Here is a 111501-nt window from a genome sequence, read left to right as displayed (position 1 = left end):
AAGGATGGGATCATGGCTGCCATACCGCCGCCACCGGGCACCGGCCGGGCCGCTCCTCCCCGAGGACGCCGGGGCCGGCGCTGGCTGGGATGGGGCTTCGTGGCACCGTTCATGATCGTCTTCGCACTGGTCTTCCTGGCGCCGATCGGTTACTCGATCTACCTGAGCCTGTTCCGCGACCGCCTCATCGGCGGGACCTCCTTCGTCGGTCTGGACAACTACGTCCAGGCCTTCCAGGACGGCCAGTTCTGGTCCGGCCTCGGCCACGTCGCGCTGGTCCTCGGCGTCCAGGTGCCGGTCATGCTGGGCATCGCGCTGCTGGTCGCCCTCGCGCTGGACAGCGGGCGGCTGCACGGCCGGAAGTTCTTCCGGATCACGATCTTCCTGCCCTACGCGGTCCCGGCGGTCGTGGCGACGCTGATGTGGGGCTTCATGTACGGGGACCGCTTCGGCCTGGTCGCCGACATCAACGACGCCTTCGGTGCCTCGCTGCCGAACCCCCTGTCGCCCGGACTGGTGCTGGCGAGCATCGGCAACATCGTGACCTGGGAGTTCGTCGGCTACAACATGCTGATCTTCTACTCTGCGCTGCACGTCGTGCCGCGGTCCCTGTACGAGGCGGCCGAGATCGACGGCGCGAGCCAGCTGCGGATCGTCACCTCCATCAAGATCCCGGCGATCCGCGGGGCCCTGGTCATCGCGACGATCTTCTCGATCATCGGCAGCTTCCAGCTGTTCAACGAGCCCAGCATCCTCAAGCCGCTGGCGCCCAACGCCATCACGACGTACTTCACGCCGAACCTCTACACCTTCTCGCTGTCCTTCTCCGGGCAGCAGCACAACTACGCGGCGACCGTCGCGATCGTCATGGGGGTCGTCACGATGCTCATCGCCTACGTCGTGCAGCTGCGCGGCATGCGCAAGGAGGCCTGACGATGGCCCAGGCGAGCACCCAGGCGGCCGCCACGGCCCCGCAGCGCGAGCGCCGCGGCGCCGCACCGTCCGAGCGCCCGGCCGGCCGGCGGCACTCCTCCGACCGGCCCCGGCGCAGCGTCCTGCTCACCGTCCTGACCGCGCTGGTGGCGGTCTACACCCTGGTCCCGCTGGCCTGGCTGCTGATCAGCGCGACCAAGACCCAGAAGAGCCTGCTGGACTCCTTCGGGCTGTGGTTCAGCGGTGACTTCGCCCTGTGGGACAACATCCGGCAGACCCTCACCTACGACGACCACATCTTCGTGCGGTGGCTGCTCAACACCCTGCTGTACGTGGCGGTCGGCGCCGGGGGCGCGACGTTCCTGGCCGTGCTGGGCGGTTACGGCCTGGCGAAGTTCGAGTTCCCCGGCAAGCGCGCGGTCTTCGCGGTGGTGATCGGCGCGGTCGCCGTGCCGAGTGCCGCGCTGGCCGTGCCCACGTTCCTGATGTTCAGCAAGATGGGCCTGACCAACACCCCGTGGGCGGTGATCGTGCCCTCGCTCATCTCGCCGTTCGGCCTCTACCTGATGTGGGTCTTCGCCTCCGAGGCGATCCCCGACGAGCTGCTGGAGGCCGCCCGGGTCGACGGTTCGGGGGAGATCCGCACCTTCTTCAGGATCAGCCTGCCGCTGCTGGGACCCGGCATCGTCACCGTGCTGCTCTTCACCGTGGTCGCGACGTGGAACAACTACTTCCTGCCGCTGATCATGATCAAGGACCCGGACTGGTACCCCCTCACCCTGGGGCTCAACGCCTGGAACGCCCAAGCCGCCACCGCGGGCGGGCAGCCGGTGTTCAACCTGGTGGTCACCGGCTCGCTGCTGACCATCGTGCCGCTGGTCGCGGCCTTCCTCCTCCTGCAGCGCTTCTGGCAGTCCGGGCTCGCCGCCGGCAGCGTCAAGGAGTGATCACCGGCGCCGCGGCGCCGTACCCACCTCCCCCTGCGGTCCTGCGCCCGGCACACCCGTGCCGTGGCGACGGGCGGTGCCGCAGACCATCACCACAACGAAGTGAGATGCGATGACGAACAAGCCACTGCGCCGTTCGGCGCAGGCGATCGCGGTGCTCTGCGCGGCGGCGCTGTCCCTGACCGCCTGCGGTTCCTCCGACGACTCCGGCTCGGGTGCCAAGGCCGCGGACGCGGGCAGCGTCGAGGCGGCGCTGGACAAGGGCGGCAGCCTGACGGTGTGGGCGTGGGAGCCGACGCTGAAGCAGGTGGTCACCGACTTCCAGGCCGCGTACCCGAAGGTCAAGGTGAAGCTGGTCAACGCGGGCACGGGCAACGACCAGTACACCGCGCTGCAGAACGCGGTGCAGGCCGGCTCCGGGGCGCCGGACGTGGCGCAGATCGAGTACTACGCGCTGAGCCAGTTCGCGCTCGGCAAGTCCGTCACCGACCTCAGCCCGTACGGCGCCAAGGACCTGTCCAAGGCGTACTCGCCCGGCCCGTGGAACTCCGTGGCCGTCAACGGCGGGGTGTACGCGCTGCCCATGGACTCCGGGCCGATGGCGATGTTCTACAACAAGAAGGTCCTCGACAAGTACAAGATCGCGGTGCCCACGACCTGGGACGAGTACCTGACCGCGGCCCGCGCGCTGCACAAGGCGGACCCGAAGGCGTACATCACCAACGACACCGGTGACGCCGGCTTCGTCACCAGCATGATCTGGCAGGCCGGCGGTCACCCGTACGCGGTGGACGGCACGAAGGTGGACGTGGACTTCGGTGACGCGGGCACCAAGCAGTTCACGGAGGTCTGGCAGAAGCTGATCTCCGAGAAGCTCCTCGCGCCGATCGCGTCCTGGAGCGACCAGTGGTACAAGGGCCTGGCCGACGGGACGATCGCCACGCTGTCGACCGGTGCCTGGATGCCCGCCAACTTCGTCTCCGGCGTCCCCTCGGCGTCCGGTGACTGGCGTGCGGCGGCGCTGCCGCAGTGGCAGGCGGGCCAGAGCGCCAGCGCGGAGAACGGCGGCAGTTCGCTGGCGGTGATGGAGGCGGCCAAGGACAAGCCGCTGGCCTACGCCTTCGTCAAGTACGCGAACAAGGACGCCGGCGTCCAGGCCCGCATCAAGGGCGGCGCCTTCCCTGCCACGACGGCGGAGCTGAACTCCCAGGCGTTCCTGGACACTTCGTTCCCCTACTTCGGCGGCCAGAAGGCCAACGAGATCTTCGCGAAGTCGGCGGCGGACGTCGTCAAGGGCTGGTCGTACCTGCCGTACCAGGTGTACGCCAACTCGATCTTCAACGACACCGTCGGCAAGGCCTACGTGTCCTCCACGCCGCTGTCCGACGCGCTGGGCACCTGGCAGGACGCCTCGGTGAAGTACGGAAAGGACCAGGGCTTCAGCGTCGGCGGCTGATGCCCCCTCACGATCCGCGGCCGGCCCCGGCTGCCCTCTTCGAGGGAGCGCCGGCGCCGGCCAGGGGGCCCGCGGACCGCCGGTCCGCGCAGCTCGGCCCCCTAGACTTCTGACCACCAACGGCAGTGAAACGTATGAGGTGTACGACGCACGTGGACGGGACCGGACAGAGCTCGGCGGCGGGTGCGCAGCGGCGGCGGCGCGGTGCGTCGATGGCCGACGTGGCCAAGCTGGCGGGCGTCTCGGCGCAGACCGTCTCCCGGGTCTCCAACGGTTTCCCCGGGGTGCTGGAGGAGACCCGGCAGCAGGTGCTGGCCGCGATGAAGGAGCTCGGCTACCGGCCCAACAGCGCGGCCCGGGCCCTCAAGCGGGGCGAGTTCCGCACCATCGGCGTCATCTTGTTCAACCTCTCCAGCACCGGCAACATGCGCACGCTGGAGGCGGTGGCCTCGTCCGCGGCCCGCGAGGGCTACGCCACGACGCTGCTGCCGGTCACCGTGCCCACGCAGGACGGGGTCCAGGGCGCGTTCACCCGGCTCGGGGAGCTGGCGGTGGACGGGGTCGTCATGATCATGGAGGTCCATCTGCTGGACGCGATGACGGTGGCCCTGCCGCCGACCGCGCCGGTGGTGGTGGTGGACTCCGACGCCGGGGACCGGTACTGCGTGGTCGACACCGACCAGGCCAGCGGTGCCCGGGCGGCCGTGGAACACCTGCTGGGTCTCGGTCACGGCACGGTGTGGCACGTCGCCGGCCCGAAGGAGTCGTTCGCCGCGGAGCGCCGGGTGGGTGCCTGGCGGGCGGCCCTGGAGTCGGCGGGGCGCGAGGTGCCGCCGCTGCTGCGCGGTGACTGGTCCGCGGAGTCGGGTTACCGGGCCGGGCTGCGCATCGCGCAGGACCCGGGCTGTTCGGCGGTGTTCGTGGCCAACGACCAGATGGCGCTCGGCCTGTTGCGTGCGCTGCGCGAGCAGGGCCGTCGGGTGCCGGAGGACGTCAGCGTGGTGGGCTTCGACGACATCCCCGAGGCCGCCTCGTACATGCCGCCGCTGACGACGATCCACCAGGACTTCGCCGAGGTCGGCCGGCGCTGCGTCGACGGGGTGCTGCGGCAGATCCGCAAGGACGAGGCGGAGCGGGGCACCACGCTGGTGCCCACCAGCCTGGTCGTGCGCAGCAGCACCGCGCCGCCGCCGCGCGGTCGCTGAGCCCAACCCCCCGACGGTTCCCCCGTGGTCACCGCATCGTCGCGATGGCAACGCAAACATCCCGTCACGGGCGTCCCCGCCGGCACCGGCGAACTCCCCGCGACCGCACCACACGCACTGCACGCACCACACGCACCAGAACTCGACTCCACTGGAGGAGCACGGCCCATGCCCGTACTGCGGATCGAAGGGAACGAATTCCGCCTCGGCGGCGAGCCGTTCCGCATCATCTCCGGTGGCCTGCACTACTTCCGCGTCCATCCCGGCCAGTGGCGTGACCGGCTGCGCAAGGCACGGCTGCTCGGACTCAACACCGTCGACACCTACGTGCCGTGGAACCTCCACCAGCCGCGGCCGCACACCTTCCGCACCGAGGACGGCCTGGACCTGCCGGCCTTCCTGGAACTCGCACAGGACGAGGGCCTGCACGTGCTGCTGCGCCCCGGCCCGTACATCTGCGCCGAGTGGGAGGGCGGCGGACTGCCGTCCTGGCTGCTCGCCACGCCCGGCATCCGCCTGCGCACCGCCGACCCGCGCTACCTGACCGCCGTGGACGACTACCTGGACCGGCTGCTGCCGCTGGTCGTCCCCTACCTCGCCACCAACGGAGGGCCCGTCCTGGCGGTGCAGGTCGAGAACGAGTACGGCGCCTACGGCGAGGACCCCGCCTACCTGACGCACCTTCAGGACAAGCTGCGCCAAGGCGGTGTGGACGTCCCCCTGTTCACCTGCGACCAGCCCGCCGATCTCGCCCGCGGCAGCATCCCGGGCGTCCTGGGCACCGCCAACTTCGGCAGCCGCCCCGCACAGGGCCTGGCCGCGCTGCGCGAGCACCAGGGCGACGGGCCGCTGATGTGCACCGAGTTCTGGAACGGCTGGTTCGACCGCTGGGGCGGTGTGCACGTCGTCCGTGACGCCGCGTCCGCCGCCGCCGACCTCGACGAGATGCTGTCGGCCGGTGCGAGCGTCAACCTGTACATGTTCCACGGCGGCACCAACTTCGGCTTCACCAGCGGCGCCAACGACAAGCACACCTACCGCCCCACCATCACCTCCTACGACTACGACGCGCCCTTGGACGAGGCCGGCGACATCACCCCCAAGTACCTCGCATTCCGCGACGTCCTCGCCCGGCACACCACCGTCCCCGACGAGCCGCTGCCCGAGCCGTCCAAGAAGCTCAACCTCCTCGGCGTCCGGCTCACCGCGAACGCCCCGCTGCTCGGCTCCGCCGGCCACCTCGGCCAGGCGGTGACCGGGCCGCGCCCGCTGACCATGGAGGAACTCGGCCAGGACTTCGGCTTCGTCCTGTACGAGACCGCGCTGCGCGAGCCGGGCCCCACCCTGCTGCACTTCGCCGCGATCGCGGACCGGGCACAGGTCTTCCTCGACGGCGCCGCCGTCGGCGTCCTCGAACGTGAACTGCACGAAGGCGCCCTGGCCGTCACCGTGCCGGCCGGCGGAGCGACCCTGACGGTCCTCGTCGAGAACCAGGGGCGCGTCAACTACGGGGAGGGCATCCACGACCGCAAGGGCCTCACCGGCACGGTCACCGCCAACGGCGCCGAACTGTCCGGCTGGAGCAGCAGGCCCCTGCCCCTGGACGACCTGTCGGGCCTGACCTTCACCACCGGCGGCCCGCAGCCGGTGGGGCCGGCGTTCCACCGCGGGGTGTTCGAGGTGGAGCAGCCCGCCGACACCTACCTGGACCTCACCGGCTGGACCAAGGGCAACGCCTGGATCAACGGCTTCGCCCTGGGCCGCCACTGGTCCCGCGGCCCCCAGCGGCGCCTCTACGTCCCCGGCCCGGTCCTGCGGCCCGGCACGAACGAACTCGTCGTCCTCGAACTGCACGCCACCGCCCGCGCGACGGTCGACCTGCGGGACACCCCCGACCTCGGACCGACGGAGGAATGAGCGGGGCACGAGCGGGGATTGAGCGCGCCGCACCGCCCCGCCGTCCGGCACCCCGGACGGCGGGGCGGCTCTGCCATCAGGGGACGGTGCACCCGGCGGGCTTCGCGGCCCTGCCCGTTCTCGCGGACATCGCCACCGGCCGGCCGGATCGGGCGAGGAGGGGCAACTCCACGAGCCGGGACACGTCCGCGCGCACTTCGCGGCAGAGCTCGACGACGTGCGCCGGGTGACCCGGCGGCACCTGGTGGCGCAGCCCTTCGACGGAGAGGAGGGCGAGTACCTCTACGCCCTGCAGGCCCTCCTCGCCTTCGAGGGGGTACCGGTGTGGCAAAGCGCGTGGTCCCCGACACCCACGAGGTGGTGTGCCCTTCGTGCGCGGCGCCCCTGGAGATCGACCTGGACGACACGCGCAGGGGCAGCCTCCTCCACGATCCGGACCGGACGTGGAGGTGCGAGGTGCAGACCGGCGTCCGCCCTCCCTCATCCGCCGCGCTCGCGCAGCCGGCGTCCCGGCTCCACCGCCTGGCCACCGAGGCGCCGGGCAGCACGCGGCCGCCGAGCATCTGACCTACCTGTTCGGCCGCACCACGTACCTGGCCTGCGCCGCCGAGTTCTCCGTCCCGGAGCGGATCGCGGCCTCCGTCCCCGCGTGACGGGGTTCATCTGCGGCGGGGGAGGCGCAGCATGAGCCACAGGTCGGCGGTCTCGGCCCACGCCCTGACACGGCCGGCGAGGCGGCGGACGGTGGAACGCCGCAGGGTGCAGAGCCAGACGTAGGCGCTCAGGGAGACGCAGAGACAGGCCCAGGTCCGCCACCACCACAACGGCGGCACGCTGCCGGCGCCGGAGCCGGCGAGCAGGCCGAGGATCCAGGTGAGCGCTCCGGCGGTGACGACGGCGACGGCGACGGCCCGGCGCGCGAGACCCCGGGCCGCCCAGCGGGAGACCAGGGCCCCGACGGGGATCTGCACGAGGACGTGGACCATTGCGATCCACAGCATCAGCACGAAGGTCTGCCCGTAGGAGATGGCGTCGGCACCGGCAAGGGTCAGCGTGATGAAGCCCGCCGGCAGGAGCACTCCGCTCAGATGCATCGCCGCGATGTTCAACGGCCCGTGCCAGCCCCAGGCCCACCGGCGGTCGTCGTCACCCACCGGTCCCGCTCGCCCCGGGCTCGGCCGCGGTGGCCCGCAGAAGGTCGCGCACGAGGTCGAAGTCCATGCGCTCGGGCGTGCGGAACCGCAGGCAGCCCTTGCCCATGTCCTGCCCGGCGAGGCGGTCCTCGAAGGCCGCGCGGACGTCGGAGCGCATGAGGTAGAAGGAGATGTACTGCTTCTGGGCGGCGAAGGCGATCTCGGCCGTGCCCCCGCGCTCGTAGACGGGCATGCCGTACGCCATCACCTCGTCGAACCCCTTCAGTTCGGCCCGGCACAGCTCACGCAGCCTGACCAGCGCCTGCCTGCGTTCCTCCGGGACCTCGGAGAGGTAGCCGTCGACGTCCGCCGCCCTGCTCTGCACCATGGGGCCAGGCTACGCGGCGGCTGACGGGCACCGCGGGCCCGGGCGGACGCGCCGTCCGCCCGGGGCCCGCGGCGGCGCGGGGTCAGGACGGGGCGCGGAGGGCGTCCACGGGTTCCATCCGGGCGGCGCGCAGGGCGGGGTAGAGGCCGGCGAGGAGGCCGACCAGGGCGCCGGCGACCGGGGCGCCCAGGGCGAGGCGGAGGTCCAGGACGGGCGTCCAGTCCTTCACGGCCGCCACGCTGACGACGACCACCACGCCGAGGGCCGCGCCCACGACGCCGCCGAGGAGTCCGATGGTGGTGGACTCCGCCAGGAACTGCCCGGCCACCTGGCGCCGGGATGCGCCCAGGGCCCGGCGCAGTCCGATCTCGCCGACGCGTTCCATCACGGTGACGAGGGTGACGTTGGCGATGCCGATGGCGCCCACGACCAGCGAGACCAGCCCGAGGACCAGGAACAGGCCGTTGACGTCGCCCTGGACGCCCTTCCTGGCCTTGGACAGGTCCGGTGGGGCGGTCACGGTGAGCGCCTCCTCGTGTCCGGGGGACAGGGCGATCGGCGCCTGCCGGGCGACCTGCCGGGCCGCGCCGAGGGAGGTGTTGACCAGGACCCGGGTCACGTTGTCCATGCCCATCCGGTCCGCCGCCGTGGTCGGGGGCAGGATCACGGAGGCGGACAGGCGCTGCTCGCGCTGGAACCCGCCGAGCACGCCGATCACCGTGTACGACTGCCCCTTGAAGAAGACGGCTGGGGCGTCGCGTACGTCGTCGATGCCCAGCAGCCGGGCCGCCTGGTCGCCGAGGACGGCGACCCGGTCGTGACGTGCGATGTCACCGGTGTCGAAGAACCGGCCGGTGGCCATCGTGCCGCGGACCGCCTCCGGCAGCGCCGGGGTGGCGGCGACGACCGCCAGGGTCTGCTCGGTCAGCGCGCCGGGGGCGACCACGTCGTTCGCCCGGACCTGGACGTTCGCGCTGTCCTCGGAATCGGACAGCGCGGCGGCCGACTCCACCCCCGCGAGGCGCTCGACCGCCTCGACACCCGGCCAGTCCACCAGCGGCGGGTCGGCGGACCCCGGCTGCGGGGCCGGCACCACGACGGTCACCGAGGTGGCGGTGAGGGCGTCGAAGCGGCCGACGATCTGGTTCGCCGCCGTCGACGCCACGCCGATCGTGATGACCAGCGTGCCGATGCCCAGCACCGTACCCAAGGTCGTCAGGGCGGAACGGACCGGGCGGGCGAGCACCCCGGCCAGGGACTCCGACCACAGGTCCCGCGGGTCCATGAAGGGGCGCTCGTGGGCGGGGGCGCGGTGCCGCACGCCACGGATGCCGGGCCTCATGCGCCCTCCTGCCGCAGCATGCCGTCGCGGATCCGCACCCGCCGGCCGGCCCGCCCGCTCACGGCGTCGTCGTGGGTGATCACGAGCAACGTCATGCCCTGGGCCTGCAGTTCGTCGAAGAGCGCGAGCACCGACTCGGTGTTCTCGCTGTCGAGGTTGCCCGTCGGCTCGTCGCACAGCAGCAGGGCGGGCTCGCCCATCAGGGCCCGGGCGATGGCCACCCGTTGCCGCTCGCCGCCGGACAGGCGGCCCGGCAGGAAGCCGAAGCGGTGCCCGAGTCCGACCCGCGTCAGTGCGGCCCGGGCGCGCTCGGCGCGGGTGCGGCGCGCACGGCCCGGGCGAGGGGTCCGGTAGGTCTCGGCGAGCATGACGTTCTCGTCCACGGTCCGGTACGGCAGCAGGTGGAAGGACTGGAACACGAAGCCGATGCGGGCGCCGCGCAGCGCCGTGCGCTCGGGATCGCCCAGGGTGTTGGTGAGGACCCCGTCGAGCCAGTAGCTGCCCGACGTGGGCCGGTCCAGCAGGCCCAGGGTGTTGAGCAGCGTGGACTTCCCCGAACCGGAGGGGCCGACGATCGACAGGTGTTCCCCTCTCCTGACCTCCAGGTGCACGTCGCGCAGGGCGTGCACGGGAGGGTCGGTGTCGAACACCCGGCTCAGGCCGCTGAGCCGGATCACGGTGTCCGGGTCCGGCGCCTGCTCAGGGGCCGGGCGGGGCGGTACGGGACTGCGCCTCACCGTCCGACCACCACCTGGTCGCCCTCGTCCAGCGAGCCGCCGTCCGCCCTCACCTCGACCTGCCCGGCGGCCGAGAGGCCCACGGTGACGGGCACGTTCACCACCTCGCCGTCGCGGTCCACCCGCACCCGGGCCTTGCCGTCGGCGCTGGTGTGGACCGCGGCTACGGGCACCACCAGGACGGCGCCCTTCGAGGCGCCCACCTCGATGGTCACCTTGGCGGTGCCGCCCGACTGGTCCTTCAACGGGCCGGGTTCGGGTACGGAGATCACCAGCTGGACCGGAGCGGACGGGTCGGCGCCCGGCTCCGCGCCGGCGTCGGCACCGGGTTCGGTCCCGCCCTCGTCCTTCGCGTCCGGGCCGGTGCCGTCGCCGTCCTTTCCGGTGTCCGCCTGGTTCCCGGCGCCGCCCACCTGCGCGACGACGCCGCGTACACGGGTGCCGTCCGCCGTCTCGATCCGTGCGGTCATGCCCTCGCGCAGCGCGGAGCCGTCGGCTCCGGGCACGACCGCCCGCACCACCACGTCGGAGCTCGTCACGGTGGCGACCTCGCCGGCCGGGGTGTCGCCCAGGCGCACCTTGACCTTGTCGACCCGGACCGGCAGATCGGGCAGGAAGACGACCTCGCCCGCCGGGACCTTGGTGCCGTACGTGGCGGTGAACGCGCTGAGCGCCGCGTTGGCCCGGTCCAGCCGCTGCCGCGCGGAGCGCAGTTCGAGGGCCGACGCCTCGCCGGAGGCCGGCGGGCCCGCCGTGCCGGAACCGCCCTTGCCGCTGTCGCCCCCGCTGTCGCCCCCGCTGTCGGCTCCGCCGCCCTGCGCCGCGAGGACCGCGAGCTGCGCGTCGGTGACGGCGGCCTCCAGGTCGCCCAGCTGCTGCTGGTCGGCGACGCCCGGCTGCTGCGGCGTGAACCCCTTGCCCTGGTACCAGCGGGTCACCGCCGACGCGGTGCCCTGCCGGTAGTTCCCGGTGACGGCTCCCGGATCGTGCCCGATCCTGCGCAGCGCGCTCTGCAACTGCCTGACGTCGTCGCCCGAACTGCTGGGGCCGAGGGCCCGGTACATCGGGACCGAGCCGCGCAGCACGAACACCGGACGGCCGTTCACCTGCATCAGGACGCTGCCCTCGCGCAGTGTGGCACCGGCCTGCGGGAGCCTGGTGACCCGCTGGGTCGCCTCGCCGTCCCCGGAACCGCCCGCGGACCCGACGGACCCGGACAGCGACACCCCGTGCGGTGCCCCGAACTCCACGCCGCCCTGCGCGATGACGTTCGCGGTCAGTTCCCGGCGTTCCACGGCGACGGTGACCGGACCCGCCTCCGGCGGCCGGCGCGAGGCGGCGGCGTCGGCGGGCGACTGCATCTGGGTACCGGCGAACCAGCCGCCCGCGCCGACGAGCGCGACGACGCCCACGATCATCCCGACCTGCTTGCCGCGCCCGTTCGGGCCGCCCTTCAGACGCCGGCTCATCCGGTGATCCCGTAAAGGGGGTGCTTGGCGAGCTTGGGGAAGTACGCGGCCCGGAACTCCTTGCCGCACTCCAGGTCCTTGCGGGCGATGGTGATCTCCTGGGCGAGCTTGGCCCGCGCCGTGTCCTGGTCCATCTTCTGGACGCCGTCCTGCGGAGTCTGCTGGGCCGTCGCGAACTTCACCATGTCCCCGATGGCGGTCGGCTGCGTCGTCGTCACCGCGATGCCCTCGTCACGCAGGCAGGACGCGAACCGCTGCGCCAGGGAGATCAACCGGGGATCCCCGTTGAGGGCCTGCTTCGCGGCGCGGTCCCGCTCCTCGTTCGCGGCGTGCTCACGGTCGAGTTCGGCCTGGGACTTCTCCGGCCCGTAGGCCTTCTCGATCCCCTCCTTCACACATCCCGGGAGCATCACCTTCTTCCCGCTCGCGAGTTGCTTCGCGGTGCCCATCGCCGTGTCGTAGGCCTTCCGCTGGGCCGGGGACAGTGCGTCGAGGTAGGCCTCGTCCGGATTGGTCATCTCCCGGGCCTCGTGGGCCTTGCTGCCGGGGACGTCGGGGTCGTCCGGGTAGACGGCGGCCGCGAAGAAGCCGAAGCCGTACTTGTCGCGGTACTTCTTGGCCAGTTCGTAATCCTGACCGTCGACCGGGATGGCGGCGGTTTCCACGCCCGACACGTGCGGCGTGTAGGTGAAGCCCTTCTTCCGCATGCAGGCGGCAATGGTGTTCTGCGACACGTACTGCTGTCTGGTCCCCTCGTCGGCTCCCTCGGGAATGGTCAGTTCACCGTTGACGGCGGCCCGCGAGGGCGACGTGTGGCCGTCGGAGGAGGAGCCGGCGGATGCGGCGGAACCGCCGTCGCCCTGGGCACATCCGGCGAGCGCCAGGGCGAGCGCGAGGACACCGGCGGCCGCGGCCGGCCGCAGTGCACGCGTGGTGGGTGTGGGAGCCATGTCGTTCCATCACTTCGTTCGAAAGCTGTCACGGCGGGGCGATGCGCCCCGTTGACGTCCTCAACCCGGTGGACCACCGCTCAGGGATGAGCCGTTTCCGGCGGTGTGACGCACATCACGGTTCGGGGCGGGAGGCCTGGTCGGCGGCGGGTGTTCCCCGGGCAACCGAACGGCGCCCCACCTGGTTGGAACAGGAGTGAGGAGTTCAACCGGGAAGGGAGCGCGATGGCAGGGGGCCTGCACGGTGCGGGAGTCGGGGCCGGGCTGCCGTCCCGTGGAGGGGAGTGAGGACCATGCGCGCCGCACCTGACGAGCAGTGGCACGAGACGGAACAGGCGCTGCGCCGCCTCCTGCGCGACGTGGTGCCGCAGACCGCCGGCCCCGCCGACCGCATGACGCGGATCAGGTGGCGTGTGCAGCGGCGCCGGCGGCGCCGCGCGGCAGCCGCCGGCGCGGCCACGGCGGTGGCCGCCGTCGTGGCCTGCGTGACCCTCGCACCGGGGCTGCGGCCACCGGGCGGGGCACGGACGCCGGCCGACGCGGCGGGACAGCGGCACGCCCTCCCCGCAGCGACGCCCTCGCCGGGAGCCACGGGGGACCGCACGACGGTACGCCTCCTGAGCGGCACCGGACTGACGCTGCGGGTACCGCGGACCTGGCACAGCCTGTCCGTCGACGACCGCGGCACGGCGACGGGCTTCGTCGCCTCGCAGCTCCTGAGCCTTCCGTCACGCGACTCCTGCCCCGACCTGGCGGAGGAAGCGCTGCCCGCCTGCGAGCCGCTGGAGGAACTCGGCGAGGACGGGGTGCTGATGACGTTCCGGACCGCCGTGACGGGCAAGGCCGGCCCGGCGACGCCCCTCACCCTGGGCGATCCGGTGGCCGCGGGAAAGGGGTGCCAGGTACTGCGGGGCGACACGGAGATCCTCGCCTGGGGTTACGGCCGCTCGATGGCGTACGGCAAGCCCTTCGAGGTGCGCATCGACGTGTGCCTGCGCGCACCGTCGGACGCCACCCTCACCACGGTCACGGAGGCCCTGAAGTCGGCGTTCCCCGGCACCGGCGGCTGACGGGAGACGGCGGGCCCGTGGACCGACCGGCGACGGCGCGTTCCAGGGCGTCCCGGCACAACCAAACCCTTGCCCGGCATGTCGTACATCGAAAGCAGGCAAGAGCCGCAATGCAAGGGGGAACCATGCGTGCGAAACGATACGGGGCGGTCCTGGCCGCCCTGGTGATGGCGGGTGCGGGGGTGGCCGTGGCAGCGCCCGCGGTGGCCGCGGCGCCCGCGGCGGCGTGCCCGACGGGCTGGGGCAGCCTCCCGAAGTCCGGGACCGACGCCGACCTCGGATCACTGACCGACATCAGGACCGGCAGCCACGAGTGCTACGACCGTGTGGTGTTCGACGTGCCCACCGCAGGCACGGACGCGATCGGCTACACCGTGCAGTACGTCGACGCCGTCCACCAGGACGGCTCGGGGCGGGTCATACCGGTCTCCGGCGGGGCGATCATCGAGATCCGGGTGGCCGCCCCCTCGTACGACCCGCAGACCGGCGCCGCGACGTACCCGGGCCGTGCGGGGCGGACGCTGCCGGGTGTCGACCTGACCGGCTACCGGACCTTCCGGGACGCGAGGTTCGCGTCGAGCTTCGAGGGTGACACGCAGGTGGGCCTCGGTGTGCGGGCCCGGCTGCCGTTCCGGGTGTTCCAGCTCTCCGACCGTCTGGTGATCGACGTGGCCCACACCTGGTGAGGTGCTCCCGCCGGCCGGGCCCGGTGGCGTGGCGCCACCGGGCCCGGCCTGGGCGGCCACGGCCTTGACCAGTAACTCCTGTGAATTCCTGGGGCGGTTGAACACTCCGGGGGTGGTGTCCGTATGTGTGGACGGCTTGTCGTGTTCAGGCCGCCAATCATCAGGCGCGCAGGAGGGTTTCCTTGGTACGCAATTCGCGCAGACGTGCTACCGGCACACGTAGTGGCACCTTTGTAGCCGTCGCCCTGATGCTGGGAGGCGGTGTCCTGGTGACGGCGAACGTGTTCGCCTCGGCGACCGAGGGGGACTCGTCGGGTCAGACGGCCCAGACGACCTCCGAGGGCCAGGCGATCACGGTCGACTGTCCGGACGTCGGCACGGAGCTCACCTCCGTGCCCGAGCAGGCGAAGGAGGACGTCGACAAGGAACTCGCCCTCCTGGACCAGCAGATAGCCGAGGCCTACCAGAGGCTGAAGGAGACGTCGGCAGCCCAGCAGCAGGACCCCGGTTTCGTGGACAACGCGGTCTTGGGCCCGCTGAAGGACAAGCGCGCCGCGACGATCGCGCGCATCCTGCAGGCCATCGACCGCGTGGGGGACCCCCCGCAGGGCGTCGAGGGCCTCGCGGGGTGCACGGTCCGCTCCACCGACGCCCAGGAGGGCCAGCAGGGACAGGAGGGCCAGCAGGGCAGCGCGCAGCCGTCCACGGGTGACGGCGGCCAGAACGGCCAGGGCGCCCCGGCCGGACAGGGCGGCGGACAGGGCGGCAACGGCCCCGTCGTGGCGGACTTCGCCGACATCATGAGCGTGAACCCGAACGCGCCGCGCGGCCCGCAGCCGTCGGACGCCTCTTCCGGCACGTTCTCGTCCGAATGCGGTGTCAACGCAGGCGGCCTGTTCAACTCCGACAACATCATCGTCGCCCCCGGAGTGACCAACGGCGCCCACCACTTCCACGACTACATCGGCAACCAGTCCAACAACGGACTCGCCACCATCGACGACCTCGCCAAGGCGGAGACGAGCTGCAAGGACCAGGGCGACAAGTCGTCGTACTACTGGCCCGTGCTGCGCGTGCAGGACGGCACCGTGGAGCGGGACGCCGGGGCGCCCGGCGGCGGCACCGAGGGCAACGCCGGGAAGATCGTGACCCCCAAGGAGGTCACGCTCACGTTCGTCGGCAACCCCGTCAGCAAGGTCACGCCCATGCCGCGCCTGCTGCGCATCATCACGGGCGACGCGAAGGCCTTCGTCAACGGGCCGGCCAACGCCAACGCCTCCTGGAGCTGCACGGGTCTGGAGGACCGGCAGCTGAAGGACAAGTACCCGCTCTGCCCCGACGGCAGCGACGTGGTCCGCACCTTCCGGTTCCAGAGCTGCTGGGACGGCCAGAACGTCGACAGCGCCAACCACCGCACCCACGTGGCCTTCGCCGACGCGGGCGGCAACTGCCCGCAGGGCTTCAAGGCCATCCCGCAGCTCGTCCAGCGCATCGTGTACGACGTCCGGACACCGAGCGTCCAGGACGGCGGCAAGACGGTGCCGTTGTTCGCGGTGGACTCCTTCCCCGAGAACCTGCACAAGCCGATCACCGACCACGGCGACTTCATCAACATCTTCGACGAGGGCCTGATGCAGGAGGTGGCCGACTGCATCAACCAGGGCCGCACCTGCGGCGCCGGCGACGACGGTACGGAGGAGCCCGGCAACGGCGGGAACGACGACCCCGGTACGGAGGAGCCCGGCAACGGCGGGAACGACGACCCCGGTACGGAGGAGCCCGGCAACGGGAGCAACGACAACCCCGGTACGGAGGAGCCCGGCAACGGGAGCAACGACAACCCCGGTACGGAGGAGCCCGGCAACGGCGGGAACGACGACCCCGGCGCCGAGGAGCCCCCGGCGGACAACCCGGACGACGACCAGAACGGAGGCGACGACACCCCCGACGCTCCTGTCACGGTGACGCCCAAGGCCGACACCACGCCTACGGCGGGCCAGGATGACACCGCCAACCCGCCCGCCGGCGGCCACCAGCACCACGGCGAGGAGCAGGGCGGGCAGCAGGGCGAGGAGCAGGGCGGCCAGCAGCCGACGGCGCCCGGGCAGTCCCCCGCCCCCGGCGGGTTCGCCCCGAGCCCCGCGGGACAGGCCAACCAGCAGGCGATCAACGGCGGTCTGGCCGACACCGGGACCAACCTGTGGCCGGCCGGTCTCGGAGCGGTCCTGGCGATCGCGGGATTCCTCCTGCTCCGCCGGGTGAAGCGCGGCGCGCTCTAGCTCCGCTTCCCCTGCGGCCGCAGTGAAGTCCCCCTTGGCGACCGGGCGTACCGCCCGGTCGCCAAGGGCGTCGTCCGGCTAGTCGGGGACCCCGGCGCCGTCCAGGAGCCGGTGCATGTCCTCGGGGGGCAGACCGGGGTTGCCGGCGGCGTGATGGGTCGTGTCGGGGTCGTCGAGCAGTTCGCGGATCAGCGGTACGGGCAGTCGCGGGTGACGGGCCGCAGCCCAGCGCCGGTCGGGGTCGCGGGCGAACTCCTCCAGGGTCGGCACGGGCAGGTCCGGGTCGGTCAACGCGAGACGACCTGCCTCGGGGTCCGCCGAGTCCGCGAAGCGCTCCGCGAGGCCCGCGGCGGGGAACCGCGGGTGGTTGGCGAACCACTTGACCGCGCGGTGGGTGCCGTTGAGGTAGAGGTCCAGCAGGGTTTCCGGCGGCGGTTCCGGGTGGAACTCGCACAGCAGGAGCCGTACGGCGAAGTCCTCGTCGCGGGACAGCAGTTCGACGTACTCGGGCTCCAGGCCGGGGCACACGGCGGCGCTGCGGCGCAGCCACGTGTGCGCGGAGGTCGCACATCGCCGCAGGACCTCCGGGTCGTCCTGGGCCTCCCGCACCCAGTCCAGCACGTCCAGGCGGTCCTCGGGGCCCACGGTGTAGTCGACGGCCGCGCGTTCCCGCTCCGTCAGCTCCGGCCTGGCGGAGACGACCAGCCGCACGTGCGGATCCGGGTGGGTGGCCAACCGCGCGACGAGGTCCGGTGGGAGGGAGGGGTTGGCGGCGACGGCCCCCGGGCGGTCGCCGGTGACCAGGCGTTCGGCGAGCTCGCGGCTGAGCAGCCCGCCGCGGAGCACCCTGGCCAGGTCCCAGGGGTTCGTGAGGCTCTCCACGAGCCAGGCCGTGCGTTCTGCGTCCTGATGGCAGACGCGCATTGCGGCGGCGCGTCGCACATCGAGGTCGTCGTCGTGGAGCAGCGCTTCCTTGGCGTCGTCGGAGAGGGAGTCCCATGCGCGGCAGGCCGCCTGGCGCAGGGGGCCGTCCGCATGGTCCGCAAGTCGCGCCAGGAGGTGGCCGGGCACGAGGGGCGAGATGACGGTCTCGCAGCGGATCCGCCCGTCCGGGTGGGCGAGGAGACGTTCGTACGCCCAGTCGGGCAGGGGGTCCACGCGTGTCCGGTACGGCGTCGGGCCGATGGCCAGGCCCAGGACGACCCGCGGCGACGGATCGTCGAGGAGGCGGGCCCGCTGGGCCGGGTCCGCGTTCTCGCTCTCGGCGAAGCATGCCCGTAGCGCCGGGTCCGGGTCCGTCAGGATCGCGTCGACCACTTCCAGCGGCAGACCTCTGCGCTGGGCGACGTTCCGCCTGATGACCCGGTCGTCGTGCCTGAGCAGTCGCAGCAGGACGTCCGCGGGCGCGGAGGGGTTCCAGGACAGATACGCCAGGGCGGCGACGTGGTGGTCGGCCATGGTGTCAGGAACCCCCCACCGCGCGGCGCTCGGCGACCCGGAGCGTGGTGGCGGCCGCCACGCCCGCCGCAAGGCCGAAGGTCAGCGCGGCCGGGACCCCGATGCCCAGACTGGCGGAGAGGGACAGCAGCCCCCAGTGCAGACCGGCCCCGTCCACGGTGACCCGCAGCAACTGCGAGGCGATCAGCCCGAGGACGGTCGCGCAGACCGCGCCGACCGCCATCGCGGGGAACGTGGCCCGTGTCAGCAGTACGGGCAGCCGCCGCAGCATCCACCACACCACGGCGAGCAGCAGCAGGTCGGCGGCGCGGGCCAGGAGCCAGTCGGTCAGCGGCCCGCCGGACGGGGTCGTCCAGGCACCGAGGAGCAGCCACTGGCGCAGCAGGTCGCCCGGTTCGGAGAGCAGGCCGATGCCGGGGGAGTAGGTCTGGAGGGCGGCGGCGACCGACTGGTACGAGAGCACCACGAGGGACACCGCGACCACCGCCGTCCCGACGGTCGCGGCCAGCCGGCCCGCACGCGCCGGGACGACCGCCTGGGGGAGCGGGTCCGCGCCCTTGGCCGTGATGCGCGCCGTGAGCACCGTCACCGCCGCCGCGAGCAGCGCGGCCACCGCGACGGCCTCCCGCCCGGTGGTGATCACCGAGGCCAGCTGGGGCAGGAAGCGGTAGCTGCCGTGCCCGTGCGAGGCGATCAGCCACGGCGCGGAGACGGTGACCGCCAGCGTCCCGGCCACCAGGCCCCACGCCCACACCGCGAGCAGCGTGGCGGGCCACCGGCCGTGCACCGGGGGCAGCCTGCGCAGCAGGAGCAGCGCCCCGGGTACGAAGGACGCGAAGACCGCGGCGAACCGGATCTGCAGCCCGGTCCTGTACAGCGTGAGGTAGTCGGTGCCGCCGGTCGGCGCGCCGAAGGGCTGCCCCCAGCCCGGCGGGTCGTACGACCAGGGGGTCAGCCACGTGCCGAGTTCCGTGGCCGCCCGGCCGCCGATCACGTCGACGGTGCCCGGCAGGTTCAGCGCGTGCGCGCTCGACCCCGCCCACCACAACAGCGCCGTGAGCAGCAATCCCCCGGTCAGGACCGGTATCGCCGCACGCCGGTAGGTCATCGTCCGCCCCCCGCTTCGATCGTTCGTCCAGCGGGCGTTGATCATAGGGGCACCCCGCCCCTCCGGATCCCGCAGCTCCCGGGTGCCGGCCGCCACCGGCGGTTCGACGTCTCTCCGTGGCCCGTACGCCGACGACAGCGCATGCACTTCATGCCTTCCCACGCCCCGAATTCCGCTTACGGCGGGCGATTCTGCGGCACCCCCGGGGGCTTGCCGCAAGCCCCCCGGTGCGCTGTACGTTGGGAACGGATTGGAGCGGACGAGCTCCTTTCCTTTTCTCTTTTGCGCGCGCCGGAGCCCGCTGGAGGGGCGTCCCTGTGCCGTCCCGGCACCTTCGCAGCACCGAGGCCCAGGCCCCGCCCCCGAACGCAGGAAATCCCCGTACCGCAATTGCGGTACGGGGATTTCCTCACGTATATTGAGTGTTTCTGTGCGCGCACAGAAACGGCCCCTCACCGGGGGCCACTGGAATCACCATATCGGACAGGGAGCGAATGTGTCAACTCGCGAAAGAGTCGAACTGCAGAAGGAGCAGGAATTCATCGACCGGCTCTACGAGCGGGTCGACACGCTGCGCGGGGTCGCCACCCGGCGCGTCGAGGACGCGCTGACCCCGGTGGGCAACGGCATGCAGGCCCGTCTCGAACGCGACGTCCTCGTCGCCGAGCGTTCCGGTCTGCTGGCGGCCCTCAACGCGGTCGACGGCTCGCTGTGCTTCGGCCGGATCGACCTCCGGGACGGCGCCGCGCACCACATCGGCCGCATCGGGATCCGTGAGGACGACACCGACCACACCCCGCTCCTGATCGACTGGCGCGCACCGGTCGCCCGGCCGTTCTACGTCGCCACCGGGCACACGCCCATGGGACTGCGCCGGCGCCGGCACATCACCACCGACGGCCGCCGGGTCACCGAGCTGCACGACGAGATCCTCGACCTCGAGGACGACGACCGCAGCGGCTTCGAGGACCGCACCGGCGACGCGGTGCTGCTCGCCGCCCTCAACTCGGCCCGCACCGGCCGCATGGCCGACATCGTGCGGACCATCCAGGCCGACCAGGACCGCATCATCCGCGCCCCGCACCGCGGCGTCCTCGTCGTCGAGGGCGGCCCCGGCACCGGCAAGACCGCGGTCGCGCTGCACCGGGCGGCCTTCCTGCTGTACGAGCACCGTGAGCTGCTGGCCAAGCGCGCGGTCCTGATCGTGGGTCCCAACCCGGCCTTCCTCCGCTACATCGGCGAGGTGCTGCCCGCCCTCGGCGAGACCGGCGTCATGCTCGCCACGCAGGCCGAACTCTTCCCCGGCGTCCACGCCCGCGGCACCGACACCCCGCGCGCGGCGGCCGTCAAGGGCGCAGCGGCGATGGCCGAGGCGCTCGCCCTCGCCCTGCGCGACCGCCAGGTACTGCCCGAGCCCGGTGCGCCGATCGTCATCCCGCACGACGACGGCGAACTCGTCCTGGACTGGGAGATCGCCTACCAGGCCAGGGACGCCGCCCGCGAGACGCGCCTGCCGCACAACCTCGCCCGGCCGTACTTCGCGTTCCACGTCATCGACGCCCTCACCGCGCAGCTCGCCGACCGCATCGGCGCGGACCCGTACGGCGGCCCCAACTTCCTCGGCCCGGACGACCTCGCGCAGCTCGGCAAGGGCGTCGCCGCCAGCGCGGGGGTGCGGGCCGCCGTGGCGGAGCTGTGGCCGATGCTCACCCCGCAGGAGTTCCTCACCGGCTACCTCGCCGAGCCGGCGTACCTGCCGGAGGAGGACGCCCGGGCGATCCGCCGCGCCCCGGACGACGGCGAATGGACCCCGGCCGACGTGCCGCTCCTGGACGAGGCGGCCGAACTGCTCGGCGTCGACGACAGCGCCGCGCGGGCCGCGGCCGAGGCCGAACGCCAGGAACAGATCGCCTACGCCCAGGGCGTCCTGGAGGTGTCGCGCGGTTCGGAGTCCTACGAGTTCGAGGACGCGGAGTCCGAGGTCCTGGCCGCCCACGACATCATCGACGCCGAGCGGATGGCCGACCGGCAGGAGGAGGCCGACCACCGCAGCGCCGCCGAGCGGGCCGCCGCCGACCGTACGTGGGCGTTCGGGCACATCATCGTCGACGAGGCGCAGGAGCTGTCGCCGATGGCGTGGCGCCTGCTGATGCGACGGTCCCCGACCCGCTCGCTGACCCTGGTCGGCGATCCGGCGCAGACCTCGGAGGAGGCGGGCGTCGGCTCCTGGGAGAAGATCCTCGAACCCTACGTCGGCGACCGCTTCGAGCACGTGCGGCTGGGCGTCAACTACCGTACGCCCGCGGAGATCATGGACCTGGCCGCGCAGGTCGTACGCATCGAGGACCCCGCCTTCGAGCCGCCCCGGTCGGTCCGTTCCACCGGCGAGAAGCCGTGGACGCGGCACGCCGGCGCGGACCTGGCCGGCGCGGTGGCGCGCGCGGTCGCGGAACTGACCCCCCACGAGGGGCGCCTCGCGGTGATCGCGCCGCGCGCGCTGCACGAGGAGATCGCCGCCCCGCTCGACGGGGTCACGGCCGGCGCCGAGCCCGACCTCACCCTGCCCGTGGTGCTGCTCGGCCCCCGCGAGGCCAAGGGGCTGGAGTTCGACCACGTCCTGGTCGTGGAACCGGCACGGTTCGGTACCAGCGACCTGTACGTGGCCCTGACCCGCGCCACCCAGCGCATGGGCATCGTCCACCGCGAGGACCTGCCCGCGTCGCTGCGCTGACCGCTACCCCCACCTCACGACCCCGGCCCGGCGCTCACCGGCCGGGGTCGTCCGGAGCGACCTCTATCCCGACCTGATCGCCGCAGGTGGCCTGTCCGCCGCCCTGGAGCAGGCAGCGGCCGGCCTCGGCGCCGATCTCGTGATCGTGCGTGATGGCGGTGACGCAGTCCTCCAGGCGCGTGTCGCCACCGCCGTGCCCGACCGTGATCCGCTGGTCGTCCACACGTACGCCAAGGAGCGCGGCTTCACGTTCTCCGGATGGAGCCGGGGGGCCGAGCTGATCTCGGGGAGCACGGCCGACCTCGGGGACGTGGTGCGGGTGGGGGCGGCCTGGGGGGACGGCACCGGATTCCGCGAACTGCACCGACGGTTCTCGTTCCTCCACCGCAGCGAGCGCGCCGAAGCCCATGAACGCGGACCGGCCGCCGAGGTCGAGCTGCAGTGGCGAAGGCTGCACGAACAGGCGGCGGAGGCGCCTGACTTCGACGGCTTCCGGCTCTTCGTGCGGGCGGCCCATGCCGAGCCGCGGCTGCGGCAGCTCTTCGCGTTCTCCAGCCACTGGGTACTGGGCTTCAGCGCCCGCACCGGGCACCCGTCCCGGTTGGAGGTGGCCATCGTCCCCGCGCACGACGGCCGTCCGTATCGCGTGAAGGACCACCTCCACCTCGGGGACGGTGTGATCGGCGAGGCGGCCACCGCGGAAGAGGCGGTCGCGCCGGCGGTCGCCCACCTCCCCGCCGACCTCGGACCGGCCGTCGCCGGTACCTCCGCACCCGATGACGGCAGGTGAGCCCTTCGAGGTGCTGCTGGAACGGCTGGACGGCGCACCGGTAGCCGGCGGGCGCCGTCGGCGAATCCGGACCGCCCACCGCGTCCCCGCTCCGGCGGCTCGCGCCCACGCTCGGGCTGCACACGCCGGACCTCTTCGTCATCGCAGGCGTCGACGTACCCGGCGATCGTGCTCCCGCCGACCCGAAGCCCGGACGTCACGTACCGGATCTCGTCCGGCACGCCGTCGACCTCCCGTCCTGCGCCGGTACGTGGCGTCACTGCCGCCGCCGCACGAGCGGTACCCGGACGGCCCCGGCGCCGTCCTCATGGGCCTGGCACCGCAACCGCAACCTCGGTTGGATGGCCACGGCCGAGACGTCCTTCCTGATCACGGGCCGCTGCTGGTCCGCGGCACGGGTAAAGGTTCAGGGCCTTTCGACCCGGGTGAGGATTATCGCGTAGCGGCACTCGGCATCGCTGGTGTTGGCGAACACGCATGGGACGGGTGCGTCGACTTCGATCGAGTCGCCCGGGCCGAGTTCGTGCACCACATCGCCCTCGTGGAAGGTCAGCCTGCCGTCGAGCACCCAGACGGCCTCCCGTTGGAAGGCCAGGGAAGCCGCGGGATACGGCACGCGGGCCCCGGGCGGCAGGTGGACCTCTGCGATGTCGGCGGGGAAGCTCGGCCCGGTGATCTGGCGCCTGCGGTATTCGGTGACGGGATCGCGCCATTCCGTGGCGTCGGCCACCCGGTGCACCCCGGTGGCCTGGGCCGGGGTGAGCAGGGCGGAGACGGAGACCTGGAACGCGGCGGCCAGTTTGCCGAGGACCACAGCGGTGGGGCTGCTCTCGGCCCGCTCGATCCGGTTGATCATCGCGCGGGACACACCGGAGGCGTCCGCGAGCTGCGCCAGAGTCCATCGGCGCTGTTCCCGTTCGCTGCGGATGCGGGCCGCGATCTGCATGACCAGGGGATCTACTATATTGGACACATCTTCTAGTATATAAGAAAGAGGGCCTGCCCCGCACACCCCTGAGTGACATCGCCTCCGTGACCGAGCGGATCAAGCTGGGCACCGCGATCCTGGTGGCGCCGCTGCACGTACCTGTCATGCTCGCCCGCCGGCTCGCCACCCTGGACCGGTTCAGCGGTGGCCGGGTCATCGCCGGCCTGGGACAGGGCTGGCAGCACAGCGAGTTCGAGACGGCGAACGTGCCGATCAGCCGCAGGGGCGCCCGCACGGAGGAATTCATCACGGCGATGCGGTCCGCGTGGGGCCCGGACCCGGTCCGGCACGAGGGCGAGTTCTACCGGATCGCGCCGTCGCAGGTGAACCCCAAGCCGGTCCAGTCCCGCGTTCCGGTGCTGCTCGCCGCGAATGCGCCGGCCGCCGTGAAGCGCGCCGGCCGGATCGCGGACGGCGTGATCCCGATCACCTCCTCGGTGGAGGAACTGCGCGGCATCGTGTCCACGCTCCACGACGCCGCCCGGGAGGCGGGCCGCGACCCCGCGGACCTCATGGTGGTCAACCAGGTGCCCTGGCCGACCCCGGTCACCCGTGAGCCGATCGGGGGAGGGCCGGCCCTTCCTCGGCGGATCGCCCCGGCAGATCGCCGAAGACCTCGCGGCCGCCCGCGAGAGCGGTGCGACCCAGGTGTACCTCGCCGGCGGCCAGGGCCTCGGGCTCGACGTCGGCCTGCAGGCCGCCGACGTGGACCCATGGCTCGGGCTGCTCGGTGAGGTGATCGAGGCGGCCGACTGCCTCGGCGTCCTCGCGCCGTGAGGAGGGGCGCCCACCGGACGGGAGCACCGGACCCGGGCGCCTGCCCGGTCCGCACGCTGACCTCGAACCCCGCGACGGTGGAGCCGCCTTCGACGGACCCCGACAGGCGGTTCACCCTCTGCCCTGCATCCAGAGCGTCGAACAGGCCACTGGAGACCGCCTCCGAGGGGCCAGTTGGCGCTCGAGCGGCATCGAGGAGGCCATCACCCCCGCACCACCAGGCCCGGCCCGGAACCCGGCAGCAACCCGCGGGAACCGGACCCCGTGGCTACGGGCGGACGTCGACGTAGTCCGAGGCCCTCTTGCTGACGAAGTAGCCGGTCCCGGTCGCGTCGTCGAAGGTCACCGCCCAGGTGCCGTCCTGGGTCGCCCGCTCCAGATTGAAGAAACGGCCCTTGCCGTCGACGCCCAGGGCGTGCACGTACCGGTAGCTCTTGGCGCCGCGGGGCCGGAAGTACAAGGACACCCGGGTGTCGCGGAGCGCCTTCCAGGTGGTGCCGCTCCGGTACTGGACGGTGCCCCCCACCTTCGTGAGGGCGCCCTTCCGCACGGGCTCGGGAGAGGCGTTGAACCCGGTGATCCGGGTGGCCCGCCGGGAGAGGTGGACGGTCTTGGTGACGGCGCTGGCGAGATCGGGGTTGCCCTGGAAACGGGTACGCCAGTAGCCGTCCGCGGGTGCCGTGCGGGTGTGGCTGAAGGTCTCGGCGACGCCGGGCTCGTTGTGGCGGACCGTCACCGGGAGGGTGGCCACGGCCTTCCAGCCGGTCTTGCCGTCCTTGGAGTACTCGAGCGTGACGGCCGGCTTGGCGGGCCAGTGCCCACGGCTGTCCTGGAACTTCACCGAGCCGTCCACGTGCAGCCGGGACCGGTCGTCGAGGCTGGTCTTGACGTTGAGCACGGTCGCGAACGCCACGTGGACGGTCAGGGGCTGCGCCGACTCCGCCGCGAACGGGTCGTCGACACCCCCGAGGACGACCTCGCCGGCGGGGACGAGGCTGCTCGGGGGCACCTTCAGGGTGTACCGGCCCTGGCTGTCGGTGAACGCGCCGCCGACTTCGTTCCCGCCCTGGGCGTTCGTGTACGAGAGCCACGCGCCGGGCAGCGGCCGCCAGCCGGCGGGCGTCTGGATCTCCGCGAGGCCGGTGACGGTGCCGGTGGCGCCCGGCGCGAGGTTCAACGCATGGGTGTTCACCGAGACCCTGGTGGGGGACTGCACGGTGGTGAGGTCCGTCAACGGCGTCACCGCGTTGATGGTGTGGGGGTCGGCCGCGGAGGAGCGGTGCCGGGTGAACACCGCGCCGACGTGGGCGGTGGGGACGAAGCCGGCGGAGAACCGCCCGTCCGCGCCCGTGGTCGCGGTGATCACTCCGTGGCCGGTGTCGATCTCCACCGTCTCCCCGCCGGCGGGGACGGACACGTCCGGTTCGCCCGGCGGTTCGGCGAAGAGGGTGCCCGCGACCGTGACCTGCTGGTGGGAGTAGTCCGGGGCGGCCGGTGCGACGGTGAGATCGGGAATCCTCATCATCGTCCGGTAGTTCATTAACCCCTGCGGGACGGCGACGAGACCCGTGGCCGTGGCACCGGAGGCGTCCTCGAGGTCAACGGTCATCCGGTACACGCCGTGCTCCGGCAGGTGCACCGCGGTCTGCCAGTCGGCGGTCTTCTCGGCGGGAACCCCGACCGGGCTGAAGACGTCGGTGGAACCGGCCTCCGGCGTGCCCTCCGGGCTGCCCACGAGGAAGAAGTGGACGGTGATGCCGGTGATCGGACTGTCCGAGTAGGTGCGGACGTGCAGGACGCCCGGGTGCTGGAAGTCGCCGTAGGCCTGGACCACACGGAGTGCCGGGGTGGCACCGTGAGCGGGCCCGGTCGCCCCGAGGAGCGACGCGCCGAGCACCGTCGAGATCGCGGCGGACAGAACGAGGCTTCGTCGCACGGTGGCTTCCCCCTGGGATGACATACGGCTGCGGTCCGGCGGTACCGCCCGTACGGTGCGCCGGACGTGACCCCACACCCACCCCTTCCGAGCCCGCTCGCGGCACAACAGCGCACACGTTCGCAAGCCCGCGCAGACGGATACCGTCAGCCTTGTGGTGCCGCTCGCCACCTAGGCGGCCGCCGCCGACCTCGCCGGACCCTAGTACCAGTTGTTGGCCTGCCAGAACGACCAGGCGCCGCACGGGCTGCCGTAGCGGCTGTCCATGTACTTGAGGCCCCATCTGATCTGGGTGCCGGGGTTGGTGCGCCAGTCGGCGCCCGCGGAGGCCATCTTGGAGCCGGGCAGGGCCTGGACGAGGCCGTAGGCGCCGGAGGAGGAGTTGGTCGCGGTGTAGTTCCAGCCGCTCTCGTGGGTGACGATGTTGGAGAAGCACTGGTACTGCGAGGCGTCACCGATGATCGCCTGGGCCATGGCCTGGACCTCGGCGACCGTGTACGAGGCCTTCACGACCAGCGCGGCACGGGCGGCGGCCTTGGCCTTGCGGTCGGCCTCCGCCTTCTCCTCCGCCGCCTTGCGGGCGGTGGCGTCCTTGGCGGCCTGCTTGCGGGCGGCCTGCTCCGCGGACTTCCTGGTGCCGACGTCGGCGGCGTCGGACTGCGCCTGCACCTGCTGCGTCAGGGACGCCTGCTGGACCCGCTGGCCGGCGGGTATGTCCGACAGGACGGTGTCGACTTCGGAGGCGGCGAAGGGCTGCTCGCTCGCCTGGCTGCTCGAGGCGACACCGACGACGGCGCCCACGGAGGTGACCGCCGTGGCCGAAGCCACCGCGATCCCCCGGACCGAGATCCGGCTCACACGGTCTCCTTCCAGCGCGGCCCGTTCGGTGATCTCCCGGACGCGATCGTGCCCCTCCCACCGGCTCGGACCGCCCCCGGCGACCACCGGCCAACTCCGTTGCCCCGTACGCGTGTACGTACGGGTGTGCGGATGACAGGGCCTGACTGGAGCGACAGCCTGCCGTAGGGGAGCACCCCAAGGCAATTCCCCCGGCACATTTCCTTACACACGCATCATCAGCCCCGGCAGTCCCGCTCCGTACCGGTGAAGGACCGCCGGCCGCACCTACACCACCGGCCGTACGTCCGCTACGGCACCCTCAAATCGCCCTCTGAACCCCGCCCCGGCAGGCTTCGACCACCCCCGCCGATGGGCACGTACCGGGCACACGCACGGGGGGTGGTGCCATGGACGAGGGAACGGCGGTCCGGCTGGAACCGCACGAGATCGCGCTGCTGCGCGGGGGCCCGAGGGCCGCCGTGACGGTCGCCGTGGTGGCGCTGCACCTGCGCGGCGCCGTGGAGTCCGGCCGGCCGGGCACCCTGCGCCGGGAGGTCTCCCCGGAACAGGCGGACCCGCCGCCGCACCGCCACCCGCTGGAGAAGGCGATACGGGTCGGGCTGTACCGACCCGCGGGGATCAGGGAACTGCTCGGGCGCGCGGTCGTGCGCACGGCGCTGTCCCGGATGCGGGCGGAACTGGCCGGGGCGGGGCTGCTGCGCCTGGTGCGGGTCAGCCCGACCCGGGCCGCCCGCCGGTACCTGGCGGACCTGCGGCGGGGTACGCCGATGCCCCAGGGTCCCGCAGGGCTCGCGGAGGAGGACATCCTGCTCGCGGTCGCCCTCTACGGCGACCCGGCGCTGACCGCGCTCGTCCCGGCCTTCACCGGTGAGGCGGGGCTGATCGGCCGCGGAGCGGTCGCGGACGAGGGCCTGTTCCCGTTCGGCAGGCACGAGTTCCTGCGCTGGCGCGCCGACTACCCCGACGGCGACACGGGCCACGGCGCCGACGGCGGTGCCGGCCATTCCGGCCATTCCGGCCATTCCGGCCACACCGACCACTCCGGCGGCTTCGGTTGCGGCGGCGGCGGAGGCGGCGGTTCGGACTGACGAGGCGGACGAGGGCGGACGAGGGTGGCCGGACGGTCAGAAGCCGAAGGACTTCGTCGTGTAGGCGCACTCGGTGTAGATGTAGCCGGGTTTGAGCGTGGCCTTGTCGGACGCCGGGCTCGATCCGTCGGACGACGTCGACTTGTGCAGGAAGTACGTGGTGCCGACGGGCAGGCGGATGGTGCGCTGGGGGTAGTTCGTGCCGCTGTCCTGGCAGGGCTTGAACCCCGCGAGGGAGGGCGTCAGGAGTGAGTACGAGGTGCAGCTGCGGCAGGCCTTGAGCGTGAGGCTGCCGGTCACCGGCCCGGTGTAGAGCACCGTGATCGGGTTGGGGCTGTCGTTCTTGATCGTGACCGAGATGCTGCCGCCGGAGGCCAGCGTGGGCAGGCGCTTGCCCGCCGCGGGGATCTCGTCCGCGACCTCGGCCGCGATGGCGAACTTCTTGGCCAGCGCCCGGTTCTTCGCGCTCTTGTTGTCGGCGACGAACGTGTTCATCGTCTCCCGCGCCTCACCGAAGTCGCCGTCCTTGTACTGGTCGACCCCGCAGGCGTACACCCCCGAGTCGGCGCTCCTCCCGGCCCGGGCGGCGGAGGCGGCGACGGCGTCGCCGACGTCCCCGGCGCCGGCGTTCAGCCCCCCGGCCTGGGTGCCGAGGGTGCGCAGCCGGTCGACGGCGGGGCAGGGGTCGGAGCCGCTCACGTCCTTCGCGGCCTCGTCCACGGCCGAGTCGACGGCGGGCGCGACCTTCGCGGCCTGCTCGGAGTCGGGGAAGGTGCCCAGGAGGTCGCCGAAGTTCTCCGTCCAGCCGGCGTCCTCGTTGCCCAGTCGCTGCGCCCCGCACTCGTAGAGGGAGGCGGCCAGGCGGTCGTCGGGCCACTGGGCGAGCGCGCCGAGCGTCTGCTTGCCCATGGTGTCCGGGACCGTGCGCAGGTACGTCAGTGCCGGTATCGCCGCGCAGTAGTCCTGCTGCTCGTAGGCGGCGCCGACGGTCGTGTAGTAGGTCCTCAGGCGGTCGGGTACCCGGTCCGCGGCCCGCGAGCCGGGGTGGCCGGATCTGATGTCCCGGTACTCGCGCAGGGCCTTGCGGTAGTCGGACCGGGCCGCGTCGAAGGGTCTGCTCCCCCCGGCCCGCACGAGCCGGTCGGCCTGGTCGAGCCGGTCCAGGAGCGCCTGCTCGTTGGCCTCGTCGCGGGCCATGTCGTACAGCACGACGCCGCCGGCCGGTACGGCCAGCAGCACCAGTCCGAGGGCGATCGCCAGGGGAGCGCCCGCGGGCCACACCAGCCGGGTGCGCAGGCCGACCACGGCGCCGTGGACGGCCGCGGCCAGGAGGAGGACCAGGTAGACGACCACCAGGCCCACGGGCACGCCGTCGGGGTCCGCGGGCATCGCCACCAGCAGCAGGATGCCGGTCGCGAACCAGCACACGGCCATGAGCACCCAGCGCCGGGTCAGGGCGTAACCGAGGCCGAGACCACTGAGGTTGAGCAGCCCCACCGCCGCCGCGCGCAGCCCGTCCGGCGGCGCGGGCGGCGGGGTGGAGGGCATGGGCGGGATGACGAATCCGTATCCGTATCCGTGCGCGGTGCCGTGCGGTTGCTCGGACATGGCGGCTCCCCCCGGTCAACACTGCCCGCATGCCTGCAACTTGTCAGTGTACGGACGGTAGCCGGATCTCGACAGTGAGTTCGAGGGGTGGAATCGGGCCAACCGCCCGCAATGGGGTCGGTCCGGGCCGGAGCCGCCGCCGCGCCGGAGCCGGCGTGATCACACCGCCTTGAAGGGCTCCCGGTAGGACTTGCGCAGGGATGCGGCGGCGACGGGGAGCAGGGTGGCGAGCACCTTGCCCTTGAGCGTGCCGGGGGTGCGGGTGAGTTCGACGTCGATCCGTGTGCCGTCCCCCTCGGGGGTCAGCTGGAAGATCCATCCGCCGCCGGGGCCGAACACCTTCGAGTCGTGCGTGGTGATGGCGACCCTTCCCGTCCCGGCGTCCCAGTCGTAGCGCGCCCGCTCCCAGGCGGACGCGGTGCCCTCGGTCACCTCGGCCCAGGTGGCGCCGATCGCGTGCACCGTGAGGTGCTCGGCGTCGATGGTGGGCCAGTTCCGGGCCCGTGCGGGACCGAAGTCGGTGAGCACCGCCAGTGCCTCGGACGGGCTGAGCGAGGAGAGCAGGTGGAAACGTACGACAGCCATTGCGGCGTCCCCCACATCATGAGTAACCGTTCTGAACGGTGACGACCGTGTCACGGGGCGAAGTCACCTGTCAAGCCAGTGACGAATCGCGGATCACCGGTTAGGATGGTGATGTGAACCATGCCTTCCCCTGTGGGACGCTCGCCCTCGACTTCCTGGGCACGCTGCGCGCACGGCGCAATGCGGTGCCCACGGAGAAGCTCGCCTCGCCCGAGCTCCTCGACTCCTGGTTCGTCGAGTCCCGGATGCTCGACCGCGAGCCCGGCTCCGACGCGTCGGACCTCGCGGCGGCCGTGGACCTGCGGGAGTCGATCTACGCCCTGGTCGTGGCGCGGCTCGACGGCGAACCGCTGCCCGCCGGAGCGGTTGCCGCGGTGAACCGCCACGCGGCCCAGGCACCCGTGGTGACGCAGCTCGGCCCCGACGGCACGAGCCGCTCCGGTTCGGCGTCACAAGGCCTCGCCGCCGTCGCCCGCGAGGCCGTCGAGATCATCGGCGGCGAGGACGGGGCGCTGCTGCGCGAGTGCGCCCGCCCGGAGTGCACCCAGGTCTACCTCGACCGCTCCCGGGGCCGCCGGCGTGAATGGTGCGCGATGAGGACCTGCGGGAACCGCGTCAAGGCAGCCGCCTTCCGGGCCCGGCACCGCACCACCGAGGCCTGAGGCGGGCGAGGTGCCTCAGAACCTGACGGAGAGGTGACGGGGCCCGCGCAGCATGGCGTTGCGCCGGTAGGGAGGCGGGTCCTGCAGCAGGGTCGCCGTACCCAGACCGGGCAGCAGCGCGCCGAGCGCCGCCTGGGCCTCGATGCGCGCGAGCGGTGCGCCGAAGCACAGGTGGACGCCGCTGCCGAAGCCGAAGTGCTCGTTGTCCTTGCGGGCGGGGTCGAACCGTTCGGGGTCCTGGAACCGCAGGGGGTCGCGGCTGCCCGAGGCGAGCGCGAGGATCACGGACGTGCCCTTCGGCACGACGGTGCCCGCGATGTCAACGTCGGCGAGGGGGATGCGCTCGCGCAGGTGCACCGGCGGCTCGTACCGCAGCAGTTCCTCCACCGTCTCCGGCAGCAGTTCCGGCTCCCGGCGCAGCCGCTCCAACTGGTCGGGGTGGCGCAGCAGCGTGAGCACACCGTTGGTGATCAGGTTGACCGTCGTCTCGTGCCCCGCGATGAGGAGCAGGATCGCGGTCATCGCCAGCTCCTCGTCGGTGAGCCGCAGCTCCGGATCCGGTTCGTTGACGAAGTCCGAGAGCAGGTCGCCGGTGGGCCGGCCGCGGCGCTGCTCCGCGAGGCCGAGCAGGTACGCGCCCATCTCCATCCGGCCCTTGCGGCCCGCCTCGGCCCGCGCGGCGGCGTCGTCGCCGGGGCTGATGTCGGCGGAGGCGACGAGCAGGTCGGTCCACTCCCGGAACCGCGGCTCGTCCTCGCGCGGCACACCGAGGATCCGGCAGATGACCGTGACCGGCAGGGGGTAGGCGAGGTCGTCGACGATGTCGACGTGGTCGCGGCCCCGGAGCGCCTCGACCAGTTCCCCGGTGATCCGGGTGATCTCCCCGCGCATCGCGTCGACCCGGCCGGGGTTGTGGGGCGGGCCGAACGGCCGCATGGCGAGCGTGCGCAACCGGTGGTGCTCGGGGTCGTCCAGCCGCAGGAACGGCAGGTGCTGCGTCTCCTCCGCCGCCGGGGCAGCCGGTGTGGTGCGGTTGCGGGGGTCCGCGCTGAGCCTCGGGTCGTGGAGCAGGCCGACGATCTCGTGGTACGTGCCGACCAGGTAGCTGCCGTCCGTCTGCCGCACCACGGGCCCGGCCTCGCGGAGCTCCGCGTACAGCGGGTACGGGTCGGGGCGGCTGGCGTAATCGGTGATCCGTTCCAGCAGGGTCTCGGCGGTCATGCGTGGTGGCTCCTCGTGGATGGGCGGGGGTGGGTCACCCGGCGGGCCTCGCCAGGACCAGCCGCCGGTCCGGCAGGTACCCGGTGAGCGCGACCGTGGGACCGTGCGAGAGCCGGCTCGGGTCCGGCACATCGGAGGGGAGGACGACCTCGGCCGCCGTGCGGCGGTCCGACGCGCCCAGCGGGGGCGGGAAGGGGGCGGCCGTCTCGATGAGCCGCTCGTAGTACTCCAGCGACTTGGCCATGTTGACCGTGACCGCGGCGGTCAACCGGCCGCGGTAGCCGTACGCCATGACCAGGCGGCGCTCCTCCAGCGAACCCTGCGCGATGACCACCTGGTCGGAGAAGGTGGGGACGCCCACCGACTTGATGTTGTAGCCGAACTGGCTCGACCAGAACGTCGGCACCGCCAGGTGCGGCCGCCGCAGCGGCCCCGGACTGACCATGTTGTGGGCGGCGACCTCGGCCTGGTCCACCGCGTTGCGCCAGTGCTCGAGGGAGAGCAGCTGGTACTCGTACAGCGGGTGCGGGAAGCGCGAGACGTCACCGGCCACGAACACGTCGTCCGTGACGATCCCGTACATGGTGAACGCCCGGCACCCTGCGTCGCAGGCGATCCCGCGCGGGCCCGCGGCCAGCCCGGACTCCGCCAGCCACTCGACGTTGCGGACCGCGCCCATCGCGACGACGCACACGTCCGCGTCGACACGGGTGCCGTCCGACAGGTCCGCACCGGTGAACCTGCCGTTGCCGCGCAGCGAGGTGACGGTCACGCCGCAGCGCAGGTCCACACCGTGGGCCCGCTGCATGGCGGCGGCGAGCTTCGACAAGGTCCCGCCGAGCGCCCCCACCAGCGGCGCCGGGCCGCGCTCTGTGACCGTGACCTCCAGACCGCGCTCGCGGCAGACCGACGCGATCTCCGAACCGGTGAAGCCCGCGCCGATCACCAGCACCCGGCGCGGCCCGGCGGCCAGCCGCTCGGCCAGGCGCGCGGCGTCGTCGCTGGTGCGCAGCGTGAACACCCCGTCGAGGGCGGCCTCCTCCGGAACCGGCCAGGGCCGCGCCCGCGTCCCGGTCGTGATCAGCAGCCGGTCGAACGGCAGCGACGAGCCATCGCCCAGCAGGACCCGCTTCCCCACCGGATCCAGCCCGGTGGCCCGCACCCCCAGCCGCCACTCCGCGTCCGGATCACGGCGCATCGGCAGGCCGGTGGCGTCCGCCGACACCTTGCCGAGCAGCACCCCCTTGGACAGCGGCGGCCGGTCGTACGGCGGGTGGGGTTCGTCCCCGACGACGGTCAGCGAACCGGTGAAGCCCTTCTCGCGCAGCGTCTCCGCGGCCCGCAGGCCCGCCAGCGACGCCCCGACGACGACGATCCGGCCCTCCAGGAGGTCAGCGGACACCGGCGCTCACCTCCTCGCCCACCAGGATCGCCTGCACCGGGCACGCCGCGGCGGCCTGGCGCACGCGTTCGTACTGGTCGCCCGGGACCGCCGGGTCGTACAGCAGCGCCTCCTCGCCGTGCAGTTCGAACACGTCCGGCGCAAGGAACACGCACTGCGCATAGCCTTGGCAACGGGTGAGGTCCACGACAACGCGCATGCCCAGCCACTCTCTCCGGCGCTTTGATGTCCCTCCATTCGTAAGCCCTGCGGGGCCGCGGCGCTCGCCCGGATACTCCGCCCGGACATTCCGCCAGGATGCGTTCCCGCCCCCGCGGGGCCACGCTGAGCCGGTGCGATGCCGAGTGATCGTGTACCCGCCCTCGGGCACCGGCGGCCGCCGCGTGCGCTGCGACGGCAGGATCCTCGGCCTCGCCTACGGACCCCGGGACGTCCTCGCGCTGGCCCGCCGCGCCGGGCTCCGCATGCGCCTGGGCGACCTGTACGACAGCGACCTCGTCGAGTGGCGCGGCGCCGGCCCCACGACCTGGTGACGGCCCGCCGACGCGGCTACGGGCGCGGCCAGAGCGGCGTCATCACACCGAGGTCGATCACCGACACCCACTCCGCCGACGGGATGGCCCGCTCCAGCACGAACCACTCGTCCGGACGACCGTCGAACCGGGACGCCGCGAGCGCCTCCGCGGACCCCGCGGGCAGCCTCGTACCCGCCCACGCGTGCCACCGCTGCGCCTCCGGCGCGGGAACCTCCACCGTGAACCGCACGGTGCGGTCCCGGAAGGCCCCCGGCAGCGACCCCGGGCTCGGATCGGCGGTCAGGTGCACGGACCGTGCCAGTTCCGGTACGTCCTCCAGCTCCTCCGGCCAGGTCGCCCTGATCTCCGCGTCTGCCAAAATCAGCGGCCACAGCCCCGGCCGCGTGAAGTGGAAAAGGAGCATGCCGGGACCCTACTGGCGGATCGTCGCCGCGTATGTTTCCGGCATGTGACGAGGCGCGCACCTCGATGCGCGCGTTGTCGTCGCATCGGAAGAGCGAGGCCGCGCCAACGGTGAGCGCGGTCGAGTGACTCACTCACAGCAGTACGTCGCGCCCTTCCGGGTCGCCGCACACGGGGCAGTCGTACTCGTCAAGCGATTCCCCAGGAACCGGATGCCCGCAGAAGACGCAGGGGCGCATGTCGGCGTCCAGCGTTTCGACCGGGGGTTCGTCGTCGTTCACGACCGCAGGGTTCCACGCCGCGGACGGTTCGGGAGGGGCTCGCGCACACAAAGGGTCGCAGCGGCGGTGGACGGGGCGCGAGCCGGGCCGAGCCTGCCGTGTCGGTGGCAGCCCATAAGGTGCGGGCAACGTCTCCAAGAAGGAGTTCCCGTGGGGTTTTCCGGGCACCTGCTCTTCGCCCGCAGCAAGCGTCCGCTGCTGGAAGCGCCCGTGTTCGACGGCATCGACCAGGAGCTGAAGGACGGGGTGCACGAGTGGTGGCCGCGAGCGGGTGGTTGGCAGACCCTCCAGTTCGACAACGAGATCTGGGAGGACGACGATCTGCCCGCCCTCGTCGAGTGGACCGGCGCACCGGCCTGCGTCGCGTCCGTATCCGACAGCAGTGCCGCCCTGGTGACGGGGCTGGGAACCGACGGGCGACGTTGGCAGGCGTGGCTCAACCTGCACATTGCCGCGGCACTCGTCACCGAGGAACCGGAGGACCTGGAAGATCAGCTCCTGTGGGTGGACACCCCCGAGTTCGACGAGGCCGTGAGCCGCACACGCGCGGAACTCGACGCGGAGATTCCTTCCGACGCCGAAGGCGCTCTCGCCTGGGCCGCATCGGCAGGCATCCCGGCCGTGGCACCGCAGTCCCGGATCGAGGAGATACTGCGTTCGGAGGAGACCTTCGTGGAGGACCTCGTCGCCGTACTGCTGGATGCGTTGGGTTTTCCGGAGGGGACCGAGCCCACGCCGTAGCCGCAGGAAACGGCGTTCAACCGGAGGGCCGAGCGCCGATCCGGAGCCTGTACTGGTGATCTTCCGAACCGGCAGGGGTGGGCTGTTACAGCTTGGTCATGAGTTGAACCAGGGTCCATGACGTGTGGGCGCCAGGGTGATCGCCGACGCGCCGCGATTCGCGCGCCGTCGGCTGATCCCCTCGCGCTCGAAAGGCACGGCATTGTTCGCTCTCGTCTTCGGAGGGCACATGTTGTACCTCCTCCTCGTCGCCCTCGTCTCCGCGGCCGTGCTGGGGGTCGTCTCGGTCGCCCTGCGTGGCCGTTCCGACCGGCCCTGGACCTACGCGGCGTGGGCGGCCACGACGACGGCCGCCTTGTTCCTCACGCTTTGGCTCAGACCCGTCGGTACAGGCACGGTGAAGTGCACGGTGAGCAAGGACGTGTGGGAGTCGTTCGGGACGACCCAGGGCTGGATGAACGTCGCCCTGTTCGTGCCGATCGGCTTCTTCGGTGTGCGGGCGGCCCGGCGTCCGGTGCCTCCTGTGCTGCTGTCGGTCCTCCTGGCGTGCGGGATCGAGACCGTCCAGGCCTGCCTTCCGGTCATCGGCCGTTACTGCGACACCAGTGACTTCACCACCAACGTGGCGGGCGCCGTCGTGGGCGCGGGCCTCGGGGTCCTGTCACTGCGCCTCGCCGGTACGAGGGTCCGGCCCTGGCCCACGCGCCACCGCGGGCTCCAGGCCGCGACCGGTGCGGGATTCCTGGCCGTGGCCCTCGTGCTGACGACCGTCGTCGACGTGCGGGTCGTCGACCACGCCGAGCCGAGCAGGCAGGCGTCCGCGGAGCAGCAGGCGGTGATCGGGCAGGCGGTGCGCAAGGCGCTGGGCGACGACGTCAGGATCGTCCGGGTCCAGGACAACACGCCGTGCGGGATCGACGGCGTGAACGAGGAGGTGTGGGCGGAGCTGGAACCGAGCGGGGTCGCCTTCATGAGCTGGCCCGACCCGGACGGGTTCCGCGTCGACGTGTCGACGGGCCCCCGGACCGAGGCCGCGGCGGTCGGGAAACCCATCCCGGGCTCTTCCTGGTCGGTGCACGACGCGGCGGCCGCCGAGCGGTCCGCGGACCGGTACGTGGCCCTGCACTACCCCACGGCCGACACGAAGCGGCCCGCGGTGGACCGCGTCGACGACGGCGCGCGCGGGATGTGGACCGTGACGTACCCCTACCGTGACGACAGCATGCGCGCCGTGACGTCGCTTCAGGTGACGGTGAACTCCGCCGGGCGTCTCCTCGGCGTCCGCCTCGCCGCGACCGCCGGCACCGGCCCGGACACCAAGTCCGGCGACTACTGCGGCTGACGACCCGGCGGACCCATGCGGTCACAGCGCTAGCTGTCGTAGGGGACCCAGGCACGCCGGCCTGCGTCGTTCGTGCCGTACCAGTAGTGCGGCAGTGCCGTGATGCCGGTGGTGCGGAACGGGCGGCCGTGGTCGTCGATGCGGATCGTGCCGGTGCGGCCCTGGGAGGACCAGTCGAGTTCGAGGTACCAGCGGGCGTCGTGGGTCCGTGTCATCGCGTCGACCAGCAGCACCTCCGGGTCCTCGGCGGAGACGCGGTACGGGAAGTGCGCGGCCGGGATGACGTGTTCGCTGTCGGCGCCGTCCTCCGGGCGGGTGATGGGGCGGTCGACGTCGAGGTTCACGGTGAAGCGGCGGGGCGTGAGGTCGCTCCCGCAGCCCTGGCCCATGGCGTACGCACTCCCGGCGGCCGGGTTGCCGCGGCTGACGATCCGGACGTGGAGCGCCTCGAGGACCACGGCCGCCGACGACCGCCCCTGCACCGAGATCTGCACCCTCGTCTGCCGCCCGTGCACCGCGCCCTGCGTCGCCGCCCACGCCCGGGCATCCTGCTCCACCGGCGGCGCAGGTACCTGTGCGGGCGGCTTGGCGATGACGTAGTCGTGGCCGCAGCCCTTGTCCCAGACCAGGGAGTCGGCGCTCCACGCGAGCGGCAGGCCGGTGGTCTGCTTCGCGGCCGCGGTGGGACCGCTGCCGGTGGCGGCCGGGGAGGAGCTCCGGGAAGGGGAGGGGGACGTGGTGGCCGACGTCGGCGACCGGTGGGGTGCGCCGGGGGCGGTCGTCCGCGAGCCCGCGGTGCGGGAGGCGTCCGCCTCGGCGGAGCGCTCGCCCGACAGGGCCGACGTGCTGCGCAAAGCGGCGACCAGCGCGCCGACGACGGCGATGGACGCCAGGACCCGTCGGCGGCGGTACCAGGGGCGGGGAGCGGGGGAGGGAGCGGGCGCGTCCGGGTCGGGGCCGTCCCCGGGCTGCTCCGCGGAGCTGCCCTCCTCGACGAGCACCCCGTCCCCGTCCGGTGCCGCCGCCTCCGCAGGACCGGCCGTACGCACCTCCTGCCGAGCCGCCGTCGCCGACAGCCACAGTCGGTGCAACTCCAGCCGCTCCTGCGGGCCCGCCCCGCAGAAGGCCGCGAGCCGCTCCACGGGCGCGAAGTCCTGAGGCACCGCGTCGCCCGTGCAGTACCGGTGCAACGTGGAGGTGTTCATGTTGAGGCGGCGGGCCAGAGAGGCGTAGCTCCGGTTCGTGCGGTCCTTCAGCCGGCGCACCAGCGCCGCGAACTCCTCGACATCGTCGCGCATCGACACCGTTCTCCCGTCGTCCGGCCGCCGATCCTGCATCCCAGGCCCTCATATCCCTGCACGTCAGATGGGCCGGGATGGTTCCACCGCCGCCAGAGGGGCGGCAGTCGTTGCGCAGGACTCCGGTGGCCGCGGATGCTTTTCGTGTCGCACCGACCAGAGCCGGACCGACCAGCCGGCGTCGGGCGACGTCCGGCACCGATGCACTGCACTCATGCATCCACCGCATTGATCGCATTCACCGCATTCACGGGGGGACACCCATGCCCAAGCGCACCCGAGCAGGCGCGCTCCTCGCAGTCGCCGACCTGCCGCCGCACCGCACCTCGTCCTGAACGGCCGGCAAGGCCACCACCGGCGTACCGGAGGCGACGGACCGGGACACCTGCCCGTGGACGCTGCCGGACCACTCGATCACCCGAAACGGAGAACCGACATGAACAACAAGACTCGCGCCGCCCTTACCGCCGGCGTCCTCGCCGTTGCCCTCGGCCTCGGCCTCGGCGCCGGCATCCAGGCCTCCGCCGGGACCCCGCACAGCGTCAGCGCCAAGTCGTCCGAGTCGGCACAGGCGTCCGTCCACGCCCCCGCGAAGGCGTCCACCGCAGCACCGCAGTCGGTCAGCGGGACGCCCGGTCGGGCGGTGACCCGGGTCGCCGACTTCTACGGCGCATACATCGACGCGAAGGGCGACTACACGGACCCGGACGTCACGCTGGCCACGGCCCTCCGCAAGCACTACCTGACGCCCGACTTCGCCCTGCGGCTGGCGGCCTGGGAGAAGGAGAACGGGGCGGACGGCGTCCTGCGCGCCCAAAACGTCCCGGCGCGGTGGACGGTGACCGACAACGGCACCGTGGGAAACGGCCATGAGGTCATCGTCACCCTGACTTTCGGCAGCGGGGAGACGGCGCAGAAGACCAAGCTCTTCGTGCTGCTGGAGCGGTACGACCACATCGTCGACATCGAGACCACGAGCGCCCGCTGACGGCTGACGGCACCGCTGACGCACACCATGGGCCCCGCCGGGCAGTGCAACTCCGGCGGGGCCCTGCGTACCCACCGCGCAGGAGGCGCGTGCGGTGCGTAGGGCCGGGCGGCGAGGCGGCTTCCCTCGCCGCCCCCGGACGCCGCCCCGGGAAGTCCATCCTGGGCTCAGGTGCGGCTAGTCACCCATGAACCACAAGTAGCTGCCCGGCGTCGCCGCACACGCTTCGAGAAGTCCGGCGAGGTCGAGCAGAGCCGCCTTCTGCTCCTCGTCAGTGCACCGCTGCGTCAGGACGGCGACCTCCTGGCGGACGACGTGAGCCTCCTGCTCGTTGAACAGCGTGTCGCCGTAGGGATCCACCCAGCCGAGCTTGCCGGAGTCGTGCCGGCCGAGCGTGCCGAGCACCCTCGCCAGCGCTTCACCGTGCTCATAGGACCCTCGCAGCAAGGTCCCCCGGGACGTCCCCTTGCGTGCTGGTCGCCCAGAGTGCAGTTCCAGTTCGATCCCCACGGCCCCTCCCTTGGCTCGGTAGTCCAGAGACGACCTGCTGAACTGCTGGAACTCATCGTCCGACAGCGGGCCCGTCCGATCCGGGGTGGCGTTCACGCGGACCAAGGTACCGGGAGCGCAGCGCAACGGCTCCGGGCGGGGATTGGCTGCGCACGGTGATCCGGCGCCCCGACTGCGGGCGCCGGTGGCGGCGCCGCTACTGCGACGGCCCCTGAGCGCGCTCGTCCCAGCCGACCGCGACCGCCCAGGTGACCCCGGGCCCCGCGGTCACCTTGAGGCGGGTCGCGGCCTCGGAGGTCGGCATCTCGGCACCGTTGAGGCTGCCGTCCGGCCGGTCCGAACAGTGCTCCGTGGACGTGCCGTAGCGGCCGGCGTCGACCGTGAGCGTGCCGGTGCCCTGGCACTGCGTGGCCACGTAGACCGTCCCGCCCTCGGGCTTGGCCGGCAGTGCCAACTCCAGTCCACCGCTGTGCCGCCCCGTCGACACCCACACCCTGGCGTCCGTCAGTTGCTCCGCCGGGTCGCGCCAGGAGGCGGGCGAGGCGGCGGAAGCGGATGGGGAGGGGGCAGCCGGCGTGGCTCCCTGCTGGCGGGGAAGTCCGGAGCCCTCCGTGCAGCCGCTGAGCATGAGGACGGACGCGACGCAGCCCAGCAGGGCACGCCGCCGAACGTGATGGAACACGTCAACCCCCGTGTGTGGTTCCCGATCGACCGGATCATGCTGGCACGTCCGGTCCGCGGCCGAACGGGACGCGGCGAATCGGTGCCGCAGAGCGCCCGCGGTCGGGCGGGAACCGTGTTCACGGAGATCGGATATATTCGCGCAGCCGTTCGCCTGACACTCCATGAGGAGCACTGTTCCGTGAACTCGCCGACTCCCGCGCCGCCGCCCGAGCCGTCGCGGCCGCCCGTGAGCAAACTCGCCGTCGCGGCCATGGTTTCCGGGCTGCTGTTCGGTGTTCCGGTGGTCGGTGTCGTCCTGGGTGCCATGGCGCTGGGCCGGATCGAGAGGACCGGGGAGCGTGGCAAGGGCATGGCCACGACCGGGGTGGTGCTGTCGTCGCTGAGCACGCTGGCCTGCGCCGTGGTCCTGGCCTTCGGCCTCGCGGGCTTCACGCAGGGCCTCGGTGACGACGTCAGGGAGGAGGTGCCGGCCGACAACGCCTTCGCCCTCCTCCGCAAGGGCGAGTGCATCGACACCCCCGGCGACGACTTGGAGACCGATGTTCCCGACATGGCCGTCGTGCCGTGTGGGGGCAAGCACACCGCCGAGGTGTTCGGGGCCTTCGAACTCACCGAGGACGGCGCTTACCCGGGCGACGACTCGATCGACGAGACGGTCGACAGTCGGTGCACGGACCTCGACAGCGCCTACTCGATGGACTACTGGGCAGTGGAGGCGGAGGTCGAGATGTACTTCTACGGCCCCAGCCGGGAGAGCTGGGAGCTCGGCGACCGCCGGGTGACCTGCGTGTACGGCAGAGCCGGGAACACACCCCTCGAGGGTTCCCTCCGGTATGACGAGACCACGCTCGACGAGCACCAGGTCGCCTACCTCAAGGCCGCCAACGTCGCCAACGACGCGCAGTACTTCGGCAAACCGGAAGCGTCGTACGTCAAGGACGATTTCAAGGGCTACAAGGAGTGGGCGCACGGTATCGCGGTGGCCCTCGACGAGCAGGCGCGCATGCTGCGCGCTCATGAATGGCCCGCCGGCGCGGAGCGCCACGTCGCGGCCCTTCAACGGGAGATCGACGCGGCCCGCCCGCACTGGGCGAAGGCCGCCGACGCGAAGGACACGGCGACCTACTACGACCACTACGAGGCGGCCCTGCTCCGGCCGGGCCACGACCAGGCGATAAAGGTCCGTGAGGCGCTGGGCCTCGCCACGGACAAGACGCCGGAGTACTTCGTCTGACCGGTGGGCGCTCTTCGTGGCTCCGCCTCAGCTCCCGGCGTCCGCGCTGTGCACGATCTGGATCAGGTTGCCGCAGGTGTCGTCCAGGACGGCGGTCGTGACGGGGCCCATCTGCACCGGTTCCTGAGTGAAGTGCACCCCGAGCCCGCGCAGCCGGGCGAACTCCGCGTGCACGTCGTCCACGGCGAAGGAGGTCGCCGGGATGCCGTCCTCGGCCAGCGCCGTCTTGTAGGGCTTCACCGCGGGGTGGCCGGAGGGCTCGAGCAGCAGCTGCGTCCCGTCGGGGTCCTCCGGTGAGACCACGGTCAGCCACCGGTCCGTACCGATCGGGACGTCGTGCTTCTTCACGAAGCCCAGCACGTCGGTGTAGAAGCGCAGGGCCTTCTCCTGGTCGTCGACGAAGACGCTGGACAGGTGGATCCTCATGGGGTGCTCTCCGATGCGTCGGGCCTGAGCCACCGGGTCACGATGTGCTCCAGGGGTTCGGTGTTCAGGTCGTGGTATTTGTACCGGCCCTGGCGCCGCGTGAGCACCAGCCCCGCCGATTCGAGCACGGCCAGGTGCTGGCTGACCGCCTGGCGGGACAGCCCCAGGCCGTGCTTCATCGCCAGCCGCCCGCAGATCTCGAACAGGGTCTGGCCGTCCCGTTCCGCCAGCTCGTCGAGGATGCGTCGGCGGGTGGGGTCTGCCAGCGCCTTGAACACATCCTCTGCCATGACCGCAACGATAGGCAAGTAGATGCTTGCCTATCAAGCCCGGGTTCCGGGATCTCCGTCCGGCGGCTCAGGCGCCCTGGATCCGGTCGGCCGCGGAGGCCCCGTCCTCCGTCGGGACGTGCGTGATGGCCAGCAGCGCCGTGTCGTCGGTCCTGCGGCCGCCGGTGTGGCGGTGGTGGTCGGCGAGCAGGGCGTCCACGAGGGCGTCGGGGTCGGGGCGGCGGCGGCCGGTGCATCGGGCGACGGGGTCGTAGAAGGTGCCCGACGCGTCGCGGGCTTCGGTGAGTCCGTCGGTGTAGAGCAGCAGACTGGCCCCTTCGGGGAACGCCACCGTGTCGACGCGGTCGACGGTGTCGGTGCCGTCGTCGAGGGCGGCGAGGCCCAGGGGCAGGCCCGCCCGGGTGGGCTCGACGTACCGCACGGTGTCGCCCAGGAAGAGCAGCGGCGGCGGGTGGCCGCGGTTGACCAGTCGGACCTCGTCCCCGTGCCGGGGGAACTCCGCCAGCACGCCGGTGATGAACCCCTCGAACTCGGTCAGGGTCCCCGACTGCCGGGACTCGAGGGTGACGGCCCGCTCCAGCCGTTGCACGAGGGCGGTCAGGCTGGGCTCCTGCAGGGCCGCCTCGCAGAAGGTCCCGATGCCGACGGCGACCGCCCTGACCGCTTCCATCCCCTTGCCGCGTACGTCGCCGATGACGCAGCGGACGCCGAAGGGGGTGTCGACCACGGCGTAGAGGTCCCCGCCGATCTGCGCGTCCGTCTGGGCGGCCTCGTACCGGGCGGCGAAGCGCAGCGGGCCGATCCGCTCCGGCGGTCTCGGCAGGACGGCGCGCTGGACGGCGGCGGCGATGTCGCGTACGGACCGGAGCTGCGCTTCGCGGTGGTACAGGAGCCGGTTCAGGAGGACGGCGATCCCGGTCACCGTCGCGACCATGAACAGCTCGCTGAACGCGATGGCACTCCGGCGGTAGCCGAAGACCCAGAACATGACCGCGTCGAGGACGAGGGCGGTCAATCCGATGAGGACCGTCCCGCGCAGCGACAGCAGAGCGGCGGCCACCAGCACCGCAGCCGCGTAGAGGGCCGCGGCGCTGACGGTGCGTGGCGTGGCGAGGTCGATCACCACGGCGACGAGCAGCAGGACGGCCGGCAGCAGGCGGCTCTCCGTTCCCGCCCAGCTCCGCGTTCCCAGCCTTGCCACGTGCTGCTCCCGAGGTCGACCGGGCTTCCGGCCAGCTCAGGCTAACCGTCGCCCGTCCGCCCCGCCCTCCACGTCACCCGGCTCGCCCACCGCGGACATCGCCACGTGCCGGGTGTCACCCGGCTGGAGCAGGGGGCCCGCAGTGGGCCGGCGGTGGGCCGGTGGTGGGACGGCGGTCAGGCCGTCCCACCGGCCTCGCCGGTTCGCAGACCGCGGCGGAGGGCGTCGAGCTGCTCGGCGATCATGCGGCGGCTCACCTCGGTCCGCGGGGCCAGTTGGGCCGCGCCGTGGAAGGCGCCCGGGAAGTGGTGCATCTCGGTGGGGACGCCCGCGGTGATCAGCCGCTGGGCGTAGGCCAGGTCCTCGTCGCGCAACGGGTCGAACTCGGTGGCCGCGATGTACGTGGGCGGCAGTCCGGCCAGGTCCTCCGTCCTGGCCGGGGCGGCGTACGGGCTGACGCCGTCGCCGCCGCGCAGCCCCTTGCCGCCGAGGTAGTGGTCCCAGCTCCGTTGGGCGTTGCGGCGGTTGAAACCGGGGGTGTCGGTGAAGGCCCGCATGGAGGCGGTGGCGAGGCGGTCGTCCAGGATGGGGGCGCCGAGGTACTGCATGCTCAGGGCGGGGCCGCCGTGGTCGCGTGCGTACAGGGCGACCGCGGCCGCGAGGTTCCCGCCGGCGCTCTCACCGGCCACCCCGATGCGGTCGGGGTCGACGCCCAGTTCGTCGGCGTGCCCGGCCAGCCAGCGCAGGGCGGCGTAACAGTCCTCCAGGGCGGCCGGGTAGGGGTGTTCCGGTGCGAGGCGGTAGTCCACCGACACCACCACCGCGCCCACCTCGGCGGCGATGCGGGTGGTCTCGTTGTGGAAGAAGTCCACGAGCCCGATCACGAAGCCGCCGCCGTGCACGTACAGCAGGCCGGGCAGCTTGCCTTCGTGGCCCGCCGGCCTGTGGACGTGCACCCGGACGTCCGGGGCGCCCTGCGGACCCGGAACGGTGACCTCGCGGAAGTCGACCGGGACCGGCGGGGTGTAGGGATCGGCTTCCATCAGGGCCGCTTCCGCCCGCATCCGCGCGACTTCCGCGTGCCCCTCCGCCTGGGCGAGCCGGGACATCCTCCGGGTGAGTTCCGGGTCGAACGGGAAAGCCAACGTCAACTCCTCTTGCGTACCGTGCGCCACGCCAAGCCTGACTAGCGTTGCCAAAGTCAGGGCGGATTCTACGCAGCAAATCCTTGCTCGGTCAAAGATCTCGTGGGCTCCTGCGGGCGCCCGCCGGCGATGTGCCGGCCCCCGCTCGCGGCTCGCGCGAAGGGTTTGCGAGAGTGTCCGCGTGCTGATGGATCCCGAGAAGACGCTCTTCGTCCGCGGTGCCACGCCTGTGCTCCTGCTGGCCGACGCACCCGTCCACGACGCCCTGCCGCCCCTGGTCGCGACCGGCGGGGCGGTGCCCCTGTGTGAGGGCTGGAGCGTCTTCCCCCGGCTCACCTTGTGCGTCGTGGACGGGCCCGGCGACCACGGATGCGTCGTACCCGTCCTGGCCGCGCCGGTGTTGGGCGGGCCTGACGATGGTGCGGCGTCGAGCGGGATGGCCGACTGGTGCCTGGACGTCGAACAGGCCGGTGGGGCGGTCGTCCTGTCGGTGGATCAGCTGCCGGACGCGCTCGACTGGCCGGTCCTGCTGTCCTCCGGCGTAGCGCGTGGCGGCTTCATGCCCGCCCTGACCTGACGGCGGCCGGCCGTCGAGCCCGCGAGGCCCCCGCGGCGGTCCTCACTCGAACGAGGGCCACCGGCCGGCGGCCCACTCGCGCCATCCCGGCCACCCGGCGGGAGGGTCGCCCACGTCCTCGCCCGCGAGTTCGGCGGCGTCGGGCTCCTCGAACAGCGCCCGCCATTGCAGGAGGTCCGCCTCGCTCATCGGGAAGGTCCGTTCCGGTGTCGTGGCCTGGCGCCGGGCGACGCGCGCCCGTTGGGTCTCGTGGTCCACCGGTACGTACACCAGGCGACAGGACCCGCCCGCGGATTCCGCCAGGCGGCGGATCGCCGACCTCTCGTCACGCGACCAGCACCCGAAGTCCAGGACCACATCGGTCCCGAGCGCCAGCGCCTGCAGCGCGAGCCGCAGCAGCAGCCCTTCCAGCACGTCGCGCTTCCCGTCGGCCTCGGATGCGCCGAACAGCGGGATCATCCACTCGTCCGGCGTCAGGCGCAGCGCGCCGTGTTCCCCGGCGAGCCGCCGGGCCACGGTGGTCTTCCCGGCCCCGGGCAGGCCGACCATCAGGAACAAGGAGGTCACCCGGAGATCCTGCCAGGGGAGGGACGGGGTGGGGCCATCGGTGGCACGGCATGCGACCCCCATGGACCTAACGTCCGGCGTGCCGCCTGCCGGACGGCGCCGCAGGGCGTCACGCTGCTGCCGTGATCGGCCGTGCGGTGGACCGCCCGTCGCGACGTCCGGCTCGCAGGCCGCACATCCCCACGAAGGGCCTCAGACATGTCCGCTTCCCCCCTCGGCACACTGTCCCGCTCCGGCTCCCACGCCACCGCCGAGTTCGGCGTCCCGCCGTACGTCCATGACGCCGGGCTGCTGCTCCTGCGGCTGGTGCTCGGGCTGACGATGGCGGGCCACGGAGCCCAGAAGCTGTTCGGCTGGTTCTCCGGGGTGGGCCTCGACGGCGCAGGCCGCGTCTTCACCTCCGGCGGCTACCCGGCCGGGAAGGCGATGGCGGTGCTGGCGGGGCTCAGCGAGGTGCTCGGGGGCGTGGGCCTCGCCCTCGGGCTGCTGACCCCGCTCGCCGGGGCGGCGGTGGTGGGCGTCATGGTCAACGCCGTCGCCGTGAAGTGGGGCGGCGGGTTCTTCGCCCCGACGGGGGTGGAGTACGAACTGCTCATCGCCGCGCTGTCCACCACGCTCGCCGTGGGCGGCCCCGGCCGCTTCGCGTTCGACCGGCACCTTCCGGGCGTGCGCGCGCACCGGGTGGGCCACGGCGTCTCCGCGGTGGTCCTCGGCGTGGTGCTCGGCGTGTTCGTGCTGCTGTTCCGCAAGTGACCGGGGACGGCGGCGGGGTCCGCGCGCGTGGGGCCCGTCAGTCGTCCGACGGGCCCTCTCGCGCTGCGCGCTATGCCGCGGCGGCGGCGGTGAGGCGCTCGGCGACCTCAGAGGCCGAGGGCATCGCGGCGATCTCGTCACGCAGGCGCTCCGCCGCCGCGGTGAACGCGGGCTCGGCGAGCACACGGCTGACCGCGGCGGTGACCGCTTCCGGCCCCTGCTCGCCGATCGGCATCGCCACGCCCGCTCCCGCGGCCTGGAGCCGGAACGCCTGACGCTGCTGTCCGGCCGCTCCCGGGACGACGACGGCCGGGATCCCGCGCGCCGCCGCCCCGAACGTGTTGCCGGAACCGCCGTGGTGCACGACGACCGACACGCCGTCCAGCAACTCCGCGGCCGGCACGAAGGACACCAGCTCGACCCTGCCCGGCTCCAGCCCGAGGTCGTCGACCGGGGCACCTCCCGTCGTGGCGACGAGGTCGACGTCCAGGACGCTCAGCGACCGGAGCAGCGGACCGAGCGCGGAGGCCCTGCCGGAGACGGTGCTGAGGCTGACGAGCACCCGGGGCCGGCCGGTACCGGGGACCCTGGCCGCGCGCGGCGTGCCCTCGGGGCCCTGGTGGGGCTCCGGCCGCAGCGCCATCCGTTCGAGGGGCGGCAGAGCCCCGCCGCGCTGCAGGCCGGGCGGGCAGAGGTCCACCAGCCAGCGGCCGGACGGCGCGTGGGCCGGGGCCTGCAGACCGCGGTCGAGGTAACGGGACCGCGCCGTCGCGGCCAGGGCGTCCAGGACCTCGGGCTCCAGCGCCGGGTCGATGCCCATCACCGCGGACGGCACCTTGAGCACGGCGGCGACCAGCGGCCCCACGAAGTCGCAGTGCTCCGACACGACCAGGTCCGGCTCCCACGTGCGCGCCTCCGCGAGGGCCTCGTCCACGGAGAGGTCGACGCGTGCCCCGGCGAAGAACTCGGCGACCAGCGCCGGCGAAGGATTCGACGCCATGTCGACACCGCTGCGGCGGGACACTTCGGCGATCGCCACGTCGACGGTCGGACCGGCGGGGATCAGCTCAAAACCCTGCGCCTCGACCGGGCCGGCCATGGCGGCGGCGGAGACGAAGGCAACGGTGTGCCCTTGCGCGCGCAACGCCCGGGCGAGCGGCAGCAGGGGCAGGAAGTGGCCGGTCAGGGGGGTGTTGAACATGAGGATGCGCATGGGTATCGAGATCACCTGTGTGCTTGTGCCACGTGCGTGGCCGCGGTGGGCGGACCGTCGTCGCGGTGCGACTCCCCGGGCCGGCGTGCTGCCGTGGACCCGGAAATGATTGTCGGCACAAGTATATGGGGGCTACTTGCCGAAGCAAGCAGGTGCCCTCCGGATCGCTCGTGGACACCGCCTGTCAGACGGGCCTGTGATGATCGGCACATGATCGAAGCCGACGACCCGGCCGATGACCTGGCCGACGACCTGGTGGTGCGCGCGGCGGCGAAGGCCGGGGCCACCACCGGGACCTTGCCCGCGCCCGCCCGGGCCGCTCAGGTGGCGGAGGCCGAAGCCCTGCTGGGCTTCGCGATACCGCCGTTGCTCGCCCGCCTCTACACGGAGGTGGCCAACGGCGGCTTCGGGCCCGGGTACGAGCTGTTCCCGCTGGTCGGGCAGGGGTGCAGCGCGGTGGGCGCGTACCAGGCCCAGCGGGCGGAGTCACAGGCCGCGGCCTCCCCGCACTGGCCCGAGGGCGTACTGCCGATCCTCGACTGGGGCTGCGGCATGTACGGCGCGGTGGACTGCCGGAGCGCGAGCGGCACCGTCCTGATCTTCGAGCCGAACGCCGACACCGGTGACTGGTCGGACGGCTGGTTCGTCGACGAGCGGACCCTGGCCGACTGGCTCGGGACCTGGCTCGCCGGCGGCGGCTGGTACCGGCTGGACGGCCACGGCGACGACGAGCTCCCGGAACCCGGCAGGTGGGAGGAGGCGGCCACGCGGCTCGCCGCCTGAGGGCACGCCGCGGGGGCGCGGTTCTGTCCCGTGTCCCCGCGGTCGCGGTCGGCCGGTGCCGGGGCGGTCGGGTCAGTAGCGGGCACCAACGGGGGCCGGTACGGCGTCGAGGCCCGGCGACATCACTCTGGGCCACCAGCCGATGCAACCGGACGGCACCCCTGGTCACCGTCTGGTCACCCACTACGCCGAGGAAGGGTGCCGCGACCACGACGCGACGGTCCTCCTCGACATGATCGGCACCCGGCGGGACCCCGCGACCGCGGGTCAGGGCATCGGCCTGCCGGCCCCGCCCCGTCGGCGGGACATCCCGCGGTAGACCGTCCAGCAGCTCACCAGGACCAGCAACGCCCCGGCGACGGGCCATCCGATGGACCCGCCGTCGCGGTACTCCCGTACGCCGGTGAAGAGCAGGAGCCCTGACGGGATCAGTCCCGCCCAGTCGATTGCCCTGCCCATCTCCTGAGGGCCGTCCGGTCGATCATGCCCGGATCATACGGTCGGCGCGTGCGTCCGGCGGAGCCGGATCCGGATCCGCCTACTGCTCGATGAGGCGAAGGGCCCCGATGATCGCGAGCGTCGGGCCGGCGATCGTGAAGACCGAGCCGACGATCTTCGTCTTGATGCGCGAGGCCTTGCGTGTGGCCGAGGTCGGTGCGGGCACCCATCCGTAGGCGTCATGGGCGTCCTGCTGTGATTGCTCGTCGTACGCCACCCAGAAGCGGGTGTGCCGGATTCCGAGCAGGCCGAACACGGTCATCCCCAGGCCCATGAGCAGCATGAAGACGGCCTCACCGCGGGGTGACATGGGCGCACCCGCGAGGACTGCTGCGAACTCGTGCACGATGGCTCCTCGAGCGGCGTCGGGTTCGGGCGGCTGCGCGCTGCACGGGGCAGGGGTGCGGTGCTACCTCGTGCGGAGGCGTTGCCGCAACTGGCGGGTCTTCTCCACGGTCGCCACGGCCGGCATCAGCCTGCCCACCGTCGTGGCGGAGTCGATCAGGTCCTCAGGACCTCCGAGGAGGTGGGCCAGGCCCCATCCGGCGAGGGACAGCGCCGGCCAGACGACGAGCACGGTGACGGCGAGCCGGCGCCGGAACGGGGTGGTGCCGGCCATGGGGGCGAGGGTATCGGCCGATCCGCAGGCCGGACCGCGTGTTCGACCGGACCCCTGCGATCCGTTCGCGCAGCTCGTGCGCCGGATGGCTCCGGTTGCGGGCTGTGGGGGATGCGGACAGCATGTTGCGGGGGCGAAAAGCCCGGCTCGCTTCACCTGTGGCACTGGCGGTGGCCGTTCCCGTGGTGCCCGCCGCACTCCGCGCCGCCCGGCGAGGCCGGCACCGGCTCCACCGGAGACCGGCGCCCTGGGGCGGTGATGCCGTCACCAGGAAAGGAACCTCCCCATGTCCACCACCGTCATCCAGCACGTCCTGAACCGGCTGCGGGACATCGGCGTGCGTCATGTCTTCGGCGTCCCGGGCGACTACGCCTTCCCCGTCAACGACGCCATCTCCCAGCACCCGGACATCCAGTGGATCGGCAGCTGCAACGAGCTCAACGCGGGGTACAGCGCCGACGGCTACGCCCGCGTGCACGGTGTGGGCGCGGTGAGCACCACCTACGGGGTCGGCGAACTCAGCGCGATCAACGCCATCGCCGGTGCGTACACCGACCACCTGCCCGTGTTCCACCTGGTCGGCATGCCCAAGATGCCCGTGCAGGCGCACCACTCGGTCGTCCACCACACCCTGGGCAACGGTGAGTTCGACCTCTTCCTGAAGATGTCCGATGCTGTGGTGTGCGCGAGCGCGATCATGACGCCGCAGAACGTCGCGTCCGAGACCGAGCGGCTCATCGCGGCGGCGGCCTACCACCGCCGCCCGGTCTACATGGCGTTCCCCGCCGACCTGGCGGAGATGCCCGTGGTCGGATCGGCCCAGCCGATCCCCGCACCCGCCAGCGATCCCGAGCAACTGGACGCCGCCGTGCGGGCCGTCGCCGACATGCTCGGCCGGGCCGAGAGCGCCTGCGCCCTGCCCGGGGTGCTCGCCGCCCGTTCCGGCCTCGGACCGGAACTGCAGCGGTTCCTGGACGCCACCGGGATGCCCTTCGCCACGATGATGGCCGACAAGGGCGTCCTGAACGAGGAGCAGTCCGGCTACTGCGGCATGTACGACGGCAAGCTCATGAACGAGGGCGTCCGCCGCTTCGTCGAGGGCAGCGATGTCGTCGTCCTGGTCGGTGCGCTGATGCACGACTTCAACAGCGGCGCGTTCACCGCCGACCTCGACCCCGGTCGCACGATCGACATCCGCCACCACCACGTGAGCGTCGACGGCATGACCTACCAGAGCGTGGAGATGAAGGACCTGCTCGTCGCGCTCACCGAGAAGCTGCCGCGCAAGCAGTGGCCGCACCTCGAGGCCCGGGTGACCCGCATGGCCCCGGCAGGAGGCAGCGGCGGCGACTCCATCACCGCCGAGAACCTCTACCCCCGCTGGGAGGACTTCCTCAAGCCGGACGACATCCTGGTCGCCGAGACCGGAACGGTCTCCATGGGCCTGGCGTTCGCCCAGCTGCCCAGCGGTGCCACCTTCCACAACCAGACCCTGTGGGGCTCGATCGGCTGGGCCACGCCCGCCGCCGTCGGCGCGGCCGTCGCCGCCCAGGACGGCCGGCGCGTCGTCCTCATCACCGGCGAGGGCTCGCACCAGCTCACGGCGCAGGAGATCAGCCAGTTCGGGCGGTACGGGCTGCGCCCGGTGGTGTTCGTGCTGAACAACCACGGCTACCTGATCGAGCGTCTGCTGTGCAAGCACCCGGACATCGCCTACAACGACCTCGCCAACTGGCGCTACGCCGAACTGCCGAAGGCCCTGGGCTGCGAGGACTGGTTCACCGCCCGCGTCTCGACCCTCGCCGAGCTCGACCAGGCCATGGACGCGGCGGCGAAGGCCGGCACCGGCTGCTACATCGAGGTCATGACCGACACCTACACCGCTCCGCCGCTGGCCAACCAGCTCCACGACAACATCGAGAGCCTCTACGCCGGCTGACCTGCCGTCAACCGGCGGGCGGCTGCGGCAGAATCAGAAGTCGTGGCCCAGCAACGTGATCCAGCCGATCTCTTTCCCGACATCGCGAGTCGGGGCGGTCTCGCCCAGGCACTGCGAGCCGTGGCGGAGGGGGAAGGTTACTCCCTCCCCGTGACCGCCCCGTCCGCGGACGTGTTGACCCACGCCGCCGTCGAGAGCAGGTTGCCGCACCGGGGTGCCCTGCGGATCAACGCGTCGGAGTTCGCGCGGGAGTGGTGGATCCGTGGCGGAGAGGCGTCGCAGGGCGTGCCGCTGATCTGGGGACGCGCCGCGGAGCTGGGGCAACTCGCGAGGGCCGCGCGGGCCTGGCACGAGGGCGGGTCATTGAGCGACATCCGCCGGGTCGCGCCCTTCGTGCTCATGACCGGCCGGTTCGAGGTGCCCGACGGCGATCCCGTCCGGCTGGCCGAGTCCGAGTGGCAGGGCCTGCGCAAGGAGGCGGGGGAAGTGGCCGTGCCCGGATACCGGGCGCTGGTCGAGAGGGCGTACGCCGAACCGGCTCTGAGGGGTCTGTACCCCTTCAGGGACAGGTGGGTGCTGTACTTCTCGACCACCACCCGCCCGGACCTGACCGTCACCGGGCCGTGCCTGCGCGCCTATGACGTCGACCGGTTCACGGTCCGCGGAGCCTTCGCCGACCGGGACGTCCTCACCGAGACCGCCACCGCGCGGGATGCGGTGGCGGTCGCCGTCCGGCATCTGCCGAGCGGACTCGGCCCCGTCACGTCCGGGGCGCCCCGGTAGCCGCCCGCCGGCGCCGTCGGGACCTATCCGGGCCACCGCTCAGGACCGCAGCAGCTCCGCGGCGCGTTCCGCGATCGCGTAGACGGTGGCGTTGGTGTTCGCGGAGGGGATCGAGGGGATGACGGAGGCGTCGGCGACCCGCAGGCCGTCGACGCCGTGCACGCGCAGGGCGGGGTCGACGACGGAGCCGTCGTCGTGGCCCATCCGGCAGGTGCCGACGGGGTGCATGTACGAGCACAGGGTCCTGAGCGCGTGGTCCCGCAGGCCGGCGTCGTCCGTGACCTCGGGCCCCGGCAGGACCTCGTGCCCGCGCCACTCGGCGAGCGCGTCCGCCTGACCGATCTCCCGCGCCAGGTGAAGCCCCCGGACCACGGCGGCCAGGTCCCGCTCGTCGCCGTAGTAGTCGGGGTCCACGAGCGGCAGGACGTCCGGGTCGGCGCTCGCGAGGCGGACGCTCCCGCGGCTGTGGGGCCGTATCGAGGAGACGGAGATGGTGTAACCCTGCCCCGCGGCGGGCGCGGCGGGCGCGTCGGGGACGGGGATGTGCCCCGCCGCGTCGACGAAGAGCACCTGGAGGTCCGGGCCGTCGAGCCCGGGCCCGCTGCGCACCAGGCCGTACGCCTCGCCGTGGTTGTTGGCGCCCTCCGGGACCGGACGGGCAGCCCGGTAGATGAGGTTGGCGATCGGGTGGTCGTGCAGGTTCTCCCCGACGCCCGGGAGGTCCACCACGACGTCGATGCCGGTACGGCGCAGGTGCCCCTCGGGGCCGACTCCGGAGAGCATCAGCAGTTGCGCCGATCCGATGGCGCCCGCGGTGAGGACCACCTCGCCCGAGCACCGGACGAGCGATACGGTGCCGTCCCTGGCGCCGTACTCCACCCCGCTGCACCGCCCGCCGCCGATGTGCAGCCGGAGCACCTGGGTACCGGTCACCACGGTCAGGTCGGGACGGTGCAGGACGGGGGCCAGGTAGGCGTCGGCGGCGCTCTGCCGCCTGCCGTCGACGACGTTCAGGTCGGACCAGCCGAATCCCTCCTCCGCTCCGCCGCCGATGTCGGTCGCGCGCCGGTGACCGGTCTCGGCCGCCGCGTCGAGCATGGCCGCCACGACCGGGTTCGGGGACTCGGGGAGCCCGACGGTCAGGGGGCCGCCGACCCCGCGCAGGGCCGGATCCCGTCCGGAGAGGTTCTCGCTGCGCTTGAAGTAGGGCAGCAGCCCGTCGAACCCCCAGCCCTCCAGTCCGGCTTCCGCCCAGGCGTCGTAGCTGGAGCGGTGGCCGCGGAGGAAGTTCATCGCGTTGATGGCGGATCCGCCGCCGAGCGTGCGCCCGCGGGCGAGGGGGACGGTGGTGCCGCTCGCCCGCTGCCGGACGGTGGTGTCCCCCCAGTTCGCCGACGTCCGCAGCAGGGCCGGCCAGGCCGGGGGCGAGGTCATGTCGGCCGAGGTCTGCGCCGTGCCCGCCTCCAGCAGCAGGACGCGTGAGCCCTCGGGCTCGGACAGCCGTGCCGCGATCACGCAGCCGGCCGTCCCGCCGCCGACGACGACGTAGTCGTAGCTGTCGGTCATCGATGTCCCGTCCGTTCCTGGTGAGTCGATCGTGTGCCGTGCCCAGAGGGGCAGGTCATTCGGCGATGGGGTAGCGCGGCGGCCGGGAGCCTTCGATGGTGATCCACTGCAGTTCGGTGAACTCCTCCAGGCCGGCGCGCCCGCCGGACTTGCCGTAGCCGCTGTTCTTGACGCCGCCGAAGGGCATCTGCGCCTCGTCGTCGAGCGTGCTGCCGTTGATGTGGCACATGCCTGCGTTGATGCGCTTGGCGAGGTCGAGGGCGAGGGGGATGTCCCGGGTGAAGACGGCCGAGGTGAGCCCGTAGTCGTTGTCGTTGGCCACGAGCAGGGCCTCCTCGGGTCCGTCGACGGAGATGACGCCGACGACGGGGCCGAAGGACTCCTCGCGGTAGACGCGCATGTCCGGGGTGACGTCGGCCAGTACGGTGGGCGCGAAGCACGGACGGTCCGAGGTCCCGCCGGCCAGGAGCCGTGCGCCGGCCGTGACCGCGTCCAGGACCAGGTCGGACAGCCGATCGATGCTGTCCGATCCGACGACCGGGCCGAGCACGGTGTGCGGGTCGCGCGGGTCACCGCAGGTGACGGTGGCGGCGACGGCGGCCAGGCGCCGGGTGAACTCCTCGGCGATGCTGCGGTCGACCAGGATGCGTTCCGTGGACAGGCACGCCTGGCCGGAGTTGGCGAAGGCGCCGAAGGCCGTGGCGCTGATCGCCCGGTCGAGGTCGGCGTCGGCGAGGACCAGGACGGGCGCCTTGCCGCCGAGTTCGAGGATCGCCTGCTTCATGTGCGCGGCGGCCCGCTGCGCGATGATCCGGCCCACCCGGCTCGAACCGGTGAAGTGCACCCGCCGTACGGCCGGGTGGGCGATCAGCGCGTCGACCACTTCGGGGCCGTCCTCGGGCGCGTTGGTGACGAGGTTGTACACCCCGTGGGGCAGCCCGGCCTCGGTGAGGCACTCGGCGACCAGGCCGTGGGTGCGCGGGGTCTGCTCGGACGCCTTCATCACGACGGTGTTGCCCACGGCCAGCGCGTACGGGACCGAGTTTCCGACGAGCAGCGCCGGGGCGTTCCACGGGATGATGCAGGCGACCACGCCGACCGGTTTGCGGATCGCGATGGAGGTGCGGCCGGGTGCCTCGGAGGGGATGAGCTCGCCGGTGAGGCCGTCGTGGACCGCGCTCGCGGCGTAGCGGAACTTCTCGGCGAGGGCCGAGGTGTTGTAGTGGCCCCATGGGGCGGGGCCGCCCATCTCGACGGTGATCGCCTCGGAGATCTCCTCGGCTCGCGCTTCGAGTGCGTCGGCCGCCGCCCACAGGATGCGGCGGCGTTCGTTGGGCGGCAGCGCCGCCCAGGCGGGGAAGGCACGGTCGGCGACATCGGCCGCCCGCAGGACGTCCGCCGAGAGGGCAGCTGCGGCCTGGGAGGCGATGTCGCCGGTGAACGGGTCGCGTGCGGTGAAGGTGTGCGTGCCGGCGGCCTGTTGCCAGACGCCGTCGATCAGCAGTTGCTGCACGGTGTTCTCGCCGGTGAGGGTCACGGGTGGTTCTCCTGCTGTGCGGGGGGCGGTGCTTCGTGCGCAGTACGGCGCGTGGAGGTGGCGCTGGGACCGGTGGTGCCAGAGCGAAGGGTGTTGCCGATCGGACGGGCCTGCTGGATGCGGGGCCCGGTCAGCGACGCACGGGGTGGCGTCGTGCACGTCGGCGGTGTCGCCGAGGGTTCCCGGTGGCGTGGGGCGTGTGTCGTGCTCCGGCTCGCGGAGCGGGAGTTGGCGACCGCCCGCCACCGGCCTCGGTGCGTGCGCGGGGGCTCCGAGGACGCCTCACGTGCCGGTGGGGCGTCGGAGGCGGTGGCCTCCCGCAGCGTCCGGAGGCCCCCGGCCGGTGCTATTGAAGGATGTCCGTGCAGCGTAGCGCTGATAAGCCGCAAGGTGCAATAAGTGCTAACATTTTTGTATAAAACGGACGCGGGTGACGTCGCGCCCTCGATCACGGCGAAGAACCCGCCCCCGGCGGCAGTTGCTGGTCGACCCAGACGAGTTTGCCGTCCGGAAGGTGGCGGGCCCCCCAGGCGGGGGACAACTGCGCGACGAGGAAGAGCCCGCGGCCGTGTTCGTCGGTGGCGGTGGGGCGGTGCGACAGCGGGTGACTGTGGCTGGAGTCCGAGACCTCGCAGGTCAGGACCGCGTGCCGGATCAGGCGCAGCCCGATCGTCCGGTCGTTGTCGCAGCCTCCGCCGCCGTGGACGACGGCGTTGGTGACCGGCTCGCTGACGATCGGCCCCGTGGACTCGGCCAGGTCGTCCAGCCCCCAGCGGGCCAGTTGGCGGGTGACGAGCGACCGGGCACGGCTGACGACGGCCGCGTCGCCCCGGGGCCCGTACGTCACATTCCGGCGGCCTGCGTCGTCGTACCTCTGTGGAGGCGCACGCCTTCACGGGATGTGCGGATCGCGACCATAGGCTGTGTCTATCGACGCCTTCCGATATCCGTCTTGGACGTCACGGCGCGCTCGTCCATAGCATCCAGACATGGCACTTACCCCCCGGTCGGGGCCGGGCCCTGGGCCGCGGAACGGCCGCGAACGGTGGGCTGACATGACCACCTATGAGGAGGCTTCCATGAATTGGCGCGACGCCGCCGCCTGCAGCGGGGAGGATCCGGAACTCTTCTTCCCGATCAGCGGCAGTGGCCTGGGCATGGCGCAGATCGACGAGGCCAAGGCAGTGTGCCGGCGGTGCCCCGTCATCGCCCGGTGCCTGGAGTGGGCGGTGGAAAGCGGCCCCATGGAAGGCATCTGGGGCGGCACCACGGAGAGCGAACGGCGTGCGATGCGGCACCGCGCCACCCGTGAACGACTCAGAGGGGCGAGCGGAACCGCCGCCTGAGCCGCCCCACACGACGGCTCGCCGGTTTCCGTCACCGCCTGCACGAAGGAAGCACGACACTCATGGAGGCCCTGCGCCGCCGCACAGGTGTCTCCTCGGCCAGAGGAACTCATGCTCATGCGGGGCAAGGACGCGGGGCGACCGGGCACCCTCCCGAACCCGGCGCTGAAGGACCGGCCCATGCTGATGGCGCTGGCCTTCAGGATGCTCGGATCGACGCACGACGCCGAGGACGCCGTCCAGGAGACCTACGCCCGCTGGTACGCGATGTCCCCCTCGGCCCGCGCCGGCATCAGGTCCCCCACGGCCTGGCTGGTGCGCGTGGCCGGCCGGATCTGCCTGGACCACCTCGGCTCCGCCCGCGTCCGCAGGGAGAGGTACACGGGCGAGTGGCTGCCCGAACCGCTGCCGGACAGCTCGGCGTGGAGCAGTGTACGGACGTCCGCGCACATGGGCGACCCCGCTGACCGGGTCGCCCTGGACGACTCCGTCACCATGGGGATGCTCGTCCTGCTCGAGGCCCTCACGCCGGCGCAACGCGTGAGCTTCGTCCTGCACGACGTCTTCAAGGTGTCCTTCGTCGAGATCGCCGCCATCGTTGGCCGCAGCGCGGAGAGTTGCCGCGCGCTGGCCGTGGCGGGCCGCCGCGGCATCACCTCCGCGCGCAGGCACGAGGCGGATCAGCAGGAGTACCGGCGGCTGGTCCGCGAGTTCAAGCGGGCGTGCCAGACCGGCGAACTCGACCGCCTGATCGCCCTGCTGGACCCGCAGGTCACCACGCGGGCGGACGGCGGAGGACAGGTCCGTGCCGCTCTCAAGCCCATCCACGGAGCGGCCAGGACCGCCCGCTACCTCATCGGCGCGTCCCGTAAGGAGGGCCGTCTGGCCACGGCCCTCATGACCCTGGAGAACGCCGGTCACCGCCCTGCACTGGTCTGCCGGGTGGACGGAGCGGTGGTCGCCGTCGTCACCCTGCACGTCGCCGGATCGCGGATCACCGACGTGTGGATCACGCTGAACCCGGACAAGCTGGCCGCCTGGGCCTAGGGGCTGTCTGTCGTCACACCTCGGTCAACGCCCACCCGGGATCAGGGCTGGTCGGCCCCCGGGAGGTCTGCGGTCAGAGGGGTGTGTCAGAGGGGTGTGTCAAAGTCTGCGCATGCTCGAGATCGTGGTGAAGACGGAGAACCGGGAGCGGCACGTCCGTGTGTCCGCCGAGGAGCTGGCTGGGCTGGTCCGGCACATCGGTGGTGACGGTGACCGGTTCCTGGTGGTCCAGCGGATACCCGACCTGCCTGACGTCTTCGCCCAGGTCTGGCACGAGGCCGGTGGTGACTACACGCTGGAGCACCGGGACGGTGCCGCCGACCGGCACTTCCAGGCGATGGCCGACGGGCCCGAAGCCGTGGTCGCGGCGATGACCGGCTGGGCCAGCCAGGAGGCCGGTTGGGACGGTGGTCTGGGCTGGTCGCTCCTGGACATGGGCCCCGTCCCCGAAGTACCGCCGCTCGGCCTCGACGAAAACGAGCGCGTGGAGTTGGAGGAGCGCGTCCGCGAGGTGCTGGTCGGCGGCTACGCTTCCCGCGCCGAACTGGCCGAGCTTGCCGAGGAGTACCTGGTCACCAAGGACCGTCGGCCCGTCTCGCGCGAGCAGGCGGAGGCGCTGGCCGACCGGTTGTGGCTGGAGCGGGTCGCGGAGCAGACCGCATGGCAGGGCGAGACCGACCCTGAGCGACTCACCCGCGCGTTCGCCTGCCCTGCAGGAGGCCGGCATCACCGCCCGTGAGAACTTCACCTGCTGCCGCAGCTGCGGCCAGTCCGAGATCGGCGACGAAGGCAGGCCGGACGCCCGCGGCTTCGTCTACTTCCACACCCAGTGCACGGACTCCGCCGCGGCCGGTCACGGACTGATGCTCCTCTACGGGGGTTTTGACGGCTCGCCCGAGACCACTGCAGCCATCGGCCACGAGGTCGTGGCCGCCCTCGAAGCGGCCGGCCTCCACGCCGTGTGGGACCGTGACCCCGACCGGGCCATCACCGTCACGCCCCTGGACTGGCGCCGCCGCCTGGTCGGTTAGGGACCGGCGTCAAGGATCACACCCACATCAGGTGTGAGCCGAGGGTGACAGCCGCCCGATATCCCCCCGCCTTCGCTGGTCAGTGCTCGATGCCGTGCCGCACCTCCTCCTCGGTGGGCTTGGCCACCTGTGACGCGGGCCCGTAAAAGGCGTGCGACAGGCGCATCCGCAGGCGTTCGCGGCGGGTCCGCCGGGGCGGGAGCCCGTTCGGGTCCTCGTCGGGGCCGGGGTACAGGGGCCGGTACTGCTCGTGGGAGCCCAGGACGTGACGCCGGGCGGCGTCGAGGGGCCGGTGGACCTCGACGTACTCACCGTGGGGCAGCCGGCGGATCACGCCCGTCCCGGCGCCGTGGAGGAGTTCGTCCTTGTCGCGCCGCTGCAGGCCCGGGCAGATGCGTTTGGTGACGACGAAGGAGACCACCGGGACGACGAACACCGCGACGCGGACGGCCCAGGTGACCGCGTTGATGGAGAGGTGGAAGCGGGTCACGAACAGGTCGTTGCCGCCGCCCGCCAGCAGGCAGAAGCAGAGGCTCAGCCAGGCGACGACGAGCCCCGTGCGCACCTCGCCGGCCGGGTGGACGGCGTGACGGCGGCGGTCATCGGTATCGACCTCACCGAGGAGGGCCGCATCGGCCGGATCTGGCTCATGATGCAGCCGGACAAGCTGCACGCGTGGCGCAACAGGGACGGCGGATGACGACTCCTGGTGGAAGGAGGTTTCCGGACCTCCGGGAAAGGCGGCGTGCCAGTTCCAAGTCGTCGGCGAACAGCCGGGCCCGCGCAGCCTCACATCCGGGATCTCAGCACGTCGACCTCGCAGCCCGGCGCGAACGGGTCGAAGCCGTGCTCGATCAGCCAGCGAACCACCAGCAGGCTTCGCAACGACCACCACGCGTGGATCACGTCGAGGTCGACGTCGGTGCCGTAGCCGGCGACGACGTCGTCGAGGTGCTCCTCGTGTCCGAGCGTGAAGGTGGCGAGGTCGTACAGGGCGTCGCCCTGGCCCGCCTCGGACCAGTCGATGATGCCCGTGACCTCGTCGCCGTCGAGGAAGACGTGCGCGATCTGCAGGTCGCCGTGCGTGAACGCCGGAGTCCACGGCCGGAGCGCGGCCTCGGCGACCCGGCGGTTGCGGGTGACCAGGTCAGCGGGCAGGAGGCCGTTCGTCACGAGCAACTCGCACTCGCCGTCGAGTTCCGCCGCCAGCGCCACGAGGCTCCGGCCGGCCCCGCCGGGCCGGGGCGGCAGCGGCGCGTCGTGCAGCTTCCGGATGGTGGCGCCCGCCGCGGCCCACGCCGCCGGTGACCCGGTCGACGGCCCGCCGAGGCGCCCAAGCGTCGTCCCCGGGACTGCGGCGATCGCGAGCACGGGCGGCTTGCGCCACAGGACCTCCGGGGTCGGGACCGGCGCGAGGGACATCGCCTCGACCTCGACGTCGATGCGCGCCTGATCGGCGTCCACCTTCAGGAACACGTCGCCGACGCGCAGGGTCGCGCGCTCGGAATGGGCGACGACGACTTCGACCTCATCCATGGGCGACCAGTATCCCGGGGGTGATCGCCGACGTCGCCGGGTTCGTCGCGTGCGATGACGCGGCCGGCGGCGTCCCGACACCGATCCGGGGTGTCACACATGCACCGGGTGATGGGTCATGGGGACGAAGGAAGTTCGTGACCACGGAGAACGGCCGTGGAAAGGCCATGCCGGGCGCCCGTTGTTCGCACACGTCCCGGCGTGAAGTTCACCCCGTGGAGGGGCCCGATGTGTCCGTGTTGCCGCGCATGTGCATGCGCCGCGGCCGGATACTGCGCATTGGCGTTCATGCCCTGCGGCCATGAAGAAGGAGTTTCCCGATGGTTGATGAGCCGATCCTGGTGCTTGCCGCAACCGGCGGACAGGGCAGGGCCGTGACCGACGCGTTGCTGGACCGCGGGGCCAGGGTGCGGGCGATGGTGCGGGATCCCGCGCGGGAGGCCGCGCGGCGGCTGGCCGATCGGGGCGTCACCGTGGTGGCGGGCTCCCTGAACGACGGCGCTTCCCTTGCCGCGGCGATGGACGGGGTGGCGGGGGTCTTCGCGTTCACCACGCCCTTCGAGGCCGGCGTGGACGCCGAGGTGGCCCAGGGGCGGGCCATCCTGACCGCCGCCGGCGCGACGCGCGTACCGCATCTGGTGTTCAGTTCGGTGGCCGGTGCCGACCAGGGGAGCGGCGTACCGCACTTCGACAGCAAGGCCCGCATCGAAGCCGAGCTGGCCTCCGGCGATGTGCCCCACACGATCCTGGGGCCGACGTACTTCTACGACAACGCCCTCGGCGGCGCGGAGCGCATCCGCGGCGGCGTGCTCGACCTGCCGCTGCCCGCCGACAGGCCGCTGCAGCAGCTCGCACGGGCCGACCATGGCGCGTTCGCGGCCGAGGTGCTGCTCAACCCCGCGCCGCCCTACCTGGGGCGGCGTATCGAACTGGCCAGCGACGCACCCACGCCCGCGCAGATGGCGGACGCCCTGTGCGCGGCCCTGGGGCGGGACGTCCGGCACGAGCGCGTACCGCTGGAGGCCATCGGGAACCCGGACATGCACGCGATGTGGACCTTCCTCAACGGCCCCGGCTACCGCGTCGACGTCCCCGCGCTCCACGCGGCACATCCGGAGATCGCCTGGACCGGCTTCGCCGAATGGGCGCAGGCCGCCTTCGCCCCCGCCCACTGAGCCCGGGCGCACGGCCAGGCCACGACGCCCCAGCCGGTCACACGTCCGGTAGGAGGAGCCAGACTTCGGAGAGGGCGAGACCGTGCTCGTGGGTCGTCACCCCGCACGGACAGCCCAGCCGGATCAGGCGCCAGTCGCAGGTCACCGTCCACGGGCCGTCCCGGCCTCCGCACGCCGGGCAGCCGACGGTCTCGGCCGTCCACACCCCGGCGGCGGGTCTGCCGTGACGCCGGAAGCGGCCCGCGTACCGGACCTGCCAGGGCCGGACCGGTGGTGTGTGCGGGGCGGTCCCGGGCGGGCCCGCCGAGGCCAGCGCGGCGAACAGTTCGGTCAGTTCGGGGAGCAGGGCCTCGCCCGCGTCGGTCGCCGGCCGGGTCCGTCCGCCTGCCGTCCCCGCCGGGGACCCGTATCCGGGCGCGGCCGCTGCCACTGGTGGGTTCGGGGTGGCGTACCACGGCAGGAAGGCCCGGGCGACGGCGGCGAGGAGAGCGGCCGCGCGCGGGCTGACGGCGCCTGCGTCGAGGTGGTGGAGGGTGGTGCGCAGGACTCGTTGGAGCCGCCGGTCCCGGTCCGTGGCGCGGGTCCGGGCGGTCGCTTGCCGCCGGGCCGGGAGCGGCGCCGCAAGACGGTCCAGGACGGCCGTGGCCGCTGCGGAGTCCGCGGGGGCGGGGCGCCACTCCCCGGCCGTAAGGAGCCGCCGTGCCTGCCCGGCCTCACGGGCCAGGGCGCGAGTCGACAGCGGCCACGGACCGCAGGTTGCCTCGTGAACCTCGTGAACCTCGTCCCCGCGCGGCACGGCCTTGTCTCCGCCTTCCCTCGTTCCCGGCGCTGACGCGACGTGGGTCCTTCCCTATCCGTACGCGCTGGACGTGTCCAGCTCCGTCGTCCAGTCCGGGACACGCCGGGGCGCATCCCAGTCGTCCTCCGGCCGATCGCCCCCGGGGCCGCCCCGTACGGCCGGTCCCGGGCGATCGCGTCCTTCCGCTACAGCCCCGGGCCGCGCCGCCGCCTTGCCGCTGGGGCTCTCCAGGTCGCTCCTGCCGACCCATCAGCAGCGGTGCGACCAGCAGCGCGACGGCCGCCATGGCGATGATGACGTGGTGCGGGAGGTGCGCCGGGCGCTGATGGGTGATCAGCTCGTCCGCGGCCCGGCTTCCGAGGTGCCCTGAGCCGGGCCCTCGATGTCGTCGGTCACGCGTCACCTGGGCCAGACGGGTAAGACGGCAGCCATGAGGATCGCTGGCGGCGCAGTCCCGCCACGGCTGCGGTGGTTGCTGCTGCTGCCCGCGCAGTGGGGGCTGCTGGTGGCGCTCGGAGCGCTGGTGACCGGCCCCCTGGCGGACCGGTGGCCGCTGTCGGCGGAGGACGGCGTCGTCCGGTCCCTGTCCGCGCACCGTACCGGCGCGGGCGTCACCGTGGCGCAGGGGCTGTCACTGGTCGCGGGTACCCAGGGCGTGATCGCCGTGACGCTGCTGTGCGCGATGGCGCTGCTCGTACTGCCGCGCACCGCGCGGCGGGCCGAGGCGTACTTCCTGGCCTGCGCGGTGGCGGCGCAGTCGGCGGTCTTCGTCCTCGTCACCATGTGCGTGGAACGGCCCCGCCCGGACGTCCCGCACCTGGAGCTCGCACCGCCGACCTCGAGCTTCCCCTCCGGGCACGCGGGGGCCGCGCTCGCCCTGTACGGGGGCCTGGCCGTGCTCGCGGCGCGCGGGCCGCGCCGTCCGTGGCGGCTTCCGTCGGTCGTCCTGCTGCTGTGCGTCCCGGCCGCGGTGGCGGTGTCGCGGCTGTACGCGGGCATGCACCACCCCAGTGACGTCATCGGCGGTCTCCTCAACGGCGCCTGCACCCTGTTCGTGACGACCCGCGCCCTGCCGCCGGCCGGCGGACGGCAGGGCCGGACGACCGGCCCCCGCTCCCGTGGTGGGGGCGGACGCCGGGCCGTCGTCGTCCGGCACCCGCATGCCTGCCCCGGAGAACTGGCCGACGAGGTGCGTGCCGTCCTGGACCGCCACGGCTACACCGACCAGCGGTGGACCCTCACCACGGCGGAGCGCCCCGGCGGGGAACTCGCGGCACTGGCCGCGGTAGCCGGCACCACGCTGGTCGTCGTGTGCGGCGGTGACGGCACCGTACGCGCCTGCGCCGGGCCCTTGCTGGGCACGGACACCGCCATGGCCATCGTGCCCTGCGGCACCGGCAACCTGCTGGCCCGCAACCTCCACCTGCCCATGGACCCGGCCGTGGCCCTGGAGCAGGCACTGACCGGGCGGACCACCCGCATCGACGTGGGGCGGGTGCACGGCGACGGGCTGCCCGCGACCTGCTTCACCGTCATGGCGGGCGCCGGCTTCGACGCCGCCATGGTCCGTGACGCCTCCGTCCGGCTCAAGGCGCGCCTGGGCTGGAGCGCCTACGTCCTGTCGGGGGTCGGCCATCTCACCGACCCGCGCATGCACCTGGCGATCCGTCTGGACGGCGGCCCGGAACTGCCGCGCAGGGCGCGGATGGTCCTCATCGGCAACGTCGGCGTCCTCCAGGGCGGCCTGCCGCTGCTGCCCCGGGCACGCCCCGACAGCGGATGCCTGGACCTCGTGCTGCTCAACCCCCGTGGCCTGACCGGATGGGCGGCCGCCGCGGGGCACCTGGCGGTACGCATGCTGCCGCACCGCCCGGGGCGCCGCGGCGGCGACACCGTGACCGGCGCGCCCGTGGCCCGCGGGGCGCTGGAGTACTTCCAGGCCCGGCGGATCGACATCGGCTTCGCCACGTCCCAGGCACGGGAACTCGACGGGGACGTCGTCCCCGACGGCACCCGGCTCACCGCCGAGGTCCAGCCGGGAGCGCTCGCCGTCCGCCTCCCCGCCCCCACTACTGCACCCGCCACCGAGCGTGCCCCGCGGCACGACGACCGAGCCGTCACCCCCGGCGGCTGAGACCCCCGCCGCCACCCCGCGGCCGTACCGGTCAGGAGAACGATGGGCACCGCCACCCGCGTCCCGCAACGACGCGACGTCCAGGGCGACGAGCTGTCCGGCGACGAGGCCTGGGCCGCGCTGCGCCGGTACGGCGGCTGGAGCCTGCTGCGCGACTCCTTCGTGCGGTTCCGCTACGCCGACGGCTTCAGCCACTCCCGCGCGCTGGCCCTGCAGACGGTCCTGTCGATCGTCCCCTTCGCCATCGCCGTGATCGGCCTGTCGAGCGTCCTGCACACGGACGACATCGGCCGCGTCGCCGAACTGACCGTCCGCCGGATCGCCAGCGGACCCAGCCAGGAGGTGATCGACGACGCCCTGCGGCAGAGCCACCGGCAGGGCGACGGCGGCGGGCAGGCGGCCCTGTGGCTGGGGCTGCTGTTCTCCGTCGTCAACGTCACCACCGGCCTGTGCCAGGTCGAACGCGGCGCCAACCGCATCTACGGCGTGGAGCGCGACCGCCCGTTCCTGTACAAGTACAGCCGCGGCCTGGTGATGGCCGTACTGGCGGGCATGCCGCTGGGCCTCAGCTTCGTCCTCACCGTCCTGGGAGGCCATCTGACGCGGGCCCTGGCGCAGGTCTACCACCTGGACGCCGCCACCACGCACGCCTGGGACCTCCTGCGCTGGCCGCTCGGGATACTCCTCGCGGTGCTCGCCACGAGCGCGATCTTCCGCCGTTCACCCCGCCGTGCCCAGCCCGGCTACACCTGGCTCGCCTTCGGCGCGACGGTGTACCTGGTGCTGTGGAGCGTGTCGACCTGGGCCCTGAGCCTGTACGTCGGGGCGAGCGGATCCTTCACGAGCATGTACGGGCCGCTCAGCGCCTTCGTCGCGCTGCTGCTGTGGTCCTACCTCACCTCGGTCGCGCTCTTCCTCGGCCTGGCGTTCGCCGCGCAACTGGAGGCGGTGCGCGCCGGGGTCCGGCAACCCGCCGCCGACGACCCGGGCGTGTGACACCCGACCGGCCAAGGAGGCCCCGCCCATGCGCATCCCGTACCACTTCACGCACCTGGGACCCGACGCACGTCTGGGCGCCCGGCTGCCGGCCGCGGCGGCCGCCACAGCCGTCATGGCGGTGCCCTTCGCCCTCGCCGTACTGCTGGTGGAATCCGGATGGCCCCCGCTGCGCCGCCTGGACCAGGGCGCCGCCGACCATCTGCACCGCGCCGCCCTGCAGCACCCGGGCCTGGTGCGCGTGCTCCGCGTCCTCACCGACGTCGTCTGGGACCCGGCGACGCTGCGCGCGCTGGTCGCCGTACTGGTGGTGTGGCTGCTGACCCGCCGGGCCTGGCGCCTGGCGGCCTGGGCCGCCGTCACCGCGGTCGCCGGAGCCACGACGGGGCTGCTCGCCAAGAACACCGTCGAACGCGCCCGCCCCCACCTGCCGGACCCGGTCGCCCACGCCCCCGGCTTCTCCTTCCCGTCCGGCCACGCCATGACGGCCACCACCTCCTGCGCCGTCCTGCTGCTCGCCCTGCTCCCCCTGGTGCCCAAGGCGTGGCGCCCGCTGCCGTGGGCCCTCGCCGGGATCACGGTGCTCGGCGTCGGCTGCACCCGGGTGGCCCTGGGCGTCCACTGGGTCAGCGACGTCCTGGGCGGCTGGCTGCTGGGCCTGGTCGTGGTCACCGCCACCACCCTCGTCTTCGAGGCCTGGCGCGCCGAGACCGGACGTCCCCGCACCGCCCCCTCGCAGGGCCTGGAGCCGGAACTGACCGGGGCCGCCCCCGAATCACCACGCGACGCCTGGCGGCCCTGAGGCCCCGGTCAGCCCGACAAGCCGCCGAGCCAGTCGGCCAGGAGCGGGACGACCAGTTCGGGCGCCTCGAGCTGGGGGAAGTGCCCCACAGCGGGCGCGTCGTCGAGAACGGTCAGCTTGGAGCGGGGGACGAACTCCGCAATGCGCGGGATCACATGGGCCCCGCTGATGGGGTCCGCCGGGCCCCAGATGAACTGCTGCTCGTCCTCACACGTGCGCAGCACCTCCGTCCATCGAGCGGCGTGCACCTTCCGTTCGTCCATGTACCGCAAGAGGCCCGGCAGGACTCTGAGGCCGTCGCGCGTCCGCGTCCCGGCCCACATCTCGTGCAGCACCGCCTCCGGCAGGGGCCGTCCGGTCAGATGCGCCACGGACGCGGTGAACTTCCCCTCGTCCACGTGCTCGGCCAGGTCCGGCCCGTGGGGGCCGTGGAGCGCCCGCTGCTCGGGGGTGGGGTGATGGAGGTCGGGGAAGATGCCTCCGTTGAGCCAGGTCACCGACGTGACCCGGTGCGGGTCGGGGGCCAGGAGTTCCTGGGCGACGGAGACCCCGTAGTCGTGGGCGACCAGAGCCGTGGTCGCGTGGCCCTCCAGCGCCCAGACCGCCTCGACGAGGTCGGCCTGTTCGAGCAGGGAGTAGGTGTGCGGGTAGGGCTTGTCGCTCACGCCGAGTCCGAGGAAGTCCACCGTGGTCACGCGGTGACCCCCCGCCGCCAGGTGCGGCACGACGGCCGCCCAGTCGTGCGAGGACGAGGGGAACCCGTGCAGCAGCGTCACGGGAGTGCCCTCGGGCGGCCCGTCCTGCCGTACGAACACGACGTGGCCGAACCCCGGGAGGCGCCGCCGGTCACCCCCGGCGATCCACTCCCGACGGGACGGCACGGCGCCGGCCATCATCCCTCCGATCGCCGGACGCGAGGCGCGCGCACGGCACGCCCCCTCACTGCCACCGGCCAGCCTGACCACACCGCGACCGGCCCGCATCACGGCCGGTCCGGCCGGGTGACCCCGGCCCGTGGACCGGCGGCGGAGCGACGGCGCCGAGGGTTGTCCCGACGACCGGGCATCCTCGACGCACCGGCCGGGCATGCCAACCCTTGTGACCCTCGCAACTACGGCCCCCGCTGGGGTTGGAGATACGCCTGGAGAGCGGCCTTCGACGCCGAGCCTGCCGCCGCCGACCTCGCGGCGCCCTGCCCGCAGTGCGCGGCGAGGGATCTCCACCGCTGGTACCGGGTGGATGGTCCACTCGACGAGATATCGACGGGGTGCACGCTGTCGCCTATGGCTGGCTCACCGAGTGGTGTGCCACCTGTCACCTGTGCCACGAGGACGGCGACAGCTTCGCACCGGAATACTGTCGGTCTCCGTACGACGTGCCGGATGCACATGCGATGAAATTCGCGCCCCGCTACGTCGAAGCCGCCCGTCAGGCACGACTGCGAAGCGGGGAGGGCCGTCCGACCCAGGGCCACTGACGGATCAGGAGGGCGTCCCTGCGCCGTCGGTGAGGCCGGACCTGACCTTGGCCAGCATCTGGCCGAGCAGGTGGAAGGCCCGTGCCCGCGTGGGTGCTTGGCGGAGCGTTCCGCAGCAGGACGTAGGCCGCGTCGACGGCGGCGCACACCAGCGCCGCGCCCAGCCGGCCCGTGCGGTTCATGCGCCCTCCCACCCCAGATGCCGCCGGGACCGTTCGGTGACGGTGCCGCGTTCCTGCTCGGCGAGTTCGGCGGCCAGCGCCAAGCCGGCGCCCGTGAGACGGTACAGGTGCCGCGGGGGCCGTCCGGCCGGTGCGTCGGACTCCCACGTGGTCTCCAGCTGCCCGCGGTCGGCCAGCCGGATCAGGATCGGGTACATCGACCCGGCCCGGATGTCGAGCATGCGGCACAGTTCGTAGCCGTACCGCCAGTCGGTCGGGGTTTCGGCCAGCGCCAGCACGACCGCGATGGTCTGCGCCGAGGGGCGTCGGGACCGGGTCATGCGGAGAACTCTATATAGCTAGAGTTGACCCGGCAAGGGATCGTCGTGAAGCGACGACGGAGCGCAACCCGCGGCTCAGACCACCGACTTGGTGTCGTCGTGGTCGGTGGACAGGGCCAGGGCCCGCCAGGTGTCCGCTTCCTTGCGGAGCTGGACGATCTTGCCGTCCATCGCGGCGGCGCAGTCGCTGCCCAATTGGGCCCGCATCGGCGGGTGGTCGGAGTCGGCGAGCTCGATCATGGCCCGGGCGCCCTTGACCGGGTCCCCCGGCTGGCCGTGGTTGAGGCCGGGGACGGCGTCGCGCACCGCACCCGCGGTGGCGGCGTAGTCGGCGATCACCTGACCCTCGGTGTGCAGGCTGGACGCGTCGAGGAAGTCGGTGCGGAAATAACCCGGTTCGACGATGACGACGTGGATGCCCAGCGGGGCCAGTTCGTCGTGGAGGGCCTCGGAGAGCCCCTCCACCGCGAACTTGGTGGAGCAGTAGACGCCGAAGCCGGGCGCGCCTCGGAAACCGCCGATGGAGCTGAGGTTGAGGATGCGGCCCGACCGCTGCCGGCGCATGACCGGTAGGACGGCGCGGGTGACGTTGGCCAGACCGAAGACGTTCGTCTCGTACACCGACCGGAACGCCGCGTCGGAGGTCTCCTCGACCGCTCCCAGGACACCGCGGCCCGCGTTGTTGACCAGGACGTCGATCCTGCCGAAGGCGTACACGGCCGCGTCGACCGCCGCACGGGCCCGCGGCTCGTCGGTCACGTCCAGCGCGACCGCGAGCACCCGGTCGCCGTAGGCGGAGAGCGCCTTCTCCACGTCCCGGGGGTCCCGTGCCGTCGCCACGACGCGGTCACCGCGTTCCAGCGCCTGACGTGCGATCTCCAGGCCGAATCCGCGGGCCGCGCCGGTGATGAACCATGTGATCATGACTGCCGGCCTCCTGGAGTCAGTGCGCGATGAGGTTCTGGCCGCCGTCGATGTCGTACGTCCCGCCGGTGAGCGCGTCGTTGCACATGATGTGGGTGGCCAGGGCGGCGACGTCCGCAGGGCCGACGACCCGCCGGATGGGCAGCTTGGCGCGCAGTTCCTCGCGCCGGGCCTCGAGTTGGTCACCCAGGAGCGACGCCGACAGGGAGGTGTCCACGAAGCCGGCGGCGACGAGGTTCACGCGGATCGGCGCCAGCTCGAGCGCCAGGTTCGCGGTGAGGGCGGGAAGGGCGGCGGTGAGCGCGCAGGTCACGGCCAGGCCGACGCCGGGGCGCCGGCCGCCGGTGCCGCCGATGAACAGCAGCGTGCCGCCGGGGCGGACCTTGTCGGCGCTGTAGAGCGCCACCGCCAAGGTCATGGCCAGACGTTCGCTGAAGTGGCGGCGTGCCTCCCCGAGGTCCATGTCCGCGAGCGGCATGTAGAAGGGGCTGCCGGCCGTGAGCAGCACGTGGTCGACCGTGCCGGGCAGGCCCTGGAAGAACTCCGCGAGACGGTCGGTGTCGGTGGCGTCGAAGGCCGCCGTGCTCAGGGGCCGGAGCTCGTCCGCGGCCTTCCGCAGCCGCTCGGGGTTGCGCCCGACCAGCACCACCTCGCCGCCACCGGCCCGTACGCGGCGCGCGGTCTCGAAGCCGATGCCCGCGCTGGCCCCGATCACCACGACGGTCTGGCCGGCGAGGTCAGGGGGGTCGTGCGACGCCTTGCCGTCCGTCATGGGCACCTCCGGTTGCCGTAGCCGTCCGTCCCGTCGGGTGGGGTCAGACCAGCGGCTCGCCGCCGCGCAGCTGCGGGTAGAGCTGGCCGGGGCCGCCGGGCAGGGCCGCCTGGACCTTCCGGGTGACGTCGTCGGCGAGCACCTCGTCCGCTCCGGCCGCCACGCCGTCGAGGGTGGCGCGGGCCACCGCGGCGGGATCGGCCTTCGGACCGCTCACGGCGGCGGCCATCTCCGTCGCGAGGTAGCTGACGTGGAGCGCGGTGACCTGCGTGCCCTGCTCGGCGAGCGCCACCCGCAGGGCGTTGGTGATCGACCATTCGGCGGACTTGGCGGCGGCGTACCCGGCGGTGCGCGGGATGGAGACCCAGGACAGCACGGAGAGCACGTTGACGATCGCGCCGCCCCCGTTGCGCCCGAGGACCGGCGCGAACGCCCTGCTCATGGCGAGGGTGCCGAGGACGTGCGTCTCGAATTCCGTACGGAACGCGTCGAGGTCGGCGGTGAGGACGTTGGCACGGGTCGTCGAGCCCGCGTTGTTGATCAGGAACGTCACGTCCCCGGCCTGCTCGGCCGCGGCACGGACCGAATCCTGGTCGGTGATGTCCACCGCGATCGGGACGGCGCCGGGGACGGCGACCTTCGCGGGGTCGCGGGCTCCCGCGTAGACCTTGGCCGCCCCGGCCTCGAAGAGCGCCCGCACGAACTGCTCACCGAGCCCGCGGTTGGCTCCGGTGACGAGGGCAACGCACCCTTGGACCTTCATGGAGGCACCTTCCCGGCGTGGGGTCTCGGGGCTGGGACGCGCGCTCACGGCCCGCCACGGCAGCCCGTGGCCGTCCGTCCTGCCTCCTCGACCTCTTCGAACGCACCTCTTCGAACGTATATCGCCCGGGTTGCGGCCACCACCGGAAGGGCGGGCACCCCTTTGGCGGCGCTCATGATGCCGTGGCCGCCACGGTCCGGAAACTGGGGTTCGGCAGCGGAGTGTCGTGGAGGAGGTCGGCGTGGCGGGCGAGTCTCCCGGCGGGGCGGATCAGCAGGAGTCGTCGGGGCGGACGGCGGACCCGGACGAGGCGAACAGCGCGGTGGGGCCCTCCGTGCCCACCGGCGAGCGCCGGACCCTGCTGGACGAGCTGACGAACCCTCCTCCGCCACCCCCGCCCCCGCCACCGGTCGCGGAGGAGCGCACCCCCGTGAGCCCGGTGAGGCTCTGGCTTCCGGTGGTCGTGCTGCTGGCGCTGGTCTTCTGCGTGGTCCAGACGCTGCGCCCGCTGCCGGCGCCCACGCTGCAGCTGACCGCGGCGCCCTCCTACACCTTCGGCGGCGACGGACCGTCGCTGCCGTGGCCCGCCGAGGGCCAAGCGGTCCTGGAAGCCGAAGGGCTGGGCCGGATCGGTACGTTCGGCGTGCAGCGGCCGGTGCCGATCGCGAGCGTCGCGAAGGTGATGACGGCCTACGTCATCCTGCGCGACCACCCCATCGGGGACGACGGCGAGGGCAAGACCGTCGAGGTCGACCGCAAGGCCGAGGACCAGTTCGGCAGCGGGCAGACGGAGGGGGAGTCCGTCGTCAAGGTCACCGCAGGGCAGAAGCTCAGCGAGTACGAGGCGCTGGAGGCCGTCATGCTGCCCTCGGCCAACAACATCGCCCGCCTGCTGGCCCGTTGGGACGCGGGGACGGAGGAGGCGTTCGTGAGGAAGATGAACGCCACCGCCAGGGAACTCGGGATGGACGACACGACGTACACCGACCCGAGCGGCCTGGAGGCGACCACCGTCAGCACCGCGAGCGACCAGGTCAAGCTGGCGCACGCGGCGATGAAGGACGAGGTCTTCGCGGAACTCGCCGCCAAGACCCGGTACATGGACCTGAACGGCGACGTCCAGAGGAACGTCAACCAGCTCGTCGGCTCCGGCGGCGTCGTCGGCATCAAGACCGGCAGCAGCACCAAGGCGGGCGGTAACCTCCTCTTCGCGGCGGTCCGTGAGCTCGGCGGCACGCAGCAGCTCGTCATCGGAGCGATGCTGGGGCAGCACAAGGCCGACATCCTCGACACGGTGCTGGGCCGCAGCAACACCCTGCTCCAGGCCGCGCTGGGCGCCCTCGCCTCGGACACGGTGGTCAGGAAGGGTGAGGTCGTCGGCTACGTGGACGACGGCCTCGGCGGCCGCACCGAGGTCATGGCGGCCGAGGACGTCCAGGCGATCGGCTGGAGCGGGCTGAAGGTCCGCCTCTCCCTGCACGCCCCCGAGAACGGCGTCCCGCACGCGGCGCCGGCCGGCGCCCCCATCGGCACCCTCACCGTCGGGGATGACGACAGCGCCGTCAAGGTGCCCGTCGCCCTCGGCCGCCACCTGTCCTCGCCGTCGATCGGCTCGAAGCTCACCCGCCTCGGCTGACGCGGGTCACACCGGCAGCGCTCCCCGGATCCCTAGACGAGGTAGCCGGCGACCAGGTCGGCGAACTCCTGCTCGCTGAGCACCCTCGTGCCCAGTTCCTGGGCCTTGGCGAGCTTGGAGCCCGCGCCCTGGCCCGCGACGAGGATGGTGGTCTTCTTCGACACGCTGCCGGAGGAGGTGCCGCCGGCGTTGCTGACGAGGTCGTTCATCTCGTTGCGGTTCCTGCCGGCGAGGGGCCCGTTCATGCCGCCCGTGATGACGACGACCTGACCGTCCAGGGGTTTCGCCTCGCCTGGCGTGGCGGCGGCGGCCGGCGCCACGGGCTCGGTCATGGTGACGCCCGCGGCGACGAGCTTGTCGATGACGGGTCCCATGGCCGCGATGTGGGCCGCGATCTTGGGGGCGTTGGCCGCCGGGAGCTTGTGCACCGCGGCCAGGGCGTCGGCGTCGGCGGCGCGTATCGCGTCCATCGTGCCGAAGTGGCGGGCGATCTCCCGTGACAGCGTACGGCCGGTGCGGACGATGCCGAGCGCGCAGAACACCCGTTTGAGGGGCTTGGCCCTGGCCGCCTCGATCTGCGCCACCACGGTGTCGGCGCGCTTCTCGCTGCGGGTCGCGTCGACCAGTTGCCCACGTGTGAGGCCGAACAGGTCGGCCACGTCGGCGACCGCGCCGCCGTCGACGAGGGCCTCCAGGTAGGTGATGCCGAGACCGTCGATGTCGAGTTGGTCGCGGCCCACGGCGTACCGCAGCGCGGCGAGCAGCCCGCATCCGCCGCCGGTGCCGCCCGCGCACTCCCACCGTTCGCCGGAGGTGTCGATCTCGCCGCCGCACGTCGGGCACGACTCGGGGAACACCACGGGCGTCTCGTCGCCCGTGCGCAGTTCCACCACGGGTGCCTCGATGCGGGGGATGATGTCGCCGGCCTTCCACACCATGACGGTGTCGCCGATCATCATGCCGCTGTCGCGGATGAACTTCGGGTTGTGCAGCGTCGCGTACCTGACGACGCTGCCGTCGACCTCGACCGGCTCCAGCACGGCCCGCGGCGCGATGATGCCGGTGCGTCCGACGTTCCACTCCACCGCGAGGAGCTTCGACTGCCGTACGGCGGCGGCGAGTTTGTACGCCGTCGCCCAGTGCGGGTGGCGGGTCGCGAACCCGGCCTTCTCCTGCTCGGCGACCGCATCGGCCTTGATGACGACGCCGTCGATGCCGAACGGCAGCTCCGCGCGCAGCCCGGCGATCTCGTCGACGCGGCGCTGCACCTCCTCCACCGTGCGGCAGACGCGCGGCCCGGCCGGTGTCGCGGCCGTGGTCTGCACCCCGGCGGCGGCGACCGCCTCCATCATCTCCGTGTGCGTGTCAGCGGGCAGGCCGACCACGCCGTACGCGTAGAAGGTCGTCTCGATCACGTAGGGGCGGTCCTTGGCGCGCAGCGTCCCGGCCGTGCCGTTGCGCGGGTTGGAGAAGACCTTCGCCCCGTGGGCCGTGCGGATGGCGTTGGCCGCCGCGAACTGCTCCCGGGTGAGCAGGACTTCTCCGCGCACCTCGAAGGTGGCCGGTGAGTTCAGCTCCAGGGGCAGGCCCACGATCGACCCGATCGCATGGGAGACGTCCTCGCCGGAGGTGCCGTCGCCCCGGGTGACGAGCTGCGTCAGGCGCCCGTCCACGTACCGGGCGGCGATGGCCGCGCCGTCCAGCTTGGGCTCGGTGACGTAGCCGCCCTGAACCGGTGCGCCCAGCCGGCGGGCGACGGACGCGTCCCACTTCACCAGTTCCTCGGGGCTGAACACATTGTCGAGGGACAACATGGGAACGGTGTGGGCGACATCGCCCGCCGGGGCGGCGCCACCGCCCACCTTGCCCGTGGGGGAGTCCTCCCGGACGTCCTCGGGGTGGTCCAGCTCGTAGTCGCGGATGCGCCCGGCCAGCAGGTCGTACGCGGCGTCGTCGAGCGGGCTCGTCCCGTCGGCGTAGTAGGCGGCGCACGCCTGCAGGGCCGTGTCGACGGCGGAGCGGTAGTGCTCACGGGACATCAGCGGGGCAGCGATCACTGTCGTCATGTGCCACATCTTGGTGCACGGGTCTGACAGTGAGCCGGTCAAGCGGGCCCGGTCGGGCCGGGCCCGTCAGCGGCTGCCGGCGGGCCACGGCTGCCCGTCCGGGCGCATGAGCGCGGGCCGGCCCGCTGCTACGAAGTCCCCGTACTCGTCCTGCACGATGCCTTGGTTGACCCAGCGCGACCGCAGCGCACCCGTGCGCTCCTCAGCGGTCACCAGCGCGCGGATCGTCGGCGGTGCCGACGAGGCGGCCGAACGCCTCCTCCTCCGCTTCCGGGTCGAGCGGCGGAAACTCGACCAGGTCCATGAAAGTCGCGTGCCCGACGTCCTCGAGGTCGTGGACGTGGACCTCGTACACCGCTTTCACCGGCCGGACCTCGACGACCCTGACGCCAGGGCGCTCGGGCGCACCGATCGGCCCGAGGAACTGTTCCACCGGACGGCCCCGTCTCAGGGCCCCGACAGCGAAGGACTCCGCCAAGTAGCGCACACGCGCATCGTACGGTGCTCAGGCGGGCTCCTTGCCGATGCCGCCGGACGCCTTGCACAGCAGCCGGGCGGCCCCGTCGGCGAGTTCGCGGACGACGTCGAGGGCCGACTCGATGCGGGAGACCGTGCCGACCGCCTCGCCCGCGTAGAGGGCCATCGCGTCCAGGTGCCCGGTCGTGGTCCGGAGCGGGCAGACCGGGCTGGACGCCGGGACGGGTACGGGCACGCCGCCCAGTACCGCCTCGCCGGCGATGTCGGTGTCCAGGGCACGTGCGCGCTCGACGCACTCCGACAGGACGCGGTGCGGCGCGTCCGGCCATCCGGTCGAGAACTGCGTCGTCAGCACGGTGTCGCCGGCGCCCGCCCTGATCAGGGCCTCCTTGTACCGCGGGTGCGCGTCGGACTCGTGCGTGGCGACGAACCGCGTGCCGATACGGGCCGCGTGCGCCCCGGCGGCCAGCACCGCGGCGAGGGACCGCGCGGTGCCGATGCCGCCCGCCGCGACGACGGGGACGTCGACCGCGTCGAGCACCTCGTCGAGGAGCGGGAGCAGGGGCCGCACCCCGCGCACGTGACCGCCCGCCTCCCTGCCCTGGACGACGACGAAGTCGCACCCGGCGTCGGCCGCGGCCCGGGCCTCCTCGACCGAACCCACCTGCCAGGCGGCCAGCGCCCCGCCGCGCTTGGCACTAGTGACCAGGCGGGGGACGGGATCCGCGTAGAAGAACTCGACGACCGGCATCCGCTCCGCGGCGACGTCGACGCACGCCTCGTCCTCGAGCAGCGGCAGGATGAAGTTGACCCCCACCGGGCGGGAGGTGCGCCGCCGTACCGCGTCGAGCAGGTCGGTGAGCACGGGCGGTGGCACCATCGGGTAGCCCACCATGCCGAGCGCCCCTGCCGCGGACACCGCGTCGGCGAGGTCCAGCCCGCTCACCCAGCCCATGCCGGCCAGCTGGATCGGCACGTCGCAGCCGACGAGGTCGGTGAACGGGGTGCGCAGCGGGATGGGTACGGTCGCCATGTGCTGATGCAAGCGCCCGCCGTCGCGCTGTCGCCGCTGCGACGCGTCAGGCGGGCGGAGCGTCACCCCGACGGCCGATGCCCCGCCTCCACGGGGTGACGCCGGATGAAGTCGAGGACGGTCCACGCGACGAGGGAGGGGTCCTCCAGGGGCATCGCGTGGCTGACGCCCGGGAGCGTCACCTGCCGGGCCCGGGCGAGCCGTCCGGCCAGCGCGCGGTTCCGTGCCCGGTAGGGGCTGTTGAGGCGCTCCCCCTCGCCGCCCGCCACCAGGAGCACCGGCTGCGGCAGGCCGTCGAGGCCGGCGGCGTCGGCGTCCCACGCGGCGAACGCCGCGCGCTCGTGGTCGAAGAAGTACCTGCCGCTGAGCACCGACCTCCTGAAGCCCTCCGTGCCGAGCGCACGGGTCATGACGTCCAGGTAGCCGGGGGCGCACACGCTCCCCGGGAAGAAGCCGTAGGCCCGTGCCAGGTCGCCCTCCTCCGCGGCGGCGACGGCGCGGCGCATGGCGTCGCTCTCCGGCTCGTCGGGGGCGTACGGGAACGCCGGTTCCAGCAGCACCATCGACCAGACGAGCTCCGGGTGCGCGGCGGCCAGTTGCAGGGCGATGCTGCCGCCGGTCGAGTGGCCGACCACGTGCGCCTGCCCGATCCCCCGGGCGCGGAGCACCTCCGCGAGGTGCCGGGCGTGGTCGGTGACGCCCAGCCGGCCGCTCAGGTCCCGGCTCCGGCCGTACCCGGCGCGATGGGTGCGTACGACCCGCAGGCCGGGGAGCAGCCCGGCGAGCGGTGCGAACCAGTCGGCGCCGAAGGAGGCGTGGACGAGCAGTACCGCCTCGCCGTCCCCCTCGTCCCAGAAGGCGATGTCGGCGTCCGGTGTCACGATGTGCTGCTCCGCTCGCATGGGCATTCGCCTCGGAGTGGGTGCCGTCCGTGCTGCTATGTGGTGGTTTGTGCAACTTCACGCGAGGCGATGCTGTTCCCGGCGGGGTGATTCCCCGTGGCCGGTCACCCTGTGGATCGGCCGCTTCGCGGTGAGTGCCGTGCTCGCGGCGTGCCGGGCAGTCGTGACGTCGCCGTGCGCTCCGGTCACCGGATGCGATGCTGGACAGCGTGGGTCATCACCGGTGGAGATGACCGCCCGGTTCGGGCCACGGGAAAGGGACGGCGGCGGTTCGCATGGACCTACGGCAGATGGAAGTGGTGGTCGCGGTCGCCGAGGAGGGCGGGTTCACGGCGGCGGCGCAGCGGCTGCACGTGGTGCAGTCCGCGGTGTCCGGCACGGTGCGGGCGCTGGAGAAGGAACTGGGCAGCGCCTTGTTCGACCGGACCACGCACCGCGTGTCGCTGACCCCGGCGGGGGAGGCGTTCGTGCCCGCCGCCCGTGCGGCGCTCCGCGCGGCCGAGGAGGCGCGGGCGGTGGTCGACGCCGTACGGGGTGAGGTGCGCGGACGTGTGACGGTCGCCATCATGCAGGGCGTCTGGGCCGGCCTGCACCGCGCCCTGGCGGGGCTGCGCGCGGAGCACCCCGGGGTGAGCGTACGTCTGCAGCAGGCACCGGTGGCCAACGTCCGGCAGGCGCTGAGCGAGGGCACGGTGGACCTCGGCGTGGTGGCGCTCGACCGGCAGCAGCAACGGGGGCTGGTGACCCGTCTGCTGTCGCGCGAGGAGATGCTGCTGGTGTCCTCGCCGACGCGTGCCTTCGCCGAGGAGGACCTGGTGCGCCTCGACGAGATCTCCGGCATGCCCTTCGTGGACTTCCTGCCCGGCTGGGCCATTCGCTACTCGGTGGACCGGGCCTTCCGGGCCGCCGCCGCGGAGCGGTCCACGGTGTTCGAGGTGAACGACATCGTGGCGGCGTCCGAGCTGGTCCGGCACGACCTCGGGGTGTGCATCATGCCGGCGTCGATCGCGGCCCGGTTCCCGGACCTCTCCGTACGCCGGTTCGTGCAGCACGCCCCCGCCTGGAAGGTCATGGTGGTCCGCCGCCGGGGGGACATGTCGCCCGCGGTCGAGGCGCTGCTGCGGCACATCACCCCCCGGACGGCGGCGGAGTCGACGGGATGAGCACGGCGGGGCCCGCCGGCCAGGGGAGTCACCGGATCACGGCCGGCGCGTCCGTGGCCACGGTGTCCTTGCGGGCGGGGCGGCGCTCCGTCGCCCAGTAGGCGAGAGAGATCAGAGGGAGATCAGCGACAGGGCGGCACCGAGGACGCTCACCACCGTCCAGCCGCCGGCGTGGTAGGCGAGCGACCCGAGCCGGGCGCCGAGTACGCCACCCGCGAAGAAGAGCGCCATGAAGGCGCTGTTGAGCCGTGACCGGGCGCCCGCGTCGAGCTGAATCATGATGCCGGTCATCTAGAACGGAGATGACGGCGAGTGCAGGCCGACCCGGTGGGCCACTGAACGGGTGCGAGGCCGTGTCGTCACTTGCCCTCCCCCAACCTTCGGCCGGGGGTGCCCCCACCCCGCGCCGTTCCCCCTGCCGGCGCTGGGAGGTGCCCCCAGGCACGGCACTCCCCCAGCCTTCGGCCCGGGGGGAGTCGTCGCATCGTCCGAGTAGCCCACTACGAGGACGGCTCTCCGCCTTGCGATGCACCGCACCTGGGGGCACCCCCCAGCGGAGCTGGGGGAGCTCATTTGACGACACGACCTAGTGCCACAACTGCCGGGAGCCGCCTGATTCCGCTGCCTCATGCGCGGTGAGGGCGAGCCTGCCGCCGTCGTCCACCTCGGTGACGTCGACCAGGAGCGTGCCGTTCGCGTCGAGGCGCAGGGTGAAGACCCGGTCGAGGGCCATCAGGAAGTCGAATCCCTCCTTCTCGTCCCCCGAGAGCGGGCCGGCGAGTGTCGCCCGGCAGGTCCAGGTGGAGCCGGCGACCTCGATCTCGACGTGCACCTCGAACGAGCCCAGGCACGTAGACCGGTTGGCCCACCACTCGAGCGTCGCCGCCCCCGCGTAGCTGTCCACGGTCCGAGTATCCGGCCTTGGTGTTTCGTGACGGTCCGTCGGTCGTCAGGGAACCGGAACGCGCTCTACCGGCGGACCGCCGAGATCAGTCCGCCGGGCCGTTCCTCGCCCTGCGGCGGGGTGCCGATCGGGCGGCCGTACGCGGCAGCGCGCTCGCGCAGGGTGTGGCTGCCGGCCTCCCAGCCGTGCCCGGCCAGCCAGCCCACCGGGTCGTCGGGCATCTCCGAGACCCACATGGACGCCGCCGATCCCGGCACGGCGTCCGCACCGAAGCGCTCGATCACGCCACGCGAGCCCAACGTCAGCCCCATCCGACTGCCTGGCGCCGACCGCGCGCTGATCCGGGCCAGCAGCAGCTCCACCGCGTCCTCGGGCAGATAGATCAGCAGTCCCTCGGCGATCCACACGGTCGGCAGGGCCGGGTCGTGCCCTGCGGCGGCCAGCGCGCCCGGCCAGTCCTCACGCAGATCCACCGCGACGGTGATCCGCTCGCAGCGTGCGACGGCCCCCTCCTGGCGCAGCACCGAAGCCTTGAAGTCCAGTGGCGCGGCGGTGTCGACCTCGAACAGCCGGGTGCCCTCGGGCCAGTCCATCCGGAAGGCCCGGCTGTCCATGCCGGCGCCGAGCAGCACGACCTGCCGGACCCCGGACGCGGAGGCCTGCTGCAACAGGTCGTCGAGGAACTTCGTCCTGATGACGATGGAGAACGACACGGCCAGCCGGCGGCGTCGCGCGGTCTCGTCACCGGGCGGCGGCGAGGAGGGCCACAGGCCGCCGGCGGTGGCGAAGGCCTGTGCCAGTGGGTCCCGGAACAGCGCGTTCTCCCGCTCGGTCTCCAGCGCGCGCACCCTGGCCACCCCCACAGCCGTGGCCCACACTCCCGACGGCTGGACCCGCTCCTGCTCATCAGTCACCGCGCCAGCCTAATCACCGCGGTCCAGGGCCGGTGGCGGGGGCTGATCGCCTACGGGCAGCCCACCTCGTGAGAGCTCGAGGCTAGGATCGGCCTGCCACGCGGACCGAGGACAGGTGGGGATGGGACATGGCCGGCCGGGTCACGGCGGTGAGCCGCCACGCGACGTACGCCTTCAGCAAGCCCAACCGTGACTCCGTCACGCTGCTCGCCGGGCTCGGCGTCGAAGGGGACGTCCACGCGGGCGAGACGATCCGCCACCAGTTCCGGATGACCTACGAGCCCGACCTGCCGAACCTGCGCCAGGTCCACCTGATGCACGAGGAACTCTTCGACGAGCTCGCGCTCAAGGGCTTCGACGTCTCGGCCGGCCGGCTCGGCGAGAACATCACCACCCGCGGCGTGGACCTGCTGGGCCTGCCCACCGGCACCCTGCTGCACCTCGGCGACGAGGCCGTGGTGGAGGTGACGGGGCTGCGCAACCCCTGCTCGAAGATCAACGACTTCCGCAAGAGCCTGCTCGGCGAGATGTTCGCCCTGGACCCGGTGTCGGGGGAGTTCACCTTCAAGTCCGGCGTCATGGGCGTGGTCCGCCGCGGCGGAGTCGTCCGCCCCCAGGACCCCGTCGAGGCCGAACTCCCGCCCACCCCGCACCGACCCCTGGAGCGCGTCTAGCGCCGTGGGAGCGCCGGGCCCGGCGGTGCGCCCTGCTCGGCGCGGCAGGCCACGCCCAGGCGGATCAGGCTCGTGCGCATCCTGTGGGCGCCCAGTTCGGGGAGGAGGGCGCCGACGTGGTCCGCGGACAGGGCGGCGAGGAGGGTGTGGGCGAGGGTGGGCGGGTCGGGCGTGGTGGCGAGCAGGGTCGTCAGGTGGTCGAGCCGGAAGCGGTAGGCGGCGGTGCGGTGGCGCGCGCCCGGGTGCGCGGTCTGGGAGGCGCGGAGGAGGTCCAGGTGCCCGGCCACGTGGTCGAAGTAGGCGGTGACGAACGCCGCGAGGCGGTCCTCGGCCGGGACTCCGGGGCCGAGTGGCGGCGGTCCGTCGAGGACGGCTTCCCGCAGTTCGCGTTCGCGGGCGGCCAGGAGCGCGGAGGCCAGTCCGGACCGGTCGCCGAAGCGGCGGTACACGGTGCCCTTGCCGACGCCCGCCGCGGCGGCGACCCGGTCCATGGAGACGCCGTCCGCGCCGTGTTCGGCGAAGAGACGGGCGGCTGCCTTGAGTATCGCGGCGCGGTTGCGCGCGGCGTCCACCCGCTCCCTGAGCGGCGGGTCGTGGTCGTGCCTCACGTACGGACTCCTGGCCGAAGCATGTTGTGACGTCGGGCCCGATGCCGGCAGGCCGGAGTCGTCCCGGGCATCGGGAGAATTCCCGAATGCGGGATCCGTCAGGGGGAGGACGGGAGCCCGTGGCGGTGCGCCATCGCCGCGGCCTCGGTGCGGCTGGAGGCACCCAGCTTGGCCAGGATGCTGGAGACGTGCGTGCTCGTCGTCTTCTGCGAGATGTGGAGCTCTTCGGAGATCCGGCGGTTGCTGTACCCCCTCGCGACCAGCCCCAGCACCTCCGACTCGCGCGGGGTGAGCCCGAAGGGCGTCGCCGGTTCCGCCGCGGTGGCGGCGGTCGCGGGCGGGGCCTGTTCGTCCGCCGGGCCCGTGCCGGCCCGGCGCGTCACCGCTTCGACGTCCGCGAGGAGCAGGCCCGCCCCGAGGCCGGTGGCGATGCGCCGTGCCCGGCCGAGCCGGTCGAGTGCCGCGGCGCGGTGCCGGTGGGTGGTGAGCAGGGCGCGTCCCTCGCCGAGGAGTGCCGCCGCCGTCTCGTAGGGACGCTCGGCCGCCGTGAAGTCGGCCACGGCCTTCGACCACAGGGCCGGGTCGTCGGCTCCCTCGGCGCGTCCCAACTCCGCGTGGAGCAGCCGCTCGTACGCCGCCCAGACGGGGAAGGCGACGTCGAGCCGGCCGGCGGCGCGGCGTACCGCGGCGAGGACCTCGGGCGAGGCCCCGCCGAGGGCGGCGGACCGACGGGCCTCGGCCTCGACCGCCGCCGCGGTGCGCAGCAGTGGCAGCGACCAGCGGACGGGTCCGGTCGTCAGGCCCTCGGCGTCGGCCCGCAGGAACTCGGCCCGGGCGTCCGCGAGACGGCCCTGGGCGGCCGCGATCTCCATCGTGCAGTGGCTGAGGGCGACGAGGAGCTCGGCCCGCAGCCGCTCGGTGCCGCGCAGTCGCTCGGCGAGCGCCAACTGCCGGGCGGCGCCGTCCGCGTCACCGCGGTGGAGCAGGTGGTACGCGCGGCGGGCCGCGAACGTCCAGCGCGGCAGGTGCGACCGGGCGACCGAGGCGGCCTCGTCGAGGGCCGCCTCGGACTCCGCCCAACGGCCCAGGGAGAAGAGGCTGATCGCCCTGTTGGAGTGCACCCACGCCTCGTGGTCGGCCAGCCCGAGCGAGCGGCACAGCGCGATGCCGTGGTCCGCGGCCGCGACGGCCTCCTCGGAACGGCCCATGCCCTCCAGGATCGACGGCAGGTTCTGGTTCGCCCGCCCGGCGATGCCGAGTTCGCCCAGTTCCTCCGCCCGCCGTCTGACCTCGTACAGCTCGGTGATGCCGGCGCCTTCGCGGTCGGTCCCGGCGTCCAGCAGGCACCTGGTCATGCGGGCGTGCAGTTCCAGTGCCTCGGCGCCCACGGCGGCCGCGTAGCGCACGGCCTCGTCGGTGGCAGCCCGGTGGTCCGTACCGGGGCGATGGACGGCGCTCCAGTTGGCGATGTGGACCAGGACGTCGGCGTGCACCAGCGAGGGGGTCAGCCCGTCGACCAGTTTCCGCGCCGTCTCGAGGTCCTGCCATCCGTCGCCGCGGTTCAGCCCCTGGATCAGCCGGGACCGCTGGGTGCGGAACCACGCGGCGCGCAGCCGGTGCGGCTCGTCCTCCGGCGGAAGGCCCTCCAGGGCGGCGTCGGCCAGGCGCAGTGCCGTGTCGAGGCTGCCGCTGTGCAGCGCGGCGACGGTGGCGGTCGCGAGCAGCTCCAGGCGGAGGCGTCCGTTCCCGTCGAGCCGGGGCGCGGCGGGCCCGGTCCCATCGAGCCCGGGCCCCGCGTGCCCGGCGCCACCGCGCGGGTACGTCTGCGGGCAGCGCGGGCCGGGCAGGGCCGCACGGGCCTCGTCCGGGACCCGGTCCCACAGCTGGAGCGCCCGTTCCAGGTGCCACAGCTGTTCGGCGTAGGCGTAGCAGTGACGCGCTTCCTCGGCCGCCGCGACGCTCATCCGCAGGGCCTTCACGGAGTCCTGCGCGGCGTGCCAGTGCCGGGCCAGACGGCAGGACAGTTCCACGGCGGGCACGAGCGTGGGGTCGGCCTCCAGCGCCTGCGCGTACCGGCGGTTGATCAGCGCGCGTTCGCCCGGCAGCAGGGTCTCGCTGACGGTCTCGCGCACCAGCGAGTGCCGGAACCGGTAGTCCGCGCCGCCCGGTTCGGGGACGAGGACGTGGGCGAGGACGGCCGCGCGCAGTCCCTCGATCAGCTCGTCCTCGGGCAGCCCCGCCACCTCCCGCAGCAGTGCGTACCCGGTCACCGTCCCGCCCTCGGCGGCCGTGCGCAGGATGCGCCGGCTGGTCTCCGGCAACGCCTCCAGCCTGGTCAGCAGCACGTCGTGGAACTCCTGGAGGTCGTGGAGCCCCGGGCCCGGTCGCTCCCGGCCGGCGCCGGCGAGCTCCTCGACGAAGAAGGCGTTGCCGTCGGAGCGGGCGAAGACGTCGTCGAGGACCGCCGGGTCCGGTGGCGCCCCGAGGATGCCGGTGAGCTGTCCGCCGACCTCGCCCCGGGTGAACCGGGGGAGCGCCACACGGCGTACGGACCTGAGCCGGCCCAGCTCCGCGAGCAGCGGGCGCAGCGGGTGCCGGGGGTCGACGTCGTCGGACCGGTAGGTCCCCACGAGCAGCAGCCTGCCGCGGCGCCTGGTGCGGAACAGGTAACCCAGCAGGTTGCGGGTGGAGGCGTCGGCCCAGTGCAGGTCCTCGATGACGAGCACGACCAGGCGGTCCGAGGCGAGGCGCTCCAGGACGCGGGTGGTGAGCTCGAACAGCCGCGTCACGTCGTCGTCCCGGTGGTCGACGGGCGTCACGCCGCCCGGGTCGGGCAGGATCCGGGCGAGGAGGTCCTCATGGCCCGCGCTCGCCGCGCGCACCTCGTCGGGCAGTCGCTGCCACAGCACGCGCAGGGCCTCGGAGAACGCGGCGAAGGGCAGGCCGTCGCCGCCGACCTCGACGCAGCCACCGACCGCCGCGACGGCCGCCCTCGGCTCCAGCGACCGCAGGAGCTCCCCGACCAGCCTCGTCTTGCCCACTCCGGCCTCGCCCCGGACGAGGACGGCCTGGGGGTCGCCGCCGTCCGCGGCCCCGGCGGCCCGCAGCAGCTCGGCCAGCTCGGCCTCGCGGCCCACGAAGACGGGGCTGACGCGGGTCTGTGCCGGGAGGGATGCGTTCATCCGAGGGGACCTGTGGGGACCTGTGGGTGGTGACCACCGGGTACCGGGGGCGGCGTGCCCCGTCGTGGTCATGCGGACAATTCTCGCCGAAGGGTAGCAACGTACGGGTCCTTCCCCGCCCGTGGGGCCGGGAGCGACCCCCGTGGCGAGCCCCCGACCGGCTCGACCACAGGGTGCGTTCGCGGGCGGGGGTCCCCGCGAATCCGCGGCTCCGACGGACCGTCGGGGTGGAGCCCTTCCGATGCTGGCGCAGCCGGGTTGTCCCGCGCATCGGGAGAACTACCGACCGCCCTCCGGCGCTTGCCGTGCGGCCGTGCGGCGCGGACTCCGCCGCAGGATCGGGAATTCTCCCGATGTGCGCAGGCCGCTGCCGCTGACAGCATCCGAAGCTCCCTTCCGCGATCACCCACCAATCGAGGCTCCAGCAGTGGCAGCAGTACCGACAGTCAGCGAGACCATGGCCGATGTGCGCGACATGTTCATGGCGCACACGATGATGCGACGGGAGTTCCGCCTGCTCCCGCAACTCGTCCGGGACGTGGAGGCCGGTGACACCCGGCGCGCCGGGATCGTGGCGGACCATGCCGACAAGGTGTGCCTGATCCTGCACCTGCACCACGAGGGCGAGGACAAGGTGGTGTGGCCGCGCCTCCTGGAGCGCGGCGGTGAGCGGACCGCGGCCATCGTGCCCACGATGGAGGCGCAGCACCACGGCATCGACACCGCCCTCACCGGGGTGACCGCGCTCCTGGCGGGGTGGCGCTCCACCGCCCAGGACGGCGAGGCCCTCGCCGCGGCCCTCGAAGAACTGCTGAGCCGGCTCCTGGAGCACATGGCCCTGGAGGAGAAGGAGATCCTCCCGCTGGCCGAGGAGTTCATCACCGCGGCGGAGTGGGCGGAGCTCGGTGAGCACGGCATGGCCAACAGCCCGAAGAAGGACCTGCCGCTGGCCTTCGGCATGGTGATGTACGAGGGCGACCCCGAGGTGATCAAGGCGGTCCTCTCGCACGCCCCGCTGGCGCCCCGGCTGGTCATGCCGCTGCTGGCCCCGCGCCTGTACGCCTTGCACGCCAAGCGCGTGTACGGGACGCCGACCCCGCCCCGCGTCGGGGCCTGACCCGGTCACCGTCGGGCGGGGCGTACGCGGTACGCCCCGCCGCGGCGTCGGCCGCCCGGCCTCGGGCCCCGGCTTCAGGCGCCCGCGGGGAAGGCGTGCCTCCTGCCCCCGGTCACGGCCGCGGCGGCGGCGAGCAGGAGGGCCAGCGACGCCCAGGTGATCGACGCGGTCCCCAGGTCCGCGACCAGGAGGCCACCGATGAGGCCGCCCAGGGCGATGGACGAGGAGAAGACCGTGATCGTGATCGACTGCGCGACGTCGGCGGCCGCCCCCGTCGCGTTGATCGCGGCGCCGATGAACAGGCTCGGGGAGCTGCCGAAGGCGAAGCCCCACGCCGCGACGGCGACGTAGGCCAGCGCGGGCACGCCGGAGCACACGGCGAGCACGAGCACGGTGAGCGCGAACAGCGCGGTGCTGCCCACGACGAGCCTGCGCAGGTGCCGGTCGATGTGGGTGCCGACGACGATGACGCTCAGGATGGACGTGACACCGAAGGCGAACAGCACCCATCCCGCCTGGCCGCCCATGCCCAGGTACCCGAGGAGGTCGGTGACGTAGGTGTAGAGGATGTTGTGGGCGACCATGTACGTGGCGAGGGCGAACAGGATGGTGCGCAGCCCCGGCAGGCGCAGGACCTGCGGGACCGTGAAGCGTTCGTCGGCCGGCCGGCCGGGCAGGTTCGGCAGCGTCGCCAGGATCCACACCATGGTCAGCGCGGTCAGGGCGGCGGACGCGTGGAAGGCGAGCCGCCACCCGCCGAGGGCGCCCAGCCAGGTGCCCAGCGGGACGCCCAGCGCCAGCGACACGGGGGTTCCGGCAAGGGCGATGGCGATGGCGCGGCCCTGGCGTCCCTCGGGGGCGAGCCGGGCGGCGTAACCGCCGAGGAGGGGCCAGACGAGCCCGGTGCCGAGGCCGGCGGCGAAGCGGATCACGAGGGTCTGCGCGTAGTCGTCGGACAGCGCCGTGAGGGCGTTGGCGACGGCGACCGTGCCGAGCGCGAGCTGCAGCACGTTCTTGCGGGGCCACCTCGCCGTCGCCCGGGTCAGCGGGATCGCCCCGATCGCGGTGGCGAGGGCGTAGATGGTCACGGTCTGGCCGGTGAGCGAGACGCTCGTGTGGAGCGTGCCGCTGATCTGCGGCAGCAGGCCGGCGGGCAGGCATTCGGTGAGGATGCCGACGAACCCGCTGAGGAAGAGGCCGAAGAGGGCCTTCCCGGGGAGGAGGTCCCGTCCGCGCGCTGGGGTGGACGGACCTGTGGTGGTCGTTTCCGTCATTCTTCGTGGTCCATGGGCTGTGTGTGACCCGACGCCGCACGGGCGGACGGGTCGAGCGGCACGCGATCCGGAGCGGGAACGGAGGGCGTGTCCCCGGGATGGCGTGACCCCGGGTGGTCGTCTCCAGGGCTCGTTCAGGCTGCTCCGGCCGTACGACGTCACCCAGAGCCCCGCTCTGCCCACGTCCCGGGTGAGTACCACCGGCAGGGACAGGCTCCGCCCCGGCATCCGGCGTGATACTGGAGCGCATGGCCACCCACCCCGACCTCCGCACCGGCCCGGGAGACGGGCCGGACCCCGGTCCGGGACCCGGCGCCGGGCGGCACCTCGACGCGCGCTCGGAGCTCAACGAGTTCCTGCGCACCCGCAGGGCCCGGCTGAAGCCGGCCGACGTGGGGCTCGCCGAGTACGGCCGGCGCCGGGTGCCGGGCCTGCGGCGCGAGGAGCTGGCACAGCTCGCCGGGGTGTCCGTGGCGTACTACACGCGCCTGGAGCAGGGCAACGGCCGCAACGTGTCCGTGGAGGTGCTGGCCGCGATCTCGCGGGCGCTCAGGCTCTCCGAGGCGGAGCACGCCCACCTGCTGCACCTGGCGAAGCCGAAGCGGCGCAAGCCGCGGCCCGCGCCCGAGCTCCGGCAGGTACGGCCGGAGCTCCGGGAACTGCTGTCGGCCCTGGAGGGCGTCCCCGCGTACGTGTGGGGCCGCCGCACCGACGTGCTGGCGTGGAACCGCACGGCGTCCGCTCTCTTCGGCGACTGGGCGGAGCGCGCCCCCGAGGACCGGAACTGGGCCAGGATCACCTTCCTCGACCCGGCGGCCCGGCGGCTCTTCGCCGACTGGGAGTCCAAGGCCGCCGACGTGGTGGGCCAGCTGAGGATGGACGCCGGCCGGCACGTCGACGATCCGGCACTCGCGGCGCTGGTCGGGGAGCTCTCCATGAGGAGTGCGGACTTCCGCTCGCTGTGGGGCGCCCACGACGTCAAGCGGAAGTCACACGGCGGGATGCGGCTGCTGCACCCGCTGGCGGGCGCGCTCACCCTCCGCTACGAGACCCTCGCGCTCCCCGGCGACGAGGAGCAGTCACTGTCGACCTACCACGCCGAGCCGGGTTCGGCGTCGGAGGAGGCGCTGCGTCTGCTGGCGAGCTGGGGCGCGGACGCCTCCCGGGACTGGTCGGCGGCCGCGCGGGGTTGATCCCGTCCCCGCGAGCGCTCCTTACAAGTGACCTTCACGGCCTGCGCGTTGGGGTACGGCGAGCGGCAGGCGCGGTGTGGGCCAGGCCGGTTCCCAGCGCCATGCCGCCCACGCGGCGGCCTCGCCGAACGGTCCGGATCGCTCCTCGAGCATCGCCAGCGCCTGTTCGCGGGCCGCGTCGACGGCCCGGTGCTCGGTGTCGGTGACGACGCCGAGCCTGCGGACGTGGGCGTACTCGTCCTCGTCCTTCCACTCCCAGCTGCTCAGGTCGGGGGCGACGAGCAGGTCCACGATGAGGTCGAAGGTGTCGAACCCGTCGGCGGTCCGGATCGTGGGGCGCTCGAAGTTCACGTACCAGTTCCGCAGCCCGGCCCCGGTGTAGAAGGCGTTGACGCTGAACCAGGCGGTGGGCGGTTTCCACATCCGCAGCTCGGTCTCCTGCCACCGCCCGGGCGTGAGCTCCCACCGTCCCGTGGCGAGGGCGTCGATCCCGTCGGTGCGCACCGTGCGGTCGCCGGTGGCGCGGGCCTGCGCGTAGGCGACGGGCCAGCGGGTCTGCGCGCCGGGAGCACAGGCGGTCACCAGGGCGGTGCCGGTGTCGGCGAGGACACGGAGCGCGTGCTCGCTCCACACACGGCCGCTGCGGTGCACATCGCGGCGCACGGCGGTACGGCCGGCCCGGTGGGTGTTCATCGCCTTCTCCTTCGACTTGTCCGCCGTGGGACAGCGTGCGTCCGGCGCCGTGTGCGTACGTCGCACGTGTCCAGGCCTCCGTTCGAGTGGCCGCCCCGCGGCCGTCCGACGCGGCACGCGGCCCCGGGCCCGAACCTCGGCTTCACTCGGTGGTGCCCCCGCTTCCGGACCAGGATCGAACGGTGTGCCCCTGATGACGACCGGTACCAGCGTACGCAACCGCAGGGCGACGGCCCCGCTGGAGGGGCGCGTGGCCGTCGTCACCGGCGCGGCCCGGGGAGTCGGGGAGGCGCTCGCCCTGCACCTGTCGTCAGCCGGCATGCGGGTCGCGCTGCTGGGCCGTGAGGAGGCGACCCTGCGTCAGGCGGCGGCCGCCCTGCCCCGTCCGAACATCTTCGTCGAGGCGGACGTCACCGACCGCCCGGCACTCGAAGACGCGGCCCGGCGGGTGAACGAGGAACTCGGCCCCGCCAGCGTGGTGGTGGCCAACGCGGGCATCGCCGCCGGCGGGCCCTTCGCCCACACCGAACCCGAACTCTGGCAGCGCGTCATCGACGTCAACCTGGTGGGGGCCGCGAACACGGCCAGGGCATTCCTGCCCCAGCTCACGCGGACCCGCGGCTACTTCCTGCAGATCGCCTCGACCGCCGCCTTCTCCGCCGCCCCGCTGATGAGCGCCTACTGCGCCTCCAAGGCCGGCGCCGAGTCCTTCGCCCAGGCCCTGCGCGGCGAGGTCGAGCCCGACGGCGTCACCGTCGGCATCGCCTACCTCCACTGGACCGGCACCGACATGATCGTCGATCTGGACGACCACCCCGTACTGCGCGCCCTGCGGAAGAACCAGCCGTCGTTCGCACGCCGCGTCCACTCGCCCGTCCAGGTCGCCGACTGGCTCGCCACGGGCATCGCACGCCGCGCACACCATGTGTACGCGCCACCGTGGCTGCGCTTCTGCCAGCCGCTGCGGCCGCTGTTCCCCCCGGTGGTCTCGTGGATGGCCCGGCGCGAGCTGCGGGCCCGTTCAGGTGCGGAACTGGGGTCCGCCACCGCCGTCATGGGGGCCGGTGGCCGCGCCGACTGGGACGCCTTCACGTCGCCGGCCGAGCCGCGGCGGCCGGAGCGCCCGCCGCTGTGAGGGCGTCCGTTCCACCCGCCTATGGGGGAGGGCGTCGCCCCGTGAGCCCCTGCCACCGGTCCCGGGCGGCTTCCAGGCCCGCGAGTGCTCCGGCGAGTGCCGGGTCGCGGCTCTGGCGGGCGGTCAGCATGCCCAGCCACCTGCGGGCGTCCTGAGCGGGGCCGGTATCGGCGTGCGCCGCCTTGAGGGCGTCCTCCGCCTTCTTGACGGCCGTGGCGAGCTCCGTGCGGAACCTGTTCTCCTTGGCGACGGCGTTCTCGACGCGGACGCTGAAGCGGCGCACGCCGTCCTCGCCGTGCTCCCCGGGCGGGTAGGACTCCAGGTGCACCCCGTCCGGCCGCCTGAGGTAGAGGTGATGGCCCGTCGGGCTGTGCTCGAACCGCACCTGCAGGCCGTCCAGCTGCAGCACCTTCGTCTCCCGCCCGGATATGACCATCACGTGCGCGTGCAGGGACACTTTCCCGAGTGCGGCGACGAAGGCGCCCTTGCCGGGCCGGCGCAGCCGCGCGAGGTGCCGTTCGGCGTCGCCGACGCGACGCCGGTGGGCACGATCGGCCCGTGCCACCTGCGCCCGCGCCCTTGCCAGTTCGCGCCGCGCCCGGCGCCGCAGCTTGCGGACGGCCCGCCGGGCGCGGTCCAGGGCGTCCCTGTCGGCTTCATGACGGCCGGAGAGCGCGAATCTCCAGCCGCCGGGGTATCGGCGGAGCCGCCGCCCCGCTCCAGCGAGCACGAGGATCACGACGGTCAAGGTCATCCCCACTATGCCCACGCGCCCACCTCACCCAGTGACAGCCGCCGCCGCACTCATGCGCACGGGGTGGAGGAACCAGTCGAAGGTGTCGAATCTGATGCATATCGGAAGATATGCCCAGCAATGTCACGGCGAATGCGCGCGCGACGGCGGCATTTCCGGACGTGTCCGGCACCTCGGGTCCTGCGGACTGACGTCGCATCGGGTCGGCCCGCGGGTGCCGTCAGGGAGGGAGCGCGATCGGGTCCTCCGGGCGCGCCCGCGGGCCGGGTCGTGCCTCTCAGGCGGCGTGATGGGCCAGTTCGGCGTGCGGGTCGGCCGCACCGGGGACGGGTGCGGGGTCCGCGTGGACCAGGGCGGCGGTCAGGCGGGGGACCGCGTGCAGCAGCGCGTGCTCGGCCGCGACAGCCGTGTGGTGGGCCTGACGCACGGTGAGGTTCCCGTCGACGACCACGGCGACCTCGGCGCGCAGCCGGTGCCCGATCCAGCGCAGGCGCAGCTCGCCCACCTCCCGGACCCCCGGCACCTCGTGCAGGGCGCGCTCGGCGTCGTCCACGAGCGCCGGGTCGACGGCGTCCATGACGCGGCGGAAGACCTCGCGCGCGGCGTCGCGGAGCACCAGCAGGATGGCCGCCGTGATGGCCAGGCCCACGATGGGGTCCGCCAGGCGCCAGCCCAGCGCGGCGCCCGCGGCGCCGAGCAGCACGGCCAGCGAGGTGAAGCCGTCGGTGCGGGCGTGGAGGCCGTCGGCGACGAGCGCGGCGGAGCCGATCTTGCGTCCGACGCGGATGCGGTAGCGGGCCACCCATTCGTTGCCGATGAAGCCGAGCACCGCCGCGACGGCCACGGCGGGCAGGTAGGCGACGTCCCGCGGGTGCAGGAGGCGGTCGACGGCGGTCCAGGCGGCGAAGCCCGCGGACGCGGTGATGGTGAGGACGATGACGATCCCGGCGAGGTCCTCGGCCCGGCCGTAGCCGTAGGTGAAGCGCCGCGTGGCGGCCCGCCGCCCGAGGACGAACGCGATGCCGAGCGGGAGGGCGGTGAGGGCGTCGGCCGCGTTGTGGACGGTGTCGCCCAGGAGGGCTACCGAACCGGACAGGACGACGACCACGGCCTGGGCGATCGCGGTGACGCCGAGGACCGCGAGCGAGATCCACAGGGCCCGCATGCCTTCGGCGGAGGACTCCAGGGCCCTGTCCACCTTGTCGGCGGACTCGTGCGAGTGCGGGCGCAGGAGGTGTCCCAGCCGGTGGCGCAGGCGTGCCCGGCTCCGGGGGCCGTGGCCTGCGGAGCGGTCGTGGCCGTGGCCGTGGCCGTGCGCGTGCCCGTGTTCCTGCCCGTGGCCGTGGTCGTGCTGGGGGTGCGTGTGCCGGCCGTTCATGGGACCGCCTCCGGGGAGTCGTGGGTGGACACGGGCTGAGCCTTCCCCCCATTATGTGCATATGAACGCACGCATGCACCTGTCACCTGCGCATGGTGCGCACCCGCGGGAACCGGGCACCGAGCACTACGTCCGCGGGGCCGAGCTCCTGAGCCTCCTCGCGGACCGCACCCGCCTCGCCCTGCTGCACACGCTGACCGGGGGCGAGGCGGACGTCTCCACGCTGACCGAGCGGGTCGGCGCCGCCCGTCCCGCCGTCAGCCAGCACCTGGCCAAACTCCGGATCGCGGGCCTGGTCTCCTCCCGCAAGGAGGGCCGCCGGGTGATCTACGCACTCTCCGACGGCCATCTGCGCAGGCTCGTCGACGAGGTGCTCAACCTCGCGGATCACCATCTGAGCGGCAAACCGCCGCACGCCTGAGCGCGTTCCGGGATGTTCCATGGCGTAATGTGCGGCCTGTGCGAGGCCGCCACCGCGGAACGTGCCCGACGTTCCTCGTTGCGCTGCTGGCCGCATTCTGCTTCACCGTGGCCGGCTCGCCCGCGCACGCCCGCAGCTGCCCGCACCCGCACGTTCATCTGAAGAACGCGCAGGAGCGGCCGCACCCCGACACTCCCCACCACCCCGGTGAGGACTGCTCCCCGGGCTCCGCCGAGCTCCCGGGGTCCCGCACCGGACCACGCGAGCACGGGACCGGCCCCGCGCAGACCGGCGCCGCCGAAGCGGCGCCCGGACAGGTGCCCGCCTCGCACAACACACCGGGGAGCGACCCGGCCCCCGACGCCCGCATAGCGACTGCGGCGCCGTCCGTCCTCTGCCTCTGGCGCATCTAGAAGACGCCCCCCGGACCGGCTGACGGTCCCTCACCCCTGCCCGTGCGCGCACCGGCGGTGGGTGAGCCGTGCACGGCACTCTTCCCGATTCCAGAAAGCGGACACCATGAACGAGCCCACCACCGGCCACGACCTCGCCTCCGCGGTCGGCGACACGCCCCTGCTGTGGATCTCCCACCCCCTCACCTCTCCCGGACGCGGCTTCTGGGCCAAGCTGGAAGGCGCCAACCCAGGCGCCATCGAGGACCGCTCCGCCCTCCACATGGTCGGCTGCGCACGCGAGCGCGGCGACCTCCTTCCCGGCGCGACCGTCGTGGCGTCCACCAGCGGCGCCTTCGGCCTGGGACTGGTGCTCGCCGGACGGGTCTTCGGCCACCCGGTCACGCTCGTGACCGATCCGGACCTGGAGCCGGACATGAAGCGCCTGCTGCGCTCACGCGGTGCCCGTCTCGACATCGTCCGCGACGCCCACCCCTACGAGGGCTGGCAGGAGGCCTGCCGCCGGCGCGTGACCGAACTCCTGGCGGCCGAACCGGGGGCCTGGTGCGCCGACCCGTACGACAACCCCGACAACGCCGACGCCTACACGCCCCTGGCGGCGGAACTGATCGAGCAACTGGGCCGGGTCGACGTCCTGGTCACCAGCGTCGGCACCGGCGGCCACTCGGCGGGCATCAGCCGCACGCTGCGCGCCGTCAACCCGGACCTGCACGTGATCGGGGTGGACACCGTCGGTTCGATCACCTTCGGCCGGCCCGTCAGGCCCCGTCTCGTACGGGGCCTGGGCAGCAGCATCCACTCGCGCAACGTGGCGTACGAGCAGTTCACCGAGGTGCACTGGGTCGCCGCGGCCGAGGCCGTGCACACCTGCCGTGCCCTGGCCCGCTCGCACTACGCGTCGGGCGGCTGGAGCGTCGGTGCCGTCGCCCTCGTCGCCGGATGGGCGGCCCGCACCTACTCCGCCGAGGCACGCATCGTGGCCGTCTTCCCCGACGGGCCGCACCGCTACCTCTCCACGATCTACGACGACGACTACTGCCGGGACCGCGGGCTGCTCGGTACCGCCCCCGCCACGGAGCCCACGGAGGTCGCCTCGCCCACCGACGGTGAGGCGGCGGGCTGGACCCGCTGCCGCACGGTGACGAACCCCGTGGCGTCGCTCATCGCCCCCCCGGCGCACCCCGTGGAGGCGCCCGAGTCCGTGTGAGGCGGTGCCGCCGCAAGGGCGGCCGTGTTCGCCGTGCCGCCGGCACGGCGAACACGGCTGTCGCACGGCGATGACATTCGGTTGCCGCCCTGTGACAGGAGTCCGCAACTGGCCGGGCGTGAGGTGACGTCTTCCGGGGCCGGGACACGAGGTCGGAGTGCCCCTCCGGCCCGCCGCGCCACCATCGGAGGACCCAACTGTGATGCGTTCACCTCTGGCAATCGTCGGCCTGGTGCTCCTCGCCGCGACAGCGACCGCCTGCGGCTCGTCGGACACCGGCGCGAAGGCGGCCCCCGCGCAGTCCGGCCCTGCTTCCGCTGCCAAGGGGAAGGGAGCGGCCTCGGGCGGTTCGCCGGAGGACGGCAAGAAGGTCGACGCCTGCACCCTGCTCAAGCCCGAGGAGGTCACCCCGCTCATCGGCGAGAACGACGGCGGGCACCCCGACGCCGGTGTGGGGGAGAGCGTCTGCACCTGGGAGAACCCCGACACCTACCACTCCGTCACACTGAGCATCGGCTCCCCGAAGACGGCCGGCTCGGAGGACGTCGACAACTCGATGATGACCGCGTTCACCGTCGGCGACCGCCTGTGCACCATCCAGGTCGTCACCCTCAAGCGGGACGCCGACAAGAAGTCCGAGGCCAAGCTCATCGACCTCGTCCGCACGAGAGTGTGACGGGGCGGCGGGCAGGCACCTGACGCGTCGGCACCACCCCCCGGCGGGTCCTGGGGGCTGCCCCGGGACCCGCGGCCCCCGGCCGGACGCGGCCGGGTTGCCGCACGTGCGTCGGACACTAGCGTCGGACCCATGGACGCACCGACGCGGTTCACGCTGACCGAGCACTCGGCCTCCTACTGGCGCGTGACATTCGACAACCCTCCCGTCAACCTGGTGGACGCGACGATGACGAGCGAGCTGGACGCCGTCTTCACGCGCGCCGAGCACAGCGGTGTCGCGGTCATCGTCTTCGACAGCGCCGACCCCGAGTTCTTCATCGCCCACTACGACCTCTCCGCCAAGGACGAGCTGGACCACGTCCTGGCCCACCCGGAGGAGGTCCACCCCTACACCGCTCTGCTCACCCGCCTGAGCAAGCTCCCCCTGGCGACGATCTCCTCCATCAGGGGCATCGCACGCGGTGCCGGCAGCGAGTTCCTGCTCGCCACCGACATGCGCTTCGGCAGCCGCGAGAAGGCCGTCATCGGCCAGTTCGAGATCGGCATGAGCGCCATCCCCGGCGGAGGCCCCGCCACTCGGCTGCCCGCCCTGGTCGGACGGGGCCGGACCTTCGAGATCCTCTTCGGCGGCCTCGACCTGGACGGAGCCCTGGCCGAACAGTACGGATACCTCAACCGGGCCTTCCCCGACGACGACCTCGACGGCTTCGTCGACGGACTGGCCTCCCGCATCGCCTCCTTCGACCTGCAGACGATCAAGGACATCAAACACTTCGTCAACGTCGCGACCCTGCGGCCGGACGGAGAGTTCAAGGACCAGATGGACGCCTTCTGGGCCGCGGTGAACCGCCCGGCGCAGCAGCACGTCGCGCGGCACCTGTTCGAGGCGGGGCTCCAGCAGCGCGGCGAACTCGAGCGCGACCTCCCGCACTGGGTGACGCGGTTCCAGTACCGCGCCGACGCCTAGACCTCCGCCCAGCCCGGCAGGGCATCGGCGGCGGCCGCCTCCGCATGCCCAGTCCCTAGGGAGCCCTGATGGCCGTTGAGATTGCACCTCTGGTCGGCGCCTCGCGCTTCCGGCGCCGAGGGGGACTGCTCGGGGAGTGCCTCGCGGAGTTCCTGGGGATGTTCGTCCTGGTCTCCTTCGGCTGCGGCGTGGCAGCGATGGCGGTCGCGGCGCTGCCCGGCTCGGGCCGCACCGCGGGAGCCACCACGAGCTTCGTCGGCGCGGGCGACTGGGTCATGCCCGTGCTGGGCTGGGGGCTTGCCGTGACCTTCGGCATCTACGTCGCCGGTGGCGTCAGCGGCGCGCACCTGAACCCGGCGGTCACGCTCGCCTTCGCGGTGCGCCGCCGGTTCCCGTGGGTCAAGGTCGTCCCGTACGTGGTGGCCCAGCTGGTCGGCGCGTTCGCCGGGGCCGTGCTGGTGTACGCGGTCTACCACGACGCGATCAGCGCCCTGGACCAGGCCATGAAGGGGCCGAAGACGGACGGCCACACCCTCGCCAGCTTCTCGATCTTCGGCACGGTCCCCGCGCAGTACTTCCACGGGAGCCTGTGGGGCCCGCTGGTGGACCAGATCGTCGGTGCGGCGTTCATGCTCATCTTCATCATGGCCGTCATCGACCTGCGCAACCCCGCCGTGCGGGTCTACCTGGGGCCGGTCGTGATCGGCCTGGCGGTCGCCGCCATCGGCCTGTCGTACGGCGCGAACGCCGGCTACGCCATCAACCCGGCCCGCGACTTCGGCCCGCGCCTGTTCGCCTGGGCCATGGGCTGGGGGCAACTGGCCCTGCCGGGCACGTCACCCGGCGCCTTCAGCGGCTACTTCTGGGTCCCCATCGTGGGGCCGCTCATCGGCGGCGTCATCGGGGTCCTGGTCTACGACCTCTTCATCGGTGACGTCCTGCACATCCGCTCGCGAATGGCCAAGCCGCCGGAGATCGGCTGCACGCGCCCGGTGACCACCGCCGCCGAGGCGGGGGCCCTCACCCGACGCGGCTGAGGGCCCGCGGGGCTCACGGCAGCATGATCGTCTTGGAGCGCCGGATGACCTGCTCGGCGCGGGCGCCCATGTCGTCGTCGGCCGGCGGCGGTGCCTGGCCGGGGCGGGCGGGTGTGCTGTGGTCCAGCATCAGCTGTTCGAGGCCGGGCGGCGTGTAGATGAAGAGCAGGCGCGCCGCGTGGATGCGCTTGTTCTTGAAGCCGTGCCGGATGCCCTTGGGCACGTGGATGAAGTCCCCCGCCACGGCGGTGAACTCGTGGTCGCCGTCCACGAACTCCAGCTCGCCGTCGAGGACGTAGAACGTCTCGTCCTCTTGCGTGTGCGCATGGGGTACCGGTCCGCCACCGGCCGGAACGGTGGCCTCGATGAAGCCGATGTTCCCGTTCGTCTGTGCGCCCGTGGCCTTGACCGTGTAGACGTCGTCCGCGGCCCACACGGTCGGCCCCTGGCCGGACGGCACGTAGAGCGCGCCGCGCCTGTTCCAGGTCGGGTCGTCGGGGTCGTACTCGTCCAGCAGGAAACTCATCGTGCCTCTGTTGTCAGGCGACCGCCCGTCTTCCTCCGGAGCGTATCAAATCCTTGACGAGTCAATTATCTCGTACGGGTCCCGGCGGTGGTGCGCACCGGTGGGGTTGGTGTCCCTGAGGGAACTGGCCGAGCATCGAAGGTGATGTGTGCCGTCGCGGACAGCCGTTCGAACGCGCCGACCCTGCTCCTCGTCCACGGGGCGTGGCACGGGTCGTGGTGCTGGGACGCCGTGCGGTCCGTGCTCGGGCCCGGCGGCTGGGCGACGTGCGTCGTCGACCTGCCCAGCGCCGGGCAGGAGGACGCCGGAATCCACGACGACGCGCGCGAGGTGCTCCGGGAGTTGGCGGGCGTCGAGGGGCCGGTGGTCGTGGTGGCGCACTCCTACGGTGGTGCGCCCGTCACGCAGGCCGTCGCGGAGGCGCCCCGGGTCGTCCATGTCGTCTACCTCGCCGCGTACCGGCTGGAGGTCGGCGAGAGCGTCCTGGGCCACCACGGGGCTCCCGTCGCGGCCGAGCCGCGGGGCTTCCGCCCGCCCCCGGACGACCCGGTCCGCACGTTCTACGGCGACGTGCCGCGGCGGGAGGCGGAGGCGGCGGCCGCAGGGCTGGTGCCCCAGAGCGTGAAGTCGTTCGCCGAACCGCTGACCCGCGCCGGGCGGCACGCGCTCGCGTCCACGTACGTCGTGTGCGAGCGGGACCGGGCGCTGTCGCCGGCCCGTCAGGAGGGCATGGCCGCGCGCGCCGACGTGGTGCACCAGCTGCCCAGTGACCACTCGCCGTTCCTGTCCGTGCCCCAGGCCTGCGCGTCCCTCCTCGCGAGGATCGCCCTCGGAGCGAACGCCTGAAGCTCGGCAGTTCGACGCTCAGGGCCTCTGGCCGGCGGCACCGCCGGCCAGAGGCCCCTATCCGTGATCAGCGGTGTCAGCCGTCGTTCTCCGCCGACGGTATGTAGGCGCCAGGGACGTCGTCCGGCGCGAAGATCTTGTCCTCGCCGGGGTACGGCGTCGCCCACTGGTGCGTCTCGTACCACGTGAGGTGGTTCATCTGCGCGGGGTTGGCGAAGTCCGGCCTGGCGTTGGGGCCGGTCAGCCGCTGCTTGGACTGCCAGTCCTCCCACTTCGCGGCGAGGGCCTCCTTGCCCGCGGGCACCTTCGTCGTCGGGACGGCCGCGGCGCTCGGGTCCTGCGGTGCCGGGGTGTCCAGGCCGCAGGCGGGCGGGGTCTTGAGGCCGTCGGTGAGCGGGGTGCGGTTGGGCAGCGCGGTGAAGGGCGTGTAGTCGGCCTTCTTGGTGAACGCCCCGAACATCGGGGTGGCCGCGCTGTCCTTCTGGTTCATCGGGTGGATCCCGAGGATCTGCTCGATGGTGCGGATCATCGTGATCTGCGAGTAGTAGCGGCTGTCGACGGTGTCGTGCCGGGCCCAGGGGCTGATGATCTGGATCGGGGCGCGGTGGCCGTCGACGTGGTCGAGGCCGGCCTGGGAGTCGTCCTCGACCACGAAGATCGCGGAGTCCTTCCAGTACGTGCTGTGCGAGATCTCGTCGACGATCCGGCCGACCGCGAGGTCGTTGTCGGCGACCTGGGCGGCGGGGCCCGCGGGCCCGCCGGTGTGGTCGCTGGAGAGCCAGAACATGTTCAGGTTCGCCGGACCGTTCTTCTTGAAGTCCTGCTTCCAGATCTCCGCCCGGTAGACGTCCGGGACGCTGGTGTCGAACTTCGGGAAGCCGGGCACCGAGACGCTGTTCAAGGACGGGATCGGCGAGGACGACACCAGGTTGTAGGCGGTGTCCTGCCCGGTGGCCTGCATGTTCTTGGTGTCGCAGTACAGGTTCTGCCAGGTCGCGCCCGACGGCTTGGTCAGGAACTGGTGGAACTCGCCGAAGTCGCGCACGCTCTTGCCCTGCGCCTGGGCGCCGGTCCAGATGAAGCCGGTGCGCTGGTGGCCGAGGGCGTCGTCCTCGGTGTCGTAACTGCGCGCGTACTCACCGGCGGAGGACTCGGTGTACTCCGGGTTGTCCGCCTGCATCAGCCAGTTGTGGCCCTCGGCGGAGTTCGTGCCGATGTCGTACGTATTGTCGTACAGCCCGAACTGCCGGGCCAGCGCGTGCTGGTTCGGCGTCACGTTCTCGCCGAACTCGGCCAGCGACGGGTCGCCGTTGCCCTGCGGGACGTCCCCGAAGACCTGGTCGTACGTCCGGTTCTCCTTGACGATCATGAAGACGTGCTTGATCGTCGACGGGTCGCCGAGCCGCTGCGGGACGGCCACCGGCTTCGCGTGGCCCTTGTCCTTGCCCCTGTCCTTCGCGAGCTTGACCGAGCCGTTGGTCCAGCCGTTCTGCTGGAAGACCTTGGCCGTCAGGGACTTGATGACCTTCTCGCTCGGCAGCGTGAACCGCTGGACGCTCGAGGTGGTGTCGTGGGTGCCGTGCCCGGCACTGCCGGTGGGCCGGCGGGCGTCGATGCCGCGGGTGTTGGAGACCACCACCTGGTCGCCGACGGTGGCGATCTCCGCGGGGAAGTAGTCCGTCGGGAGGAGGCCGACGTAGCCGACCGGTTCCTGCGGGGAGTTGTACCGGTAGACGGCGACCGCGTTGGCGCGGCCCAGCGTCACCAGCAGGTGGCCGTCGTCGGTGAGCGTGACGGCGTTGGGCTCGTAGCCCACCGACGCCTCCGGCCACGGCTGGGTGGCGATGGTCTGCACGACCTTGTTCTTGCGGGTGTCGATGACCGACACGTCGTTGGTGGCGGTGTCCGTGACGAACAGCGCCCCCTTCTTGGCGTACAGCGCGGTCGGGTGCAGACCCACGTCGATGCTCGCGACGGCGGCCGCCGGGTCGGCCAGGTCGATGACGCTGACCGTGCCGGTGGTGGTGGCACCGGTCTTGGGGTCGGCCGGTACCTGCGTGCCGTACGAGTTGATGGTGGTCTCGCCGGGCTTCGCCGGGCGCCCGCCCTCGTTGCTGACGTACAGCTTGGAGCCGACCACGGCCATGTCGCGCGGGGCGTTGCCCACGGCCCAGCTCTGCTTGACGGTCGCCGTCGCCGTGTCGATGGCGACCACGCGGTTCTGGCCGTTGACCGCGGCGTACACGGTGGAGCCGTCGGACGAGAACACCGGCTCGCCCACCAGGGCGTGCTTGGAGCCGTCCGCCGGGATGGAGACGGACGTCGGGTCGGCGAGGCTGCCGTCGGGGTTCACGGTGAAGCGGGTGTAGCCGTCGGTCTGTCCCAGCCACAGCTGCGAACCGTCGGGGGAGTACGTGGGGCCTTCCTGGCCCACGCTGTTGCTGCCGATGCGCAGGTCCGCGGACGCGGAGTTGCCGACGAGCTGCTGGACCTTCCAGTTCTTCAGGTCCACGACGGCGAGCGCCACGCCCCCGTCGGTGACGGAGGCCGCGAGGTGGGTGCCGTCCGGGCTGACCGAGGACGACATGATCTTGCCGTTGTCGATGACGAGGCGCTCACCGTACGGGGCGATGTACTGGTCGCTCGAGACGACCTGCCCCCGGCCGGTGACCTGGCCGACCTGGTCGTGGCCGAACTGGGTGGTCTGGGCGAACCCGATCCCGGTACCGGTGGCGAGGACGACAGCGGTCGCGGCGGCCAGCGTGAGGCTTCTGCGGCTGCCGAACCGTCGGCCGGGGAGGGCATGGGTGTCCCTCTCGGCGCCCACGCGGCGGCGACGTGTGACCTGCATGGTGAGTTATCCCTTCGGGGAGGTGGCAAGCAGTTCGACGTTGCCGTCGAACTGCCAGAGCGGGTTCGGCGCGTCCCCCACCGGGGTCCGCACCAGGAAGTAGCCGTTGACTTCCTTCGGTCCGTCGCCGTCGGCGACGTACCGCCCGTCCGGAGTGACGTCGAGCTGGTAGATGGCCTGGCCCGTGGCGGTGACGCCGGGAAGGTGCCAGGAGACGACGCAGCGCCAGTCGTTGCCGGGCCCTTCGGCATCGGCCGTGACGCCGCCCTTGGTGCACGCCGCCGTGGCCTTGAGCTGCGCTTCGGTGACGGCGGGACGGTGGAGCTGGTCGGTCTGCATGCGGTACAGGTGAGCGAAGGCCGTGGCGACCGAGCGCTGCACCTTGTCCTGCTCGACCCCGGAACCCGTGGCCGTCGTCGTCGCGGTGAGGACGGCGACCGTCGCGGCGAGCAGCCCGGCCAGCGGCAGGGCGCCGGCGAGGAGCGCGCGGCGCGCGGAGCCGTCGTCGGTCAGGTTGGTGAAGTCGCGCCGCAGGAAGAGGAGGTAGGCCAGGGCCGTCGTGGTCACGGCCCACAGCAGGCTGACCGCGATGCCGATGAGGAGCGGTGCCAGCTGCTGGGGGCCGGCGAACAGCCCGTTCCAGGAGATGAAGGCGTAGCCGGGCAGGGCCAGGCGTACGACGACGGGGAGCGGCATCATCTGCGCGAGCTGCATCGCGAGCGCGACGAGCGCGGGCAGCAGCAGGCCCATCGGGGACCGCCCGAGCGCGATGGAACCGAGCAGGCCGATCCCGGCCAGGGCGAGCGTCGGGGCGAGTGCGCAGAGCCAGGCGAGCAGGACCTGCCCGGCGGCGTCGGACGGCGTCAGCAGGTGGCCGTCGAGGCCGACCAGCGGCTGGTTGCCGACTGCCACGACCCCGCCGACCGCGCTGGAGCAGGCCATCCCGGCCACGAGCAGCAGCAGGACGGTGAGGCTGGCCAGCGCCTTCGCCACGAAGATCCGCCGGGGTGAGCGGACCGCCACCAGCAGGTGCCGCCAGGTGCCGAGCCGGTCCTCGGAGGCGAAGACGTCGCCGGCGACGACCGAGGTCAGCAACGGGAGTGCCCAGGTGCCCGCGAAACCGAGCATCACCAGCGGTCCGGCCCACCCCGTTGCGTGCATCCAGCGGCCGAAGAGGGTGTCGACGGGGAGCGTGCTCTGCCGGCTCACCGCGGCGACGAAGAGCGCCGGCGCGATCCAGCAGGCCAGGACCAGCAGGCGGATCCGCCATTGCGACACCAGCTTGACCAGCTCGAAGCGGTAGCCGCGCGAAACCGGGACGCGACGGACGGGGACAACGTTGTCGGCGACGACGGTCGCGGTCATCGGCCGGCCTCCTGCTGCTGCTGGGTGAGGGCGAGGAACGCCGCCTCGAGCGGCGAGACGACGGGTGCGAGCTCACGCAGTGCGATGCCCGCCCGGACGATCCCCACCACGAGTTCGTCGAGGGCCGGCACCAGGGCGCGCACGACCAGGAGGTCGGCGTCGTTCCGTACGCCGGCGTCGTCGACGACGCGGATTCCGGTCGTGCCGAGGGCCAGTTCGCGGGCGGCCTCCGGGTCGGAGGTGAGCAGCCGGTAGTCGAGTTCACGGTTCTCGGCGGCCAGCTTGCCCAGCGGGCCCGAGAAGACGACCCGTCCGCTGGCCAGGATGGTGACCTCGGAGCACAGTGCCTCCAGGTCGTCCATGCGGTGGCTCGACAGCACGACGGCGGTCCCCTCGTCGGCGAGCCGGGTCAGGACCCCGTGCACGTGCTTCTTGCCCGCCGGATCCAGGCCGTTGGACGGTTCGTCGAGCACGAGCAGCCGGGGTTTGGTGAGCAGGGCGGCGGCGAGCCCGAGCCGCTGGCGCATGCCGAGCGAGAACCCGCGGGCCCGGTCGTCCGCGACGTCCGTGAGTCCCACCTGGGCCAGTGCGTCGTCGATCCCGGCCGTGCGCGCGTCCTGTCCGCGGAGGGCGGCCAGCGCGGCGAGGTTCTGCCGGGCGGTGAGCGACGGATAGAGGCCGGGCCCGTCCACGAAGCCGGCGACGCCGTCGGGGGCGGCGAGCGCCCGCCCGACCGGAGTGCCCAGGATCCCGAGGCTGCCGCTGTCGGCGACCGCCAGGCCCAGCAGGAGGCCGAGCAACGTGGTCTTGCCTGCGCCGTTCGGTCCGACCAGGCCGTGGATCTGTCCCTGCGTCACGTCGAGGTCGACGCCGTCGAGTGCGACGACGTCCCCGAAGTACTTGGCGATTCCGCGAGCACGGACTGCGAGGAGTGTGTCCATGAGTCCCTTCTTCCGCAACGCTCAAGGACCTTAGGGAGGGCGCACACCCCCGCGGGGGACGCTCGGTTGAATGGCCATGGAACGTATCGTCAAGACATCGGCAAGTCCGGGTGCACGAAGTGGGCGTCACCGAGCCGGACTCGGGCAGAACCGGGCGTAGGGCGCGGGCTGGGCCGGTTCGGAAGCCGGAAATTTAGTAGCCATGTACGGTATTTGGCGTGAGTCCAGCAACTGAGAGCGCCACGCCGGGATACCTGGTCTGGCGCCTGTCGATGAAATGGCGGGTGGCCGTCGACCGGGCGGTCGCACCAGTGGGCCTGACCCACGCCCAGTACGCGGTGATGGCCTCCCTGTACGGCATGTCGCGTTCCGGGCTGCGGCCCAGCCAGCGCCGGCTCGCCGACCACACCGGCCTCGAACCGCTGTACGTCTCCAAGCTCGCCCGCGCCCTGGAGACCGCCGGGCTCGTCGACCGCACCCGGGACCCGAGCGATCCGCGCGCCATGCAACTGTCGCTGACCGAGCAGGGGCGCGACGTCACGCGGCGCGCGATCGGCGTGGTCCAGGGCCTGCTGGACCAGTTGCTGGAGCCGCTCGGGGGGCAGGACAGCCCGCGCACGCGGCAGTTCACCCGCGAGCTGGCGACCCTGATCGACGCACCTCTTGATCCGTACACCGAGAACGACGAGGAGCAGTCATGACCATCACCGCACCCGCACCCACCGCCAACGGCCGGGTCATCGCCCTTGCGCACTACGCCGCGCGCGCCCTCCTGGAGGGCGTGCTGACCCGCCACGGTGCCACGTTCCACCAGAGTGTGACGCTCCGGGTCGTCGTTGCCGCGGGCGGGGCCATCGGCCGGGACGAGCTCGTCGGCGACGTCGTCGGTTCGCTCAAGACCGACGTGCCGGTCGTGTGCGGCGTGATCGAGGAGCTGACCGCCGCAATGCTGTTGGAGGAAGACCCGGCAGACGCGTCCCGGATGCGGCTCACGGACGCCGGACGGGAGTTGTACGAGAGCACCACCACGGAGACCGCCGGGATCTCCGCCCGGCTGTACGCCGGTATCCCCGCCGAGGACCTCGCTGTCGCGGGTCGGGTGCTGACACTGATCACGGAGCGTGCGAACGCCGAGTTGGCCGGCGCCTGAGGTCCTCTCCCGCTCCTCTCCGTTCCGGGGGCTGCGGCCTCCTGAGCCGGGGCCCGGCGCGTCATGCGGCGCGCCGGGCCCGCCACGGGTGGGGCACGCTCACCACCAGATGACCATGTATCCGGCCCCACCGGGCCTGCCCGCAGGACTTGTCGTGGTGCCGCCGTCGCCTCCCGAACCCGATCCCCCGATCGTTGGCTGGCCGATGAGCGACATTCCCACGGGCGGCGTGACGATGCCGTTCGTCGCGGGGCCGCCCTGGCCGGTGTTCAGGCCCGGTCCGCCTGAGCGGGAGACGGCGTCCGGGTTGATGGGTGGACCGCAGAGACCGATGCCCGGCGCGCCACTTCCGTTGGAGGAAGCGGGTCCACCGGAGCCGCCCGTGGCGAGCGCGACCGCGAGGTTGTCGGGAGGGGCGGACAGGAGCGAGAGTCCGCCTTGGGTGCCTGCGGTATTGGCGGGGCCTCCGGCCCCGCCCTCGCCGATGGTGACCGTGTGGGGTTGCCCCGGCTGTACCTGGACGGTGCACCAGACGAAGCCGCCGCCGCCCCCACCGGTGCCGTTGCTGCCGTTCGGCTTCACTCCGGCACCGCCACCACCGGCGCCCCACAGCTGGAGGAAGGCGGTGGTGACCCCGTCGGGCGGAACGAAGGTTCCGCTGGCGCTGAATTGCCGCAGACCGTGAACGGCGCTGGGCCCGGGCGGGCCCGCGGGGCCCTGCGGCCCGACGGGACCCAGGGATCCCGGGTCTCCCTGCGGTCCTTGTGGCCCCTGCGGCCCGGTGGGCCCCACGGAGCCGGGGTCGCCTGACGGTCCCGCGGGCCCTGCGGGGCCCGGCGCGCCTGACGGCCCGGCAGCTCCAGTCGGGCCGCTCGGGCCGCTCGGACCCGTCGGGCCCGCAGGCCCGGCCGGACCCGGGGGTCCCGGCGGGCCGGGCGGTCCGGGGCGGCCCAATCGCGGCGGGCAGTAGCCGGGCACGGCCGGGACGAAGAAGCACGGGAAAGCGGAGCTCTGCGGGGCGGCGACCGGAGACGTGAGCACGGGAGTCGCGGCGCGCTCTCCACCGCCCGCATGCGCCATTCCCGTCACGGCACCGGACGTCAGAGCCACGGCCGCGGCTACCGTCCACACGCGCACGCACCTCGGACGGTGTCCGGCCGGCGCCGCCAAGCCGACTCGGCGGATCACAGCATCACCTCCAGCATGGGGCCTCGAGGGCGGACTGCACCGCTCTCCCGCGGCAAGAATCACCCCGGGTCCCACCTGACGCACCCTCAGTGGCCGACCGGGTGACGGGCCTCGGGCGCGCCGGGGGGCCCGGGGGTGGGGGAGCGGGGTCGGAAGGCGCGATTCCGTGGTATCCAGGCGGGAGTTGGGGCGATCGACTGGCGGGGAGAGAGCCGTGATGACACTGGGCAGGGCGGTGCTGGCCGGGGCGGTTCTCGTCGCCGGGGTGCTGGGCTCCACGGGCTGCACCCTCACCATCGGCGAGACGGCGGGAGAGCCGGCGGATGTCGCCGTGGTCACCGCGACGGCTTCCGCCACGTCTTCGTCGTCCGGCTCCCCGTTCCCGTCCGCGCGTCCCTCCGCCACAGCCTCCGCCTCGCCCTCGCCGAGCCGCACGCCGTCACCGGTGCCCGTCCGCGGACCCCGTCAGAAGCTGGTGGTGATGACCGTCAGCGGCGGCTTCGCAGGCGTCCACCAACAGGTGACGCTCCGGGGTGACGGCACCGTCCTCACGATGGGCAAGGGCGAGCCCGTGCAGCGCCGGGTCGGTGCTGCACGGTTCGAGCAATTGCGGCTTCTGCTCGGTGACCCGGCGCTGGAAGACGTCCCGGACTTCACAATGAACATGGCGGCAAACGACATGTTCCAGTACACCCTCGAATTCGGCGGTCGCACCGTCATGACGGACCGCTCGGCTGGGCCGCCCGCGCTGGAAAGGCTCATCAACGCCCTGAGTCGGTGGCTCCCGGGTCGTTGACCTGCACTCCCTTGACGGAAGTGGTCCGGGAACCGTCCATCGGAAATACCGCAGGTGAATTCTCGTGCGGTCATGAGTCGGATATCACGGCGGCCCGCACGAGTACGCCACCCGTGCCGTGTGAGAATGCTTGAGCCCAGCCCCGGAACCAGAGAGCCGGAAACTCCGATGCAAACCTCCGTGTACATCGCCGACGTCGGCGGTGGAACGCGCCAGGGGCTGGTCGGTCGCGCGGGGGACGTGGACCGGATCGAGGGTCTGCTCGGCTCCGTCGATTCCGGTGGCGCGGTGCTGCTGTCCGGTGAGCCCGGGGTGGGCAAGACGGCGCTGCTCGGCCATCTCGCCCAGAGGGCACTGGCAGCCGGTGCCAGGGTGCTGCGGGCGGCGGGCACGCGGTCCGAGAGCGACGTGGAGTACGCGGCGCTCAACCAGCTGCTCTTCCCGCTGTGGGAGGAGGATCCGCAAGCCCTGGACGGGGCGCACCGCGAGGCACTGCGGGTGGCCCTGGGCTTCGGGGAGGGACCCCCGCCCGAGCGGTTCCTGGTCTCCAACGCGGCCCTGGTACTGCTCCGCAACGCGGCCACCGCGACGCCGGTGCTGCTGGTCGTCGACGACCTCGATGCGGTGGACCCGGCGAGCGCGGCCGTGCTGGGATTCGCCGCACGCCGGCTCCCGGGAAGCCGCGTCAGGTTCCTGGCGGCCGTCCGCAAGGGTCGTCGCAGTCCCGTCGAGGACGGCGTACGCACCGGACACGAGGTCCTGCCGCTGGACGAGAGCGCGTCGCGGCTCCTGGCCGGCTCGTCCCATCCGGACCTCGCCGGGTCGGTCGTGGAGTGCGTCGTCGCGGTGGCGCAGGGAAATCCGCTGGCCCTGGTCGAGTTGCCGGCGGCCCTGACCGGGCCGCAGCGCGCCGGACTGGAGCGGCCGCCGGCCGCGCTGCCGCTCACGCGGCGCCTGCGCGAGGTCTTCGGCTCGTGCGTGGCGGAGCTGCCCGCGGCGACACGCCGTCTGCTGCTGGTGTCCGCGCTGGAGGGGACGGGGGACCTGGCCGTCGTGCAGACCGCCGCGCACCGGCTCGGCGTCGGGGCCGACCTGGTGGACCTGGAGGCCGCCGAGCGTGACGGCCTCGTGCGGATCGAGGAGTTCGACCACCGCGTGAGCTTCCGGCACCCGCTGTTCCGTGCCGCGGTGGTCGACGCGTCCACCTCCGCGGAGCGCCGTGCCGTGCACCGCGAACTCGCCGAGGTGCTGCACGATCGCCCCGACCAGCGCGCGTGGCACCTGGGGGAGGCGTGCGTGGAACAGGACGAACACGTCGCCGCGTTGCTGGAGGGCACCGCCCACCGGGTCCTGCGGCGCGGCGACGCCATGGCCGCGATCCGGGCCCTCACCAAGGCCGCGCACCTGAGCCCCGGCGCGGCCGACCGTGGCCGCCGGCTGGCCACCGCCGCGTACATACGCGCGGACGCCTCCGGTGAGCTGACGATGGCGTCCCGCCTTCTTGACGACGCCCGGCGCTTTGGTTCCGACGCCCGCGCCTCCCTCTACTCGGCGGCGGTCACGGTCCACCGGCTGCTCGACGGCGAGGGGGACATCGACACGGCCCACCAGGTACTCCTCGGCGCGATCGAGAACGGCGACCATCCCTACCGCGTCTGCGACCCGGCCCTCGAGGAGGCCCTCTACCTGTTGTTGATGCTGTGCTGCCTGGGTGGCCGTGAAGAGCTGTGGGCGCCCCTCCACCGGATCCTGGACCGGCTAGGGCCCGACGCGCCGCCCCTGCTGGGGGTGAACGTCGCCACCCAGGGCGATCCCGCACGCACCGCCCTGGCGGCACTGGGGGACCTGGAGGAACTCATCGCGGGCCTTTCCCAGGAGACGGCCCCGTCGAGGATCACCCGGATCGGCGCCGCGAGCATCGCCGCCGACCGGCTCTCCGGGGTGCGTGACGCCGTATCGCGCGTCCTGCCCCAGGGTCGCCGGCAGATCGTCACCCTGCCGCTCCTGTGCACGGACGCGTTCCTCGCGGGCCGGTGGGACGACACGACGGAGCTTGCCGACGAGGGACTGCGCCTGTGCAAGGAGCACGCCTTCGAGGCCGTCTCCTGGTACTTCCGCTACTACAAGGCGGTCGTCGCGGCGGCGCGCGGCGAAGCGGGCATCGCGGTGGAGGCAGCCGACGCGATGGCCCTGTGGGGGACGTCCCGTGGCGCGCACCATCTGGTGACCCTGGCGGACCACATCCGGGTGCTCGTCGCGCAGGCGGAGGGCGACTTCGAACGCGCCTACCGGCACGCGGCGGCCATCAGCCCACCTGGTGAACTGGCCCCGTACACCCCGGTGGCGCTGCTGGTGGCCGGGGACGTGGTGGAGGCGGCCGTGCGCACCCAGCGGCAGGCGGAGGCGGCCGCCCACGTGACCGCCGTCCGGCAGGCCGGGATCGCGGCGCTCTCCCCGCGCAGGGCCATGCTCGTCGACGCTTCGGCCGCGACGGCCGCCGAGGCGGACGAGGAGGCGATCGGGCACTTCGAGCGGGCCCTGTCGCACCCCGGCCTCCAGCAGTGGCCCTTCGACCTGGCACGCGTGACCCTGGCCTACGGCGAACGCCTGCGCAAGGCGCGGTCGACCACCGACGCCAGGGCGTCACTGAGCGCGGCCCTGGCGACCTTCGAGCAACTCGGCGCACGGCCGTGGGCGGACCGGGCGAGGCGCGCGCTGCAGGCGACCGGATGGATGGTCAAGCGGGCCGACGGGCCGGAGTCGGTCGGCCTCACCCCGCAGGAGGTCGAGATCGCCCATCTCGCGGCCTCCGGCCTGACCAACAAGCAGATCGCCGAGCGGCTCTACCTCTCCCCCCGCACCGTCGGTGGCCATCTGGGCCGGGTCTTCCCCAAACTCGGCATCACCTCCCGCGCGGCGCTCCGCGACGCCCTGACGGGCCTCGCCAAGCGCTAGGCCTGTCGTCAAATTCCCGCCTGCCCCGCGCCGCTCCCCCAGCTGGCGCTGGGAGGTGCCCCCAGGCACGGCACTCCCCCAGCCTTCGGCCCGGGGGAGTTGTCGAATCGTCCGAGTAGCCCACTACGAGGACGACTCTCCGCCTTGCGATGCACCGCACCTGGGGGCACCTCCCAGCGGAGCTGGGGGAGCCGCTGGGCCCGCCCTCCGGGCGGTGGGGGCACCTCCCAGCGGTAGCTGGGGGAGCTCATTTGACGACACGGCCTAGCCGCGGACGTGCGGGGGCCGGCGCGGCGCCCGGGCGCCCAGGTGGGCGGGGGACTGCACGGGTGGGCAAGGGGCCGTGCACAACGGGGCAAGGAGCCCGGCGGGGAGTCCTCCTACGGTCGAGGTGTCCCATCACAAGTGGGACACCAATGCGCGGGTCCGGCACCGTTCGCGGATCCGTCGGTCTCCGGCCCCGCGCACGAACCCCAAGGGAGTGATGCCGATGCCGGACATCGAACAGTTCGAGGAGGAGCCCGACGGCGGGCGGCCGCCCCGGCATTTGGCCGTCGTGGGCGGCGTGGCGTGGATGCTCGCGGTGTGCGCGGTGTGCGTGATCCTGCCGCTGTACGCCCATCCGAGTCTCGCGTGCGGACTCGCGCCGCTGGTCACCGCAGGCGTCGTGGCGGTGGTGATGGCCCGCATGAAGGACCGGTACCGTCACGGGGCGGCGCGGGCGCGCGCCGTTTCGGACACCGTGCGGCGGACCTTGCTGCGGCCGCTCCCCGAGCGGGTCGGGGCGCTGGGGCTCGCCTCCGTCTACCGGGCCTGCGGCGGGCGGGGACAGGTCGGCGGGGACCTCTACGCCGTCGCGCGCAAAGGCGGGACGACCCGTCTGATCATCGGTGACGTGTGCGGCAAGGGCCTGCTCACGTTCGAGGACGTCGCGGCCGTGCTCGGGGCCTTCCGCGAATGGGCCCCGCGTGCGGCGACCCTGGCGGAGCTGTCGGCGCGGCTGGAGGAGAGCTTCCTGCGCCATCTGGCCGAAGCCGAAGGCGCCGTCCGCGACACGGACGAACGCTTCGTGACCGCACTGCTGTTGGAGGTACGGGACGGCGAACAGCTCGCCCGCATGGTCAACCACGGCCATCCGCCGCCCGTGCGCGCCCGCGGGGGGAACGTCGCCCTTGTGGCGGGCTGCCCGTCACCCCCGCTGGGACTGCGTTCTCTGCGGGGATGCGGGGCCATCGAGGAACGCTTCGAACTGGCCCCCGGGGACACGCTGTTGCTCTACACCGACGGGCTCGTCGAGGCCCGCGACGCCGCGGGGCACTGCTACCCGCTGATGGACCGGGCGACGGCGTGGCGCTGGGTCCAGCAGGGCCCGGACCACCACGAATGCCTGCCGGAAGCGCTCGGGGAGATCCTCCGGGACCTCGTCGACCACGCCGGTGCGCTCCCGGAGGACGATCTCGCGATGGTCGCGCTGACCCGGATGGAGGAACCGGCCGCCGCCGCGCTGCCCCGGCCCGCCGGTGAGGCCCTCGGCGAGGACGCGGGGCAGCTGCGGCAGGACTGATCACCTGTCAGTCGGCTGGGGGAGCGGGCCGGCTGCCTGGAGGGGTGCGACCTGCAGGGCGCCGGCCTGCCGCCACTCCGCCGGGGAGAGACCGTAGACCGCCCGGAAGGTGCGGCTGAAGTGCGCGTGGCTGGCGAAGCCCCACCGGTGTGCGATCGCCGCCACCGTCTGTCCCGCGAGCTCCGGCCGTACGAGGTCCCTGCGGCAGGCCTCCAGCCTCAGGCGCTGGATCCACCGGACGACGGTCATGGGCTCGTCCTGGAAGAGCTGGTACAGGTAGCGGACGGAGATGTGGTGCTCGGCCGCGACCGTCGCGGGGGAGAGGGCGGGATCGTCCAGATGGGCGCGGATGTAGGCGCGGACGCGCTGCAGCAGGGCCCGCTCCACCGCGGCCTGCTCCCCTGAGGTGCCTTCCAGGGCGACCAGGGCGGTGAGCACGTCGACGATGCCCTGCCGCAGGAAGCGTTTCGCGTCCTGCGCGCAGATGCAGTGTTCCGTCGTGGTCACGAGCCCGTCGACGTATGAGGCGAGGATCCCGCCGATCCCGTG

General features: G+C 72.8%; 111 protein-coding genes and 2 pseudogenes. 50 read left to right on the top strand and 63 right to left on the bottom strand.

The annotated features are described in order from the left end of the window. The first annotated feature begins 12 nt into the window (after positions 1-12). From ACFYYN_RS14520 to ACFYYN_RS14500, 5 genes are all read left to right on the top strand, one after another. Entirely contained in the window at positions 13-933 is a 921-nt protein-coding gene (locus tag ACFYYN_RS14520) for a carbohydrate ABC transporter permease (protein ID WP_500546053.1), read from the top strand. A gap of 2 nt (positions 934-935) precedes the next feature. Then, on the top strand, positions 936-1880 hold the full coding sequence (locus ACFYYN_RS14515) for a carbohydrate ABC transporter permease (protein ID WP_500546052.1): 945 nt from the start codon (positions 936-938) through the stop codon (positions 1878-1880). Positions 1881-1992: 112 nt separating this feature from the next. Beyond that, a complete protein-coding gene (locus ACFYYN_RS14510; protein ID WP_500546051.1) occupies positions 1993-3336 on the top strand; it encodes an ABC transporter substrate-binding protein in 1344 nt (447 codons plus the stop codon). Positions 3337-3488: 152 nt separating this feature from the next. Next, on the top strand, positions 3489-4541 hold the full coding sequence (locus tag ACFYYN_RS14505; protein WP_500546050.1) for a LacI family DNA-binding transcriptional regulator: 1053 nt from the start codon (positions 3489-3491) through the stop codon (positions 4539-4541). 168 nt (positions 4542-4709) lie between these two features. After that, positions 4710-6458, top strand: coding sequence for a glycoside hydrolase family 35 protein (locus ACFYYN_RS14500; RefSeq protein ID WP_500546049.1), 1749 nt, complete (start codon positions 4710-4712; stop codon positions 6456-6458). Positions 6459-6534: 76 nt separating this feature from the next. On the opposite strand, the gene ACFYYN_RS14495 is transcribed toward ACFYYN_RS14500, so the two are convergent. Further along, positions 6535-6789 carry a hypothetical protein gene (locus ACFYYN_RS14495; protein WP_500546047.1) on the bottom strand — a complete coding sequence of 85 codons (255 nt, stop codon included), beginning with the start codon at positions 6787-6789 and terminating at the stop codon, positions 6535-6537. On the opposite strand from ACFYYN_RS14495, the gene ACFYYN_RS14490 reads away from it, so the two are divergent. Further along, entirely contained in the window at positions 6783-7025 is a 243-nt protein-coding gene (locus ACFYYN_RS14490; RefSeq protein WP_500546046.1) for a hypothetical protein, read from the top strand. The two genes, ACFYYN_RS14495 and ACFYYN_RS14490, sit on opposite strands and share 7 nt — an antisense overlap. Positions 7026-7117: 92 nt before the next feature. Here the strand turns inward: ACFYYN_RS14490 and ACFYYN_RS14485 are convergent, their stop codons facing one another. From ACFYYN_RS14485 to ACFYYN_RS14460, 6 genes are all read right to left on the bottom strand, one after another. Next, positions 7118-7552: a hypothetical protein gene (locus tag ACFYYN_RS14485; RefSeq protein WP_500546045.1), complete on the bottom strand. Its 435-nt coding sequence runs from the start codon at positions 7550-7552 to the stop codon at positions 7118-7120. Positions 7553-7604: 52 nt separating this feature from the next. Further along, a complete protein-coding gene (locus ACFYYN_RS14480) occupies positions 7605-7979 on the bottom strand; it encodes an iron chaperone (RefSeq protein ID WP_500546044.1) in 375 nt (124 codons plus the stop codon). 82 nt (positions 7980-8061) lie between these two features. After that, positions 8062-9321, bottom strand: a complete 1260-nt coding sequence (locus ACFYYN_RS14475; RefSeq protein ID WP_500546043.1) for an ABC transporter permease — start codon at positions 9319-9321, stop codon at positions 8062-8064. Beyond that, complete coding sequence (locus ACFYYN_RS14470; protein WP_500546042.1) at positions 9318-10058, bottom strand: ABC transporter ATP-binding protein; 741 nt, start codon at positions 10056-10058, stop codon at positions 9318-9320. Before ACFYYN_RS14470 ends, ACFYYN_RS14475 begins: the two co-directional genes overlap by 4 nt. After that, complete coding sequence (locus tag ACFYYN_RS14465; protein ID WP_500546041.1) at positions 10055-11527, bottom strand: peptidoglycan-binding protein; 1473 nt, start codon at positions 11525-11527, stop codon at positions 10055-10057. The genes ACFYYN_RS14470 and ACFYYN_RS14465 overlap by 4 nt, the downstream gene beginning before the upstream one ends. Continuing rightward, positions 11524-12477: a hypothetical protein gene (locus ACFYYN_RS14460; protein ID WP_500546040.1), complete on the bottom strand. Its 954-nt coding sequence runs from the start codon at positions 12475-12477 to the stop codon at positions 11524-11526. Before ACFYYN_RS14460 ends, ACFYYN_RS14465 begins: the two co-directional genes overlap by 4 nt. Positions 12478-12770: 293 nt before the next feature. Between ACFYYN_RS14460 and ACFYYN_RS14455 the strand changes: the two genes are divergently transcribed. From ACFYYN_RS14455 to ACFYYN_RS14445, 3 genes are all read left to right on the top strand, one after another. Continuing rightward, positions 12771-13547 (top strand): hypothetical protein, encoded by a 777-nt coding sequence (locus ACFYYN_RS14455; RefSeq protein ID WP_500546039.1) that lies wholly within the window; start codon positions 12771-12773, stop codon positions 13545-13547. 125 nt (positions 13548-13672) lie between these two features. Beyond that, positions 13673-14233 (top strand): AMIN-like domain-containing (lipo)protein, encoded by a 561-nt coding sequence (locus ACFYYN_RS14450; protein ID WP_500326985.1) that lies wholly within the window; start codon positions 13673-13675, stop codon positions 14231-14233. Between the two features lie 248 nt (positions 14234-14481). Continuing rightward, on the top strand, positions 14482-16512 hold the full coding sequence (locus ACFYYN_RS14445; RefSeq protein ID WP_500546038.1) for a DUF1996 domain-containing protein: 2031 nt from the start codon (positions 14482-14484) through the stop codon (positions 16510-16512). A 78-nt stretch (positions 16513-16590) separates the two neighbouring features. On the opposite strand, the gene ACFYYN_RS14440 is transcribed toward ACFYYN_RS14445, so the two are convergent. Together ACFYYN_RS14440 and ACFYYN_RS14435 are read right to left on the bottom strand one after the other, a co-directional pair. Further along, a complete protein-coding gene (locus ACFYYN_RS14440; protein ID WP_500546037.1) occupies positions 16591-17970 on the bottom strand; it encodes a hypothetical protein in 1380 nt (459 codons plus the stop codon). A gap of 4 nt (positions 17971-17974) precedes the next feature. Continuing rightward, positions 17975-19078, bottom strand: coding sequence for a hypothetical protein (locus ACFYYN_RS14435; RefSeq protein WP_500546036.1), 1104 nt, complete (start codon positions 19076-19078; stop codon positions 17975-17977). A 520-nt stretch (positions 19079-19598) separates the two neighbouring features. Here ACFYYN_RS14435 and ACFYYN_RS14430 point away from each other — a divergent pair. Continuing rightward, positions 19599-21809: a HelD family protein gene (locus ACFYYN_RS14430; RefSeq protein ID WP_500546181.1), complete on the top strand. Its 2211-nt coding sequence runs from the start codon at positions 19599-19601 to the stop codon at positions 21807-21809. A 34-nt stretch (positions 21810-21843) separates the two neighbouring features. On the opposite strand, the gene ACFYYN_RS14425 is transcribed toward ACFYYN_RS14430, so the two are convergent. After that, positions 21844-22032: a hypothetical protein gene (locus ACFYYN_RS14425; RefSeq protein ID WP_500546035.1), complete on the bottom strand. Its 189-nt coding sequence runs from the start codon at positions 22030-22032 to the stop codon at positions 21844-21846. Here ACFYYN_RS14425 and ACFYYN_RS14420 point away from each other — a divergent pair. Then, on the top strand, positions 22003-22599 hold the full coding sequence (locus tag ACFYYN_RS14420; protein WP_500546034.1) for a DUF6193 family natural product biosynthesis protein: 597 nt from the start codon (positions 22003-22005) through the stop codon (positions 22597-22599). The two genes, ACFYYN_RS14425 and ACFYYN_RS14420, sit on opposite strands and share 30 nt — an antisense overlap. Before the next feature lie 406 nt (positions 22600-23005). Here the strand turns inward: ACFYYN_RS14420 and ACFYYN_RS14415 are convergent, their stop codons facing one another. Further along, the gene (locus ACFYYN_RS14415) at positions 23006-23572 is read right to left on the bottom strand and encodes a helix-turn-helix domain-containing protein (RefSeq protein ID WP_500546033.1); all 567 of its coding nucleotides are present in this window, start codon (positions 23570-23572) and stop codon (positions 23006-23008) included. A gap of 59 nt (positions 23573-23631) precedes the next feature. Here ACFYYN_RS14415 and ACFYYN_RS14410 point away from each other — a divergent pair. Further along, a pseudogene (locus ACFYYN_RS14410) lies at positions 23632-24054 on the top strand (LLM class flavin-dependent oxidoreductase); the annotation flags it as partial. A gap of 85 nt (positions 24055-24139) precedes the next feature. Beyond that, positions 24140-24364, top strand: coding sequence for a hypothetical protein (locus ACFYYN_RS14405; RefSeq protein ID WP_500546186.1), 225 nt, complete (start codon positions 24140-24142; stop codon positions 24362-24364). 268 nt (positions 24365-24632) lie between these two features. Here the strand turns inward: ACFYYN_RS14405 and ACFYYN_RS14400 are convergent, their stop codons facing one another. Continuing rightward, the gene (locus ACFYYN_RS14400; protein WP_500546032.1) at positions 24633-26300 is read right to left on the bottom strand and encodes a hypothetical protein; all 1668 of its coding nucleotides are present in this window, start codon (positions 26298-26300) and stop codon (positions 24633-24635) included. A gap of 201 nt (positions 26301-26501) precedes the next feature. Beyond that, positions 26502-27158 (bottom strand): aggregation-promoting factor C-terminal-like domain-containing protein, encoded by a 657-nt coding sequence (locus ACFYYN_RS14395; protein WP_500546031.1) that lies wholly within the window; start codon positions 27156-27158, stop codon positions 26502-26504. Between the two features lie 389 nt (positions 27159-27547). Here ACFYYN_RS14395 and ACFYYN_RS14390 point away from each other — a divergent pair, with 389 nt between their 5' ends. Next, positions 27548-28249: a TIGR04222 domain-containing membrane protein gene (locus ACFYYN_RS14390; protein WP_500546030.1), complete on the top strand. Its 702-nt coding sequence runs from the start codon at positions 27548-27550 to the stop codon at positions 28247-28249. A gap of 36 nt (positions 28250-28285) precedes the next feature. Here the strand turns inward: ACFYYN_RS14390 and ACFYYN_RS14385 are convergent, their stop codons facing one another. Both ACFYYN_RS14385 and ACFYYN_RS14380 read right to left on the bottom strand, forming a co-directional pair. Beyond that, on the bottom strand, positions 28286-29857 hold the full coding sequence (locus ACFYYN_RS14385) for a tetratricopeptide repeat protein (protein ID WP_500546029.1): 1572 nt from the start codon (positions 29855-29857) through the stop codon (positions 28286-28288). A 159-nt stretch (positions 29858-30016) separates the two neighbouring features. Beyond that, the gene (locus ACFYYN_RS14380; protein WP_500546028.1) at positions 30017-30442 is read right to left on the bottom strand and encodes a hypothetical protein; all 426 of its coding nucleotides are present in this window, start codon (positions 30440-30442) and stop codon (positions 30017-30019) included. A 113-nt stretch (positions 30443-30555) separates the two neighbouring features. On the opposite strand from ACFYYN_RS14380, the gene ACFYYN_RS14375 reads away from it, so the two are divergent. Beyond that, positions 30556-31104 carry a CGNR zinc finger domain-containing protein gene (locus ACFYYN_RS14375; RefSeq protein WP_500546027.1) on the top strand — a complete coding sequence of 183 codons (549 nt, stop codon included), beginning with the start codon at positions 30556-30558 and terminating at the stop codon, positions 31102-31104. Positions 31105-31119: 15 nt separating this feature from the next. Here the strand turns inward: ACFYYN_RS14375 and ACFYYN_RS14370 are convergent, their stop codons facing one another. The 3 genes from ACFYYN_RS14370 to ACFYYN_RS14360 are packed head-to-tail and all read right to left on the bottom strand — an operon-like array spanning position 31120 to position 33926. After that, positions 31120-32325 (bottom strand): cytochrome P450, encoded by a 1206-nt coding sequence (locus ACFYYN_RS14370; RefSeq protein ID WP_500546026.1) that lies wholly within the window; start codon positions 32323-32325, stop codon positions 31120-31122. Positions 32326-32359: 34 nt separating this feature from the next. Continuing rightward, a complete protein-coding gene (locus tag ACFYYN_RS14365; protein ID WP_500546025.1) occupies positions 32360-33727 on the bottom strand; it encodes an NAD(P)/FAD-dependent oxidoreductase in 1368 nt (455 codons plus the stop codon). Then, positions 33717-33926: a ferredoxin gene (locus ACFYYN_RS14360; protein WP_500327009.1), complete on the bottom strand. Its 210-nt coding sequence runs from the start codon at positions 33924-33926 to the stop codon at positions 33717-33719. Before ACFYYN_RS14360 ends, ACFYYN_RS14365 begins: the two co-directional genes overlap by 11 nt. A 133-nt stretch (positions 33927-34059) precedes the next feature. Between ACFYYN_RS14360 and ACFYYN_RS14355 the strand changes: the two genes are divergently transcribed. Beyond that, on the top strand, positions 34060-34260 hold the full coding sequence (locus tag ACFYYN_RS14355) for a hypothetical protein (protein WP_499510265.1): 201 nt from the start codon (positions 34060-34062) through the stop codon (positions 34258-34260). 16 nt (positions 34261-34276) lie between these two features. Here the strand turns inward: ACFYYN_RS14355 and ACFYYN_RS14350 are convergent, their stop codons facing one another. Both ACFYYN_RS14350 and ACFYYN_RS14345 read right to left on the bottom strand, forming a co-directional pair. Further along, positions 34277-34666: a hypothetical protein gene (locus ACFYYN_RS14350; RefSeq protein ID WP_500546024.1), complete on the bottom strand. Its 390-nt coding sequence runs from the start codon at positions 34664-34666 to the stop codon at positions 34277-34279. Between the two features lie 133 nt (positions 34667-34799). Continuing rightward, positions 34800-34946, bottom strand: a complete 147-nt coding sequence (locus ACFYYN_RS14345) for a hypothetical protein (protein ID WP_500546023.1) — start codon at positions 34944-34946, stop codon at positions 34800-34802. A 150-nt stretch (positions 34947-35096) separates the two neighbouring features. Between ACFYYN_RS14345 and ACFYYN_RS14340 the strand changes: the two genes are divergently transcribed. Continuing rightward, positions 35097-35687 carry a hypothetical protein gene (locus ACFYYN_RS14340; protein WP_500546022.1) on the top strand — a complete coding sequence of 197 codons (591 nt, stop codon included), beginning with the start codon at positions 35097-35099 and terminating at the stop codon, positions 35685-35687. Between the two features lie 229 nt (positions 35688-35916). Beyond that, entirely contained in the window at positions 35917-37029 is a 1113-nt protein-coding gene (locus ACFYYN_RS14335) for a VanZ family protein (RefSeq protein ID WP_500546021.1), read from the top strand. 29 nt (positions 37030-37058) lie between these two features. Here ACFYYN_RS14335 and ACFYYN_RS14330 read toward each other — a convergent pair whose 3' ends face one another. Continuing rightward, positions 37059-38327, bottom strand: a complete 1269-nt coding sequence (locus ACFYYN_RS14330; RefSeq protein ID WP_500546020.1) for a helix-turn-helix domain-containing protein — start codon at positions 38325-38327, stop codon at positions 37059-37061. A gap of 436 nt (positions 38328-38763) precedes the next feature. On the opposite strand from ACFYYN_RS14330, the gene ACFYYN_RS14325 reads away from it, so the two are divergent. After that, positions 38764-39315: a hypothetical protein gene (locus ACFYYN_RS14325; RefSeq protein WP_500546019.1), complete on the top strand. Its 552-nt coding sequence runs from the start codon at positions 38764-38766 to the stop codon at positions 39313-39315. 177 nt (positions 39316-39492) lie between these two features. Here the strand turns inward: ACFYYN_RS14325 and ACFYYN_RS14320 are convergent, their stop codons facing one another. Further along, on the bottom strand, positions 39493-39921 hold the full coding sequence (locus ACFYYN_RS14320) for a hypothetical protein (protein WP_500546018.1): 429 nt from the start codon (positions 39919-39921) through the stop codon (positions 39493-39495). A 100-nt stretch (positions 39922-40021) separates the two neighbouring features. Then, positions 40022-40507, bottom strand: a complete 486-nt coding sequence (locus tag ACFYYN_RS14315) for a hypothetical protein (protein ID WP_500546017.1) — start codon at positions 40505-40507, stop codon at positions 40022-40024. 180 nt (positions 40508-40687) lie between these two features. On the opposite strand from ACFYYN_RS14315, the gene ACFYYN_RS14310 reads away from it, so the two are divergent. Continuing rightward, on the top strand, positions 40688-41743 hold the full coding sequence (locus tag ACFYYN_RS14310; protein WP_500546016.1) for a DUF4190 domain-containing protein: 1056 nt from the start codon (positions 40688-40690) through the stop codon (positions 41741-41743). A gap of 27 nt (positions 41744-41770) precedes the next feature. Here ACFYYN_RS14310 and ACFYYN_RS14305 read toward each other — a convergent pair whose 3' ends face one another. The 4 genes from ACFYYN_RS14305 to ACFYYN_RS14290 form a co-directional block, all read right to left on the bottom strand. Further along, positions 41771-42169 carry a VOC family protein gene (locus ACFYYN_RS14305; RefSeq protein ID WP_499510254.1) on the bottom strand — a complete coding sequence of 133 codons (399 nt, stop codon included), beginning with the start codon at positions 42167-42169 and terminating at the stop codon, positions 41771-41773. Then, on the bottom strand, positions 42166-42459 hold the full coding sequence (locus ACFYYN_RS14300; protein WP_499510253.1) for an ArsR/SmtB family transcription factor: 294 nt from the start codon (positions 42457-42459) through the stop codon (positions 42166-42168). The genes ACFYYN_RS14305 and ACFYYN_RS14300 overlap by 4 nt, the downstream gene beginning before the upstream one ends. A gap of 67 nt (positions 42460-42526) precedes the next feature. Beyond that, positions 42527-43660, bottom strand: coding sequence for a PP2C family protein-serine/threonine phosphatase (locus ACFYYN_RS14295; RefSeq protein WP_500546015.1), 1134 nt, complete (start codon positions 43658-43660; stop codon positions 42527-42529). Positions 43661-43836: 176 nt separating this feature from the next. Then, positions 43837-44805 carry an alpha/beta hydrolase gene (locus ACFYYN_RS14290; protein ID WP_500546014.1) on the bottom strand — a complete coding sequence of 323 codons (969 nt, stop codon included), beginning with the start codon at positions 44803-44805 and terminating at the stop codon, positions 43837-43839. 187 nt (positions 44806-44992) lie between these two features. Between ACFYYN_RS14290 and ACFYYN_RS14285 the strand changes: the two genes are divergently transcribed. Beyond that, on the top strand, positions 44993-45382 hold the full coding sequence (locus tag ACFYYN_RS14285) for a hypothetical protein (RefSeq protein ID WP_500546180.1): 390 nt from the start codon (positions 44993-44995) through the stop codon (positions 45380-45382). A 42-nt stretch (positions 45383-45424) separates the two neighbouring features. On the opposite strand, the gene ACFYYN_RS14280 is transcribed toward ACFYYN_RS14285, so the two are convergent. Further along, a complete protein-coding gene (locus ACFYYN_RS14280) occupies positions 45425-45949 on the bottom strand; it encodes a P-loop nucleotide/nucleoside kinase family protein (protein WP_500327029.1) in 525 nt (174 codons plus the stop codon). A 198-nt stretch (positions 45950-46147) separates the two neighbouring features. On the opposite strand from ACFYYN_RS14280, the gene ACFYYN_RS14275 reads away from it, so the two are divergent. Continuing rightward, positions 46148-46702 carry a DoxX family protein gene (locus ACFYYN_RS14275; RefSeq protein WP_500546013.1) on the top strand — a complete coding sequence of 185 codons (555 nt, stop codon included), beginning with the start codon at positions 46148-46150 and terminating at the stop codon, positions 46700-46702. Positions 46703-46772: 70 nt separating this feature from the next. Here ACFYYN_RS14275 and ACFYYN_RS14270 read toward each other — a convergent pair whose 3' ends face one another. Then, on the bottom strand, positions 46773-47930 hold the full coding sequence (locus tag ACFYYN_RS14270; protein ID WP_500546011.1) for a glycosyltransferase: 1158 nt from the start codon (positions 47928-47930) through the stop codon (positions 46773-46775). Between the two features lie 195 nt (positions 47931-48125). On the opposite strand from ACFYYN_RS14270, the gene ACFYYN_RS14265 reads away from it, so the two are divergent. After that, the gene (locus tag ACFYYN_RS14265; protein WP_500546010.1) at positions 48126-48698 is read left to right on the top strand and encodes an SMI1/KNR4 family protein; all 573 of its coding nucleotides are present in this window, start codon (positions 48126-48128) and stop codon (positions 48696-48698) included. A gap of 267 nt (positions 48699-48965) precedes the next feature. Here ACFYYN_RS14265 and ACFYYN_RS14260 read toward each other — a convergent pair whose 3' ends face one another. The 3 genes from ACFYYN_RS14260 to ACFYYN_RS14250 all read right to left on the bottom strand — a co-directional run bounded on the left by ACFYYN_RS14260 (position 48966) and on the right by ACFYYN_RS14250 (position 49815). Next, positions 48966-49157 (bottom strand): hypothetical protein, encoded by a 192-nt coding sequence (locus ACFYYN_RS14260; RefSeq protein WP_500546009.1) that lies wholly within the window; start codon positions 49155-49157, stop codon positions 48966-48968. 79 nt (positions 49158-49236) lie between these two features. After that, entirely contained in the window at positions 49237-49542 is a 306-nt protein-coding gene (locus ACFYYN_RS14255) for a hypothetical protein (protein ID WP_500546008.1), read from the bottom strand. 63 nt (positions 49543-49605) lie between these two features. Beyond that, positions 49606-49815, bottom strand: a complete 210-nt coding sequence (locus ACFYYN_RS14250) for a hypothetical protein (protein WP_500546007.1) — start codon at positions 49813-49815, stop codon at positions 49606-49608. 286 nt (positions 49816-50101) lie between these two features. On the opposite strand from ACFYYN_RS14250, the gene ACFYYN_RS14245 reads away from it, so the two are divergent. Together ACFYYN_RS14245 and ACFYYN_RS14240 are read left to right on the top strand one after the other, a co-directional pair. Further along, entirely contained in the window at positions 50102-51754 is a 1653-nt protein-coding gene (locus ACFYYN_RS14245) for an alpha-keto acid decarboxylase family protein (RefSeq protein WP_500546005.1), read from the top strand. Positions 51755-51904: 150 nt separating this feature from the next. Further along, positions 51905-52537, top strand: coding sequence for a DUF6193 family natural product biosynthesis protein (locus tag ACFYYN_RS14240; RefSeq protein ID WP_500546004.1), 633 nt, complete (start codon positions 51905-51907; stop codon positions 52535-52537). Positions 52538-52576: 39 nt separating this feature from the next. Here ACFYYN_RS14240 and ACFYYN_RS14235 read toward each other — a convergent pair whose 3' ends face one another. From ACFYYN_RS14235 to ACFYYN_RS14225, 3 genes are all read right to left on the bottom strand, one after another. Further along, the gene (locus ACFYYN_RS14235; protein ID WP_500546003.1) at positions 52577-54103 is read right to left on the bottom strand and encodes a GMC family oxidoreductase; all 1527 of its coding nucleotides are present in this window, start codon (positions 54101-54103) and stop codon (positions 52577-52579) included. Between the two features lie 55 nt (positions 54104-54158). Continuing rightward, a complete protein-coding gene (locus ACFYYN_RS14230) occupies positions 54159-55640 on the bottom strand; it encodes an aldehyde dehydrogenase (protein ID WP_500546002.1) in 1482 nt (493 codons plus the stop codon). 448 nt (positions 55641-56088) lie between these two features. Further along, positions 56089-56487 (bottom strand): ATP-binding protein, encoded by a 399-nt coding sequence (locus ACFYYN_RS14225; protein ID WP_500546001.1) that lies wholly within the window; start codon positions 56485-56487, stop codon positions 56089-56091. A 232-nt stretch (positions 56488-56719) separates the two neighbouring features. Here ACFYYN_RS14225 and ACFYYN_RS14220 point away from each other — a divergent pair, with 232 nt between their 5' ends. From ACFYYN_RS14220 to ACFYYN_RS14210, 3 genes and pseudogenes are all read left to right on the top strand, one after another. Next, positions 56720-56986 (top strand): WhiB family transcriptional regulator, encoded by a 267-nt coding sequence (locus tag ACFYYN_RS14220; RefSeq protein WP_500546179.1) that lies wholly within the window; start codon positions 56720-56722, stop codon positions 56984-56986. A 117-nt stretch (positions 56987-57103) separates the two neighbouring features. Next, positions 57104-58033 carry an RNA polymerase sigma factor SigJ gene (sigJ, locus tag ACFYYN_RS14215; RefSeq protein ID WP_500546000.1) on the top strand — a complete coding sequence of 310 codons (930 nt, stop codon included), beginning with the start codon at positions 57104-57106 and terminating at the stop codon, positions 58031-58033. A 112-nt stretch (positions 58034-58145) separates the two neighbouring features. Continuing rightward, positions 58146-59064: pseudogene (locus ACFYYN_RS14210) on the top strand (DUF6891 domain-containing protein). 79 nt (positions 59065-59143) lie between these two features. Here ACFYYN_RS14210 and ACFYYN_RS14205 read toward each other — a convergent pair. Further along, entirely contained in the window at positions 59144-59629 is a 486-nt protein-coding gene (locus tag ACFYYN_RS14205; RefSeq protein ID WP_500545999.1) for a hypothetical protein, read from the bottom strand. Between the two features lie 224 nt (positions 59630-59853). Continuing rightward, positions 59854-60600: a phosphotransferase family protein gene (locus ACFYYN_RS14200; RefSeq protein WP_500545998.1), complete on the bottom strand. Its 747-nt coding sequence runs from the start codon at positions 60598-60600 to the stop codon at positions 59854-59856. Between the two features lie 320 nt (positions 60601-60920). Here ACFYYN_RS14200 and ACFYYN_RS14195 point away from each other — a divergent pair, with 320 nt between their 5' ends. Further along, positions 60921-61775: an NmrA/HSCARG family protein gene (locus ACFYYN_RS14195; protein WP_500545997.1), complete on the top strand. Its 855-nt coding sequence runs from the start codon at positions 60921-60923 to the stop codon at positions 61773-61775. Positions 61776-61812: 37 nt separating this feature from the next. On the opposite strand, the gene ACFYYN_RS14190 is transcribed toward ACFYYN_RS14195, so the two are convergent. Beyond that, positions 61813-62571, bottom strand: coding sequence for a hypothetical protein (locus tag ACFYYN_RS14190; RefSeq protein WP_500545996.1), 759 nt, complete (start codon positions 62569-62571; stop codon positions 61813-61815). A gap of 433 nt (positions 62572-63004) precedes the next feature. On the opposite strand from ACFYYN_RS14190, the gene ACFYYN_RS14185 reads away from it, so the two are divergent. From ACFYYN_RS14185 to ACFYYN_RS14175, 3 genes are read left to right on the top strand one after another with little or no spacing between them, the layout of a single operon-like run. Continuing rightward, on the top strand, positions 63005-64708 hold the full coding sequence (locus tag ACFYYN_RS14185; protein ID WP_500545995.1) for a bifunctional phosphatase PAP2/diacylglycerol kinase family protein: 1704 nt from the start codon (positions 63005-63007) through the stop codon (positions 64706-64708). Positions 64709-64750: 42 nt separating this feature from the next. After that, complete coding sequence (locus ACFYYN_RS14180) at positions 64751-65704, top strand: YihY/virulence factor BrkB family protein (protein WP_499510230.1); 954 nt, start codon at positions 64751-64753, stop codon at positions 65702-65704. 28 nt (positions 65705-65732) lie between these two features. Next, positions 65733-66506, top strand: coding sequence for a phosphatase PAP2 family protein (locus tag ACFYYN_RS14175; protein ID WP_500545994.1), 774 nt, complete (start codon positions 65733-65735; stop codon positions 66504-66506). Positions 66507-66514: 8 nt separating this feature from the next. Here ACFYYN_RS14175 and ACFYYN_RS14170 read toward each other — a convergent pair whose 3' ends face one another. The 5 genes from ACFYYN_RS14170 to ACFYYN_RS14150 all read right to left on the bottom strand — a co-directional run bounded on the left by ACFYYN_RS14170 (position 66515) and on the right by ACFYYN_RS14150 (position 70944). Continuing rightward, a complete protein-coding gene (locus ACFYYN_RS14170; protein ID WP_500545993.1) occupies positions 66515-67387 on the bottom strand; it encodes an alpha/beta fold hydrolase in 873 nt (290 codons plus the stop codon). 774 nt (positions 67388-68161) lie between these two features. Then, the gene (locus ACFYYN_RS14165) at positions 68162-68485 is read right to left on the bottom strand and encodes a PadR family transcriptional regulator (RefSeq protein ID WP_500545991.1); all 324 of its coding nucleotides are present in this window, start codon (positions 68483-68485) and stop codon (positions 68162-68164) included. 75 nt (positions 68486-68560) lie between these two features. Further along, positions 68561-69409 carry an oxidoreductase gene (locus ACFYYN_RS14160; RefSeq protein ID WP_500545990.1) on the bottom strand — a complete coding sequence of 283 codons (849 nt, stop codon included), beginning with the start codon at positions 69407-69409 and terminating at the stop codon, positions 68561-68563. 19 nt (positions 69410-69428) lie between these two features. Next, a complete protein-coding gene (locus ACFYYN_RS14155; RefSeq protein WP_500545989.1) occupies positions 69429-70181 on the bottom strand; it encodes an SDR family oxidoreductase in 753 nt (250 codons plus the stop codon). A gap of 43 nt (positions 70182-70224) precedes the next feature. Beyond that, positions 70225-70944, bottom strand: coding sequence for an SDR family oxidoreductase (locus tag ACFYYN_RS14150; RefSeq protein WP_500327069.1), 720 nt, complete (start codon positions 70942-70944; stop codon positions 70225-70227). A 241-nt stretch (positions 70945-71185) separates the two neighbouring features. On the opposite strand from ACFYYN_RS14150, the gene ACFYYN_RS14145 reads away from it, so the two are divergent. Further along, entirely contained in the window at positions 71186-72580 is a 1395-nt protein-coding gene (locus ACFYYN_RS14145) for a D-alanyl-D-alanine carboxypeptidase family protein (RefSeq protein ID WP_500545988.1), read from the top strand. Between the two features lie 32 nt (positions 72581-72612). Here ACFYYN_RS14145 and ligA read toward each other — a convergent pair whose 3' ends face one another. The 5 genes from ligA to ACFYYN_RS14120 all read right to left on the bottom strand — a co-directional run bounded on the left by ligA (position 72613) and on the right by ACFYYN_RS14120 (position 77058). Next, positions 72613-74646 carry an NAD-dependent DNA ligase LigA gene (gene ligA, locus ACFYYN_RS14140; protein WP_500545987.1) on the bottom strand — a complete coding sequence of 678 codons (2034 nt, stop codon included), beginning with the start codon at positions 74644-74646 and terminating at the stop codon, positions 72613-72615. 66 nt (positions 74647-74712) lie between these two features. Further along, positions 74713-74859, bottom strand: coding sequence for a hypothetical protein (locus tag ACFYYN_RS14135; protein ID WP_500545986.1), 147 nt, complete (start codon positions 74857-74859; stop codon positions 74713-74715). Continuing rightward, positions 74849-75079 (bottom strand): hypothetical protein, encoded by a 231-nt coding sequence (locus ACFYYN_RS14130; protein ID WP_500545985.1) that lies wholly within the window; start codon positions 75077-75079, stop codon positions 74849-74851. The genes ACFYYN_RS14135 and ACFYYN_RS14130 overlap by 11 nt, the downstream gene beginning before the upstream one ends. 72 nt (positions 75080-75151) lie before the next feature. Beyond that, positions 75152-76156: an NAD(P)H-dependent flavin oxidoreductase gene (locus tag ACFYYN_RS14125; RefSeq protein ID WP_500545984.1), complete on the bottom strand. Its 1005-nt coding sequence runs from the start codon at positions 76154-76156 to the stop codon at positions 75152-75154. 62 nt (positions 76157-76218) lie between these two features. After that, positions 76219-77058, bottom strand: coding sequence for an alpha/beta fold hydrolase (locus ACFYYN_RS14120; RefSeq protein ID WP_500545983.1), 840 nt, complete (start codon positions 77056-77058; stop codon positions 76219-76221). 275 nt (positions 77059-77333) lie between these two features. Between ACFYYN_RS14120 and ACFYYN_RS14115 the strand changes: the two genes are divergently transcribed. Next, positions 77334-78221, top strand: a complete 888-nt coding sequence (locus ACFYYN_RS14115) for a LysR family transcriptional regulator (RefSeq protein WP_500545982.1) — start codon at positions 77334-77336, stop codon at positions 78219-78221. Between the two features lie 111 nt (positions 78222-78332). Here the strand turns inward: ACFYYN_RS14115 and ACFYYN_RS14110 are convergent, their stop codons facing one another. The 3 genes from ACFYYN_RS14110 to ACFYYN_RS14100 all read right to left on the bottom strand — a co-directional run bounded on the left by ACFYYN_RS14110 (position 78333) and on the right by ACFYYN_RS14100 (position 80003). Next, positions 78333-78500, bottom strand: a complete 168-nt coding sequence (locus tag ACFYYN_RS14110; protein WP_500545981.1) for a hypothetical protein — start codon at positions 78498-78500, stop codon at positions 78333-78335. Positions 78501-78807: 307 nt separating this feature from the next. Then, a complete protein-coding gene (locus ACFYYN_RS14105; protein ID WP_500545980.1) occupies positions 78808-79125 on the bottom strand; it encodes a hypothetical protein in 318 nt (105 codons plus the stop codon). A gap of 65 nt (positions 79126-79190) precedes the next feature. After that, positions 79191-80003 (bottom strand): class I SAM-dependent methyltransferase, encoded by an 813-nt coding sequence (locus tag ACFYYN_RS14100; protein ID WP_500546178.1) that lies wholly within the window; start codon positions 80001-80003, stop codon positions 79191-79193. 164 nt (positions 80004-80167) lie between these two features. Here ACFYYN_RS14100 and ACFYYN_RS14095 point away from each other — a divergent pair, with 164 nt between their 5' ends. After that, entirely contained in the window at positions 80168-80713 is a 546-nt protein-coding gene (locus ACFYYN_RS14095) for an MOSC domain-containing protein (RefSeq protein ID WP_500545979.1), read from the top strand. On the opposite strand, the gene ACFYYN_RS14090 is transcribed toward ACFYYN_RS14095, so the two are convergent. Together ACFYYN_RS14090 and ACFYYN_RS14085 are read right to left on the bottom strand one after the other, a co-directional pair. Continuing rightward, on the bottom strand, positions 80710-81321 hold the full coding sequence (locus tag ACFYYN_RS14090) for a TetR/AcrR family transcriptional regulator (RefSeq protein ID WP_500545978.1): 612 nt from the start codon (positions 81319-81321) through the stop codon (positions 80710-80712). The two genes, ACFYYN_RS14095 and ACFYYN_RS14090, sit on opposite strands and share 4 nt — an antisense overlap. A 98-nt stretch (positions 81322-81419) precedes the next feature. After that, positions 81420-84503 (bottom strand): helix-turn-helix transcriptional regulator, encoded by a 3084-nt coding sequence (locus tag ACFYYN_RS14085; protein WP_500545977.1) that lies wholly within the window; start codon positions 84501-84503, stop codon positions 81420-81422. Positions 84504-84930: 427 nt separating this feature from the next. Here ACFYYN_RS14085 and ACFYYN_RS14080 point away from each other — a divergent pair, with 427 nt between their 5' ends. Beyond that, positions 84931-85620, top strand: a complete 690-nt coding sequence (locus ACFYYN_RS14080) for a hemerythrin domain-containing protein (protein WP_500545976.1) — start codon at positions 84931-84933, stop codon at positions 85618-85620. 74 nt (positions 85621-85694) lie between these two features. On the opposite strand, the gene ACFYYN_RS14075 is transcribed toward ACFYYN_RS14080, so the two are convergent. Beyond that, the gene (locus ACFYYN_RS14075; RefSeq protein ID WP_500545975.1) at positions 85695-86894 is read right to left on the bottom strand and encodes an MFS transporter; all 1200 of its coding nucleotides are present in this window, start codon (positions 86892-86894) and stop codon (positions 85695-85697) included. Positions 86895-87142: 248 nt separating this feature from the next. Here ACFYYN_RS14075 and ACFYYN_RS14070 point away from each other — a divergent pair, with 248 nt between their 5' ends. Further along, positions 87143-88087 (top strand): helix-turn-helix domain-containing protein, encoded by a 945-nt coding sequence (locus tag ACFYYN_RS14070; protein ID WP_500545974.1) that lies wholly within the window; start codon positions 87143-87145, stop codon positions 88085-88087. 21 nt (positions 88088-88108) lie between these two features. Here the strand turns inward: ACFYYN_RS14070 and ACFYYN_RS14065 are convergent, their stop codons facing one another. Further along, complete coding sequence (locus ACFYYN_RS14065) at positions 88109-88780, bottom strand: ribonuclease FAU-1 family protein (RefSeq protein ID WP_500438611.1); 672 nt, start codon at positions 88778-88780, stop codon at positions 88109-88111. 193 nt (positions 88781-88973) lie between these two features. On the opposite strand from ACFYYN_RS14065, the gene ACFYYN_RS14060 reads away from it, so the two are divergent. Further along, entirely contained in the window at positions 88974-89915 is a 942-nt protein-coding gene (locus tag ACFYYN_RS14060; RefSeq protein WP_500545973.1) for an SDR family oxidoreductase, read from the top strand. 19 nt (positions 89916-89934) lie between these two features. Here ACFYYN_RS14060 and ACFYYN_RS14055 read toward each other — a convergent pair whose 3' ends face one another. Together ACFYYN_RS14055 and ACFYYN_RS14050 are read right to left on the bottom strand one after the other, a co-directional pair. Beyond that, the gene (locus ACFYYN_RS14055; protein WP_500545972.1) at positions 89935-90669 is read right to left on the bottom strand and encodes a hypothetical protein; all 735 of its coding nucleotides are present in this window, start codon (positions 90667-90669) and stop codon (positions 89935-89937) included. A 277-nt stretch (positions 90670-90946) separates the two neighbouring features. Next, positions 90947-92047: a cation diffusion facilitator family transporter gene (locus tag ACFYYN_RS14050; protein WP_500545971.1), complete on the bottom strand. Its 1101-nt coding sequence runs from the start codon at positions 92045-92047 to the stop codon at positions 90947-90949. Between the two features lie 61 nt (positions 92048-92108). On the opposite strand from ACFYYN_RS14050, the gene ACFYYN_RS14045 reads away from it, so the two are divergent. From ACFYYN_RS14045 to ACFYYN_RS14020, 6 genes are all read left to right on the top strand, one after another. Continuing rightward, on the top strand, positions 92109-92468 hold the full coding sequence (locus ACFYYN_RS14045; RefSeq protein WP_500327102.1) for an ArsR/SmtB family transcription factor: 360 nt from the start codon (positions 92109-92111) through the stop codon (positions 92466-92468). Between the two features lie 107 nt (positions 92469-92575). Further along, positions 92576-92881, top strand: a complete 306-nt coding sequence (locus ACFYYN_RS14040; protein WP_500545970.1) for a hypothetical protein — start codon at positions 92576-92578, stop codon at positions 92879-92881. Between the two features lie 106 nt (positions 92882-92987). Beyond that, positions 92988-94088, top strand: a complete 1101-nt coding sequence (locus ACFYYN_RS14035) for a PLP-dependent cysteine synthase family protein (RefSeq protein WP_500327105.1) — start codon at positions 92988-92990, stop codon at positions 94086-94088. Between the two features lie 202 nt (positions 94089-94290). Further along, positions 94291-94764, top strand: coding sequence for a DUF3558 family protein (locus ACFYYN_RS14030; RefSeq protein ID WP_500545969.1), 474 nt, complete (start codon positions 94291-94293; stop codon positions 94762-94764). Positions 94765-94896: 132 nt separating this feature from the next. Then, positions 94897-95733, top strand: a complete 837-nt coding sequence (locus ACFYYN_RS14025; protein WP_500545968.1) for an enoyl-CoA hydratase/isomerase family protein — start codon at positions 94897-94899, stop codon at positions 95731-95733. A gap of 68 nt (positions 95734-95801) precedes the next feature. Beyond that, a complete protein-coding gene (locus ACFYYN_RS14020) occupies positions 95802-96770 on the top strand; it encodes an MIP/aquaporin family protein (protein ID WP_500545967.1) in 969 nt (322 codons plus the stop codon). A gap of 13 nt (positions 96771-96783) precedes the next feature. On the opposite strand, the gene ACFYYN_RS14015 is transcribed toward ACFYYN_RS14020, so the two are convergent. Further along, the gene (locus tag ACFYYN_RS14015) at positions 96784-97296 is read right to left on the bottom strand and encodes a cupin domain-containing protein (protein ID WP_500545966.1); all 513 of its coding nucleotides are present in this window, start codon (positions 97294-97296) and stop codon (positions 96784-96786) included. Between the two features lie 144 nt (positions 97297-97440). Here ACFYYN_RS14015 and ACFYYN_RS14010 point away from each other — a divergent pair, with 144 nt between their 5' ends. After that, entirely contained in the window at positions 97441-98142 is a 702-nt protein-coding gene (locus ACFYYN_RS14010; RefSeq protein WP_500545965.1) for an alpha/beta fold hydrolase, read from the top strand. Between the two features lie 76 nt (positions 98143-98218). Here ACFYYN_RS14010 and ACFYYN_RS14005 read toward each other — a convergent pair whose 3' ends face one another. From ACFYYN_RS14005 to ACFYYN_RS13995, 3 genes are read right to left on the bottom strand one after another with little or no spacing between them, the layout of a single operon-like run. Next, the gene (locus ACFYYN_RS14005; RefSeq protein ID WP_500545964.1) at positions 98219-100993 is read right to left on the bottom strand and encodes a bifunctional YncE family protein/alkaline phosphatase family protein; all 2775 of its coding nucleotides are present in this window, start codon (positions 100991-100993) and stop codon (positions 98219-98221) included. A gap of 6 nt (positions 100994-100999) precedes the next feature. Beyond that, the gene (locus ACFYYN_RS14000; protein ID WP_500545963.1) at positions 101000-102358 is read right to left on the bottom strand and encodes an ABC-2 transporter permease family protein; all 1359 of its coding nucleotides are present in this window, start codon (positions 102356-102358) and stop codon (positions 101000-101002) included. Next, entirely contained in the window at positions 102355-103299 is a 945-nt protein-coding gene (locus ACFYYN_RS13995) for an ABC transporter ATP-binding protein (RefSeq protein WP_500545962.1), read from the bottom strand. Before ACFYYN_RS13995 ends, ACFYYN_RS14000 begins: the two co-directional genes overlap by 4 nt. 218 nt (positions 103300-103517) lie before the next feature. Here ACFYYN_RS13995 and ACFYYN_RS13990 point away from each other — a divergent pair, with 218 nt between their 5' ends. Together ACFYYN_RS13990 and ACFYYN_RS13985 are read left to right on the top strand one after the other, a co-directional pair. Then, positions 103518-104000, top strand: a complete 483-nt coding sequence (locus ACFYYN_RS13990) for a MarR family winged helix-turn-helix transcriptional regulator (RefSeq protein ID WP_500545961.1) — start codon at positions 103518-103520, stop codon at positions 103998-104000. A 2-nt stretch (positions 104001-104002) separates the two neighbouring features. Continuing rightward, positions 104003-104449, top strand: a complete 447-nt coding sequence (locus ACFYYN_RS13985; RefSeq protein ID WP_500546177.1) for a MarR family winged helix-turn-helix transcriptional regulator — start codon at positions 104003-104005, stop codon at positions 104447-104449. 99 nt (positions 104450-104548) lie between these two features. On the opposite strand, the gene ACFYYN_RS13980 is transcribed toward ACFYYN_RS13985, so the two are convergent. Next, on the bottom strand, positions 104549-105529 hold the full coding sequence (locus ACFYYN_RS13980; RefSeq protein WP_500545960.1) for a glycine-rich domain-containing protein: 981 nt from the start codon (positions 105527-105529) through the stop codon (positions 104549-104551). A 325-nt stretch (positions 105530-105854) separates the two neighbouring features. On the opposite strand from ACFYYN_RS13980, the gene ACFYYN_RS13975 reads away from it, so the two are divergent. The 3 genes from ACFYYN_RS13975 to ACFYYN_RS13965 all read left to right on the top strand — a co-directional run bounded on the left by ACFYYN_RS13975 (position 105855) and on the right by ACFYYN_RS13965 (position 110952). After that, positions 105855-106433, top strand: coding sequence for a hypothetical protein (locus ACFYYN_RS13975; protein WP_500545959.1), 579 nt, complete (start codon positions 105855-105857; stop codon positions 106431-106433). A 168-nt stretch (positions 106434-106601) separates the two neighbouring features. Further along, complete coding sequence (locus tag ACFYYN_RS13970) at positions 106602-109388, top strand: ATP-binding protein (RefSeq protein ID WP_500545958.1); 2787 nt, start codon at positions 106602-106604, stop codon at positions 109386-109388. A 490-nt stretch (positions 109389-109878) separates the two neighbouring features. Then, positions 109879-110952, top strand: coding sequence for a PP2C family protein-serine/threonine phosphatase (locus ACFYYN_RS13965; protein WP_500545957.1), 1074 nt, complete (start codon positions 109879-109881; stop codon positions 110950-110952). On the opposite strand, the gene ACFYYN_RS13960 is transcribed toward ACFYYN_RS13965, so the two are convergent. Then, positions 110953-111501, bottom strand: a 549-nt coding sequence (locus ACFYYN_RS13960; RefSeq protein ID WP_500545956.1) for a helix-turn-helix domain-containing protein, incomplete at its 5' end; no start/stop codon positions are given.

Origin of the sequence: Streptomyces sp. NPDC001902, from assembly GCF_042891295.1 — a bacterium.
Lineage (GTDB): Bacteria > Actinomycetota > Actinomycetes > Streptomycetales > Streptomycetaceae > Actinacidiphila.
The sequence above is the reverse complement of the archived record's forward strand: the minus strand, read 5'-3'. Positions and strand labels throughout refer to the sequence as shown.

Bases quoted from the DNA above. Each gene is read 5' to 3' on its own strand.
- ACFYYN_RS14520 (WP_500546053.1), top strand. From the start codon at position 13: ATGGCTGCCATACCGCCGCCACCGGGCACCGGCCGGGCCGCTCCTCCC.
- ACFYYN_RS14515 (WP_500546052.1), top strand. From the start codon at position 936: ATGGCCCAGGCGAGCACCCAGGCGGCCGCCACGGCCCCGCAGCGCGAG.
- ACFYYN_RS14510 (WP_500546051.1), top strand. From the start codon at position 1,993: ATGACGAACAAGCCACTGCGCCGTTCGGCGCAGGCGATCGCGGTGCTC.
- ACFYYN_RS14500 (WP_500546049.1), top strand. From the start codon at position 4,710: ATGCCCGTACTGCGGATCGAAGGGAACGAATTCCGCCTCGGCGGCGAG.
- ACFYYN_RS14485 (WP_500546045.1), bottom strand. From the start codon at position 7,552: ATGCATCTGAGCGGAGTGCTCCTGCCGGCGGGCTTCATCACGCTGACC.
- ACFYYN_RS14480 (WP_500546044.1), bottom strand. From the start codon at position 7,979: ATGGTGCAGAGCAGGGCGGCGGACGTCGACGGCTACCTCTCCGAGGTC.
- ACFYYN_RS14475 (WP_500546043.1), bottom strand. From the start codon at position 9,321: ATGAGGCCCGGCATCCGTGGCGTGCGGCACCGCGCCCCCGCCCACGAG.
- ACFYYN_RS14465 (WP_500546041.1), bottom strand. From the start codon at position 11,527: ATGAGCCGGCGTCTGAAGGGCGGCCCGAACGGGCGCGGCAAGCAGGTC.
- ACFYYN_RS14460 (WP_500546040.1), bottom strand. From the start codon at position 12,477: ATGGCTCCCACACCCACCACGCGTGCACTGCGGCCGGCCGCGGCCGCC.
- ACFYYN_RS14455 (WP_500546039.1), top strand. From the start codon at position 12,771: ATGCGCGCCGCACCTGACGAGCAGTGGCACGAGACGGAACAGGCGCTG.
- ACFYYN_RS14450 (WP_500326985.1), top strand. From the start codon at position 13,673: ATGCGTGCGAAACGATACGGGGCGGTCCTGGCCGCCCTGGTGATGGCG.
- ACFYYN_RS14445 (WP_500546038.1), top strand. From the start codon at position 14,482: ATGCTGGGAGGCGGTGTCCTGGTGACGGCGAACGTGTTCGCCTCGGCG.
- ACFYYN_RS14440 (WP_500546037.1), bottom strand. From the start codon at position 17,970: ATGGCCGACCACCACGTCGCCGCCCTGGCGTATCTGTCCTGGAACCCC.
- ACFYYN_RS14435 (WP_500546036.1), bottom strand. From the start codon at position 19,078: ATGACCTACCGGCGTGCGGCGATACCGGTCCTGACCGGGGGATTGCTG.
- ACFYYN_RS14390 (WP_500546030.1), top strand. From the start codon at position 27,548: ATGGACGAGGGAACGGCGGTCCGGCTGGAACCGCACGAGATCGCGCTG.
- ACFYYN_RS14385 (WP_500546029.1), bottom strand. From the start codon at position 29,857: ATGTCCGAGCAACCGCACGGCACCGCGCACGGATACGGATACGGATTC.
- ACFYYN_RS14380 (WP_500546028.1), bottom strand. From the start codon at position 30,442: ATGGCTGTCGTACGTTTCCACCTGCTCTCCTCGCTCAGCCCGTCCGAG.
- ACFYYN_RS14370 (WP_500546026.1), bottom strand. From the start codon at position 32,325: ATGACCGCCGAGACCCTGCTGGAACGGATCACCGATTACGCCAGCCGC.
- ACFYYN_RS14360 (WP_500327009.1), bottom strand. From the start codon at position 33,926: ATGCGCGTTGTCGTGGACCTCACCCGTTGCCAAGGCTATGCGCAGTGC.
- ACFYYN_RS14350 (WP_500546024.1), bottom strand. From the start codon at position 34,666: ATGCTCCTTTTCCACTTCACGCGGCCGGGGCTGTGGCCGCTGATTTTG.
- ACFYYN_RS14335 (WP_500546021.1), top strand. From the start codon at position 35,917: ATGTTGTACCTCCTCCTCGTCGCCCTCGTCTCCGCGGCCGTGCTGGGG.
- ACFYYN_RS14330 (WP_500546020.1), bottom strand. From the start codon at position 38,327: ATGCGCGACGATGTCGAGGAGTTCGCGGCGCTGGTGCGCCGGCTGAAG.
- ACFYYN_RS14325 (WP_500546019.1), top strand. From the start codon at position 38,764: ATGAACAACAAGACTCGCGCCGCCCTTACCGCCGGCGTCCTCGCCGTT.
- ACFYYN_RS14305 (WP_499510254.1), bottom strand. From the start codon at position 42,169: ATGAGGATCCACCTGTCCAGCGTCTTCGTCGACGACCAGGAGAAGGCC.
- ACFYYN_RS14300 (WP_499510253.1), bottom strand. From the start codon at position 42,459: ATGGCAGAGGATGTGTTCAAGGCGCTGGCAGACCCCACCCGCCGACGC.
- ACFYYN_RS14285 (WP_500546180.1), top strand. From the start codon at position 44,993: ATGGATCCCGAGAAGACGCTCTTCGTCCGCGGTGCCACGCCTGTGCTC.
- ACFYYN_RS14275 (WP_500546013.1), top strand. From the start codon at position 46,148: ATGTCCGCTTCCCCCCTCGGCACACTGTCCCGCTCCGGCTCCCACGCC.
- ACFYYN_RS14265 (WP_500546010.1), top strand. From the start codon at position 48,126: ATGATCGAAGCCGACGACCCGGCCGATGACCTGGCCGACGACCTGGTG.
- ACFYYN_RS14260 (WP_500546009.1), bottom strand. From the start codon at position 49,157: ATGGGCAGGGCAATCGACTGGGCGGGACTGATCCCGTCAGGGCTCCTG.
- ACFYYN_RS14250 (WP_500546007.1), bottom strand. From the start codon at position 49,815: ATGGCCGGCACCACCCCGTTCCGGCGCCGGCTCGCCGTCACCGTGCTC.
- ACFYYN_RS14245 (WP_500546005.1), top strand. From the start codon at position 50,102: ATGTCCACCACCGTCATCCAGCACGTCCTGAACCGGCTGCGGGACATC.
- ACFYYN_RS14235 (WP_500546003.1), bottom strand. From the start codon at position 54,103: ATGACCGACAGCTACGACTACGTCGTCGTCGGCGGCGGGACGGCCGGC.
- ACFYYN_RS14220 (WP_500546179.1), top strand. From the start codon at position 56,720: ATGAATTGGCGCGACGCCGCCGCCTGCAGCGGGGAGGATCCGGAACTC.
- sigJ (WP_500546000.1), top strand. From the start codon at position 57,104: ATGCGGGGCAAGGACGCGGGGCGACCGGGCACCCTCCCGAACCCGGCG.
- ACFYYN_RS14200 (WP_500545998.1), bottom strand. From the start codon at position 60,600: ATGGATGAGGTCGAAGTCGTCGTCGCCCATTCCGAGCGCGCGACCCTG.
- ACFYYN_RS14195 (WP_500545997.1), top strand. From the start codon at position 60,921: ATGGTTGATGAGCCGATCCTGGTGCTTGCCGCAACCGGCGGACAGGGC.
- ACFYYN_RS14185 (WP_500545995.1), top strand. From the start codon at position 63,005: ATGAGGATCGCTGGCGGCGCAGTCCCGCCACGGCTGCGGTGGTTGCTG.
- ACFYYN_RS14180 (WP_499510230.1), top strand. From the start codon at position 64,751: ATGGGCACCGCCACCCGCGTCCCGCAACGACGCGACGTCCAGGGCGAC.
- ACFYYN_RS14175 (WP_500545994.1), top strand. From the start codon at position 65,733: ATGCGCATCCCGTACCACTTCACGCACCTGGGACCCGACGCACGTCTG.
- ACFYYN_RS14165 (WP_500545991.1), bottom strand. From the start codon at position 68,485: ATGACCCGGTCCCGACGCCCCTCGGCGCAGACCATCGCGGTCGTGCTG.
- ACFYYN_RS14160 (WP_500545990.1), bottom strand. From the start codon at position 69,409: ATGATCACATGGTTCATCACCGGCGCGGCCCGCGGATTCGGCCTGGAG.
- ACFYYN_RS14155 (WP_500545989.1), bottom strand. From the start codon at position 70,181: ATGACGGACGGCAAGGCGTCGCACGACCCCCCTGACCTCGCCGGCCAG.
- ACFYYN_RS14150 (WP_500327069.1), bottom strand. From the start codon at position 70,944: ATGAAGGTCCAAGGGTGCGTTGCCCTCGTCACCGGAGCCAACCGCGGG.
- ligA (WP_500545987.1), bottom strand. From the start codon at position 74,646: ATGACGACAGTGATCGCTGCCCCGCTGATGTCCCGTGAGCACTACCGC.
- ACFYYN_RS14125 (WP_500545984.1), bottom strand. From the start codon at position 76,156: ATGGCGACCGTACCCATCCCGCTGCGCACCCCGTTCACCGACCTCGTC.
- ACFYYN_RS14120 (WP_500545983.1), bottom strand. From the start codon at position 77,058: ATGCGAGCGGAGCAGCACATCGTGACACCGGACGCCGACATCGCCTTC.
- ACFYYN_RS14115 (WP_500545982.1), top strand. From the start codon at position 77,334: ATGGACCTACGGCAGATGGAAGTGGTGGTCGCGGTCGCCGAGGAGGGC.
- ACFYYN_RS14110 (WP_500545981.1), bottom strand. From the start codon at position 78,500: ATGATTCAGCTCGACGCGGGCGCCCGGTCACGGCTCAACAGCGCCTTC.
- ACFYYN_RS14095 (WP_500545979.1), top strand. From the start codon at position 80,168: ATGGCCGGCCGGGTCACGGCGGTGAGCCGCCACGCGACGTACGCCTTC.
- ACFYYN_RS14085 (WP_500545977.1), bottom strand. From the start codon at position 84,503: ATGAACGCATCCCTCCCGGCACAGACCCGCGTCAGCCCCGTCTTCGTG.
- ACFYYN_RS14075 (WP_500545975.1), bottom strand. From the start codon at position 86,894: ATGACGGAAACGACCACCACAGGTCCGTCCACCCCAGCGCGCGGACGG.
- ACFYYN_RS14070 (WP_500545974.1), top strand. From the start codon at position 87,143: ATGGCCACCCACCCCGACCTCCGCACCGGCCCGGGAGACGGGCCGGAC.
- ACFYYN_RS14065 (WP_500438611.1), bottom strand. From the start codon at position 88,780: ATGAACACCCACCGGGCCGGCCGTACCGCCGTGCGCCGCGATGTGCAC.
- ACFYYN_RS14060 (WP_500545973.1), top strand. From the start codon at position 88,974: ATGACGACCGGTACCAGCGTACGCAACCGCAGGGCGACGGCCCCGCTG.
- ACFYYN_RS14055 (WP_500545972.1), bottom strand. From the start codon at position 90,669: ATGACCTTGACCGTCGTGATCCTCGTGCTCGCTGGAGCGGGGCGGCGG.
- ACFYYN_RS14050 (WP_500545971.1), bottom strand. From the start codon at position 92,047: ATGAACGGCCGGCACACGCACCCCCAGCACGACCACGGCCACGGGCAG.
- ACFYYN_RS14045 (WP_500327102.1), top strand. From the start codon at position 92,109: ATGAACGCACGCATGCACCTGTCACCTGCGCATGGTGCGCACCCGCGG.
- ACFYYN_RS14035 (WP_500327105.1), top strand. From the start codon at position 92,988: ATGAACGAGCCCACCACCGGCCACGACCTCGCCTCCGCGGTCGGCGAC.
- ACFYYN_RS14030 (WP_500545969.1), top strand. From the start codon at position 94,291: ATGCGTTCACCTCTGGCAATCGTCGGCCTGGTGCTCCTCGCCGCGACA.
- ACFYYN_RS14025 (WP_500545968.1), top strand. From the start codon at position 94,897: ATGGACGCACCGACGCGGTTCACGCTGACCGAGCACTCGGCCTCCTAC.
- ACFYYN_RS14020 (WP_500545967.1), top strand. From the start codon at position 95,802: ATGGCCGTTGAGATTGCACCTCTGGTCGGCGCCTCGCGCTTCCGGCGC.
- ACFYYN_RS14015 (WP_500545966.1), bottom strand. From the start codon at position 97,296: ATGAGTTTCCTGCTGGACGAGTACGACCCCGACGACCCGACCTGGAAC.
- ACFYYN_RS14010 (WP_500545965.1), top strand. From the start codon at position 97,441: ATGTGTGCCGTCGCGGACAGCCGTTCGAACGCGCCGACCCTGCTCCTC.
- ACFYYN_RS14005 (WP_500545964.1), bottom strand. From the start codon at position 100,993: ATGCAGGTCACACGTCGCCGCCGCGTGGGCGCCGAGAGGGACACCCAT.
- ACFYYN_RS14000 (WP_500545963.1), bottom strand. From the start codon at position 102,358: ATGACCGCGACCGTCGTCGCCGACAACGTTGTCCCCGTCCGTCGCGTC.
- ACFYYN_RS13995 (WP_500545962.1), bottom strand. From the start codon at position 103,299: ATGGACACACTCCTCGCAGTCCGTGCTCGCGGAATCGCCAAGTACTTC.
- ACFYYN_RS13980 (WP_500545960.1), bottom strand. From the start codon at position 105,529: ATGGCGCATGCGGGCGGTGGAGAGCGCGCCGCGACTCCCGTGCTCACG.
- ACFYYN_RS13975 (WP_500545959.1), top strand. From the start codon at position 105,855: ATGACACTGGGCAGGGCGGTGCTGGCCGGGGCGGTTCTCGTCGCCGGG.
- ACFYYN_RS13970 (WP_500545958.1), top strand. From the start codon at position 106,602: ATGCAAACCTCCGTGTACATCGCCGACGTCGGCGGTGGAACGCGCCAG.
- ACFYYN_RS13965 (WP_500545957.1), top strand. From the start codon at position 109,879: ATGCCGGACATCGAACAGTTCGAGGAGGAGCCCGACGGCGGGCGGCCG.